General features: G+C 69.1%; 103 protein-coding genes and 1 tRNA gene (1 of these 104 running past the window's edge). 51 read left to right on the top strand and 53 right to left on the bottom strand.

The features are described 5' to 3' along the window. From FCG67_RS14160 to FCG67_RS14150, 3 genes are all read left to right on the top strand, one after another. Positions 1-750 carry the 3' portion of a serine hydrolase domain-containing protein gene (locus FCG67_RS14160; protein WP_136910405.1) on the top strand. It extends 480 nt beyond the left edge of the window, so the window shows 750 of its 1,230 coding nt (coding positions 481-1,230); its start codon lies beyond the left edge, outside the window; its stop codon occupies positions 748-750. Between the two features lie 194 nt (positions 751-944). Further along, a complete protein-coding gene (locus tag FCG67_RS14155; RefSeq protein WP_077042586.1) occupies positions 945-1,595 on the top strand; it encodes a hypothetical protein in 651 nt (216 codons plus the stop codon). A 55-nt stretch (positions 1,596-1,650) separates the two neighbouring features. Next, on the top strand, positions 1,651-2,139 hold the full coding sequence (locus tag FCG67_RS14150) for a GNAT family N-acetyltransferase (protein ID WP_136910596.1): 489 nt from the start codon (positions 1,651-1,653) through the stop codon (positions 2,137-2,139). 64 nt (positions 2,140-2,203) lie between these two features. Here FCG67_RS14150 and FCG67_RS14145 read toward each other — a convergent pair whose 3' ends face one another. Further along, a complete protein-coding gene (locus FCG67_RS14145) occupies positions 2,204-5,395 on the bottom strand; it encodes a type I restriction endonuclease subunit R (RefSeq protein WP_425467841.1) in 3,192 nt (1,063 codons plus the stop codon). A gap of 256 nt (positions 5,396-5,651) precedes the next feature. Between FCG67_RS14145 and FCG67_RS14140 the strand changes: the two genes are divergently transcribed. From FCG67_RS14140 to FCG67_RS14130, 3 genes are all read left to right on the top strand, one after another. Next, positions 5,652-6,320 carry a DUF4352 domain-containing protein gene (locus FCG67_RS14140; protein ID WP_136910403.1) on the top strand — a complete coding sequence of 223 codons (669 nt, stop codon included), beginning with the start codon at positions 5,652-5,654 and terminating at the stop codon, positions 6,318-6,320. A 182-nt stretch (positions 6,321-6,502) separates the two neighbouring features. Beyond that, positions 6,503-8,194, top strand: a complete 1,692-nt coding sequence (locus FCG67_RS14135) for a cutinase family protein (RefSeq protein WP_136910402.1) — start codon at positions 6,503-6,505, stop codon at positions 8,192-8,194. Between the two features lie 61 nt (positions 8,195-8,255). Next, positions 8,256-9,650 (top strand): HNH endonuclease signature motif containing protein, encoded by a 1,395-nt coding sequence (locus FCG67_RS14130; protein WP_136910401.1) that lies wholly within the window; start codon positions 8,256-8,258, stop codon positions 9,648-9,650. 90 nt (positions 9,651-9,740) lie between these two features. Here FCG67_RS14130 and FCG67_RS14125 read toward each other — a convergent pair whose 3' ends face one another. From FCG67_RS14125 to FCG67_RS14105, 5 genes are all read right to left on the bottom strand, one after another. Beyond that, a complete protein-coding gene (locus FCG67_RS14125; protein WP_136910400.1) occupies positions 9,741-10,529 on the bottom strand; it encodes a PASTA domain-containing protein in 789 nt (262 codons plus the stop codon). After that, complete coding sequence (locus FCG67_RS14120) at positions 10,526-10,975, bottom strand: DUF6508 domain-containing protein (protein ID WP_136910399.1); 450 nt, start codon at positions 10,973-10,975, stop codon at positions 10,526-10,528. The genes FCG67_RS14125 and FCG67_RS14120 overlap by 4 nt, the downstream gene beginning before the upstream one ends. Positions 10,976-11,037: 62 nt before the next feature. Beyond that, entirely contained in the window at positions 11,038-12,225 is a 1,188-nt protein-coding gene (locus FCG67_RS25005) for a restriction endonuclease subunit S (protein WP_169310529.1), read from the bottom strand. Beyond that, the gene (locus FCG67_RS14110; protein WP_136910398.1) at positions 12,222-13,835 is read right to left on the bottom strand and encodes a class I SAM-dependent DNA methyltransferase; all 1,614 of its coding nucleotides are present in this window, start codon (positions 13,833-13,835) and stop codon (positions 12,222-12,224) included. Before FCG67_RS14110 ends, FCG67_RS25005 begins: the two co-directional genes overlap by 4 nt. A 2-nt stretch (positions 13,836-13,837) precedes the next feature. Then, entirely contained in the window at positions 13,838-15,925 is a 2,088-nt protein-coding gene (locus FCG67_RS14105; protein ID WP_246045065.1) for a hypothetical protein, read from the bottom strand. Between the two features lie 219 nt (positions 15,926-16,144). Here FCG67_RS14105 and FCG67_RS14100 point away from each other — a divergent pair, with 219 nt between their 5' ends. From FCG67_RS14100 to FCG67_RS14085, 4 genes are all read left to right on the top strand, one after another. Continuing rightward, a complete protein-coding gene (locus FCG67_RS14100; protein WP_136910397.1) occupies positions 16,145-16,567 on the top strand; it encodes an Rv1352/Rv1906c domain-containing protein in 423 nt (140 codons plus the stop codon). 110 nt (positions 16,568-16,677) lie between these two features. Continuing rightward, the gene (locus FCG67_RS14095) at positions 16,678-17,289 is read left to right on the top strand and encodes a DUF2510 domain-containing protein (RefSeq protein ID WP_136910396.1); all 612 of its coding nucleotides are present in this window, start codon (positions 16,678-16,680) and stop codon (positions 17,287-17,289) included. Between the two features lie 56 nt (positions 17,290-17,345). Further along, positions 17,346-18,221 carry an RNase H family protein gene (locus FCG67_RS14090; protein ID WP_136910395.1) on the top strand — a complete coding sequence of 292 codons (876 nt, stop codon included), beginning with the start codon at positions 17,346-17,348 and terminating at the stop codon, positions 18,219-18,221. Between the two features lie 45 nt (positions 18,222-18,266). After that, entirely contained in the window at positions 18,267-18,686 is a 420-nt protein-coding gene (locus FCG67_RS14085) for a DUF4190 domain-containing protein (RefSeq protein ID WP_136910394.1), read from the top strand. A gap of 76 nt (positions 18,687-18,762) precedes the next feature. Here the strand turns inward: FCG67_RS14085 and egtD are convergent, their stop codons facing one another. The 4 genes from egtD to egtA are packed head-to-tail and all read right to left on the bottom strand — an operon-like array spanning position 18,763 to position 23,089. Continuing rightward, the gene (gene egtD, locus FCG67_RS14080; RefSeq protein WP_136910393.1) at positions 18,763-19,734 is read right to left on the bottom strand and encodes an L-histidine N(alpha)-methyltransferase; all 972 of its coding nucleotides are present in this window, start codon (positions 19,732-19,734) and stop codon (positions 18,763-18,765) included. Further along, positions 19,731-20,489 carry an ergothioneine biosynthesis protein EgtC gene (gene egtC / locus FCG67_RS14075; RefSeq protein WP_136910392.1) on the bottom strand — a complete coding sequence of 253 codons (759 nt, stop codon included), beginning with the start codon at positions 20,487-20,489 and terminating at the stop codon, positions 19,731-19,733. Before egtC ends, egtD begins: the two co-directional genes overlap by 4 nt. Next, positions 20,490-21,857 carry an ergothioneine biosynthesis protein EgtB gene (gene egtB / locus FCG67_RS14070; protein ID WP_136910391.1) on the bottom strand — a complete coding sequence of 456 codons (1,368 nt, stop codon included), beginning with the start codon at positions 21,855-21,857 and terminating at the stop codon, positions 20,490-20,492. Beyond that, complete coding sequence (egtA, locus tag FCG67_RS14065) at positions 21,854-23,089, bottom strand: ergothioneine biosynthesis glutamate--cysteine ligase EgtA (protein ID WP_136910390.1); 1,236 nt, start codon at positions 23,087-23,089, stop codon at positions 21,854-21,856. Before egtA ends, egtB begins: the two co-directional genes overlap by 4 nt. Before the next feature lie 168 nt (positions 23,090-23,257). Here egtA and FCG67_RS14060 point away from each other — a divergent pair, with 168 nt between their 5' ends. After that, positions 23,258-24,427: an aminotransferase class V-fold PLP-dependent enzyme gene (locus FCG67_RS14060; protein ID WP_136910594.1), complete on the top strand. Its 1,170-nt coding sequence runs from the start codon at positions 23,258-23,260 to the stop codon at positions 24,425-24,427. Here FCG67_RS14060 and FCG67_RS14055 read toward each other — a convergent pair. Next, complete coding sequence (locus FCG67_RS14055; protein ID WP_097212298.1) at positions 24,424-24,912, bottom strand: heme-binding beta-barrel domain-containing protein; 489 nt, start codon at positions 24,910-24,912, stop codon at positions 24,424-24,426. The genes FCG67_RS14060 and FCG67_RS14055 overlap by 4 nt on opposite strands. Positions 24,913-25,218: 306 nt before the next feature. On the opposite strand from FCG67_RS14055, the gene FCG67_RS14050 reads away from it, so the two are divergent. The 3 genes from FCG67_RS14050 (at position 25,219) to FCG67_RS14040 (ending at position 27,149) form a co-directional block, all read left to right on the top strand. Beyond that, positions 25,219-25,860: a 50S ribosomal protein L25/general stress protein Ctc gene (locus FCG67_RS14050; RefSeq protein WP_136910389.1), complete on the top strand. Its 642-nt coding sequence runs from the start codon at positions 25,219-25,221 to the stop codon at positions 25,858-25,860. Positions 25,861-25,974: 114 nt separating this feature from the next. Then, positions 25,975-26,556, top strand: a complete 582-nt coding sequence (pth, locus tag FCG67_RS14045) for an aminoacyl-tRNA hydrolase (protein ID WP_136910388.1) — start codon at positions 25,975-25,977, stop codon at positions 26,554-26,556. A gap of 116 nt (positions 26,557-26,672) precedes the next feature. Beyond that, positions 26,673-27,149 (top strand): hypothetical protein, encoded by a 477-nt coding sequence (locus FCG67_RS14040; RefSeq protein WP_136910387.1) that lies wholly within the window; start codon positions 26,673-26,675, stop codon positions 27,147-27,149. 24 nt (positions 27,150-27,173) lie between these two features. On the opposite strand, the gene FCG67_RS14035 is transcribed toward FCG67_RS14040, so the two are convergent. Next, positions 27,174-28,811: a fatty acyl-AMP ligase gene (locus FCG67_RS14035; protein ID WP_136910386.1), complete on the bottom strand. Its 1,638-nt coding sequence runs from the start codon at positions 28,809-28,811 to the stop codon at positions 27,174-27,176. A 227-nt stretch (positions 28,812-29,038) separates the two neighbouring features. Here FCG67_RS14035 and FCG67_RS14030 point away from each other — a divergent pair, with 227 nt between their 5' ends. The 5 genes from FCG67_RS14030 to FCG67_RS14010 all read left to right on the top strand — a co-directional run bounded on the left by FCG67_RS14030 (position 29,039) and on the right by FCG67_RS14010 (position 34,033). After that, complete coding sequence (locus FCG67_RS14030; RefSeq protein ID WP_136910385.1) at positions 29,039-30,739, top strand: peptide chain release factor 3; 1,701 nt, start codon at positions 29,039-29,041, stop codon at positions 30,737-30,739. Positions 30,740-30,743: 4 nt separating this feature from the next. Further along, positions 30,744-31,397 (top strand): nicotinamide riboside transporter PnuC, encoded by a 654-nt coding sequence (gene pnuC / locus FCG67_RS14025; protein ID WP_136910384.1) that lies wholly within the window; start codon positions 30,744-30,746, stop codon positions 31,395-31,397. A gap of 100 nt (positions 31,398-31,497) precedes the next feature. Next, complete coding sequence (locus tag FCG67_RS14020; protein ID WP_136910383.1) at positions 31,498-31,971, top strand: hypothetical protein; 474 nt, start codon at positions 31,498-31,500, stop codon at positions 31,969-31,971. A 23-nt stretch (positions 31,972-31,994) separates the two neighbouring features. Continuing rightward, a complete protein-coding gene (locus FCG67_RS14015) occupies positions 31,995-32,696 on the top strand; it encodes a response regulator transcription factor (protein WP_136910382.1) in 702 nt (233 codons plus the stop codon). Continuing rightward, positions 32,693-34,033, top strand: coding sequence for a HAMP domain-containing sensor histidine kinase (locus FCG67_RS14010; RefSeq protein ID WP_136910381.1), 1,341 nt, complete (start codon positions 32,693-32,695; stop codon positions 34,031-34,033). The genes FCG67_RS14015 and FCG67_RS14010 overlap by 4 nt, the downstream gene beginning before the upstream one ends. A 21-nt stretch (positions 34,034-34,054) precedes the next feature. On the opposite strand, the gene FCG67_RS14005 is transcribed toward FCG67_RS14010, so the two are convergent. The 6 genes from FCG67_RS14005 to FCG67_RS13980 all read right to left on the bottom strand — a co-directional run bounded on the left by FCG67_RS14005 (position 34,055) and on the right by FCG67_RS13980 (position 40,168). Beyond that, entirely contained in the window at positions 34,055-34,912 is an 858-nt protein-coding gene (locus FCG67_RS14005) for an SDR family oxidoreductase (protein WP_425467840.1), read from the bottom strand. A gap of 130 nt (positions 34,913-35,042) precedes the next feature. Next, positions 35,043-36,047 (bottom strand): enoyl-CoA hydratase/isomerase family protein, encoded by a 1,005-nt coding sequence (locus tag FCG67_RS14000; protein ID WP_136910379.1) that lies wholly within the window; start codon positions 36,045-36,047, stop codon positions 35,043-35,045. A gap of 19 nt (positions 36,048-36,066) precedes the next feature. Then, positions 36,067-36,768, bottom strand: coding sequence for a pyridoxine/pyridoxamine 5'-phosphate oxidase (locus FCG67_RS13995; protein ID WP_136910378.1), 702 nt, complete (start codon positions 36,766-36,768; stop codon positions 36,067-36,069). A 100-nt stretch (positions 36,769-36,868) separates the two neighbouring features. Further along, positions 36,869-37,357 (bottom strand): nuclear transport factor 2 family protein, encoded by a 489-nt coding sequence (locus tag FCG67_RS13990; RefSeq protein WP_136910377.1) that lies wholly within the window; start codon positions 37,355-37,357, stop codon positions 36,869-36,871. Positions 37,358-37,457: 100 nt separating this feature from the next. Continuing rightward, positions 37,458-39,239, bottom strand: a complete 1,782-nt coding sequence (locus tag FCG67_RS13985) for an ABC-F family ATP-binding cassette domain-containing protein (protein WP_136910376.1) — start codon at positions 39,237-39,239, stop codon at positions 37,458-37,460. Continuing rightward, on the bottom strand, positions 39,239-40,168 hold the full coding sequence (locus FCG67_RS13980; protein WP_136910375.1) for a 4-(cytidine 5'-diphospho)-2-C-methyl-D-erythritol kinase: 930 nt from the start codon (positions 40,166-40,168) through the stop codon (positions 39,239-39,241). The genes FCG67_RS13985 and FCG67_RS13980 overlap by 1 nt, the downstream gene beginning before the upstream one ends. Positions 40,169-40,261: 93 nt before the next feature. Between FCG67_RS13980 and FCG67_RS13975 the strand changes: the two genes are divergently transcribed. Continuing rightward, a complete protein-coding gene (locus FCG67_RS13975) occupies positions 40,262-40,687 on the top strand; it encodes a VOC family protein (RefSeq protein WP_425467836.1) in 426 nt (141 codons plus the stop codon). 79 nt (positions 40,688-40,766) lie between these two features. Here FCG67_RS13975 and FCG67_RS13970 read toward each other — a convergent pair whose 3' ends face one another. Both FCG67_RS13970 and FCG67_RS13965 read right to left on the bottom strand, forming a co-directional pair. Beyond that, positions 40,767-40,967: a hypothetical protein gene (locus FCG67_RS13970; protein ID WP_136910373.1), complete on the bottom strand. Its 201-nt coding sequence runs from the start codon at positions 40,965-40,967 to the stop codon at positions 40,767-40,769. Positions 40,968-40,991: 24 nt separating this feature from the next. After that, positions 40,992-42,416, bottom strand: coding sequence for a WS/DGAT/MGAT family O-acyltransferase (locus FCG67_RS13965; protein WP_136910372.1), 1,425 nt, complete (start codon positions 42,414-42,416; stop codon positions 40,992-40,994). Between the two features lie 798 nt (positions 42,417-43,214). Between FCG67_RS13965 and FCG67_RS13960 the strand changes: the two genes are divergently transcribed. Together FCG67_RS13960 and FCG67_RS25000 are read left to right on the top strand one after the other, a co-directional pair. Next, positions 43,215-48,695, top strand: a complete 5,481-nt coding sequence (locus FCG67_RS13960) for an ATP-binding protein (protein WP_136910371.1) — start codon at positions 43,215-43,217, stop codon at positions 48,693-48,695. Between the two features lie 701 nt (positions 48,696-49,396). After that, entirely contained in the window at positions 49,397-49,564 is a 168-nt protein-coding gene (locus FCG67_RS25000; protein WP_169310528.1) for a hypothetical protein, read from the top strand. 86 nt (positions 49,565-49,650) lie between these two features. Here FCG67_RS25000 and FCG67_RS13955 read toward each other — a convergent pair whose 3' ends face one another. Then, a complete protein-coding gene (locus tag FCG67_RS13955; protein ID WP_136910370.1) occupies positions 49,651-50,673 on the bottom strand; it encodes a serine hydrolase domain-containing protein in 1,023 nt (340 codons plus the stop codon). Positions 50,674-50,840: 167 nt separating this feature from the next. On the opposite strand from FCG67_RS13955, the gene FCG67_RS13950 reads away from it, so the two are divergent. Together FCG67_RS13950 and FCG67_RS13945 are read left to right on the top strand one after the other, a co-directional pair. Continuing rightward, positions 50,841-51,806 (top strand): helix-turn-helix transcriptional regulator, encoded by a 966-nt coding sequence (locus FCG67_RS13950; RefSeq protein ID WP_136910369.1) that lies wholly within the window; start codon positions 50,841-50,843, stop codon positions 51,804-51,806. A gap of 108 nt (positions 51,807-51,914) precedes the next feature. Further along, positions 51,915-52,526 (top strand): TIGR03086 family metal-binding protein, encoded by a 612-nt coding sequence (locus tag FCG67_RS13945; RefSeq protein ID WP_136910368.1) that lies wholly within the window; start codon positions 51,915-51,917, stop codon positions 52,524-52,526. Positions 52,527-52,602: 76 nt separating this feature from the next. On the opposite strand, the gene FCG67_RS25565 is transcribed toward FCG67_RS13945, so the two are convergent. Together FCG67_RS25565 and FCG67_RS13940 are read right to left on the bottom strand one after the other, a co-directional pair. Beyond that, the gene (locus tag FCG67_RS25565) at positions 52,603-52,728 is read right to left on the bottom strand and encodes a hypothetical protein (protein WP_281282337.1); all 126 of its coding nucleotides are present in this window, start codon (positions 52,726-52,728) and stop codon (positions 52,603-52,605) included. Then, on the bottom strand, positions 52,728-54,161 hold the full coding sequence (locus tag FCG67_RS13940) for an MFS transporter (protein ID WP_136910367.1): 1,434 nt from the start codon (positions 54,159-54,161) through the stop codon (positions 52,728-52,730). Before FCG67_RS13940 ends, FCG67_RS25565 begins: the two co-directional genes overlap by 1 nt. A gap of 186 nt (positions 54,162-54,347) precedes the next feature. Here FCG67_RS13940 and FCG67_RS13935 point away from each other — a divergent pair, with 186 nt between their 5' ends. The 3 genes from FCG67_RS13935 to FCG67_RS13925 are packed head-to-tail and all read left to right on the top strand — an operon-like array spanning position 54,348 to position 57,719. Beyond that, positions 54,348-54,557 carry a heavy-metal-associated domain-containing protein gene (locus tag FCG67_RS13935; RefSeq protein ID WP_077042609.1) on the top strand — a complete coding sequence of 70 codons (210 nt, stop codon included), beginning with the start codon at positions 54,348-54,350 and terminating at the stop codon, positions 54,555-54,557. A gap of 8 nt (positions 54,558-54,565) precedes the next feature. After that, positions 54,566-55,447 (top strand): hypothetical protein, encoded by an 882-nt coding sequence (locus tag FCG67_RS13930; RefSeq protein ID WP_136910366.1) that lies wholly within the window; start codon positions 54,566-54,568, stop codon positions 55,445-55,447. A 1-nt stretch (position 55,448) separates the two neighbouring features. Then, positions 55,449-57,719 (top strand): heavy metal translocating P-type ATPase, encoded by a 2,271-nt coding sequence (locus FCG67_RS13925; RefSeq protein WP_136910365.1) that lies wholly within the window; start codon positions 55,449-55,451, stop codon positions 57,717-57,719. A gap of 1,019 nt (positions 57,720-58,738) precedes the next feature. Here FCG67_RS13925 and rsmA read toward each other — a convergent pair. Together rsmA and FCG67_RS13915 are read right to left on the bottom strand one after the other, a co-directional pair. After that, positions 58,739-59,653 carry a 16S rRNA (adenine(1518)-N(6)/adenine(1519)-N(6))-dimethyltransferase RsmA gene (rsmA, locus tag FCG67_RS13920; RefSeq protein WP_211243202.1) on the bottom strand — a complete coding sequence of 305 codons (915 nt, stop codon included), beginning with the start codon at positions 59,651-59,653 and terminating at the stop codon, positions 58,739-58,741. Between the two features lie 71 nt (positions 59,654-59,724). Beyond that, positions 59,725-60,852: a resuscitation-promoting factor gene (locus tag FCG67_RS13915; protein ID WP_136910364.1), complete on the bottom strand. Its 1,128-nt coding sequence runs from the start codon at positions 60,850-60,852 to the stop codon at positions 59,725-59,727. A gap of 182 nt (positions 60,853-61,034) precedes the next feature. On the opposite strand from FCG67_RS13915, the gene FCG67_RS13910 reads away from it, so the two are divergent. Both FCG67_RS13910 and FCG67_RS13905 read left to right on the top strand, forming a co-directional pair. Continuing rightward, entirely contained in the window at positions 61,035-62,492 is a 1,458-nt protein-coding gene (locus FCG67_RS13910) for an amino acid ABC transporter substrate-binding protein/permease (RefSeq protein ID WP_169310527.1), read from the top strand. After that, positions 62,489-63,253: an amino acid ABC transporter ATP-binding protein gene (locus FCG67_RS13905; RefSeq protein ID WP_136910362.1), complete on the top strand. Its 765-nt coding sequence runs from the start codon at positions 62,489-62,491 to the stop codon at positions 63,251-63,253. Before FCG67_RS13910 ends, FCG67_RS13905 begins: the two co-directional genes overlap by 4 nt. Positions 63,254-63,342: 89 nt before the next feature. Here the strand turns inward: FCG67_RS13905 and FCG67_RS13900 are convergent, their stop codons facing one another. Together FCG67_RS13900 and FCG67_RS13895 are read right to left on the bottom strand one after the other, a co-directional pair. Beyond that, positions 63,343-63,585 carry a hypothetical protein gene (locus FCG67_RS13900; protein ID WP_136910361.1) on the bottom strand — a complete coding sequence of 81 codons (243 nt, stop codon included), beginning with the start codon at positions 63,583-63,585 and terminating at the stop codon, positions 63,343-63,345. Between the two features lie 384 nt (positions 63,586-63,969). Continuing rightward, complete coding sequence (locus tag FCG67_RS13895; protein WP_136910360.1) at positions 63,970-64,797, bottom strand: TatD family hydrolase; 828 nt, start codon at positions 64,795-64,797, stop codon at positions 63,970-63,972. A gap of 20 nt (positions 64,798-64,817) precedes the next feature. On the opposite strand from FCG67_RS13895, the gene metG reads away from it, so the two are divergent. After that, complete coding sequence (gene metG, locus FCG67_RS13890; protein WP_136910359.1) at positions 64,818-66,398, top strand: methionine--tRNA ligase; 1,581 nt, start codon at positions 64,818-64,820, stop codon at positions 66,396-66,398. Position 66,399: 1 nt separating this feature from the next. Continuing rightward, positions 66,400-67,584 carry a DUF2786 domain-containing protein gene (locus FCG67_RS13885; RefSeq protein ID WP_136910358.1) on the top strand — a complete coding sequence of 395 codons (1,185 nt, stop codon included), beginning with the start codon at positions 66,400-66,402 and terminating at the stop codon, positions 67,582-67,584. Positions 67,585-67,719: 135 nt separating this feature from the next. Here FCG67_RS13885 and FCG67_RS13880 read toward each other — a convergent pair whose 3' ends face one another. Beyond that, positions 67,720-69,375, bottom strand: coding sequence for an acyl-CoA synthetase (locus FCG67_RS13880; protein ID WP_136910357.1), 1,656 nt, complete (start codon positions 69,373-69,375; stop codon positions 67,720-67,722). Positions 69,376-69,675: 300 nt separating this feature from the next. Here FCG67_RS13880 and FCG67_RS13875 point away from each other — a divergent pair, with 300 nt between their 5' ends. After that, the gene (locus FCG67_RS13875; protein WP_246045064.1) at positions 69,676-70,725 is read left to right on the top strand and encodes a DUF2786 domain-containing protein; all 1,050 of its coding nucleotides are present in this window, start codon (positions 69,676-69,678) and stop codon (positions 70,723-70,725) included. Positions 70,726-70,731: 6 nt separating this feature from the next. Here FCG67_RS13875 and FCG67_RS13870 read toward each other — a convergent pair whose 3' ends face one another. Beyond that, positions 70,732-71,655 carry a LysR family transcriptional regulator gene (locus tag FCG67_RS13870; protein WP_136910355.1) on the bottom strand — a complete coding sequence of 308 codons (924 nt, stop codon included), beginning with the start codon at positions 71,653-71,655 and terminating at the stop codon, positions 70,732-70,734. Between the two features lie 77 nt (positions 71,656-71,732). On the opposite strand from FCG67_RS13870, the gene FCG67_RS13865 reads away from it, so the two are divergent. The 6 genes from FCG67_RS13865 to FCG67_RS13840 all read left to right on the top strand — a co-directional run bounded on the left by FCG67_RS13865 (position 71,733) and on the right by FCG67_RS13840 (position 77,773). After that, a complete protein-coding gene (locus FCG67_RS13865) occupies positions 71,733-72,899 on the top strand; it encodes an FAD-dependent oxidoreductase (protein WP_136910354.1) in 1,167 nt (388 codons plus the stop codon). Then, entirely contained in the window at positions 72,896-74,035 is a 1,140-nt protein-coding gene (locus FCG67_RS13860) for an NAD(P)/FAD-dependent oxidoreductase (RefSeq protein ID WP_136910353.1), read from the top strand. Before FCG67_RS13865 ends, FCG67_RS13860 begins: the two co-directional genes overlap by 4 nt. 167 nt (positions 74,036-74,202) lie before the next feature. Then, positions 74,203-74,367 (top strand): hypothetical protein, encoded by a 165-nt coding sequence (locus tag FCG67_RS24995; RefSeq protein ID WP_169310526.1) that lies wholly within the window; start codon positions 74,203-74,205, stop codon positions 74,365-74,367. 213 nt (positions 74,368-74,580) lie between these two features. After that, positions 74,581-75,162 (top strand): TetR/AcrR family transcriptional regulator, encoded by a 582-nt coding sequence (locus tag FCG67_RS13855; RefSeq protein WP_136910352.1) that lies wholly within the window; start codon positions 74,581-74,583, stop codon positions 75,160-75,162. 487 nt (positions 75,163-75,649) lie between these two features. Continuing rightward, entirely contained in the window at positions 75,650-76,411 is a 762-nt protein-coding gene (locus FCG67_RS13845; protein WP_136910351.1) for an SDR family NAD(P)-dependent oxidoreductase, read from the top strand. 114 nt (positions 76,412-76,525) lie between these two features. Further along, positions 76,526-77,773: an aminodeoxychorismate synthase component I gene (locus FCG67_RS13840; RefSeq protein ID WP_136910350.1), complete on the top strand. Its 1,248-nt coding sequence runs from the start codon at positions 76,526-76,528 to the stop codon at positions 77,771-77,773. A 6-nt stretch (positions 77,774-77,779) separates the two neighbouring features. Here the strand turns inward: FCG67_RS13840 and FCG67_RS13835 are convergent, their stop codons facing one another. Next, positions 77,780-81,940, bottom strand: a complete 4,161-nt coding sequence (locus FCG67_RS13835) for an nSTAND1 domain-containing NTPase (RefSeq protein WP_136910349.1) — start codon at positions 81,938-81,940, stop codon at positions 77,780-77,782. 381 nt (positions 81,941-82,321) lie between these two features. Then, positions 82,322-83,152 (bottom strand): 16S rRNA (cytidine(1402)-2'-O)-methyltransferase, encoded by an 831-nt coding sequence (rsmI, locus tag FCG67_RS13830; RefSeq protein WP_077042620.1) that lies wholly within the window; start codon positions 83,150-83,152, stop codon positions 82,322-82,324. A gap of 72 nt (positions 83,153-83,224) precedes the next feature. On the opposite strand from rsmI, the gene FCG67_RS13825 reads away from it, so the two are divergent. After that, on the top strand, positions 83,225-84,733 hold the full coding sequence (locus tag FCG67_RS13825) for a dolichyl-phosphate-mannose--protein mannosyltransferase (protein ID WP_425467839.1): 1,509 nt from the start codon (positions 83,225-83,227) through the stop codon (positions 84,731-84,733). Positions 84,734-84,902: 169 nt separating this feature from the next. Further along, positions 84,903-86,510: a class I adenylate-forming enzyme family protein gene (locus tag FCG67_RS13820; protein WP_136910348.1), complete on the top strand. Its 1,608-nt coding sequence runs from the start codon at positions 84,903-84,905 to the stop codon at positions 86,508-86,510. 48 nt (positions 86,511-86,558) lie between these two features. Here the strand turns inward: FCG67_RS13820 and FCG67_RS13815 are convergent, their stop codons facing one another. The 5 genes from FCG67_RS13815 to FCG67_RS13795 form a co-directional block, all read right to left on the bottom strand. After that, on the bottom strand, positions 86,559-88,208 hold the full coding sequence (locus tag FCG67_RS13815) for a BCCT family transporter (protein ID WP_136910347.1): 1,650 nt from the start codon (positions 88,206-88,208) through the stop codon (positions 86,559-86,561). Between the two features lie 83 nt (positions 88,209-88,291). Continuing rightward, positions 88,292-88,720 carry a DoxX family protein gene (locus FCG67_RS13810; RefSeq protein ID WP_136910346.1) on the bottom strand — a complete coding sequence of 143 codons (429 nt, stop codon included), beginning with the start codon at positions 88,718-88,720 and terminating at the stop codon, positions 88,292-88,294. A 101-nt stretch (positions 88,721-88,821) separates the two neighbouring features. Further along, positions 88,822-89,181, bottom strand: a complete 360-nt coding sequence (locus FCG67_RS13805; RefSeq protein WP_097212254.1) for a GntR family transcriptional regulator — start codon at positions 89,179-89,181, stop codon at positions 88,822-88,824. Between the two features lie 28 nt (positions 89,182-89,209). Further along, positions 89,210-89,638 carry a nuclear transport factor 2 family protein gene (locus FCG67_RS13800; protein WP_136910345.1) on the bottom strand — a complete coding sequence of 143 codons (429 nt, stop codon included), beginning with the start codon at positions 89,636-89,638 and terminating at the stop codon, positions 89,210-89,212. 59 nt (positions 89,639-89,697) lie between these two features. Continuing rightward, positions 89,698-90,966, bottom strand: coding sequence for a PucR family transcriptional regulator (locus tag FCG67_RS13795; protein WP_136910344.1), 1,269 nt, complete (start codon positions 90,964-90,966; stop codon positions 89,698-89,700). A 141-nt stretch (positions 90,967-91,107) separates the two neighbouring features. Here FCG67_RS13795 and FCG67_RS13790 point away from each other — a divergent pair, with 141 nt between their 5' ends. From FCG67_RS13790 to arsC, 3 genes are all read left to right on the top strand, one after another. Next, positions 91,108-91,983 carry an SGNH/GDSL hydrolase family protein gene (locus FCG67_RS13790; RefSeq protein WP_136910591.1) on the top strand — a complete coding sequence of 292 codons (876 nt, stop codon included), beginning with the start codon at positions 91,108-91,110 and terminating at the stop codon, positions 91,981-91,983. Between the two features lie 77 nt (positions 91,984-92,060). Next, positions 92,061-93,425, top strand: a complete 1,365-nt coding sequence (locus tag FCG67_RS13785) for a spinster family MFS transporter (protein ID WP_097212251.1) — start codon at positions 92,061-92,063, stop codon at positions 93,423-93,425. A gap of 22 nt (positions 93,426-93,447) precedes the next feature. Continuing rightward, positions 93,448-93,792, top strand: a complete 345-nt coding sequence (gene arsC, locus FCG67_RS13780; protein ID WP_136910343.1) for an arsenate reductase (glutaredoxin) — start codon at positions 93,448-93,450, stop codon at positions 93,790-93,792. Between the two features lie 69 nt (positions 93,793-93,861). Here the strand turns inward: arsC and FCG67_RS13775 are convergent, their stop codons facing one another. Both FCG67_RS13775 and FCG67_RS13770 read right to left on the bottom strand, forming a co-directional pair. Next, positions 93,862-94,320, bottom strand: a complete 459-nt coding sequence (locus tag FCG67_RS13775; RefSeq protein ID WP_136910342.1) for an Rv1352/Rv1906c domain-containing protein — start codon at positions 94,318-94,320, stop codon at positions 93,862-93,864. 155 nt (positions 94,321-94,475) lie between these two features. Then, complete coding sequence (locus tag FCG67_RS13770; RefSeq protein WP_136910341.1) at positions 94,476-95,708, bottom strand: arginine deiminase; 1,233 nt, start codon at positions 95,706-95,708, stop codon at positions 94,476-94,478. A gap of 101 nt (positions 95,709-95,809) precedes the next feature. Here FCG67_RS13770 and soxR point away from each other — a divergent pair, with 101 nt between their 5' ends. Further along, positions 95,810-96,274, top strand: a complete 465-nt coding sequence (gene soxR, locus FCG67_RS13765) for a redox-sensitive transcriptional activator SoxR (protein WP_027501142.1) — start codon at positions 95,810-95,812, stop codon at positions 96,272-96,274. Positions 96,275-96,297: 23 nt separating this feature from the next. On the opposite strand, the gene FCG67_RS13760 is transcribed toward soxR, so the two are convergent. Both FCG67_RS13760 and FCG67_RS13755 read right to left on the bottom strand, forming a co-directional pair. After that, positions 96,298-96,930 carry a response regulator gene (locus tag FCG67_RS13760; RefSeq protein ID WP_169310525.1) on the bottom strand — a complete coding sequence of 211 codons (633 nt, stop codon included), beginning with the start codon at positions 96,928-96,930 and terminating at the stop codon, positions 96,298-96,300. Next, positions 96,927-98,141 carry a sensor histidine kinase gene (locus FCG67_RS13755; RefSeq protein WP_136910340.1) on the bottom strand — a complete coding sequence of 405 codons (1,215 nt, stop codon included), beginning with the start codon at positions 98,139-98,141 and terminating at the stop codon, positions 96,927-96,929. The genes FCG67_RS13760 and FCG67_RS13755 overlap by 4 nt, the downstream gene beginning before the upstream one ends. Before the next feature lie 128 nt (positions 98,142-98,269). Here FCG67_RS13755 and FCG67_RS13750 point away from each other — a divergent pair, with 128 nt between their 5' ends. Beyond that, positions 98,270-99,337 carry an ABC transporter permease gene (locus FCG67_RS13750; RefSeq protein WP_136910339.1) on the top strand — a complete coding sequence of 356 codons (1,068 nt, stop codon included), beginning with the start codon at positions 98,270-98,272 and terminating at the stop codon, positions 99,335-99,337. Positions 99,338-99,387: 50 nt separating this feature from the next. Beyond that, positions 99,388-100,071: an ABC transporter ATP-binding protein gene (locus FCG67_RS13745; protein WP_136910338.1), complete on the top strand. Its 684-nt coding sequence runs from the start codon at positions 99,388-99,390 to the stop codon at positions 100,069-100,071. A gap of 92 nt (positions 100,072-100,163) precedes the next feature. Here FCG67_RS13745 and FCG67_RS13740 read toward each other — a convergent pair whose 3' ends face one another. From FCG67_RS13740 to FCG67_RS24990, 4 genes are all read right to left on the bottom strand, one after another. Beyond that, positions 100,164-100,613 carry a hypothetical protein gene (locus tag FCG67_RS13740; RefSeq protein WP_136910337.1) on the bottom strand — a complete coding sequence of 150 codons (450 nt, stop codon included), beginning with the start codon at positions 100,611-100,613 and terminating at the stop codon, positions 100,164-100,166. A gap of 266 nt (positions 100,614-100,879) precedes the next feature. Beyond that, entirely contained in the window at positions 100,880-101,713 is an 834-nt protein-coding gene (locus FCG67_RS13735; RefSeq protein WP_169310524.1) for an SDR family oxidoreductase, read from the bottom strand. A gap of 102 nt (positions 101,714-101,815) precedes the next feature. Continuing rightward, positions 101,816-103,213 (bottom strand): Ig-like domain-containing protein, encoded by a 1,398-nt coding sequence (locus FCG67_RS13730; RefSeq protein ID WP_136910335.1) that lies wholly within the window; start codon positions 103,211-103,213, stop codon positions 101,816-101,818. A gap of 280 nt (positions 103,214-103,493) precedes the next feature. Beyond that, the gene (locus tag FCG67_RS24990; RefSeq protein WP_169310522.1) at positions 103,494-103,637 is read right to left on the bottom strand and encodes a hypothetical protein; all 144 of its coding nucleotides are present in this window, start codon (positions 103,635-103,637) and stop codon (positions 103,494-103,496) included. A 348-nt stretch (positions 103,638-103,985) separates the two neighbouring features. Between FCG67_RS24990 and FCG67_RS13725 the strand changes: the two genes are divergently transcribed. Further along, the gene (locus FCG67_RS13725) at positions 103,986-105,401 is read left to right on the top strand and encodes an aldehyde dehydrogenase family protein (RefSeq protein WP_136910334.1); all 1,416 of its coding nucleotides are present in this window, start codon (positions 103,986-103,988) and stop codon (positions 105,399-105,401) included. 110 nt (positions 105,402-105,511) lie between these two features. On the opposite strand, the gene FCG67_RS13720 is transcribed toward FCG67_RS13725, so the two are convergent. The 8 genes from FCG67_RS13720 to FCG67_RS13685 form a co-directional block, all read right to left on the bottom strand. After that, the gene (locus FCG67_RS13720; RefSeq protein ID WP_136910333.1) at positions 105,512-106,942 is read right to left on the bottom strand and encodes an Ig-like domain-containing protein; all 1,431 of its coding nucleotides are present in this window, start codon (positions 106,940-106,942) and stop codon (positions 105,512-105,514) included. Positions 106,943-107,145: 203 nt separating this feature from the next. After that, a complete protein-coding gene (locus FCG67_RS13715; RefSeq protein ID WP_136910332.1) occupies positions 107,146-107,958 on the bottom strand; it encodes a CPBP family intramembrane glutamic endopeptidase in 813 nt (270 codons plus the stop codon). Between the two features lie 64 nt (positions 107,959-108,022). Beyond that, positions 108,023-108,098 (bottom strand) — tRNA-Ala (locus tag FCG67_RS13710). Between the two features lie 122 nt (positions 108,099-108,220). Further along, a complete protein-coding gene (locus tag FCG67_RS13705) occupies positions 108,221-108,922 on the bottom strand; it encodes a phosphoglycerate mutase family protein (RefSeq protein WP_136910331.1) in 702 nt (233 codons plus the stop codon). A gap of 10 nt (positions 108,923-108,932) precedes the next feature. After that, positions 108,933-109,682, bottom strand: coding sequence for a divisome protein SepX/GlpR (gene sepX / locus FCG67_RS13700; RefSeq protein ID WP_136910330.1), 750 nt, complete (start codon positions 109,680-109,682; stop codon positions 108,933-108,935). A gap of 186 nt (positions 109,683-109,868) precedes the next feature. Then, the gene (locus tag FCG67_RS13695; RefSeq protein WP_077043866.1) at positions 109,869-110,513 is read right to left on the bottom strand and encodes a GNAT family N-acetyltransferase; all 645 of its coding nucleotides are present in this window, start codon (positions 110,511-110,513) and stop codon (positions 109,869-109,871) included. A gap of 15 nt (positions 110,514-110,528) precedes the next feature. Continuing rightward, positions 110,529-111,788: a molybdotransferase-like divisome protein Glp gene (gene glp, locus FCG67_RS13690; RefSeq protein WP_077042639.1), complete on the bottom strand. Its 1,260-nt coding sequence runs from the start codon at positions 111,786-111,788 to the stop codon at positions 110,529-110,531. Between the two features lie 23 nt (positions 111,789-111,811). Next, positions 111,812-112,732 carry a UTP--glucose-1-phosphate uridylyltransferase gene (locus FCG67_RS13685; protein WP_136910329.1) on the bottom strand — a complete coding sequence of 307 codons (921 nt, stop codon included), beginning with the start codon at positions 112,730-112,732 and terminating at the stop codon, positions 111,812-111,814. 87 nt (positions 112,733-112,819) lie between these two features. Here FCG67_RS13685 and FCG67_RS13680 point away from each other — a divergent pair, with 87 nt between their 5' ends. The 4 genes from FCG67_RS13680 (at position 112,820) to mscL (ending at position 115,071) form a co-directional block, all read left to right on the top strand. Continuing rightward, complete coding sequence (locus FCG67_RS13680) at positions 112,820-113,413, top strand: 5-formyltetrahydrofolate cyclo-ligase (RefSeq protein ID WP_246045063.1); 594 nt, start codon at positions 112,820-112,822, stop codon at positions 113,411-113,413. Between the two features lie 88 nt (positions 113,414-113,501). Then, entirely contained in the window at positions 113,502-113,804 is a 303-nt protein-coding gene (locus FCG67_RS13675) for an FmdB family zinc ribbon protein (RefSeq protein WP_097212236.1), read from the top strand. 88 nt (positions 113,805-113,892) lie between these two features. Then, positions 113,893-114,582, top strand: coding sequence for an SAF domain-containing protein (locus tag FCG67_RS13670; RefSeq protein ID WP_136910327.1), 690 nt, complete (start codon positions 113,893-113,895; stop codon positions 114,580-114,582). A gap of 96 nt (positions 114,583-114,678) precedes the next feature. Further along, complete coding sequence (gene mscL, locus FCG67_RS13665) at positions 114,679-115,071, top strand: large conductance mechanosensitive channel protein MscL (RefSeq protein WP_136910326.1); 393 nt, start codon at positions 114,679-114,681, stop codon at positions 115,069-115,071. 145 nt (positions 115,072-115,216) lie between these two features. Here mscL and FCG67_RS13660 read toward each other — a convergent pair. Then, on the bottom strand, positions 115,217-115,343 hold a 127-nt coding region (locus tag FCG67_RS13660; protein WP_211243213.1), incomplete at its 5' end, for an MspA family porin.

Here is a 115,343-nt window from a genome sequence, read left to right as displayed (position 1 = left end):
TTCCGCAGGTGGACGCCCGAGGAACTCATCGCCTCCGCGACCGCCAAGCCGCTGCTCTACGAGCCCGGGACGAACTGGAACTACGCGCACACCAACTACGTGATCCTCGGGCTGGCGTTGGAGAAGATCACCGGCAAGCGGATGACGGACCTCATGCAGGAGAGGGTGCTCGGCCCGCTCGGGCTGACCAACACCACCGACCCCGGCACCGCCGCCATCGCCGAACCCGCCCTGCACGCCTTCAGCTCCGAGCGTCGCGAGGCCCTCAAGATCCCGGCCGGCGCCCCGTTCTACGAGGAATCCACCTACTGGAATCCCTCCTGGACCATCACCCGCGGGGCCGTCCAGACCACCGACATCTCCGACATGCACGACACCGCGGTCGCGATCGGCACCGGCAAGCTCCTGTCCGCGGAGTCGTACCAGAAGATGGTGTCGACGGACCTGCGCGGCAAGACGACGACCCTGCCCGGATGCCCCACCTGCACCACGATGTCGGAGGGCTACACCTACGGGCTCGGGATCGTCATCACCGGCGACTGGCTGATGCAGAACCCGTTGTTCTCCGGGTACGCGGCCGCGGAGGCCTACCTGCCGTCGAAGAAGGTCGCGATCGCCGTCGCCGTCACCTACGACCAGGAGGCCTTCGACGACGCCGGCCTGTACAAGAACGAGGCCGAATCGATCTTCCGGAAGATAGGTGCCCAGCTCGCCCCCGGCGACGCGCCTCCGCCCCCGCCGCAGCGGTAACCCGGGGCCCGTCGACCGGCTCCGTTCGAGGTCCCGACGGGTGCCGGAACCTCTTGCGCGGCAAGCGTTTGACCGGGTCGCGGCGCGCCGCGCCGGGACATGAACATGAGATTGATCACGCCGGAATGCAGAACCGCAGGTTGGTTGCCAGCCGGTGTCGAGGGCCACTTCGCTCTGCCCTATTGTCATGCGTCGTGATTGACGCGCAGACACTCGATGGCCAGTCCGGAACAACGACGATGCGGACGGCCAGGCGATGGGTCCCCGGAGCCTGCGTCTGGTGCGGAGACGCGGAGTCGGTTGACATGTACCGCAACGAGCCGCGCTGCGGAACCTGCCGCGAAAACGAGGAGATCATCGAGGGCGCCCGGCGCTTCCTCGGGATGTACGGTCTGCGCCCGCTCGGCGGCACGCTGCAGTCCGACGACGAGGAAGAGCGGGAGTGGCGCGTCACCGCCCGCGACGCCCGCGCCGTGCTGAACCAGATCAAGCTCGAGACCCCGCCGGACCCGGCCCTGGTCCGCAAGGCCCTGCGGCCGCGCGCCGCCGCGGTCGTCGCGGAGACCGCGCCCGCGCCCCGCCGCACGGCCGCCCCGAAGGCAGCCTCCTCGGCCTCGACCCCGGCCGCGTCGGCACCGACCACCACCGTCGACATGGCGACCCTCGAGGCGCGCGTCACGGGCCTGCTCGACCAGCTCGCATCGGTCGACGAGCAGATCACCGTCGCGGAGGCCGGTCAGGGCCTGGCGGCCCGCGCCCGGCTCACCGACCTCGGCAACCAGAAGGCCTCGATCCTGCGCATGCTGGCCGCGCTGGAGAAGACCCGCCGCGGCATCGACGGCTGACCCGACGGTCCCGATGCGGCGGACCGTCCCGGTGCGGCACGATGAGCCGGTGAGCCTGTTGATCCGCGACGCCGACCACCTCGATCTGCCCGGCATCCTCGAGATCCACAACGAGGCGGTGCTCAACACCACCGCCATCTGGGACGAGGAGACGGTGGACGTCGAGGACCGCCGCGAGTGGCTCGAGGCCCGCCGCCGGGCCGGCTATCCGGTGCTCGTCGCGGAATCCGACGGCCGGGTGGCGGGTTACGCGTCCTACGGCGTGTGGCGGGCCAAGAGCGGCTACCGGTACACGGTGGAGAACTCGGTGTACGTGCACGTCGACCACCACCGCAAGGGGATCGCGTCCCAGCTGATGGCGGCGCTGATCGAGCGGGCCAGGGCGGGCAGTGTGCACGTGATGGTGGCGAGCATCGAGTCCGGCAACACCACCTCGATCACGCTGCACGAGCGGTTCGGCTTCCGGACGGTCGCCGTGATGCCCGAAGTCGGGATGAAGTTCGGGCGCTGGCTGGACATGACATTCATGCAGTTGACGCTGTAGGGCGGCTCCGCCGCCTGTGCGCGATTTGTACCCCAGCTGGGGTACAAATCGCGCACAGGGCACCCTAGGCCGCCATCTCCGGCGCGATGATCTCCATCTGCTCGATCACCAGCTTGATCGCCTCGGGCTGCTGATCCGGCGGATACCCGTGCTTGGTGAGCAGCCGTTTGATCTGCGAGCGCAGCTTGGCCTTGACGTCCTCGCGGACGGTCCAGTCGGTGCGCACGTCCCGTCGCATGACGGCGACCAACTCGCGCGCGATGTCGGCGAGCTTGCCCTCCCCCTGCTCCGCCACGGCAGAAGGGTTCTGCGAGACGGCGTCGTAGAACGCCAGCTCCTTGTAGTCGAGCGGCGGCGAGAAGCGGGCGCCGCGGTCGGCCTCCTCGGCCACCTCCTTCGCCATCTCGACCATCGCCGCGATCACCTCCGCGGAGGTGAGCTGGCTGTTGGTGTACTTGACCATCAGGTCCTGCAGCTTCTCCGAGAAGGCGCGCTGGCGGACGACGTTGTGTCTGGCGGCCTTCCGCGACTCCTCGTTGATGAGTCGACGCAGTGCCTCGATCGCCAGATTGGGGTTCTTCGCCTGCTTGGTCTTGGCGATGAAGTCGACGTTGATGTCGCTCAGCGACGGCTTCGGCATCCCCGCCGCGTCGTAGATGTCGAGCACCTCGCCGGATTCGACCGACGCCGCCATCAGCTGCCGCAGCGCGCGCTCCACATCCTCGGGCACCGCCTGGCCGCGCGCCAGCCGGTCCTCCGCATCCCACTTCGCCATGTAGACGCGGACCTCCTCGAAGAACCGCGCGGTGGGCGCGAGCTCACGGAGTTCCTCGCGGCTGCCGCAGATGGCCCACACCCGCGACAGCTGCGAGGCGAACTTCCGGTAGCGGACGGCCAGGGTCTCCTCCCCCTCGCGGACCTGGTTCTCCGGGTTCCGCGGATCGCGGAGGTGGTTGACGGTCGCGTTCGCCGCCTCGAAGTAGGCGCGGGCGCTCGCGGCACGCAGCCGTGCTCGCCAGTCGAACCCGTGCAGGATCGACTCGAGGACCGTGATCAGGTTCTTCGCGGTGTCGATCGCCTCGTTGATGTCGCGGCCCAACGGCTTGGATTTCTGGTCCGCCTGGGTGTATTCGGCCAGCGCCTCGGCCAGGTGGTCCGCGATCGGCGCGTAGGCGACGAGCAGGCCGTCCTGCTTGCCCCGGAAGGTCCGGTTGACGCGCGCCAGCGCCTGCATCAGCAGAGCGCCCTTGAGCGGCCGGTCCAGGTACATGGTGTGCAGCGGTGGCGAGTCGAAGCCTGTGAGCATCATGTCCTTGACGATGACGATCTCCAGCTCGTCGTCGACGTCCTTGAGCCGCTTCTTGATCGTCGCGTTCTCCGAGTCGCGGCGCACGTGGTCGCTGATCGGGGGCTGATCCGAGGCGTTGCCCGAGTAGACGACCTTGATGCGCCCGGAGGCGAGGTCGTCGGAGTGCCAGTCCGGCCGCAGCGCCACGATCTCGCGGTACAGGTTGGCGCAGATCTCGCGGGTGGCGCCGACGATCATCGCCTTGCCCGGCGCCGTCGGGTTGTCGTCCGATCCGATGAAGGGGCGCATCGCGTCCCGGCGGTTCTCCCAGTGCTCGACGACGTCCTGCGCCAGCTTCGACAACCGGGCAGGCGTGCCGTAGACGGCGTTGACGACGGCGACGGACTTCTCGATCCGGTCGCGCTCGGTGTCGTCGAGGCCTGCGGTCACCTCGTCGGCGGTGGCGTCGAGGTCGTCCTCGCTGACCCCGTCCGCGAAGGCGACCTTGACGAGCCTGCTCTCGAAGTACACCGGGACCGTCGCCCCGTCCGCGACGGCGCGGGTCAGGTCGTAGATGTCGATGTAGTCGCCGAACACCGCCCGGGTGTCACGGTCCTCGAACGAGATCGGGGTGCCGGTGAAGGCGATGAGGGTGGCGTGCGGCAACGCGTCGCGCAGGTGCCGCGCGTAGCCGTCGAGGTTGTCGTAGTGGCTGCGATGCGCCTCGTCGACGATCACGATGATGTTCCTGCGGGCGGACAGCAGCGGATGGCTGGCCCCTGAGTCCTTCTCCTCTTTGGTCTTCCCGAACTTCTGCAGGGTGGTGAAGTAGATGCCGCCAGTGGTCCGGCCGGACAGTTCCTGACGCAACTCCTCGCGCTTGCGGACCTGCTGCGGGCGCTCGGGCAGCAACTGCGAGCGCAGGAAGGTCTCGTAGAGCTGTCCGTCGAGCTCGGTGCGGTCCGTGATGACCACGATCGTCGGGTTCGCCAGCTTGGGATGTCGGATCACCTGATTGGCGTAGAGCTCCATCTCCATGGACTTGCCCGAGCCCTGGGTGTGCCACACGACGCCGGCCTTGCCGTTGCTCTCCACGGCGTAGACCGTGGAGCCCTCTGCCTTGGTGACGGCAAAGTACTGGTGCGGCTTGGCGATCCGCTTGACCAGTCCGTCCTCACCCTTGTCGAACGCGGTGTAACCGCGGATCAGCTGCAGGAACCGCTCCTGGTTGTACAAGCCGTGCAGCGCCACGTCGAGCGCGGTGGTGTCGGCCTCGGAGTTCTCCGCGGTGACCGGCACGCCGTCGTCGTCGACGTTCCACGGCGAGAAGTGATTGAACGCGGTGAACGGGGTGCCGTACCGAGCGGTGATGCCGTCGGAGACGAGGTTGAAGACGGCGAAGCGGAACGCCAGCGGGAACTCCGCGAGGTACGTGCGCAGCTGCGAATGTGCCTCGACGAGGCCTGCGTGCTCGGCGCCCGCCCGCTTGAGCTCGACGACGCTGACCGGCATCCCGTTCAGGTAGAGGACGATGTCGAACCGGCGCTTGAAGTCGGCCCGGACGATCGTCACCTGGTTGACGGCGAGCCAGTCGTTGTCGTCGGGCTGAGTGGACAGCAGCCGGATGGTCGGGGTGACCTCGACTCCCGAGTCGTCGACGTAGCTGATCTTGCGCAGCCCCTCCGTGAGGAAGCCGTGGATGACCTGATTCTCCGAGATCGCGTCGTTGGAGGTGGCCGTCGCGACGAGCGCGACCGCCTGGTCGACGATGTGCGGAGGCAACTCCGGATTGAACTTGGCGATCGCGGCCCGCAGGCGCGGGACGATCAACAGCTCGTCCCAGGAGGCCCGCTCACCGGTGCCGGGGGCGATTTCGGTGCCGCTCAGCGGCTTCCATGCGAGCTCCGAAAGCACGTCGAGGGCCAGGTGCTCCCAGTCGTCCTCGGACAGCCCATGCGACTCGCCCATGTCCACAACCTCTTTCATGATGACCAACCTAGAAGGTGCCCTCGCCAAGGGTGACGGTTCCCTCGGCAGAGTGCCCAAGGTCCCGAGGCGAATACGGGTCCAGCACACCGCAGGCCGGCACATAGGGCGGTGCCGAGATTTGATAACCCGCCTTATCGCGGCGACGTATCAACCCGTCGCCTCGACTCCCGCACGATGTGAGCACACGTTCACGAAATAACTCGGACGGCCTCCGCCCGACCACGAGAGGGAGACCATGACCTACCCCCAGACACCGAATCCCGACCAGTCCCCGCAGGGTTGGCGGATCCCGCCGCAGCCTGCGCCCGAGCCGCCGAAGAAGAAGGCCAAGAAGTGGCCGTGGGTCGTCGGCGCGATCGTCGCCATCCTGGTCGTCGGCGGCCTCAGCGGCGGCGGCGACAAGGAAGCCGGAAATCCCGATGCCTCCTCTGAGGCGGCACCCGCGGGCGCGCAGCCGGGCGGAGCGCCCGTCGAGGCGCCTTCGAACAAGCCGGCCTCGGAGGCCGCCGCCACGATGAACACCGCTGTCCGCGACGGCAAGTTCGAGTTCGTGGTCACCGATGTGCAGACCGGCCTGTCGTCCCTGGGCGACAACCAGTTTCTCGCAGAGGAGGCGCAGGGCCAGTTCGTGATCGTCACGATGACGGTTCAGAACACCGCCGACGAGCCGAAGGGGCTGAGCCCCGACAACCAGGAGATGTACGACACGAAGGGTCGCAAGTTCACCGCGGACACCTCCGCCGGGCTGAACCTGGACACCGACGTGGCGCTCTGGGACGAGATCAACCCCGGAAACACCGTGACCATGAAGGTGGTCTACGACATGCCCGTCGACGCGGCGCCCGCGGAGATCGAGCTACACGACTCGATGTTCTCCGGCGGGGTGCGGGTCAGCTTGCGGTAGTCCGGATCGGCGCGCCCACCAGAGGGGGGTGGGCGCGTCGTGCCCTTTCCGGTACTGCGGAAAGTCCGTGCGTAATCTCTGTGTAGCACTTCCGTCCCATGTGACGATGTATCTGGTGATGTGACGCACCGCTCGGGGGGTAGTACCGACGCGTGCCTCGGTAGTCGGAATGGGGAGACGACATGACAGTTCGCGGGTTCATCGCACGCCATCGGATAGCTTCGGCTGCCTTGGTGCCTGCTGTCGTGGGGGTGACGGCGATACTCGGGTTGACGTGGGCCTTGTCCCCGGCGCCGCGCACCGCGGACACCGAGCTCACGTCGTCGGTGACCGAGTGCCACGACATGGTGACCATCTCGATCGCCGGCCGCAATGACACGCCCGTGGCGGGCACCACGAAGATGCTGGTCGGACCCAACGGCGAGGCGCTGCCTGCCGCTTTGTCGAGCGACTACAGCAGCCACTGGGTCGATCCGGTGATCAACGCACCGAACGGTGTCGTCGATCCGAAGGCGTATGCCGCCGTCTACATCGCCTACCCCGCGAACATGAGCAGCTACGAGGGCGCCGTCGCCAAGGGCGTGGCCAACACCGAATCGGTGATGCGCGAGATCCGGGTGGCGTGCCCGGACACGAAGTTCGCCGTCGTCGGGTACAGCGAGGGCGCGGACGTCGCCCGGCGGGTCGCGATGGACGTCGGCCATCAGGACGCGGACACCAACGGCGAATACGGGATCGTGAATCCGGGCAACGTCGTCGGCGTGGTCATCCTGGCCGACGCGGGCCGCGCGAATGGTCAGGGCCCGTTCCCCGGGGCGAAGAATCCGTTTGCCAATCCGGACGGATTCGACCGGCAGTACCAGAACGGCACCAACCCGACCGCAGGAGCGGGCGCCCTCCCGGACACCGGCGGCGACGATTTCGGCGCGCTGGGCGGCAAGGTCGCGTCGTTCTGCTCCGAGAAGGACTTCACCTGCGCGGTGCCGGAGAACATCTCGCTGTTGCAGCTCGCGATCAACGTGGGCAGGCAACTGAACGTCGACACCCTCGAGCGCGAGGGCCTCACGCCTGCGACGGGACAGGATGTCGCCGTCGCGCTCAGCCAGATCGCGTTCAACGCGTTCGCGGAGGTTCGGTCCCAGCCGGACTGGATGAAGGGCGACCAGACCTTCCTCGACGTGCTGCTGACGGTGTCCTCCCCGTCGTACAAGCCCGGTGAGGCCGCGAAGGCCCCGGCGAAGGCCCAGTCGATCTCCGCCGACGAGATGTCGCCGCTGGCCTACCTTCCGCAGAAGGTGTTCAAGGAGATCATCGGGCTCATCACGACGAACCAGAACACCATCCCGGTCGTTCTGAGTGATCCCTACCAGCTGACGCTCGCCAAGGACGTCGGTCATCACTTCGACTACTGGCGCGACAACGATGCCGCCAACGGGAAGCCGTTGACCTCCGCCGAGTACGCCGCGGCGTGGCTGACCCACCTCGCTCAGCAGGCACAGAACGGACAGCCCATCGACCCGTCGGCGAAGCCGGACGCCGGAAGCCTGGCCGCCGCACTCTCTTCGGCCACCGCCACGGCCACATCCGCGCCGACGGCACCGAGCACGGCACCCGTCGCGGGCACCGTGACGGCGACGGAGTCCGCCGCGACGACCACGACCGAAGCGGCGCCCACCGAAACACCGGCGGCGTCGGAATCCGCTACAGCATCGGCACCCACGACGACGCCGAGCGCGGCCCCCACAACTGAAGACGCTGTCCCGGTGGACTCGCAGGGCTCGGTACCGGCCATCGCGACGCCCCCGACCACCGCGGTGGCGGCGACCACCACCATCCCGACCACCACCACTCCGGCTCCGAGTCCGGCCGGATAGAAGCTCATCCCAGTCACCCACACCCCTAGCGATCGAACATGCATTCGAGTAGACTTCGAACATGGATCTCGACGAGATGCTCACCGCGCCACCGGATGTGGCCGCGTGGCAACTCGCGGATACCGAACTCCTGAGGTTGATTCCCGAGCTCTCGCTGCTGATGCGGCAGCTCGAGGCGCTGCGGGTCCGGCTGATGCATCAGGTCGATCAACGATGCGTGGCCGAACAGGTCGGGGCCTCCTCCCCCGGCAACTGGCTCGCCGGGGCGACCACCATGACCCCCGGCCAGGCCAATAAGATCGTCAAACTCGGACGGGAACTGGTCAAGCACCCGGAGGTCGCCACCGCGTTCGACGCCGGAGAAACCGACTACGACCAGATCCGCGTCATCGTCGAACTCCTGAACAAGGTGCCCGACCCCGATGCCCCAGCCCGCAGCGACGACAACACCGCGACTGATACCGACAGTGACGCTTCCGGTGACGGCGACGGCGAGAATGTGTTCGACATCGTCGGAACCGACGCCACCCGAACACAAGCCTGCGCCCGCTACCTCCTATACGCCGCCCGCACCGAAGACTCCACCACCCTCGCCCGACGCGCCAAAGCCCTCGATCACATCCTCAACGGCGACAAGAAGAACCCCGACTCCGAGAACGCCGAACTCAACGAATTCCACGCCTCACCCGGACTCGGCGGCCGCATCCACCTCAAAGGACACCTCGACGCCGCCTCCGGCGAAGCCCTCCTCACCGCACTGTCCGCCTTATCCAAGCCGCGGCCCGGAGCCGACAACCGCGACGGACAAACCAGCAAAGACCAACGCACACCCGCCCAACGCCGCGCCGACGCCCTCACCCACATCATCCGCTCATATCTGGACTCCGGGCAGGCGCCCAGCGAAGGCGGCGAACGACCCCACATCAACGTCTTCGTCGACGCCGACGACCTCGCCGCCACCACCGACAACCACCACCACCCGGAACGCAGCCAGCACCAGGGGCGACGGCGCGGACCCGCCTGGATGCCCTGGCTCGGACCGATCTCCCTCGACCTCGCCGCCCAGATCTCCTGCGACGCCGACATCACCCCCATCACCATGGACTCCGACGGCAACCCCATCGACGTCGGACGCACCACCCGCCTCATCCCCCGCAAACTCCGCCGCGCCCTGAACGCACGCGACTGCGGCTGCGCCTTCCCCGGCTGCGGGCGACCCGCCGCCTGGACCGAAGCCCACCACATAATCCACTGGTCCAACGGCGGACCCACCAACCTGTCAAACCTGGTACTGCTCTGCCGCTTCCACCACACCACCATCCACCGCGGCGACTGGACCGTCCACATCAGCAAAGACGACAGCCATCCTTGGTTCACCCCACCCACCTGGATCGACCCCCAGCGAAAACCCATGCCAGCACACAACCGGCGCAACCAACTCCCCTTCGCCGCCTAAAAGCAAAAACCGCAGGGCACCGCCCGACACCACCCAGAAAATAGGGGGTGTCGGCGCGGTGCCCAGTGCGCTGGCTGAGTCGACCCGTCCTCAGGAGCAGTCCCCGACTTCACCTTCCTTGACCACCGAGAGCACCGCTTCGCCCTCTGTGACAGTGGAACCCGCGGGCGGGGTCTGCGCGACCACCACCCAATTGCGGTCGAGCACCTGCGCGCGGCCCTTGCCCGAGGCGTCCTGACTCCGGGAGAAGAACACCCCGGCTGCCTGGATCATGTCCTGGGCGGCCTGCAGGTTCATGCACACCACAGACGGCATGACCGCGACGACGGGAGCGGCGGCCGGCGCGGCCTGCGTCGTTGACTCGACCGACGGTGCGACCACCGGAGCAACCGGCACCGGCTGGGCCGACATGGTGGCCCGCCCTGCGGTTTCCGCCTGCCTTGCCGCTGCTGACGCAGGCTCGTTCATCGCACTGGTCGGTGCCGAATCCGATTCGTTGTCCAGTCCATCACCGATGTCACTGACGATCCCGACGACGACGAGCAGCGCGGCGATCCCGGACGCGACGATCACACCCTTGCGAACCGGAGGCGGCTTCGGCGCCTCCGGTGGCGGTCCGAACGCGGCCGGGTCGCCGGCCAGGAATGCCTCGTGGCCGGCCTGCGCGCGGGCGGCGAGTCCGCTCTGTTCTACCTTGACCCTGGCGAGGTGATCGCGGATCGGCTTGCCGAGCGCGAGATACCAGAGGCCTGCGGCGAAGAGCAGCTGAACCACGAGTTGCCCGAAGTCCCCGTTGATGAGCTCGACGATCGCGAGCCAGGTGCAGATGGCGGCGAATAACCCAGCGAGCACGCGGAGGTAGGGAGCAATTTGTTTCACGTGCAACTCCTCGCGGTGGTTCCCGAGGTTCCGTCCGATGGCGCAAAATCCAGAAGTCGGGCAAAGAGTTTCGGCATGGTGCCGTCGTCGAATGCCTTCAGGAGTGCGCCCTCACAGAACCTGTCGCTCCGGGTGATGGCCGTGATCATTCCCAGTGTGACCTCCAGCGACAGCGCCGACCACTCCGGAGGCGTTTCACCATTCACCAGCAGGTCACCCGCATGCCAATCCATCCAAGCGAACCCGAGCAGGATCAGCTTCCGGTCGTAGATGAAGTTGAAGGACTCCTCAAGCAGTGGACCCATCGTGCTGTAGCCCATCGAGAAGGAGTTCTCGTCGATCGGTTCCGGAGCCACCCAGCCGCCGAAGGACCCGGAGTGCGCGTTCATCCGATCGACCAGCGAGCGCAATTGCGCCCAGTCCTCGGAAGTCAGCGCCGCGAGCACTGCATGGGGAGTGGGATTCACATCCGCGAAGGGATCCGCGGGCGCAGTGTCTCCGCCCCGCGTCACAGCACCGCCTCGACCTGACGCTCGGCGTCGCGGACGCGGAGCCTGCCGGAGATGAGTTGCGGGAGGAGGGTGTCGCGGATTGTGGCGAGCATGCGGGATTCGGACTCCGCTGCGGACGCTGAACCATGCAGCTTTGAAGCATGCGCTGTGAATTCGTTGATGCGCCCAACGGCAGGGAGTCGCACCTTCAACTCCTTGAATCGTCCGCGGCTCAGCTCGAGGAATGTTGCGCCGTTGGCGAGCGCAGTGAACTCTGCAACCCGGGAATTCATTTCGTGAAACAACCACCACTGCAGCTGCGGATCCTCCGCGTTCACGACTATAAATCCCTGGTTCACGGCCGTCGGGACTTCGGTCATCGCAAAGGCACCAATCGTCGCCCGTGAAGTCATAAGAATCGACCCAGCCGGGTAAAGCTTGGACGCACAATTTGCGAGTCCTTCCACGGAGATCATTCGACCAGTCGAGCGGAGGTACGGCGCGGTCAAAGCCGTTATATCTGTTGGGGTTGCCCAGTTGATGTCACCGTCCCAGTACTCGGGGCTAGAGGTGCTGGGCGTACCACCTCCGCTGACCAACGCGAGGTCAGCGAAGGACTGATCGGAATTCGGCAGACCTCGTGATGCTTCGTCAAACAGCGCGCGAACAAGCCCTCCGGCGGTATCCGCCTGCTTACGGTTGGCGGCGATCTTGTCGTCGAGGACGCCGAGGATCTCAGCGATGGCTTGCTGCTCAGCTAGAATCGGTAGCTCGATCGGCCAGTCGGCCATTGTTGACAATGCGATCCGGTTTACCGTCGCACCGTGAACAGTTCGAGCCTCGATCAGTTTCTTGAAGCCCGGACTAAGGAAGTAGTACAGAAAGTAACGCGGGTCGACCTGCTCCTCCTTGAATCGCAAAAGCGCCATCCGGCGGCCGAGACACGCATCGACGCCAGCAGGCATGAGCGCTGCTTCACCCAACCTGGTCTCATATGAGAAGAGCAAGTCACCCGCACGGGGGGTTACACGCCTCGTCCACTTCTCAAAGTCCTCGTCTGATACGTGATCGGACTCTGCGAGATCCAGCCTTCCGTTATTCAAACTCGTGATGTTCAGGAAGTACGGCCCAATCGTCGTTCGGGTCGGTGTCGCGTGGGGCCCGTCAAAAATCTCGGCTACTGCTCCGATCGTCGTTACCCTCACAGGATCCTCCCCAACTGTTCGCGCACGACAGCCTGCAACCGCGCCGACTCGTCGAACTGCGCGTACAACTCCCCCGTCAACCGCGCGATCTTCTCCTCAATCGGCTCGCCATCGTCCTCGATCGGCGCCGCACCGACGTACCGCCCCGGGGTGAGCGCGTACTCCGCTTCCTTGATCTCGGCCAGCTCGGCCGAGTAGCAGAAGCCCGGCTCGTCCGCGTACTCCACACCAGCACCGGATTCCGTTCCGCGCCACGCGTGAAACGTGCCCGCGATCTTCGCGATGTCCTCGTCGCTCAGCGCCCGCTCGGCGCGGTCGACCATATAGCCGAGGTTGCGCGCGTCGATGAACAGCACCTGGCCCTGCCTATCGATCGAGCCCTTCGGGCCCTTCGCCTTGTCCTTTGCGAAGAACCACACGCAGACCGGAATGCCGGTGCTGCGGAACAGCTGGGTCGGCAGCGCGATCATGCAGGACACGAGGTCGGCCTCGACCAACTGAGCCCGGATCTCGCCCTCGCCACCGGAATTCGAGGACATCGAGCCGTTCGCCATCACCACGCCCGCGGTGCCACGCTCGCCGAGCTTGGAGATGATGTGCTGAATCCACGCATAGTTCGCGTTACCGGTCGGCGGCACGCCGTACTTCCAGCGCTTGTCGTCCTCCTTGCGCGTCCAGTCCTTGATGTTGAACGGCGGGTTCGCGAGCACGTAGTCCGCCAACAGGTCCGGGTGCTTGTCCTGCGCGAAGGTGTCCTCCCAGCGGTCCCCGAGCTGGCCGGTGACGCCGTGAATCGCGAGGTTCATCTTCGCCATCTGCCAGGTGCGCTGGTTCTGCTCCTGGCCGTACACCGAGACCTCGGTCGGGTTGCCGCCATGCTGCTCGATGAACTTCTCGGTCTGCACGAACATGCCGCCCGACCCGCAGCACGGGTCGTACACCCGGCCGCTGTACGGCTCGAGCACCTCAACCAGCACCCGCACCACGCCTGCAGGCGTGTAGAACTCGCCGCCTCGCTTGCCCTCCGCGCGGGCAAACTTCTCCAGGAAGTACTCGTACACCTCGCCGAGCAGGTCCCTCGCCTTGGTTGCACCGTGCCCCGTGAACCGGGTGTCATTGAACAAGTCGATCAGCTCGCCGAGGCGGCGCTGATCAACACTGTCCTTGTTGAAGATCGTCGGGAGCGTACCGTTGAGATTCGCGTTGGCCGCCATGATCGCGCGCATCGCGTTGTCGATCAGCTGACCGGCCGTCTTGCCCTCCACCCCGGGTGCGTCCTGAATGCCCTTGGCATGCTCGGCCAGGTAGGTCCAGCGCGCGGACTCCGGCACCCAGAAGACACTGTGCCCCAGATACTCGTCCTCGTCGTCGATCAGGTTCGCGATCTGATCGTCGTTCATGCCGTCGGCCAGCAGCTCCTCCCGGATCTGCTCCCGCCGCTCGGCGAACGCGTCCGAGACGTACTTGAGGAACACCAGACCGAGGATCACGTCCTTGTACTGGGACGCGTCCATGGAACCGCGCAGCTTGTCGGCGGCCTTCCACAGCGTGTCCTTGAGTTCCTTCATCGTCGACGGCGCCGTGACCGCAGCCTTCTTCTTCGGTGGCATGGTCAACCTCTCTCTGGGTGGGTCTCGGTATCCCCGGCCACGGTGAGCGCCCCATGCGCCACACCGTCGATCAGGGTGGTGGTCAATTGGTCCAAGTTGTCGAGCAGTTCAGTTGCGGCCCTGCGGCGTTCCCGAAGGTCGTGCAGCGCCTCGGTCACGGCCGGCACCCGGTCGGGTGGGATGCGCGGTATCTCCCACCCCTTCCAGGCATGTCCGGAGCGGATGGCACCCGACGGCCTGGCACCGACGCCCTTGGCCAGAAGATGCCGGGCAATGAGCTCTGGAACCATGCCCGAGCTCGCCGGGTCCGCGATCCGCATGATCCGCGCGGGCGAGACCACCACCGATGACCCCTCGACGTCGACGACTACCCCGAACCCTGGGCTGGTGCAGAACACGAGGTCGCCCGGTTCCGTGTACCGGCCGCTGGGGTACCTCGTGGTGAGGGTCAGCCTGTCGATGACGCGCTCGCCGACCCGTCGACCGCCCAGCACCTCCTCGGCGCCGATGACGCGGACACCTTCGCCCGTCTCGAGGTCGGATTCGTCGATCCGGTTGCCGGGCAGCACCTTCAGGTCCCTCGACTCGGCCAGCTGCCCCGCGGTGGGCATCCGCAGGCCACCAGCCTCCCCGTACTCCACCCTCAGATTCAGGTTTCCGTCGAGCAGTCCACCCGCGCGCAGGTTGGTGGCGTCGACCAACTCGACGATGCGGCCGGCGGCCGCCGCGCCGTCGAAGCGAGGTCGACGCACACGCTTCGTCTGCGGCGGCGTCAGCGCGCCGCCGGTGGCGAGCAGCTTGGCCGTCTTGTCGACCACACCGTGCCGAAATGCGCTGGTCAGAACCGATTTCCACGTACCCATCGATGCGGTCACGTCGGCGATCACGCCGACGACCGCGCCGTCGTCCAGCTCGACGGCGCTCAGGTCCGCCAGCACCGTCCATCGGTCCGCCGGCTTGACCGCGGGATCGGCCGCGCCGAGGACCCACAGCGCCATCGACAGGCCTGGACGTGCGGGGAGCAACCCCTCGGGCAGCCGGAACACGGCACGCAGGCGGTCCGAGCGGACCAGTCCCGAGCGGATCGCATCGGCCTGGCGATCCCCTAGCTCATCGACAAGCGCGCTCGCAGGCCCGATGATCACCGCCCGATGCTCAGGGCCCATCTGTAGTGCGATGTTGTCGATGTCGGCGAGGATCTGCGCGTCGGTCATGCCGACGCCGCAGGGCGACGGGTACTGGGTGAGGAACATCGCCGGCTCGTCGAGGACGAAGCCGCCACCGAACCCGCCCTCCGGCGCCCGGCGCCTGCGCCAGTGGTGGACCGCGAGTCGACGACGCGCCAGCCGCGACGCCGCGGTCGGGGCCTCCCCTGTCATCGCCATCGGCTCGCCGTACTCGGGCAGCACGCTGCGGAGCGCGACCAGCAGGTCGCTGCCTGCGACGGACGGATCCACGAAGACCGCGCGATCGTCCGCGGTCAGCGCAGCACACACCCGAGCACAGAGTTCGAGCGCGGGGGCGGCGAGGGCGCTGTCCACCAGGTCTGCTCGTTGCAGCCGAAAGCGCTGCGCCATAATCGTTTCGAAGGCCTGGGCCGGCGTGTAGGCGGCGTCGGCCATCTGGTCCGCGAACGACGCGAACACGCCGAGCTCGCCGCCGAGCGACTCGATCTCGCCATAGAGAAACTCGTCATCGGGATCGAGCTCGTCGGCCTCGTCCAGCAGATCCGGCGCATCGAGGTCCGCCAGCGACTCCCCCAGCATTGCCTTCATGCAGAGCAGAGCGCTGATGCCGTTGAAAACGACATCGCGACTCAACGCCGACCCGTGGTCCAAGGCCGCGTGCAGGGCTAGGTCCTCGGCGAGGGTGTCGCTGTTCCCGAGGTTCCGCGACCGAATCCAGTCCACCACCTCGGTGCCGCTGAACTTCTCCTGCCGGCCGTCGGTGGACACGGGCTTGGGGAACGGACGGTCGCCGTCGCGGTAGCGCTTGGCCCACATCGACACGACCGGCCGCTGCACCTTCGCGAGGGCTGCGATGTCGGGCTTGGTGAGCAGCAAACTCGAGGTCCGGTCGATGTCACGCACCGTGTCACACCCCTCCATTACTGTCTGCTCTTGCACCGCTGGTGATAGCCCAGACAACCTATCCCACGCGGCAGACATCATTCGCAAAGATGTTGATATCCCCGGTTATCGCCGGATCAGTATGAGAAGTCTTCCCGGTGGTCAAGTCTGTTGACACCGCCTCGACGAGGGGTCGAGACGGTTCATTCGCGGCAACGCGATCCAACAGGAGGACACAGAATGCGCAAGTTCGTCAGTGCCGTAGGGGTTTCGTTCGCGGCGGCCGGCCTGGTTCTCGGGGCGTCGGGTATTGCCAACGCGGCGGACACCACCTTTGGTTCTGGGCTCTGGTTCGTGGGCGACGACATCGCTTCCGGCGTCTATGAGGCCCATCCCAGTGGCTACACGAGCTGCAACTGGACCCGTTACTCGGACAAGTGGGCAGAGATCGACGATCAGCGGACCATGGCGAGCACCGTTCGGGTGACGATCCAGTACAGCGACCACGCTTTCTCCTCGTTCGGGTGTGGCACCTGGAAGCGCGTCGCCGATGCCCCTGCCCCGGACATGACCGGTGCTGCCATCGGATCCGCGGTGGTCGGGAGCGCGGTGGTCGGCAGTGCGGTGCTCCCGCTCCTCGTGGCCGGCTCGGCCGGTCTCTGACACCGGCAAACCGCCAGGAATCGAGGTGACCCGCACTCGCCCGAGCGCGAGTGCGGGGCCTCGGTTCCACGAACGTCACCCCACAGATCGACTCCCCCGGAGGGAATCCCATGAGCCTGAAGATCAATCAGAAGTCAACGCTGGCGGTCGCCACCATCGCTGTGGCGATCGCCCTCACGGGCTGCGGCACCCCTACCAGCGAGGGTGCCGCCTCAGCCGCGACGTCCACCACCGCGGCACGGCAGACCGTCTCGCCGCAGGAAGCCGAGGCCAAGCGGCAGGCAGATGCCGCCGCCAAGGCCCGTCAGGAGGCCGCGGCCGCGGAGGCCGCACGAGTCCAGGCTCTCGAGGCCGCCAAGAAGGACCCCGCCACCTACGAGCAACTTTCCGAACGGGACTTCGCACTCATCGCGAAGAACCCCGGTTCGGCGACCGGACGCAAGGTCGTCGTCTACGGGCGCGTCACGCAGTTCGATGCGGCCACGGGTACCACCCAGTTCCTCGCTCGCACAGCGCCTATCGCGGGGGACAAGTACGACTACGACCAGAACACGTTCGTCGTCGGCGACACCGCGGCGCTGATCGCCAACGTCGTCGAGGACGACCTGGTGACCATGTACACCGAGGTGCTCGGCTCCTACACCTACGACACCCAGGCCGGCGGCAGCACCACGGTGCCCAAGCTCCAGGTGAACATCATCGAGGTCACTGGATCGGCCTAGCGGGCACGACGAGCGCCCGGACCAGACATCCCACCCGAGCAGACAGGAGCCGATAGATGACCCTCGCAGTGATCCACTTCCGACAGATCGACGAAGACGACCATCAGCTTGCCCTCGCCGCCGCAGTCATCGGTGTGGACGCATCAAGCGAACGCCTGATCTTCTCCCGGCCCGGTACCGATGCCGCGGCCCGGCGTGCCGCTCTGCTCGACGCGTTCGAGGCCGTCTACCGACTGGCCGTGTCCGTGCCGGACGCTCTGCCGTTTTCCCTGCACATCAGCGAACCCGAGGTGCGCAGCGAGCTGGAGCGCGTGGCAGCCTCCTTCCCCGCCGTCGCGCTGGTTCGAACAGCGCGCGGGCAGATGCCCACGCTGCTGCATACCGCCGCCGACTCCCTCTCCACACATATGGTCCAGCTCAGGACACCCCAGGACCAGCGCCCCGCCGAGCCGCAGCCCGAGCTCACGGTCGCCACCGACGCGTCGAAGTCCTCGGCTCGACGCGGGGTCGGGGTGGCATGCATCAGCGAGGACGCCGACCTGTGCCAGAAGATGTACCCGGATGCCAGGTCGGTCCTGGAAGGCGAACTGTTGGCGATCAAGCACGCCCTCACGCGGTTCCCACATCGCGATCTCCACGTGCTGACCGACAGCCGCGCTGCGCTCGCCAGCCTGTCGATGACGAGATCCGACCTGATCGAGCGTCGGAGCGGCGCTGTCATGGCCGCGGTCACCCGTATTCACGAACTGTCCGCCGGTCGTCGAGTCCGTTTCAGTTGGGTCAGGGGGCATTCGGGCCACCGGCTCAACGAGGCTGCGCACCGGCTCGCCGTCGCAACCCGACGCAACCACGAGTTCAACGTCGCCGCAGAGACCAGGGCGGCCATCACCGACAACATCGTCGCCACCGTCTTTGCTGACGCCGCGGCCTGATCTAGCGCCAATAGTTCACAACACACGACCGGAAGGAATCACATCATGACCGGACAGCAGCCACAGTTCACAACGCCGCCCCCCGGATGGCAGTCGATGCCGCAGAATCCGGAGAAGAACGGCTTCGGCATCACCGCGATCATCACCGCGATCATTGGCCTGCTCTTCTGCCTGATGCCGATCACCGGATTCATCGGGTTCATTCTCGGTGTGATCGCGCTGATCTTCGGCCTGGCCGGATGGGGCCGGGTCCGCAAGAACAAGGCCACCAACGGGAAGACCGCCATCACCGGCGCCGTCCTGGGCGCCCTGGCGATCGCCGGGGGCATTGCCGGCATCGTCATGTTCTTCACCGCCGTCGAGGACTTCGGCAACGACATGGACAAGATCGGCGACGACTGGAACAGCTACAGCGATTGCATGGCCGATGCCGACACCTCCGCCGAGATGGCGGCCTGCAAGTAGCTCGACTCGACGGCCTGCGAGGGCCCGCCGGCCGCGCGCCGGGCCCTCACGAACACCGTGAGGGCCCGGCTCTGGTCTATTTCTTGTCCGCCAGGATCAGCGCGAATCGCTCGTCCGGATCGGTCCACACCCGGTCGCTGCCGAACCCCGCGGCGTCGAGTTCCTTGCCGATACCCTCCACCCGGAACTTCGCCGAGATCTCGGTACGCATCTGCTCCCCCGCGCCGAACCGCACGTCCAGGCCGATGCCCGGCAGGCACACGCTCATCGCCTCGGCGGCCTCCAGCCGCATCTCGATCCACTCGTTCGTCTCGTCCCAGAGCGCCACGTGCCGGAACCGATCCACATCGAAGTCGGCGCCGAGCTGCTCGTTGAGCACCGACAGGACGTTCCGGTTGAACTGTGCGGTCACCCCCGCCGCGTCGTCGTAGGCCGGAACCAGCACCGCCGGGTCGGTGACCAGCCCGACGCCCAGCAGCAGCTGCTCCCCCTCGTCGAGCACCTCGGCGATCGACGCCAGGAACTCGGCCCGCTCGTCGGGCACCAGGTTGCCGAGGGTGCCGCCGAGAAACGCGATCATCCTCGTGCCGCCCCGCGGCAGGTTGTGCAGGGTGTCGGTGAAATCGCTGACGATTCCGTGCACGGCCAGCGACGGGAACTCGTCGGCGAGCTGGCCGACTGCGGACGCCAGCGCGGCCTCCGACACATCCTGCGGCACATAGCGCTCCAGCGTTCCGTGCTCGGTCAGCGCGCCCAGGAGCAACCGGGTCTTCTCCGAGGAACCAGAGCCCAGCTCGACGAGGATCTGCGCGGAGGTGGCCTCCGCGATGTCCGCGGCGCTCGCCCGCAGCAGCTCCCGCTCGGTTCGGGTCGGGAAGTACTCGGGCAGCCTGGTGATCTCCTCGAACAGCTCGCTGCCCCTGGCGTCATAGAACCACTTGGGCGGCAGCCACTTCGGTGTCGACGTGAGCCCGATCAGGGCGTCCTCGCGCAGGGAGCCGAGCAGCTGCTCCGGCGCCAAGTGGATCTCCAGGGTCGGTTCGCTCATAGGTGATCTCCCAACTCGGTGATGTTCAGGTGTCCCGGTCGCGCCTCGACGAGGTGCCCATCCGGTACGGGCTGCCAGCCCGGGTCGTCGTCGATCGGCTCCGACGAGATCATCGCGCTGAGCTCGTCCACCTTCACCGACAGCGAGTGGTAGACGGTGGTCGCCCACAGCGTCGTCCCGTTGCCCAACAACAGGTTCAGCCGCGATTCGGGCGCGGCCTCGAGGACGTCGGCGATGACCGACGCCAGCGCGGCGGCCGGCGTACCCGCATCCAGGCGGCGCCGCACCAGGGTCCACAGCAGGGCCGAGTCCGTCAGCGCAGGCATCCGCAGCAACTCCACGGCAGGCAACCACTCGGCGAGCCCGGCCATTGAATCCGGCCAGCCCACGATCCGACCGTTGTGGCTCAGTGCCCACCCGTCGCCGGTGAACGGGGCGCACGCAGCGCGCTCGAGCGGCATGCCGACGGTCGCCGAGCGGACCGCCGCGATCACGGCACCCGACCGGACCTGACCGAGCACCCCGTCGACCGCGGGGTCCGCCCACATCGGCACCGGATTCCGGTACGCCTGCACCCCGTCCGGCGATCCCGGATCGCCCTGCCACCACGCCGCGCCGAATCCGTCCGCGTTGATCGTGCCGCCCCTGCGCATGTCCCGCGGGGCCCAGGACTGGTCACGCAGACTGTGCGATCCGGCGGTGATCAGTTCGCCCACCGCCCGCGGTGGGCCCAGATAGCCCAGATGCCTGCACATCTACGCGCTCTCCGGCACGTCACGCGCGCAGCGGAATCCGGCGAAGATCTGCCGCCGCAGGGGATGGTCCCAGTTGCGGAACGTGCCGCGGCAGGCCACCGGGTCGGTGCCGAACGACCCGCCGCGCAACACCTTGTAGTCGCCGCCGTGGAAGACCTCCGAGTACTCCCGGTAGGGGAACGCCGCGAAACCCGGATAGGGCAGGAAGTCCGAGGAGGTCCATTCCCAGACGTCGCCGATCAACTGGTCCACGCCGTGTGGGGACCGGCCGCGTGGATAGGCGCCGACACCGGCGGGCTCGAGGTGCCGCTGCCCGAGGTTCGCGTGCCCGGAGCCGGGTTCCTCATCGCCCCAGGGGTATCGGCGAGATCGGCGGGTCGCGGGGTCCCACCGGGCGGCCTTCTCCCACTCGCTCTCGGTGGGCAGCCGTTTGCCCGCCCACCGGGCGTAGGCCTGTGCCTCGAAGTAGCAGACGTGCACCACCGGCTGGTTCGGGTTCAGCGGCGCGAGCGTCCCGAACGACCTCCGCCACCAGTCCCCCGCGCCGTCGCGCTCCCAGAACTGCGGCGCGGCCAGGCCGGCCGACTGCCGGTGCGCCCAACCGCGTTCGCTCCACAACTCGGCGCGCTCGTACCCGCCGTCCGCGATGAACTCCCGGTACTGCCCGTTGGTGACCGGGGCGACGTCGAGCGCGAAGGTCGCGACGTTCACCGTGTGCGCGGGCCGCTCGTTGTCCAGCGCCCATGGATCCGTTGAGGTGCCCATGGTGAACTCCCCGCCGGGGATCACCACCTCGTCCGGTGTCACCGCGCGCACGGGGTCCGGCGCCGGAACGGCGCGCAAGACCGCTGGGCCGCTACGCAACTGGTGGGTGGCCAGCATCGTCTCGTCGTGCTGCTGCTCGTGCTGGGCGATCATCGCGAACGCGAAACCGTCCCGCTCGACCGGTCTGCCCGCCAGCGGCGAACGGTCGAGGATGTCCCACACCTTGTCCCGGACCTCGGCGACGTAACCGCGCGCCTCCTCCGGGTTCAGCAGCGGCAACGCGGGCCGGTCCGCGCGAGCGTGCTTGAAGGCGTCGTAGATCTCGTCGATGTCGCGGCGCACCGGTTCGCGGCCGCCCACGTCGCGAACCAGCCACAGCTCCTCCTGGTTGCCGATGTGCGCGAGGTCCCACACCAGCGGGCTCATCAGCGGCGAGTGCTGCGCGATCAGTTCCGACTCGTCGACGCAGTCGGTGAGGGCCGCGCTGCGGGCGCGGGCCCGGGCCAGCACCGTCGCGAGCTGGGCGCGCAGGGCCTCGGGTGTCGGGGTCTCGGGTGTCGGGGTCTCGGGTGCCGTCGGGCGGGTCGAGGGGCCGGCGGTCATCGGTGGTACTCCTCTGCTGGGGTCATTCCGCGGCAACATCGCTCGGCCGCGGACGCGAGCTCCTCCTCGAACCGGGGCGACCGCGGCGCGGCCAGGAACAGCAGTTCGCTTGCGGCGCGCCGCAGTTCACCGTCACGGAGCCCGAACTCGGCGCCGTCGCGCCACCGTCCCGCGGTCGACGCCGCGATGGCGGTGGCCTCCGCGACGGTGTCCCGGTCGCCCAGCAGCGCGGCCAGTGCCGCGATGGGCACCCGCCACAGATCGCCTGGCTGTGCGTCCAGGTACCGCACCTCCAGGTGGCCCGCGGCCCGGACCGGAGGGAACAGCGTGGTCAGGTGGTAGTCGAGGTCGGCAAGGTCAGGGCGCCTGTCGATCTCGGCGTCCAGTGCCCCGGCGATCCAGTCCGCGAAGGTGGCACCCGGCGGCGCCGACCAGTCGCCATCGGAATCCGCGCCTCGCCCACCGGTCACGCACAGCAGCGGCACGTCGAGGGCCCACCGGCCGTAGTCCGCGATCGGATCGGCGGTGTGCAGCGGCCGGGTCCGGTCCGGGTCGAGCTCGAGCCAGGTCCGCATCCGCTGCGAGGCCCAGCCGCCGTCCGGTGTCCCGTGCAGACGGGGCGAACAGGCGAAGGCCGCGAGCAAGGCGGGCCCGGCGTCGTGCAGCAACCGCCAGCGGGCGGCCACCTCGGCCGGGTCCGCCCCTGCGTCGACGCTCACCTGGGTGGCCGCGGTGTTGCACATCATCAGCCTGCCGAACGGACCGATCCCGTCGAACCGCTCCTCCATGGCCCGGTAGCGGGGCAGTCGCAGCAACCGCTCGGCCTGGCGGGAGCGGTCGGCGGCATGGGAACGGATGGTGATCCCCGCCGCCCTCAGCAGGCGACGAAGGACGGCTTCGTCGGCGGCGAGCGCGACACACAGGTCCTCGGCCGAGGACAGGGGCGCGCTGGAGATTTCTATCTGACCGCCGGGTTCGATGGTGACGGCGCTTCCGCTCGGCAGACTCAGAGCGGGTGAAGAAGGGGCAATCGATGTCGGTGCGTGCGGCCCCAGCGCAGCGGCGATGTCGCCGAGGTCCGGCCTGGTCCGCGCGGGGTCGTCACGAGCGGTCAGCCATTCCAGTTCGGCACCGATGAGCCGGGGTGGGCCGAGCTTGAAACAGACACCACCGACGTACGCCTCCGCGGCGGCTCGGGTGGTGAGCCGGCGCGAATCCACTGCCATCGCCATCAGCTGCTCCGATCGTCGGCGGCGCGTGTTCGGCAAGTACGAATTCGACAATAGAGACCGTCACCGACACTAAACCGCGATCGCCGATCGCGCACCCGTCGCGCCGATCGCGGCGACGGTACTGTCCGACAGACAACGCCAGCTCAGTCAGTCCGGAGGGCCATGAAGATGCTCGATCAGCAACGCCTGCGCCGTGATACGCCCGGTTGCCTCGACAAGGTCTTCCTCGACAGTGCCGGGTCGTCGCTGTCCCCCGAGCCGGTACTCGAGGCGGTCACCGCCCACCTGCGACGGGAGGCCGAGATCGGCGGCTACCTCGCCGCCGGGGAGCGCGCCGCCGACCTGGCCGACGTGAAGACCGCGCTCGGCGAGCTGCTCGGCGCCGAGGCAGGAGACTTCGCGCTGGTGGAGAGCGCGACCAGGGCGTGGACGGACTTCTTCTACGCGGTGCCGCTCGCCGCGGGTGATCGAGTCCTGATCACCGAGGTCGAGTACGCCAGCAACGCCATCGCGGCCCTGCAACGCGCCCGTGCGACCGGCGCGGTCGTCGAGGTGGTCCCGTCCACGCCGACCGGAGAGGTCGATCTCGACGCACTGTCCCGGATGCTCGACGAGCGGGTGCGGCTGGTGTCGCTGGTGCACGCGCCGACCAACGGCGGGCTGATCAATCCCGTCCGCGAGGTGGTGGACCTGGCGCACGGCGTGGGCGCGCTGGTGCTGCTCGACGCCTGTCAGTCGGTCGGCCAGATCCCCGTGGACGTCGCCACGCTCGGCGTCGATGCGCTCTCGGCGACGGGCCGCAAGTGGCTGCGGGCCCCGCGGGGCACCGGGTTCCTCTACGTGCGCCCCGAGCTGGCCCGCACCCTCGAACCCGCCGCGCTTGACCTGCACGGCGCGCAGTGGACGGCGACCGACGGCTACCGGATGGCCGGCGACGCGTCGCGGTTCGAGTTCTGGGAGTGCAGCGTCGCGGGCCGGCTGGGCCTGGGCGCGGCGGTCCGCTACCTGCTCGAACTGGGGATCGACGAGGTGAGCGCCGCGGTGTCCGAGCGTGCCGAGGCCGCGCGCGCCGGGCTGGCCACGGTCCCCGGCGCGACGGTGCGCGACCTCGGCCACACCCGCAGCGGCATCGTCTCCTTCACCGTCGACGGGATTGCCCCGGCGGCCGTGCGGGAAGCGTTGGCCGCCAAGGACATCACGGTGACCGTCAGCGGCCGCGGCTCGACGCTGGTGGACATGAGCAACCGAGACCTTGAGGCGGTGGTGCGGGCGTCGCCGCACTGCTTCAACTCGTTCGAGGACCTCGAGCGGCTCGTCGAGGCGGTCGCGGCGCTCTAGCCGGTCTGGTCCTGCCTGCGCAGCTCGGCGTGCAGGTGGTGGGTGAGCGGCGTCGCGTCGTGCGCCATCCACAGGTCGTAGGTGAGCAGATCTCCCGCGACCACCCAGCGTCGGCGGATCTCGTGCACGGGCTTGGCGTTCGGGGACCGACTGAGCGTCAGCGCCGTCATCTCGAGCACGCCGTCGCGGACCTCACCCTGATGGATCTCGACGAATCCGGTGGGTTGGCTGACCAGCAGCTCGACGCTGTCCCCGCCGGTGAGCCGCAGGTAACCGTTCTCGGTGTGCATCGGCGGCCCGCCGCCCGGCTTGCGGGTCCGGGACAGGTAGGTCAGGAAGGGCTTCCCGATCGGTGTCAGGTTCACCTGCTCGTCGTACGCGAAGTCCTCGATCGTCGGGTAGTGCCCCTCGCCGGAGCCCGCCCAGTGGCCCGCGAACGGGGCGAGCACACCCAGCGGCGCCAGCGCGGCGGTTACGTCAGTCATCGGTGCTCCCGGGAGTTGTGGTGTTCTTCGATCTCCGTCCAAACCTAACGGCCACCCCCGACCTCCGCTCGATTGCGCACCGGACGCGTGTCGAGGCCGATTGGCGGGGGGTCGAGCATCTCCGGTATGCTGGCCTGCGTTGTCTCGGCGAGGGTGAACCACTTCGTTGGCTCACCGTGATCGACGCGGCTACGGCTACCTTTCGAGCAGTTTGCGCTCCGGGCCGTGCGCGTTCGTCCGCCCCCGTCGAGATCACCGCAATGCCACCGAATCAAATCTGATGTGAGCCGTAGGAGCTGTTTCCCCATGTCGACCGATGCCAATCGCCTCGAAGCCGCCGTCCGCACCGAGTTCGGCAAGGGTGCCGCACGCCGCGCCCGCCGCGACGGCCAGGTCCCCGCGGTCCTCTACGGCCACCAGGAAGAGCCGCGCCACCTCGCGCTGAACGCCCGCGAGTTCGCCAAGGTCCTGCGCGCGCACGGCACCAACGCCGTCCTCACCCTCGACATCGAGGGCACGGAGCAGATCGCGCTCACCAAGTCGGTCGTCGTCCACCCGATCCGCAACTACATCGAGCACGCGGACCTGCTGGTCATCAAGAAGGGCGAGAAGGTCACCGTCGAGGTGCCCGTCGTCGTCACCGGTGAGGCCGCGGCCGGCAGCCTGGTCGCCCAGGACGCCGCCACCGTCTCCGTCGAGGCCGACGCCATGAACCTGCCCGAGTCCATCGAGGTCTCGGTCGAGGGCCTCGAGGTCGGCAGCCAGATCCTGGCATCCGCCCTGACCCTGCCCGCGGGCGCCACCCTCCAGGGTGACCCCGAGGTGCTGGTCGTCAACATCGTCGCCGCCCCGTCCGCCGAGGCCATGGAGGCCGAGGGTGCGGGCGTCGAGGGTGCCGAGGCCCCCGCCGAGGAGACCGCCGCCGAGGCCGAGTCCGCCGAGGGCTGAGTCGCTCCACCGCACACATCAGTGCAGCGCTAACGTCAACGGCGCGCCATCCCGCGAGGGACGGCGCGCCGTTGCCGTTCGCGGCCCCACCCCTACGACCGAGAGCCGACCGCGTTGACCCAGCCATCCGAATCAACTGCCCTCGTCATCGGGCTGGGAAATCCAGGACCGCAGTACGAACGCACCAGGCACAACGTCGGGTTCATGGTGGTCGACGCCCTGGCCGCCCGCGAGCGGGCCCGGTTCACTGCACACAAGAAGAGCGGCTCGGACGCGGTCACGCTGCGCATCGCGGGCCGTCAGGTGATCGTGGCGAAGCCGCGCTCGTACATGAACCTGTCCGGCAAGCCGGTGGCCGCGCTCGCCCGGTTCTTCTCGGTCGAACCCGCGAATCTCGTGGTCGTGCACGATGAGCTGGACCTGGACTTCGGCACGCTCCGGCTCAAGCTCGGTGGCGGCGAGGGCGGGCACAACGGCCTCCGCTCGATCTCCAGCGCGATCGGAACCAAGGACTACCTGCGCGCCCGCGTCGGCATCGGTCGGCCGCCCGGCCGGATGGATCCCGCGGACTACGTGCTCAAGCCGTTTTCATCGGTCGAGCGCAAGGAACTGGACCTGGTCTGCGAGGAGGCAGCGGACGCCGTCGAGTTGCTGCTCCGCGTCGGGCTCGAGGCCGCGCAGAACCAACTGCACTGATCGAGCCGGGCTGGCTACTATCTGGGCTATGCGGCGGACGTCGCGATCGTGTGGAGATCGACAATGACGCAGGGGGCGTAGTGGTTCGGTGGGGCGGCGCAGCAGGTGCCGGGCTCGTGCTGGTGACCGGGATACTGGTGGGCGGCTGCGCGAGTTCGGGCACCCCAGGGGTGGCCACCGCCGCCGAAGCGGTCCAGGTCGATCCCGCCGAGTATTCGATCGGCGACGGCAAACATGTGTTCCACCTCGTCTCCGGGGTCGCGGGCTGCTGGTTCAACCCCAACCAGGCTGACAACCAGGCGCCGCACATGCTGTGTGACCTCCCCCTGCCGAAGTCGGATCCGCCGATCGTCGACCCCCAGACCGGCGTGCGGGCGCCCGCCGACGCGATCGTCATCGAGCCCGACGGGGTCAGCAAGGTCGTCAACGTCGCCGGGGCCTTCATCACGGGCCAATTGCTGCCGCCCGGCTCGACGCTCACGGTCGGAGAGCTGTCGTGCACCGCCCTCGACGGCAAGTCCATGTCCTGCCGAGGGCCGGCCGGATCGTTCAATTTCGACGGCTCGACCGCCGAGGTCAGCATCCGCGAATAGCCGGCCCGCCGACGCTCCGCCGGATCACGCCCCGCTCACCAGCGACGCCGACCGACCGCGCCGCAGCTTGCCGGAGGACGTCTTCGGGATGCTGCCAGGACCGAGGACGGCCACCGTCCTCGGTCGGACGCCGACCTCCGAGACCACCGCGTGCACCACCTCGTGCTCGATCCGCTTGACCTCCTCGGGGTCCTCGTGGTCGTTGGTCTCCACCGCGACCGCGAAGGACTCCCGCTTCTGCCCGGCATCGAGCCGCACCGCAACGGCGTTTCCTGGCCGGACCCCCCTGACGGTGCACGCGGCCCGCTCGATGTCGGTCGGGTAGACGTTGCGCCCGCCCATGATGATCACGTCCTTGACGCGCCCGCACACCACCATCAGTCCCTCTTCGGTGAAATAGCCGACGTCCCCGGTGTTGAACCACCCGTCCGCGTCCTGCGCGGGCCTGTGCCCGTCCACGGTGAGGTAGCCGGGGGTGACGGACCCGCCCCTGAGCTCGATGATGCCGACCGCACGCCGTGGCAGCACCCGCCCGTCCTCACCGACGATGCGCCCCTCCAGGCCCGACACCAGCGGGCCGAGCGTCGGGAGCCGGCGGGCGTTGGCGCGGTCGGTCGGCACCGCCAGGCCCCCCGCCTCGAACAGGTCCGGATCCACCAGGTCCAGCACCAACCCCTGCCCCGGCTGGGGCAGGGAGACCGCGAGGGTCACCTCCGCCATCCCGTACGTCGGCGCCAGCGCCGACGGGTCAAGGCCGAATCGTGCCCCGGCCTCCGCGAGCGCGAGCATCGTGTCGGCGTCCACCGGCTCCGCACCGTTGAGCAGGCAGCGCACCGTCGACAGGTCCACGATGCCGTCCTCGGCCTGCGCGAGCCGCCTGGCGAGCAGGGAGTACGCGAAGTTCGGCGCGGCGGTGACCGTGCCCCGGTACTTGCCCATCAGTTCCGCCCACAACAGCGGCGAGGTGAGGAAGTCCATCGGCGTGATGCTGACGATCTCGGCACCGATCTGCATCGGCAGGGTGAGGAAACCGACCATGCCCATGTCGTGGAACAGCGGCAGCCAGCTCACCATCACGTCGTCGTCGACCGAGAACTTGATCCGGGACAGCATCGCGCAGGAGTTCGTGTAGAAGTTCCCATGCGTGATCTGCACGGCCTTGGGTGACCCCGTCGATCCCGACGTGAGCTGCTGCAGGGCGATGTCGGACTCGGCGGTCCGCACCGGATCGATGTCGGGTCCCGCGCGCAGGTCCCCGATCGTGACGACCCTGATGCCGCGCTCCTCGAGCAGCGGCGCCGCCGCGTCGAAGGGTGCGCCGAGGACGACAGCCTTGGCCGAGATCATGCCGATGACCGTCTCGGTGTCCTCAGCCCAGACGGTCAGGTCGGTGCGCGGAGTCGGCTGGTGCAGCATCGTCACGGAGGCACCGCGCATCCAGATGGCCTGCACGGACGGGGCGATGTCCACCGGCTGACCGGCGAGGATCCCGATCGCATCGCCGTGTCCGATGCCCGCGGCCGCGAGCGCGCCCGCCATCGCGCGGGCGACCGCATGGATCTCGCTCCAGACCTGGCGGTGCGGACTGTCCGGTTCCCCGGTCACGAGCCCATGGACACTGTCCACAGCGTTGGCATACATCTCATCGGTGAACCGGCTCATGACGCCCTCCTCCGCACGATGGAGGGACGAGGCGGTCGGGCGCGGAGAACGCCGCACCGAGGGCCCCAGAGCCCTCACTGGTACTTCCGGAAACGCAATTCGGCCGTTACTCCCGCGGGGCCACGGCCTGGTTCGGGGTGCACTCGAGCATAGGCGTCACCCGCACGGGTAGCCTGGCATATTGGCGTTTCGCCATCTTGTCCATCTCATATCAGTTAGGAATCCCGGTGACCACCGAGCCCGCGTCGGCGTCTGCCTCCACCTCACCCGACGCCCCCGCGGAGGTCGCCTCGGCCGGGACCCCCGCGACGCCGAAGGGCCTGGCCGCCGAGGCCACCCGGCGGCGGACCTTCGCGGTCATCTCACACCCGGACGCCGGTAAGTCCACGCTCACCGAGGCCCTCGCGCTGCACGCGAAGATGATCTCGGAGGCGGGCGCCGTGCACGGCAAGGCCGGTCGCCGGTCCACGGTCTCCGACTGGATGGAGATGGAGAAGGCCCGCGGCATCTCAGTCAGCTCGACCGCGCTGCAGTTCAACTACAAGTCCGGCGAGTCCGAGCCGAACGATCCGATCAGCGTCATCAACCTCGTCGACACCCCAGGTCACTCCGACTTCTCGGAGGACACCTATCGGGTGCTCACCGCGGTCGACGCCGCGGTCATGCTCATCGACGCCGCCAAGGGCCTCGAGCCGCAGACCCTCAAGCTGTTCCAGGTGTGTCGCCACCGCGGCATCCCGGTCATCACCGTGATCAACAAGTGGGACCGCCCGGGCCAGACCCCGCTGGAGCTGCTCGACGAGATCCACGAGCGGATCGGTCTGACCCCGACTCCCCTGTACTGGCCGGTGGGCATCGCGGGCGACTTCCGCGGCCTGCTGCGGCGCGGCGAGGACGGCGCCCCGCAGGAGTACATCCGGTTCACCCGCACCGCGGGCGGCGCCACGATCGCACCCGAGGAGATCCTCGACGCCGACGCGGCCGCGGCCCGTGACGGCTCCGACTGGGAGACCGCGGTCGAGGAGAGCGAGCTGCTCTCGGCCAGCGGGCAGGACCACGACCAGGAGATGTTCCTGGCCGGACAGACCTCCCCGGTCATCTTCGCCTCCGCGATGCTGAACTTCGGTGTCCGGCAGATCCTCGACACCCTGGTGGCGCTCGCGCCCGCCCCCGGCCCGCGCGACGACATCAAGGGCGCCTCGCGCGAGGTCACCGATCCGTTCAGCGCGGTGGTGTTCAAGGTGCAGGCGGGCATGGACACGAGCCACCGAGATCGCTTGGCGTTCATGCGGATCGTCTCCGGCGTCTTCGAGCGCGGGATGGTCGTGACGCACGCCCAGACCGGCAAGCCCTTCACCACCAAGTACGCGCAGACCGTGTTCGGCCGCGAGCGCTCCACCGTCGAGTCGGCATACCCGGGCGACGTTGTCGGCCTGGTGAACGCGACCGCCCTTGCCCCCGGCCACACCCTGTTCACGGACAAGAAGGTCGAGTTCCCGCCGATCCCCTCGTTCGCGCCCGAGCACTTCTCGGTGCTGCGCGCGGAGAGCGCGAGCAAGTACAAGCAGTTCCGCCGCGCCGTGGAGCAGCTCGACTCCGAGGGCGTGGTCCAGGTGCTGCGCAACGATATTCGCGGCGACGCGGCGCCGGTGATGGCGGCCGTCGGCCCGATGCAGTTCGAGGTGGTGGCCGCTCGGATGAAGGCCGAGTTCTCGGTGGAGGCCCGGATGGAGGGCCTGCCGTACGCGCTCGCTCGCCGCACGGACGCGGAGTCGGCCACCGAGCTGGGCCGTCAGCGCGGGGTCGAGGTCTTCACCAGGTCCGACGGTGTGATGCTCGCCCTGATCAGCGACAAGTGGCGGCTGCAGTACCTGCAGAAGGAGCTTCCGGAGCTGACCCTCGAGCCGCTCGTCGCGACCGCCGACTAGTTCTGTGAACCCGCTGCTCGCCCTGTTCGATGCGGAACTGCACATCGGCGGGGCAACGATCCTGTGGCGCGAGATCGTCGGCAACACCTTCGGCATCGCGTCCGCGATCGGCGGGATGAAGCGCGTGGTGTGGGCGTGGCCCGTCGGCATCGCCGGAAATGCTTTGCTGTTCACCGTGTTCATGGGCGCGCTGTTCCACACCCCGCAGGAGCTGAACCTGTACGGCCAGGCAGGCCGTCAGCTGATGTTCATCGGCGTGAGCGTGTACGGCTGGACGCAGTGGGTGCGTTCACGGCACGAGTCCGGGCAGGCGGTGCTGCCCCGGTGGGCGCCGCCGCGGGACCGGCTCCTGCTGCTGCTCGCGATGGCCGCGGGCACCGTGGCGTTCGCGCAGATCTTCGCCCGGCTCGGGTCCTACGGCCCGTGGGCGGAGGCGTGGATCTTCATGGGCTCGATGCTCGCCACCTACGGGATGGCCCGCGGCTGGACCGAGTTCTGGTTGATCTGGATCGCCGTCGACGTCGTCGGCGTCCCGCTGCTGCTCAAGGCCGGCTACTACCCGTCGGCGATCCTGTACCTGGTCTACGCGGGCTTCGTGGTCTGGGGCTTCGCGGTGTGGCTGCGGATCCAGCGTCGGACGACGCCGGTGCGGGTCTAACGAAACCCTAATGATTCGCTAACGGGCGCCGAGTTTTTCGTCCCTACCTTGGGTCGTGTCGAGGCCACCTCCGGCTCCGACAAGACCGAAGGAGACCCCAATGCGTAAGTCCCTCAACACCGTCATCGTCCGCAAGCGCGCCGGGATCGCGGCCGCCGGACTTGCGGTCGCCGCCGCGATCACGGTGCCCGGCGTGGCGTGGGCGAACGACGCCATCCCGCAGGGCGCGGCGGTCGCCGTCGGCGAGTCGGCCCCCGCGGTGCTCGGTGCGTCCCTTGACGCGGAGACCTGCGCGGCGGCGGCCATCGAACTCAGCCCGGAGACGCTGCAGAAGATGATCGAAGACGGCACCGCGGTGCCGGCCACCCTGACCGTCCCGGCCACGCAGGCCGGCGAGGCCGCACCGGCCGAGATCCAGGTGCCGATCCCGGCCGAAGCCGAGGGGATGACGGCCCCCACCGTCATTCGCATCCCCGGACCGGCAGATCTGCCCGCGGAGTTGGCGCAGGTGCTGACCATCCAGATGGACGAGAGCGTCCCGGCAGGCGCCGTGACCGTGGCCCGCGCCTGCTAGGACACCCTCGCGGCCCTGGCACCATGGATGCGGTGACCGATACCGCCCGCATCCTCGTCGTGGACGACGACCCCAAGGTCCTGGCCTCGCTGGAGCGGGGGCTCCGTCTGTCCGGGTTTCACACCGACACCGCGACGGACGGGGCCTCCGCCCTGCGGGCGGTGTCCGACGAATGCCCCGCCGCGATCGTCCTCGACGTGAACATGCCGGGCCTCGACGGCGTAGGCGTGGTCACCGCGCTGCGGGCGATGGGCAACGAGGTGCCGATCTGCGTGCTCAGTGCGCGCAGCTCGGTCGGCGACCGGATCGCGGGCCTGGAGGCGGGCGCAGACGACTACCTCACCAAGCCTTTCGAGCTCGGTGAACTGGTCGCCCGGCTGCGGGCGCTGCTGCGGCGGGCACCCCGGGCCGCGGCTCCCGCCGGGACCGTCACGGTCGGGGCCCTTGAGGTGGACCTGCCGGGGCGTCGCGCCCACGTCGCGGGCCGCAGGCTCGACCTGACCAAGCGCGAATTCGACCTGCTCGGCGCGCTGGCCGAGAACGCGGGCGTCGTGCTCAGCCGACCCCAGCTGCTCCGCCTGGTGTGGGGCTACGACTTCGACGCCGACACCAACGTGGTCGACGTCTTCGTCACCTATCTACGCAAGAAACTGGAGGCGAACTCGATGCCACGAGTCCTGCACACGGTCCGCGGCGTCGGATTCGTCCTGCGAGCGCAACCGTGAGGCGATCGCTGTCGCTGCGGACGCGGGTCGCCATCGTGTCGGCGTTGTCTGCGGCCGTTGTCATCGTCGCGATCGGCGCCGCCATCGCAGTGTTCCTGCGAGTGAACGGCTCGGAGCAGATCGACCGGACCCTCGACTCGGTGACATTGGCTATGCCGGCCGACACGGTCCCGGCCGACACAGCCGAGATGGCACCGGCCCTCCCGCTGCCCGCCGTCGTGTCCGGTGGGTCCGCGGAGGCCGGCGTGACCGAGGACGCGACAAGAACGGAGTTGATGGCAGGTACCGCGGTCCGCGTCCGCGACGTCGCGGTCCCTGGGGAACCGGGCGCCTTCCTGGCGTTGACCGTCCCGGAGGACCCGCTGACCCAGGCCATCAAGCAGCAACAGGTGGCGGTCGCGATCGCGGCCGTGGTGGCGATCGCGGCGGCGGGCGGGCTGGGCTGGCTGCTGGCCGGGCGGGCCGTGCGCCCGCTGCGGCTGCTGGCCGACGCCACCCACGACATCGGCGATGATCCCGGGGCGGCGCGTCCGAGCGTGCGCGGGGCCAGGGAGGCCGAGGACCTGTCGGAGGCGATGGGACACATGCTCGACCGGATCGCCGCGGCCCAGAAGCGGACCGAGGAAGCTCTCGGGTCGGCACGCGACTTCGCCGCGGTGTCCGCGCACGAGCTGCGCACCCCGCTGACCTCGATGCGGACCGACCTCGAGGTGCTCTCGACGATGCGGCTCACCGGCGAGCAGCGCGAGGAGATCCTGCGCGACCTGCTCGGCACGCAGCGTCAGGTCGAGACGACCCTGACCGACCTCGAACGGCTCGCGGTCGGCGAGCTGTCCGACGTCGCGGACCACGAGCAGCTGGACCTGGCCGAGCTGGTCGACCGCTGCGTGCAGGCGGCCGAGCGCGTCCACCCCGACCTGGACATCGCCGTCTCCGCCCCCGAACCCGTTGTCGTGCGCGGCATTCCGACCGGGCTACGACTGGTGCTCGACAACGCCATCACCAACTCGGTCCGGCACGGCGGGGCCGGGCGGGTGCTCGTCAACGTCCACGCTGACGCCGACGGCGCCGCCGTCATCACTCTCGACGACGACGGAAGCGGTGTGCCGGAGGCCGAGCGGGCCTCGGTATTCGAGCGCTTCGTCCGCGGCACCGGCTCCGGCTCCGAGGGGTCCGGGCTTGGGCTCGCGCTGGTCGCCCAGCAGGCCGAACTGCACGGCGGCACCGTGGAATTGGTGGACAGCCCGCTCGGCGGCGTCCGGCTTGCCCTGCGGCTCCCCCAGCGCCCCGCCGAGTGTGCACCTACCGTCGCCGCCACCCGGGCGATGCCCCGATAGCTGCACACTCGACCGCAGCGGTCAGATCCCGGCGCGCCGCACGAGGGCGTCGGTCACCGTCGGGGCGAAGTTGTCCAGGAATCGCAGCAGTTCCGCATAGGTCGGGAGCAGCTCGACGGGCCGGGTCCGGATCGCGGTGACCAGCCAGGACGCCGCGTCCTCGGGGGTCAGCGCTGGCATCGCGTCGTAGTCCTTGGTCGGCGCGATCATCGGGGTGCGGATGAGCGGGAAGTGCACGGTCGTCACGGACACCCCGCGGCCGTCGAGCTCGGCGCCGAGGTCGCGCCCGAACGCGCTGACCGCGGACTTCGACGCGTGGTACGCGGCGAACTTGGGCATGACGCCGCCCGGCACGCCCCAGGTGGCCACGTTGACCACGTGCCCCTGCCGTCGCTCGAGCATCTCCGGCAACAGCGCGAGAGTGAGCCGGACCGGGCCGAAGTAGTTCAGGGCCATCGTGCGTTCGAAGTCATGGAAGCGGTCGAGCGATTCCTCGACCGAGCGGCGGATCGAGCGGCCGGCGTTGTTGACGAGCACGTCGACGGGACCGAGCTCGTCACGGACGAGGGTCCGCAGCCGGTCCACGTCATCCGGATCGGTGAGGTCGCAGGGCACGGCGTGCGCGCTCCCGCCTGCGCCCACGATCTCGTCGCGCACGGCCTCGAGCGCCTCGGCGCCCCGCGCGACGAGGATCAGCTCGGCGCCCTCGGCGGCGAGGCGTCGCGCGGCCGCCTCCCCCACCCCCGACGAGGCCCCGGTCAGCAGGACCCGCTTGCCCTCGATCCGGTGCTCGCGGATCGGCAGGAACTTCGCGGCGATCGCCCGGGCGGACGGGATCGGGCTCAGCGCCGCGCGGGCGAGGATCTCGGTGATCACGATTGCTGGCTCCTCCGGTAGGAATGGCGGATTCGATGCTATCCGCGCGCCCCCGACCCCGGCCGAGTGTGCACCTGCCGGGGCGTCGCCCGGGATGGGGCGCCGACAACTGCACACTCAGCGGGGCGCGGGGCTAGTCGAACAGCGCGGCGATCGCGTCCCGGTCCACCGCGGCAAGGCTCGACGGCGACCAGGACGGGTTGCGGTCCTTGTCGACCAGCACCGCGCGGACGCCCTCGGCGAAGTCGGGCCCGGTGGTCACCGGGCCGGTCAGCGCCAGCTCACGATCGAGGCACCGCGACAGCTCGTCGTCCGCGCCGCGCCGGATCAGCTCCGCGGTGACGAACGCGGCGGTCGGCGACACCGCGGTCAGCGCGGTCCGCGCCTGCGTCGTCCACTCGTCGTCCCCGGTCAGCCGGGCCAGCATGTCCGCGGGGGTGCCCTGCGCGAACACCCCGTCGATCTCCGCCTGCCGCGCGGCCAGCGGCGCCTGGGGGGCCTGCTCCCCGAACTTCTCGAGCGCCTCGGCGGCCGAGCCACCGCGGATCGCGTCGGCCAGCTCCGCCAACCGCTCGCTCGGCACGAAATGCGTCGCCAGTCCGAACGCGACCGCGTCGCCCGCCGAGGCCCTGGCGCCGGTGAGCCCGAGGTACATGCCTGCCGCGCCGGTCAGCCGCGGCAGGAAGTGGCTCGCGCCCACGTCTGGGAAGAACCCGATCGCGGTCTCCGGCATGGCCAGCACCGCCCGCTCGGTCACCACCCGGACCGAGCCGTGCACCGAGATGCCGAGCCCGCCGCCCATCGCGGCGCCGTCGATCAGCGAGATGTACGGCTTCGGGTACTCGCCGATCAGCAGGTTGAGGCGGTACTCGTCGGCGAAGAACCCGTGCACGAACTCGCGGTCGCCGCGCAGCACCGCCTCGCGCACGGCCTTGATGTCGCCGCCCGCGCAGAACGCCCGCTCGGAACCGCTGGTCACCAGGACCGTCTCGACCGCGGGGTCGTCGCGCCAGCGCAGCAGCGGCTCGTACAGGTCGCGGATCATGCTGGGGTCGAGGGCGTTGAGCGCCTTCGGTCGGTCCAGCACGATCTCGCCGACGCCGTTCGCGACGTTGGTCCGGATGAAGCTCATGCACACTCCTGTTCACATGTTCTGGTCACGGCCACAGGACGTCCGTGATCCACCCAGTGGTCGACCGCCCCGCGGACGGCCCGGGCCGCCGGTACCGCAACCGTTGGTGTCTGCGCCCCGGGTCGGCTAGCCAGAACTCGACGCTGTCCGGGACCAGGCACCAAGCCTGCCAGGCCGACGCAACGAGGCCCGGGTCGGCCTCGATCCGGGCGACCGACTCGGCGACCGCGCGGTCGTACTCGGCCGGATCGGCCAGCACCTCGCTCTGTCGGCTGGCAGCGGCCACCGCGCGGGCTGTCACCGACCGTTCGAGGTAGTCCCGCGCGCTCACCGGCGCCTCCCCCGGCTCGGCGTGGCCGCGGACCCGGACCTGTCTGCCCACCCCGGCCCAGTAGAAGGTCAGCGCCGCCGAGGGGTTCGCCGCCAGCTGACGCCCCTTCGGGGAATCCACAGAGCCAGAGAACCACCAGCCCCGCTCACCGACGTCCTTGAGGATGAGCACCCGGGCGTCGACCCGGCCGTCGTCCTCCGTCGTGGACAGCACGGCGGCCTGGGGTTCCGGTACCCCCGCGGCAACCGCGTCCTCCAGCCAGCGCAGGAACAGCGGGCAGGGGGTGGGCGTCGGGCCCAGGACATCGGCGGGCGCCGCGGTGGCCGTCAGGGCGGGCAGGGCGCGCAGCCACGCGCGGGTGTCGTCGAACTCGGACCGGGGCGCGATGTCGGGCACGGTCGAACCCTAGGCCCCGACCGCGGTTGTGCGCACCTCGACGACGCACCGCCGACCGAGAGCGCCTCGGGCCGAACGCGTTTCGACCCGCGGGTCTCCGTCAGGCGGAGGCCTGGGTGGCGGCCGGGGTCACCGAGAGCGCCCACCGGCTCGAGGTGACCTGGAAGCTCGGGATGTCGGCGAGGGAGATGACCACCTCGTAGGTGCGCTCGTAGCCCGTGTGCGAGATGCGCCATTGACCGTCCGCGCCTCGGGCGTACCGGTCGTGATAGTAGGCCGCACCGCGCAGCATCATCCCGTCCTCCGGAATGATCACCGTGTCCGAGAGCACCCAGACCCCGGACGCGCTGTCACCGTCCACGTCGATCTCGGGTTGCCCGGTCAGGTGCTCGGTCAGCACGTGCGGGGCCAAAGTGATCTCCATGAAGGAGATGAGCGCATCACGATCCTCGAACCGGAGATGCTCGCCGTAGGTCGCCGTCGCGTCGGGCAACAGGGTGTCGCGGAACGTGGCCCAGTCCTTGGTGTCCAGCGCGCGGGTGTACCGGTATTTGAGTCTGCAGATCTCGGCGACGGCCTCCAGATCCATGATGCACGCCTTCCATGACGGGACTCATGCACAGATACTGACCTGCTCGCAGACTAGTCTTCTTCGCCTGCGAAGGAGACCGGAATGGGTGAGCGCCGGTTCACTCCAGCTCGGCGGCCAGCTCCATCCAGCGCTCCTCGGCGCCGTCCTTGTCCATCACGACCTGGCGGAGCTCCGCGTCCAGCGACTGCAGCTTCGCCGGATCGGTCGCGGCCTCCGCCAACGCCGCGTGCAGCTTGGTCTCGCGCTCGTCGAGCTTGACGATCTGGCGCTCGAGCTTGCTCAGCTCCTTGCGGGCCGCCCGGTCCGCGGCGCCGTCCTTCACCTGTGCGGGTGCGGACGAACCCGACAGCGCCTGACTGGTGGTACCGGCGGCCTCGACCGCGGCCCGACGCCTGCGCAGGTAGTCGACGATGCCGCCGGGCAGGTTGGTGAGGTTGCCGTCGCCGAACAGCGCCCAGGTGGAGTCACAGATCCGCTCGATCAGATAGCGATCGTGACTGATCACCACCATCGTGCCCGCCCAGCCGTCGAGGATGTCCTCGAGCTGCTGGAGGGTGTCGATGTCCAGGTCGTTGGTGGGCTCGTCGAGCAGCAGCACGTTCGGCTCGGACATCAGGACCCGGGTCAGCTGCAGCCGTCGGCGCTCGCCACCGGACAGATCGCCCACGCGGGTGCGCTGACGGGCCGGCGTGAAGCCCAGCCGCTCGGCCAGCTGACCAGCGGATATTTCCTTGTCGCCCAACACGATCCGCTCGGCGACGTCCTTGACTGCCTCGAGCACGCGCAGATCGGTCGGCAGGTCGTCGAGTTCCTGGCGGAGCCACCCGATCTTGACGGTCTGACCCTGCTTCCGTCGGCCCGTCGCGGGCTCGAGTTCGCCCGCGAGGGTGCGCAGCAGCGTGGTCTTGCCGGAGCCGTTGACGCCGACCAGGCCGATGCGCTCGCCAGGTGCCAAGCGCCAGGTCAGATCGTTCACCAGTTCCCGGCCGTCCGGCGCGGCGATCGTGGCGTCCTCGAGTTCGATGACCACCTTGCCGAGTCGGCTGTTCGCGAACGACGCCAGCGCGACCTTGTCCCGGGGCGGGGGCACGTCGGCGATCAGCGCCTCGGCTGCCTCGATCCGGTACTTGGGCTTGGAGGTACGTGCGGGCGCACCGCGACGCAGCCAGGCGAGTTCCTTGCGGGCCAGGTTCCGGCGACGCTCCTCGGAGGCGTCGGCCTGCCTGGAGCGCTCGGCGCGGGCGAAGATCCAGTCGTTGTAGCCGCCCTCGTAGGCCTCGACCTTTCCGCCGACGACCTCCCACGTGCGGTTGGCGACGGTGTCGAGGAACCAGCGGTCGTGGGTCACCACGACGAGGGCACTGCGCCGGTCGACGAGATGCTCGGCCAGCCACTGCACGCCCTCGACATCGAGGTGGTTGGTCGGCTCGTCGAGCACCAGCAGGTCCAGGTCCTGCACCAGCGCGGCGGCCAGCGCCACCCGGCGCCGTTCGCCACCGGACAGCCCCTCGACCATGCGATCGAGGCCGACGGCGTCGATGCCGATTCCTGTCAGGATCGACCGGATCCGGGCGTTGCCCGCCCATTCGTGTTCGTCGACCCCGAGCGGGGCGAGCACCACGTCGGCCACGCTCGAGCCCGCGGGCAGCACACCGCGCTGGGTGACCACCGCCATCCGCAGTCCGCCGACCCGGCTCACCCGGCCGGAGTCCGGCGGCTCGACGCCTGCGAGCACCTCGAGCATGGTGGTCTTGCCGCCGCCGTTGAGGCCCACGACACCGATCCGCTCGCCCTCCTGGACGCCGAGCGATACCGAGTCGAGCAGCGGTTTGATCCCGAATGACTTCGAGACCTGCTCCAGATTGATCAGATTCGCCATCAGTGCTCCGTCTTGTCGTCGATCACGCGGGCACCGGGCACCGGGCCGTGGGCTGTTCGCACGGTCCGGCAGACGCCCGCGCCCGCCAGTTCCGCGCTGACCGCCACGGCCGCGTCGGCGTCCGCGCAGAGAAAGGCACAGGTGGGCCCCGAGCCCGAGACGATGCCGGCCAGGGCACCCGCGGCGGTGCCCGCCCGCAGGGTGCGGCGCAGCTCCGGCTTGAGGGACAGTGCCGCGGGCTGCAGGTCGTTACCGAGCAGGGGGGCGAGCTGATGGGGATCGCCGACGGCGAGCGCGTGCATCAGCTCGTCTGGGTCACCGAGCCGGGGCGGGTCGCCCTCGGCCCGCAACCGGTCCAGCTCGCGGAACACGTCCGGGGTCCGCAGCCCACCCTTGGCGAGCGCGAGGACCCAGTGAAAGGTGTTGCGGGACAGCACCGGCAGCAGTTTCTCGCCGCGACCGGTACCGATGGCGGTGCCGCCGCGCAGGGAGAACGGCACGTCGCTGCCGAGCCGGGCCGCGTATTCGTCCAGATCCGCGCGCTCGAGGCCGAGCTCCCAGAGCTCGTCGAGGGCGACCAGCGTCGCCGCGGCGTCGGCGCTGCCGCCTGCCATGCCACCCGCGACCGGGATGCCCTTCGCGATCGCGATCGCTACCGCGGGGTCCCGGCCCGCCCGCTCGGCGAGCAGCTCGGCCGCCTGCCAGACCAGGTTGCGGTGGTCCGTCGGCACCACCCGCGCGCTCTCACCCTGCACCACGACCGAGAGCTCGTCGGCGTCGCGGACCTCGATGTCGTCGTGCAGCGAGAGCGCCTGGAATACCGAGGTGAGCTCGTGATAGCCGTCTTCGCGCAGGTCACCGACGCCGAGGTGCAGGTTGACCTTCGACGGTGCCCGGACGATCACCGGGCGAGGAACAGCGGACAGCACAAGGCACCAGCGTAGTGGAACAAATGCGGTCCGATGACCGCCCCGAGGGGACGACGATGGAGGTGGACGCCGCCAACCCACCCAGGAGCCGTCATGACCGACACCCGAGACCCCGATCAGGGGCGGACCGTTGTGCCCCGGCCCGCCGCCCTGCCCTACCTGTCCCTGCCCGACGCCCGCCGCGCGATCGAGTGGTACGCCGAGGCCTTCGGCGCCCGCGTCGACGGCGAGCCGGTGATGATGCCCGACGGCCGGGTCGGGCACTGCGAGCTGGTGATCGGCGACGGCACGCTGTACCTGGCCGACGAGTTCCCGGAGATCGGCTTCACCGCGCCCGCCCCCGGTCGTTCCGGGGTGAGCCTGATGCTGCCGGTCGCCGACACCGACGCCACCCTGGAGCGGGCGCGCGCGACGGGCGCGGCCGTCGAACGCGAACCGGCGAACGAGAACGGCCATCGCGGCGCCACCCTGGTGGACCCGTTCGGTCACCGGTGGATGCTGGCCGGGCCGATCGGGTGAGCCGGAATCTCCGCACATTCGGTGGCGCCGGTGCGCGGAATCAGGCGATCCGCGCCCATTGTGTGAGCTCAGTCCGGTGTCAGATCATCACGGCGGCCAGGCCGACGCAAATGACGGTGAAGGCGGCGATCAGAACCCCCGCGAGGGCGGACCCGGTGACCAGGAGCGCGGACGCGGCGGCGGGGACGGACGCGGACAGCGCGATGGCCACGGCGGAGCGGACCCGGTGCGGCGCGGGCTCATCTCGAAACAGGGACTGGTCATGTGCGGTGAGCTGCATTGAATCGTCCTTCCCTCTCCGGTGTCACAATCCGACGGCCCGCTCGAGCGCGGCGAGCTCGTCGTCGAGATATCCGAGCAGTGGCTGCAGCGGCGGCACGCTACGGCGGCAGCCGGTCAACCCGAACGCGATCTCGTCGTCGGTGCTGGTGCAGGTGATGTTCAGAGCCTGCCCGTCGACCGGGATCGACAGTGGGTAGAGCGCGCTCAGCCGGGCACCGTTCCAGTAGAGCGGCGTCCCGGGGCCCGGCACGTTGGAGACCATCACGTTCGCGGGGCGGACCGGCCCGCCGAGGCCGAACATGCCCAGCGCCAACGGGGCGACACCGAGCGCGCTGGTGGCCAGGACCTGCGCCGCGCTCATGGTGCGCATCGAGTCCTTCCCCTCACGCATGGCGGTGCGCACCGTGTCGAGCCGGGCCGCCGGATCGTCGAGGTGCGTGGCGAGATTGCACATCAGCAGCCCGATCTCGTTGCCCGCCTTGACCTCCCGCGGATCACGCCGCAGCGAGACGGGCACCATCGCGATCAGCGGGTCGGCAGGCAGCGCGTCGAGTTCGTCCATGTAGGCGCGCAGCGCGCCCGCACACATCGCCAGCACCACGTCGTTGATCGTGGCGTCACCGCACTTCGCGACTAGCCGCAACCGCTCGATCGGCCAGGACTGCGCCGCGAACCGCCTGGCACCCCCGATCTGCACGTTGAAGATGCTGCTCGGCGCCGCGAATGAGAGCGACCCGCCGCGGTCGCGCCTGGCCCGGTCGACAGTGCCCGCGAGCGCCGGCAGGAGGCCGACCGCCTCGCCGACGGCACCACGCGCGACGCGCAGCACCGCGGACGCCAGGTCCAAAGGACCACCCCGGGCGGGCTCGACGGCGCCCTCGACGGCACCATCGTCGGAGGCGTCCGGGACGAGCGCGGGACGCTCCCGCACGAGCGGCTCCCACGGGGCGGGCATCTCGCGCGCCTCCGGATCCTCGCTGAGCGCGCTGCGCAGTAGTTTCATCGCGGACACGCCGTCGGCCAGGGCGTGGTGGATCTTCGTGTAGACCGCGAACCGGCCGTCCTCGAGGCCCTCGATCAGGTGCATCTCCCACAACGGGCGGCTGCGGTCGAGCAGGCCGCCGTGCAAGCGGGAGACCAGTTCGAGCAATTCCGTGATCCCGCCGGGCGCCGGGAGCGCCTCGTGGCTGACGTGGTGGCCGAGGTCGATGTCGGTGTCGGTCTCCCAGCCCCACTGTCCGAGCGAGGTCACCGATCGCCGCGCCCGCTGGCGCAGCAGCGGCGAGACCTCACCCCTGGCGAAGGCTGCGTCGAGCATCGCCCGCACGTCCCGCGCCCCTGCACCCTCCTGCGGCGTGAACAGCGCCAGACCCCCGACATGCATCGGATGGTCTCGGGACTCCCCCAGCAGGAACATCGAGTCGGTCGGTGACATCGGCAGCAGCATTACGCGCCTTTCCTGAAATCCCGTGCCCGGAACCGTGAGCGGCTCCGGTCCCCCGGGGACCTGTATTTCCGCGCTCCGGCCGTGTCGCATTCCCGTAGAGATTCTGTGAGAAAGATCACGGACCAGTTGCGCTTGAGACCTGTTCTACATCATTCGGAAAACCGAATCCACTTGAGCAAATGTCCAGGTCCGGGGCCTGCCGGGGCGCCGGCAAGATCAACTTGATTTGGCACGCGGGAGCACAATCCATTCACCTGCAGATATCAAGATCAAGTGTTCTGGCCAGAAAATTGATACTCGGCGTAACAGCATCTTTCTCAATATGAAAACTTCTCCTGCCGGTAACCCTACTCGCGAGTAAATAAATTCCTACTCACGAGTACGCGTTATACCTACTCGCCAGTATGAATCTTATTACCGGTTGGTAGCACCGATTCACCGTTCGGGCCACTTCGGGGCCAGTTCGAATACTGCTGCACTGCAACGACATTCGTCGATCCTCCGGCCCCGACGGACGCGACATGACAATGTCGACGAAATACTGCATGCTTGCGTACCGGCAGGGTCGACTTGGGACGCCAGGCCGGGCGAGGATTAAGCGTGACCGGATCGAATTCGCTCGCGCCTCGACTTCGTTTCCACACGAGGTTTCGGGTCCCAACCGCACTCGGTCGGGCATGTCCCAGGCCAACCGGTCCGGACTGCACACCGGCTCCGTCCCCTTCGGGGTTCGGGACGGCGGACGGTCGCGCAGGCGCGGCGCAGTCGACACACACATTTCGAGAACGGTGGGCGAGGATGTTCAAACGTGTAGCGGTGGTCAATCGGGGTGAGGCGGCGGTACGCCTGATCCGGGCGGTGCGCGAGCTCAACGCCGAGCACCCGTACGGCATCACGACGATCGCGCTGCACACGGACGCCGAGCGGCGGGCGATGTTCGTCCGGCAGGCGGACGAGGGTGTCACCCTGCGACCGTCCACGACGGCCGCCACCCCCTACCTCGACCACGCCGAGCTCGAGCGCGCCCTGATCGAGGCCAGGGCCGACGCCGTCTGGGTCGGCTGGGGCTTCGTCGCCGAGGACCCGGCGTTCGCGGACCTCTGCGCCCGCCTGAACATCACCTTCATCGGCCCCTCCGGCGACGCCATGCGCCTGCTCGGCGACAAGGTCGAGGCCAAGCTGCTCGCCGAGAAGGTCGGCGTCCCGGTCGCGCCGTGGTCCGGCGGCCCCGTCGAGACCCGCGCCGACGCCCGCAGGCACGCGCAGGCCATCGGGTACCCGCTGATCATCAAGGCCCGCTCCGGCGGCGGCGGCCGTGGCATCCGCAAGGTCTTCGCCGAGGACGAACTCGAGCTCGCCCTCGAGCGCACCCAGGGCGAGGCGGAGCGTTCCTTCGGCGACCCGGTGGTGTTCATCGAGCGCCTGGTCACCGAGGCCCGACACGTCGAGGTCCAGGTCATCGCCGACGCGCACGGCAACGTCTGGGCCCCCGGCGTGCGGGACTGCTCCATCCAGCGCAAGAACCAGAAGGTCATCGAGGAGTCGGCCTCTCCCCTGCTGAGCAAGGAGCAGGCCGACCACCTGCGCGGCGTCTCCGCCGACCTGGTGCGCGCGGCCGGCTACTGCGGCGCCGCCACCGTCGAGTACCTGTACCAGCCCTCCCAGCAGGTCTTCACCTTCCTCGAGGTCAACACCCGCCTGCAGGTCGAGCACCCGATCACCGAGGCCACCACCGGCATCGACCTGGTCAAGCTGCAGATCCAGGTCGCCGGCGGCGACCCGCTGGTCGGCGACTGCCCGCCCGAGTTCGGCCACGCCGTCGAGGCCCGGCTCAACGCGGAGGACGCCGACAACGGGTTCGCCCCTGCCCCCGGCACCGTGCGCCTGCTCAAGTTCCCGCTCGGATCCGGGCTGCGCGTGGACACCGGCATCGCCCAGGGCGATGTCATCCCGCCCGACTACGACTCCATGGTCGCCAAGGTCATCGCCTGGGGCCGAGACCGGTCCGAGGCCCTCGCCCGGCTGCGTACCGCGCTGCGCGAGACCACCGTCGTCCTCGACGGCGGCACCACCACCAAGTCGTTCCTGCTGGACCTGCTCGACCGCGAAGAGGTGATCACCGCCAGCGCGGACACCGGATGGCTCGACCGCACCGGCGCGGGCAGCGCGAACGGCCCGACGCCCGCCGCAGCCGTGGCGTTGCTGGCGACCGCGGTCGGCGTGTACGACGCGGAGGAGGCCCACGAGCGCGGCGCGTTCCTCGCCGCCGCCCGCGGCGGCAGGCCGCGCGCCAAGCACGGTGTCGGCCGGCCCGTCGAACTCAGCTACCAGGGCCAGGCCTACCAGTTCGTGGTCGGTCAGATCGGACCGCATCGCTACCGGATCGACGGCGACAGCGGCGAGGTCGAGGTCGACGTCGACCGACTCAGCGAGTTCGAGAGCCGGATCGTGGTCGGCGGCCGCCGGTTCCACATCGTCTCCGTCACCGGCCCCGCCCATCACCTCGTCGAGGTCGACGGCATCAGCCACCAGATCAGCCAGGACGAGGCGGGCGTCGTGCGCGCCCCCTCCCCCGCCGTGGTGGTCGCCCTCCCGGTCGCAGTCGGCGACGAGGTGGAGGCAGGCGACACCCTCGTGGTGCTCGAGGCGATGAAGATGGAGACCGCGATCCGGGCGCCCTACGCGGGCACCGTCCGCGAGGTGCTCGCCGTGGTCAACGCCCAGGTGGACGCGGGCGCGCCGCTGCTGCGCGTCGACCAGGTCGCCGAGGAGACCGTGACCACCCAGGCCCCGCGGGTCGAGTTCGTCGCCCCCGAGACCCGCGACCGCGACGACCTCACCGAGGCACTCGCCCGGCTCGACGCCCTGAGCGCGATGATCACCGGCTTCGACGTCGACGCCGCCCGCTCGCGCGCGCTGCTGGCCGAGTACCTCGCCCTGCGCGAGTCGCTCCCCGAGTCCGACACCACCCTCGTGGCCGCCGAGCTGAACCTGCTGACCACGTTCGCCGACCTCTGCGAGCTCTCCCGCAACCGGCCGACCGTCGACGAGGAGGACACCGTCGAGCGGGTGCACAGCCCGCGCGAGCACTTCCACTCCTTCCTGCAGTCCCTCGACGTGGACGTGCACGGGATGCCGGACTCGTTCCGCGCCAAGCTCTCCCGATCGCTGCGTCACTACGACGTCAACGACCTCGAGCGCACCCAGGAGCTGGAGGAGGCCGTCTACCGGATCTTCGTCGCGCAGCAGCGGATGGAGACCCAGGTTCCGATCGTCGCCGGCCTGCTCGCGCAGTGGCTGCACGACGGCCGCGTCTGCACGGACAACTACCCCGCCCTGGCGGAGGTCCTGGACCGCCTCGTCCTCGCCACCCAGCTGCGCTACCCGGTCGTCGGTGACGTCGCCCGCAACCTGCAGTTCCGGATCTTCGACGAGCCGGCGATCCGCAAGGCCCGCGAGCAGGTCTACGACGGTGTGCGGGGCAGCCTGCAGTACCTCGCGGAGCGTCCGGGCGCCGTCGACCGTGCGGAGCGGATCGATGCGCTGGTGGACACCCCCGAGCCGCTGGTGGGCCTCCTCGCCGACCCGCTCTCGCTGCCCGGCGACCTGCTCGAGGTGGTCACCCGGCAGTACTACAAGATCCGCGGCCTGCACGACGTCAAGACCCTCGACGGCCACGGGTTGCCCTGCGTCACCGGCACTTTCGAGCTCTCGGGTGAGCAGCTGAGCCTGGTCTCGGTGGCCGCCGAGCGCGCCCGCCTCGACGAGGCGCTGGCCGTCGTCGACGCCGCGGTCGGTCCGGCCCCGGTCAACCAGGTCATCGACCTCTACCTCGCCTGGCCGGACGCCCCCGCCGACGGCGACACCCTCGCGGAGTCGCTGCGCACGGTCTTGCAGGAGCACGACGGGGCGGCGTCCTGGCGCCGCGTCACGGTCACGGTGGCGACCCCCGGCGACATCACCGCGCAGCGCGTCGTGACGTTCCGTCCCGCGGCCGAGCCGGATTCGGGGCTGGTCGAGGACAAGATCATCCGCGACATGCACCCGCTCACCGCACAGCGCCTGAACATGTGGCGGCTCAAGAACTTCGACGGCACCCGGCTGCCCGCCACGGCCGACACCTTCCTGTACCGCCTCGTCGCCAAGGAGAACCAGACCGACGAGCGGCTGATCGCGATGGCGCAGGTGCGTGACCTGACGCTGCAGATGGACGCGGGCGGCGAGATCGCCGCCGCGCCCGCCATCGAGCGGGCCGTCGTGGCCTGCCTCGACGGCATCCGCCGGGTCCAGGCCGAGCGCGGTAGCAAGCGCATCGAGAACAACCGCGTGGTGCTCTACGTGTGGCCGAAGTTCGAGGTGTCGGCCGACCGGATCGCCCGCATCGCCCAGCACGTCGCGCCGCTGACCGTGGGTGCCGGACTCGAGCAGCTCACCATCATCGGCCGCCTGCAGGAGACCCCCACCGAGGCGCCGCGTCAGGTGGCGGTTCGGTTCTCGTACCGCTCGGGCGCAGGCCTGCAGGTCGCCGTCACCGAGCCGCCGACCCAGCCGCTCAAGCCGTTGGATGCGTACACCCAGAAGGTGCAGCGTTCCAAGGCCCGCGGCACCGTGTACCCCTACGAGTTGATCCCCGCCCTGTCTGCGGGCGGCACGTTCGTCGAGTACGACCTCGACGAGTCCGGCGTGTTGGTCCCGGTCGAGCGCGCATACGGGCGGAACACCGCGGGCATCATCGTCGGCCTGGTGACCACGCCCACCAAGCGGCACCCCGAGGGCATGACCCGCGTCGCGCTGTTCGGGGATCCGACGAAGGCGCTGGGCACCGTGGCCGAGGCCGAGTGCTCCCGGGTGGTCGCCGCGATCGACATGGCGGAGCGGCTCGGCGTGCCCGTCGAGTGGTTCGCCCTCTCTTCCGGCGCCACCATCTCGATGGAATCCGGCACCGAGAACATGGACTGGGTCTCGCGCGGGCTGCGCCGGATCATCACGTTCACCCAGAACGGCGGCGAGATCAACGTCCTCGTCGCCGGGATCAACGTCGGCGCCCAGCCCTACTGGAACGCCGAAGCCACGATGTTGATGCACACCAAGGGCATCCTGGTGATGACCCCGGACAGCGCGATGGTGCTGACCGGCAAGCAGTCACTCGACTACTCGGGCGGTGTCTCCGCGGAGGACAACTTCGGCATCGGCGGCTACGACCGGGTGATGGGCCCGAACGGCCAGGCGCAGTATTGGGCACCGAACCTGACGGCGGCCATCGGCGTCCTGTTCACGCACTACGAGCACTCGTACCTCGCTGCGGGCGAACGCTTCCCGCGCAAGGCCGAGTCCACGGACCCGATCGACCGCGACGTCCGCACCTTCCCGCACGTGCATCCGTCGAGCGAGTTCACCACGGTCGGCGAGATCTTCTCTCGGGAGACGAACCCGGACCGCAAGAAGCCCTTCGACATCCGGACCGTGATGCGCTCCGTGGTCGATCAGGACCACGCGGTGCTCGAACGGTGGGCCGACATGGCCGACGCCGACACCTCCGTGGTGTTCGACGCCCACCTCGGCGGCAACGCGGTGACGGTGATCGGCATCGAGTCGCGCGCCATCGCCCGCAAGGGCTGGTTCCCGACCGACGGCCCCGACCAGTGGACGTCAGGCACGTTGTTCCCGCGCTCGTCGAAGAAGACGGCCCGCGCGATCAATGCGGCCAGCGGCAACCGCCCGGTCGTGGTGCTGGCGAACCTGTCGGGCTTCGACGGCTCCCCGGAGTCGCTGCGGAACCTGCAGCTCGAGTACGGCGCCGAGATCGGCCGCGCCATCGTGAACTTCGACGGACCGATCGTGTTCGTGGTGGTCTCGCGCTACCACGGCGGCGCGTTCGTGGTGTTCTCCGGTGCGCTGAACGAGAACATGGAGGTGCTCGCGGTCGAGGGCTCCTTCGCCTCCGTGCTCGGCGGGGCGCCCGCCGCTGCCGTGGTGTTCACCCGCGACGTCAACGCCCGCACCGCAGCGGATCCCGCGGTCCGGGACCTCGAGGCCCGCCTGGCCGAGACCGAGGACAACGCCGAACGCACCCGCCTGCGGGTCGAGCTGGCCGCCGAGCGCTCCGCGGTCCGGTCGGCCAAGCTGGGCGAGGTGGCCGCCGAGTTCGAGGCGATCCACAACATCGAGCGGGCCCGCGAGGTCGGCTCGGTGCACGCGATCGTCCCGGCGGCCGAGCTGCGTCCGCGCCTGGTCGACGCGGTGGAGCGGGGCATGGGTAAGGCTCTGAACACCGTGTAAGGACCGACTGACAGCACAGTGGGCGCCGCCGGAAGTCGTTCCGGCGGCGCCCACTGCTGTGACTGCACTCGCGAGGCGTCAGCCCCAACCGCCCATTCCGGGAGGAGCCAAGCAGTAGTTCTGGCCCAGCAGGAGGTTCCGCGCGGCAGCGCAGACAGAGCCGAGCGCCGAGCTTCCCACATTCAGAGGGCTCATGATCTCGTTGGTAACCGTGAAGAGCACGTCCGACGACCCGATCGCGTCAGCAGTCTCCAATATCGCCTCCGACCCCGAGTAGACGGGGTTCGCCGACGCGTCCGAGGAATCTGCCGCCGCGGTTCCAGCACCGCACGCCAGACCCCCGGCCAGGGCAGCAGCAGCGACGACCGTCGAGATGATTCGACGCCCGGAATGATGTGTCATCAAGATCCTCCTGTGTGAAAGGGGCAGGACCTCGGATGAGGCCCCGCCGTGGCGGCTGCACGCGGGACCGACCTGGCCCACCCGCCCCCAGTCGAGCACTACAGCTACTCGATGAGACGGATCGAACCGGACGAGACTCCGACGGGATTCGGCAGACGCGGTCGTGATTGGGGGTCACCGTACCCTGCGCTTCGCACCCGCGGTTGCGAATTCATTCCACTGCGACACAACATGATTCGTAAAACGCAACGAATCACACGGACGACACGGCCTCGCCAGGCACACCACGGGTCCCCGACATGACGTCAAGGTCGTTTCGTGCCAGGTTCGAGGCGATCCACAACATCGAGCGGGCCCGCGAGGTCGACTCGGTGGACGCGATCGTGCCCGCTGCCAAGCTGCGGCCCTACATCGCCGCAGCGGTCGAGCGGGGCATGGCCAGGACGCTGAGTTCCCTGGGGGGGTAACGGGTTTCCGCTTGAACGGCGCTATCGGAGCAACTCCGATGGCGCCGTTAGGCGTTCGCGGGGTGAACGGGTTGCGCGACAGACCTTCAGCGAGGGCTGATCGGACCCATGAGCAGCGCGACGGCCGCCCCGTCGACGGGCGCGGCGGTGTTCGACAGGACGAGCACCGCGCGCCGGTGGTCACGGTCGAGCGCGAGCATGCTCGCGAAGCCACCCGTCGCGCCGTTGTGCCAGGTGACGGTCCGGTCGCCGATCCGATTCGTGAGCCAGCCGTACCCGATCCGACCGTCGCCGTCGGCATCCCACCGGGGCGCGAGCGCCGACATTCCCGGCGCCGAGCCGTCGAGGACCGCACGCGCGAACCGCGCCATGTCGGCAGGCGTGGACCGCACCCCGCCCGCCGGCGCCGTCGCATTCATCGTCCACGGACCCGCGGGCCGACCGCGTTGGTCGTACCCGGTCAATGCGCCGGGCCGGATGCCGTCCTTGGTGACCGGAAGATAGGTGTCGATCATGCCAAGGGGCGCCAACAGCCGCTCGGTGAGCAAGGCGGCATAGCCGCTACCCGCCGCGGCGGCCAGCGCCTGACCCAACAGCGCGCCACCCAGATTCGAGTACGCCATGCGACCGGGCGGGCCGGGTGCGGCGGCTCGCGCCTGAGCGAGCAGTCCGTCGAGGTCGGCGCGGTATGGATCGCGGCGGACGGCGACGGCGATGGCCGCGCCGAGCGCGTCCCGTGTCCGTGACGACAGGCGCGGCAATCCGGACCTGTGACAAGCCAGGTCCCCGAGCGTGACCGCCGCAACGCCGCTCCCCCGCACGGGAATCAACTCATCGAGCCGGGTCCGCTCCGCAACCTCGCCGCGATCGATGGCATCCGCGAGCAGCATGCCGGTCATGGCCTTGGTGATCGACCCGATCTCGAACGAGGCGTCGCCGGACGAACCGAAATGTGCCTCGCGCTCGAGCCCGTTGTCGATCTCGACGACGCTGACACGATCGCGCACGCCGTCCTCGATCAGCGGTCTCGCCCGGCTGACCAGCTCCGCGTCGTCGGTGACGGCCGTGGACAGAGCCGGTGGCCGGGTTCTCCGCCACACATCGGCCATCGCGATTCCCTTCCCCCGATTCCTCGAGTGTTCCAGCGATCCACTCGACCGAGGGGGAGGTTGTCGGGGGCACACTCGGTGAGTCGACCCGAGAACGTCCCCCTCGAGCTGGCGTCAGCCGGCTAATGCGGACCACAACTGTCCGCAATGGCTGGCAGGGTGTAGCCATGCGGGAAACCTCGGCGAGACTGCTCCGACTGCTGTCGCTGCTGCAGATGCGACGGGAGTGGTCGGGCGCGGACCTGGCGGATCGGCTGGCCGTGACGCCGCGAACGGTGCGCCGCGACGTGGACAAGCTGCGCGACCTTGGCTATCCGGTCAACGCGAGCGTGGGCGTCGGTGGCGGGTATCAGCTCGGCGCAGGCGCGGAGATGCCGCCGCTGCTGCTCGACGACGAGGAGGCGCTGGCCGTCGCGTTCGGGCTGCAGTCCGGCGCCACCGGATCGGTCGAGGGCCTCGGCGACTCGTCACTGCGCGCGCTGACCAAGCTGCGACAGGTGATGCCCTCGCGGCTGCGGCACCGCCTCGACGCACTGCGGATCGACGTGGTGCCGCAGGCGCCCCGGTCCGCGGTCGACGCGAAGGTGCTGTCCGCGATCGCCTCGCTCTGCCACGTGCACGAACGGCTGCGTTTCGACTACCGCACCAACGACGGCACCGAGAGCAGGCGCGAGGTCGAACCGCACCGACTGGTCCGGGCGGGGGCGCGGTGGTACCTGGTCGCCTGGGACCTGACCCGCGAGGACTGGCGATCGTTCCGGGTGGACCGGATGACCCCGAAGACGCCCAGCGGACCCCGGTTCACGCCGCGCGAGCTGCCGACCGGCGACGCCGCCGCGTTCGTCTCCCGCGGCATCAGCCGGGCCCTCAGCCAGGTCACGGCGCGGGTGCTGCTGGACGCGCCGTTCGAGCAGATCGCCCCGATGGTCGACGAGTACTGGGGCGCGCTCGAGTCGGCGGACGGCGACCGCTGCGTGGTCGAGCTGCGCGGCGAGTCGGCCGCAGGCATCGCCGGATGGCTCACCGCCTTCGGCGTCGACTTCACGGTGCTCGACCCACCGGAGCTCCGCGAGGAGTGCCTTCGGCGGGCCGAGCACCACGCGATGCTCAGCGAGCGCTACCGCCGGAGCTGAGCGCGGCGGCTCACCACTCGCCGCCCGGCGGGCGGAACCCCCTTGCTCCCAAGCCCTCCGGATGGTCAAATAACAGCACGATCGTTCGTACATATTGAGGAGGCACCGATGGACCTGCGCGAGCACTACCTGGAGGCACTCGGACTGACCGGAGCCCTCGTCGCTGACCTGGGCGAGCATCAACTCGATCTCCCGACACCCTGCGACGAGTGGGACGTCCGGGCGATGATCTGCCACCTGACCGCCAACACCCTGGCGATGCGCGCGCACCTGTCCGGCGCCGCCGACAGCATGCATGCGGAACTCACCGGCGACGCACCACAGACACCGGACCCCCGCGCCGACTTCGAGACGGCCGCACGCGAACTCGGCTCGGTCCTCACCGACGATGCCGTCCTGAGCCGGAGCGTCGCCGTCGCGGGCTCCGGGACGGTGCCCGGCTCGATCGCCATCGGTGTCCACTTCGTCGATGTCCTCACCCACGGCTGGGATCTGAGTCGGGCGATCGGCATCGACTACCGTCCGGCGGATCGCCGGGTGGCCACCGCGGTGCGGTTCGCCGCCGGCTACCCCGACTCGCCGACCATGCGCGGGCCGGGCGCGCTGTTCGCCCCGGTCCGGACCACAGACCCGGACGCCCCCGTCCTCGACCAACTGGTCGCACTCCTCGGTCGCGATCCGCGATGGGCCCCCGCGGCACGGGCCCGAGATCGCCGGTGATGATGCGGGGCGCCGACGCGCCTGCGTGGAAACTCGCCCACCGCAGGAGCGTCAGCGCCCCACGACCCACCGACGCTCAGCGCCCGCCGTCTCGGGAGCGCGGATCCAGCCGGACCCGCAGGGCGGCCAGCAGGCAGCCCGTTGCGCAGCGCAGCACGGCCCTGACCCTCGGGTCGTCCAGCCGGACCGCTCCCCCCGCCATCAGACCGTCACCGACTCCGCGTCAGGCGCGGACGCCCGCGAACCGCGCAGCGTCAGCCCGGCAAGAACTGCGCCGGCCAGCGCCACGCCCGCCGCGACGAGGAACGCCGCCGCGAACCCGTCCGTCAGGGCGCCACGATCCCCGAGCTCGTTCGCCCCGAGCGCGGCGCCGACCGCCGTCGCGGCGGCCAGACCCAGCGCGGAGCCGAGCTGATAGCTGGTGTTGACGATGCCCGACGCCAGGCCGCCCTCCTCCGGGCGTGCACTCGAGATCGCGGTGCCCAGCGAGGGGATGAAGGCCAGTGCCATGCCGAGCGCCGAGACCAGCGACGCGGGCAGCACGTCGACCCAGAAGTTGCCGTCCGGGCGAACCAGCGACAGCCAGGCCAGGCCCGCCGACAGCAGGACCAGGCCCGACACCACCATCGGCTTCGGCCCGAACCTCGCGATCAGCCGGGGCGCGAGCATGATCATGCCGATCATGATCAGCGCCGTCATCGGGATGAGTGCGGCGCCGCTGGGGAACGCCGAGTAGCCGAGCACCTGCTGCAGATACAGGTTCAGGAAGAACCACATCGGGATCCACGCGGCCCCGAGCAGGAACTGCGCGAGGTTGGCGGCGCCCAGGTTCGGGGTCCGGAAGATCGCGAGCCGGACCAGCGGTTCGCGCCGCCGGGACTGGATCACCACGAACCCCGCGACCAGCACCGCGGCGGCGAGCAGGGTCCCCCACGTCTGCGCGGAGGCCCAACCGACCTCCGGTGCGCGGACGATGCCGAAGACCGCCGCCCCGATGCCGAGGGTGACGGTGAGCGCACCGAGCAGGTCGACGCTGCCGGTCGCGCCACCGCGACCGCCGGGCAGCAGAGCGGGCGCCGCGACGAGCGCGATCACCGCGATCGGGATGTTGATGAAGAACACCCACGGCCACGAGGCGTACTCGGTGAGCAGTCCGCCCAGGAACACGCCCGCGGTTCCACCGGCCGGTGCCGCGGCGCCGTAGATGGCCAGCGCCCTGGTCAGCTCCCTCGGGCTGGAACCGAACAGCATCATCAGCAGGGTGAGCGCGGCGGGCGCGATCAGCGCGGCGCCCGCGCCCTGCACGGCCCGCCCGACGAGTTCGGTAGGCACGTTGCCCGCCAGACCCGCGGCCGCCGAACCCGCCAGCAGGACGAGCCAGCCGAGGCCGAACATCCGGCGTGCGCCGTACAGGTCGGACAGCCGCCCGCCGAGGAGCAGCATCCCACCGAACATCACCACGTATGCGTTGAACACCCAGGTGAGATTCCCCTGGGTGAAACCGAGATCCTCGCGCATCTCCGGCAGGGCGACGCCGATGATCGAGGTGTCCATGATGACCACGAACTGTGCGAGCGCAATCAACCCCAGCGCCAACCATTTTCGGCTCTGGGCGGGGCCCTGTATCCGATTCATCTCATTCACTCCTTCTGATACTCCGGGTGACTGTCGCGGCGAATGCCGTGCTGTGGTTTATACCCCCTAGGGGTATGACACGCAACACTCGAATGCGGCTTGCGCTCATTACCCCCTGGGGGTAACTTAATCCATGCAAGAGCCCGTACCCCCCATCGGTATGGACGCACACAGAGGGAGAACGACATGACCATCGCGAACTACACCGTCACCGGCATGACCTGCGGCCACTGCGCGGGCTCGGTCCGCGCCGAGGTCGGCAAGCTCGGCGGGGTCACCGACATCGCGGTCGACGTCCCCACCGGCCGGCTCACCATCACCAGCGCCGCGCCGCTCGACGAATCGGCCGTGCTCGGCGCCGTCGACGAGGCCGGCTACTCGGCCACTCCCGCATAGGAACGGCCATGAACACCCCGATCAAACTCGCCGCCTACGCCGGAGGGCTCGCCGTGATCTTCGCGGCGGCCCTCGGGCTGGGCGCGGCAACAGGAAGCCCGATCGACATGTCGAACACCCACGACACCACCACCCACGGCGGGCACGCTGACGCGGGCACCGCCGTCGCCACGGCCCCCGCGGGCCTTCAGGTCTCCGAGCAGGGCTACACCCTGTCCGATATCACCGCCCCCGCGGAAGCGGGCAGCCCCGGCGCACTGAACTTCCGGATCCACGGCCCGTCCGGTGCCGCGGTCACCGAGTACGACGAGCTGCACGAGAAGCAGCTGCACCTGATCGTGGTCCGCAGCGACACCAGCGAGTTCCGGCACGTGCACCCGGCCCGGGCGGCGGACGGCACCTGGTCGATCGACTGGAGCTGGCCGAGGGGCGGCACCTACCGCGTGTTCGCCGACTTCCAGCCGACCGGCGGTCCGCAGCTGACACTCGGCCGCAACGTCGACGTCGCGGGCGACTTCGCCCCGGCCACCCTGCCCCGGGAAACACGGGTCGCCGAAGTGGACGGCTACCAGGTCACCCTGTCCGGCGACCTCAGCACCGCAGGCGGAGAGCTGACCCTGACCGTGGCCCGCGACGGCAAGCCGGTCACCGACCTGCAGCCGTACCTCGGCGCGTTCGGGCACCTGGTCGCGCTGCGCACCGGTGACCTCGCCTACCTGCACGTGCACCCGCAGGGCGAGCCCGGCGACGGCGTCACCGCACCCGGACCGGACGTCAGCTTCCACGCGCAGGCGCCGTCCGACGGCACCTACCGCCTGTTCCTCGACTTCCAACACGAGAACGTGGTCCGCACAGCGGAATTCACGGTCTCCACCCACGAAGGCCACTGACATGACCACCGAGTACCTCGCTCCCGAGACCACCGGCGCCGCCAGCATCGAGCTCGCCATCGGCGGGATGACCTGCGCCTCCTGCGCGGCCAGGATCGAGAAGCGGCTCAACAAGATGGAGGGCGTGACCGCCACCGTCAACTACGCCACCGAGAAGGCCAAGGTCGTCTTCGACCCCGCGGTCACCTCGGCCGACCTCGTCGCCGAGGTCGAGAAGGCGGGGTACTCGGCCACCGTTCCGCAGCCGCCCTCGGCCGACCGCGACAGCGACGCCGACGCCGAGCCCGAGGACGAGCAGTCGCGGGCACTCGCCGCCCTGCGTACCCGGCTGATCGTCTCGGCGATCCTGTCCGTCCCCGTCATCGCCATGGCGATGATCCCGGCGCTGCAGTTCTCCAACTGGCAGTGGCTCTCGCTCACGCTGGCCGCACCGGTCATCGTGTGGGCGGGGCTGCCGTTCCACAAGGCCACCTGGGCCAACCTCAAGCACGGCGCTGCCACGATGGACACCCTGATCACCATCGGCACCGGCTCGGCGTTCCTCTGGTCGCTGTACGCGCTGTTCTTCGGCACCGCAGGCGAACCCGGGATGACGCACCCGTTCTCGCTGACGATCGGGCGCACCGACGGCGCCGCCAACATCTACCTCGAGGTCGCCGCGGGCGTCATCACCTTCGTGCTCGCGGGCCGCTACTTCGAGCAGCGGTCCAAGCGGCGGGCAGGGGCCGCCATGCGCGCGCTGTTCGAGCTCGGGGCGAAGGAGGTCTCGGTGCTCCGCGGCGGAGTCGAGACCCGGATTCCGGCAACGGAACTCGCGGTCGGCGACCTGTTCGTGGTGCGACCGGGTGAGAAGATCGCCACCGACGGCCAGGTCGTCGAGGGCCGATCAGCGGTGGACATGTCGATGCTGACCGGTGAATCCGTCCCGATCGAAGTGGCCGAGGGCGACGCGGTGGTCGGCGCGACCGTCAACGCCGGCGGCAGGCTCGTCGTCCGGGCGACCAGGGTCGGTGCCGACACCCAGCTGGCACAGATGGCGGCCCTGGTCGAGGACGCGCAGAACGGGAAGGCCCAGGTGCAGCGTCTCGCCGATACCATCGCCGGGGTGTTCGTGCCGATCGCCATCGCGATTGCCGTTGCCGCGCTGGGCTACTGGATCGGCACCGGCAACCCGCTGTCGGTCGCGTTCACGGCCGCGGTCGCGGTGCTGATCATCGCCTGCCCCTGCGCGCTCGGCCTCGCCACACCGACGGCCCTGCTCGTCGGCACCGGGCGCGGCGCCCAGATGGGCATCCTGATCAAGGGACCCGAGGTGCTCGAGTCCACCCGCAACGTGGACACCATCGTGCTCGACAAGACCGGCACGGTCACCACCGGCAAGATGACGCTGCAGGACGTGATCGTGGCCGAGGGCACCGACCGCACCGAGGCGCTGCGCCTGGCCGGGGCCCTGGAGCACGCCTCCGAGCATCCGATCGCCAAGGCGATCGCGACGGCCGCCGCGGCCGACACGTCAGGTCCCCTGCCGGCGGTGGAGGGTTTCGAGAACGTCGAGGGTCGCGGGGTCCAGGGCATCGTGGACGGGCACGCCGTGGTCGCCGGCCGGACTTCCCTGCTCGAGGACTGGTCGCTGCACCTGCCGGTGGAACTGAGCGAGGCGAAGGCGGCCGCCGAGAATGCGGGCAAGACCGCGATCGCGGTCGGCTGGGACGGCGCGGCGCGGGCGGTGCTGGTGGTGGCCGACGCGGTGAAGGACACCAGCGCCGAGGCGATCGCGCAGTTCAAGCGGCTCGGCCTCGAACCGGTGCTGCTGACCGGCGACAACGCGGCGGCCGCCAGGAACGTGGCCGACCAGGTCGGCATCGACACGGTGCTGGCGGAGGTAATGCCCGCGGACAAGGTCGACGCGGTCAAGGAGTTGCAGGCACGCGGGAAGGTGGTCGCGATGGTGGGCGACGGCGTGAACGATGCCGCCGCACTGGCCCAGGCGGACCTGGGTCTGGCGATGGGCACCGGCACCGACGCGGCGATCGAGGCCAGCGACATCACGCTGGTCCGCGGCGACCTGCGCTCGGCCGCCGACGCGATCCGGTTGTCCCGCAAGACACTCGGCACCATCCGCGGCAACCTGTTCTGGGCGTTCGCCTACAACGCCGCGGCGATCCCGCTCGCCGCGGCCGGCCTGCTCAATCCGATGCTGGCCGGCGCCGCGATGGCGTTCTCGAGCGTATTCGTGGTCAGCAACAGCCTGCGGCTGCGTCGATTCAAGTAGCAGCGGCTGCGCCGCCCGTGAGTCCTTCTGGTGTCACTGCACACCAGAAGGACTCACGGGCGAAACCGGTCACGACCCGCTCCGGTCCCCTTCCTGCTGGTAACAGAAGCCGTTGCACCCGTCGCTACCGGTTGGGAGGTCTGCCAGGACGCTGAAGATTTCAACGCCAATGTCGGAGGGAAGAGTGGCGACCGATCCGGCCGGCGGGACGGATTCGACGGGGAATGCGGAGGCGGTGCCCGCTCCGGCGGCCAGGCCACCGGTCAGCAGGGCCGAGACTAGGACCGTGGGTGCGAGACGACGCAGCGTGGGACGAGGCATGTACGAACTCCATTCGGTGACTCTGACGATTGGATCGCGCACCGGCGGCGGCGAACCGCACCGACGCCGAGCACGATTCGAGTCACCGTACAGTCGAGGAATCGGCGAGGTGCAGCAATCCGCATACTGTTGCTGCACTTGGCAATTCGTTGAACGCAACAGATCCCCTAAGGACCTGCCTTCACTGGCAGAGCCGTGTCATCCAATCGGGCTGGGCTGGCCATCAGACACAGCGCGCTCCGGCCTCATTGCTGACCCCCCCCAACTCGGCTTGGAAAACCCGAGCACATCCTCGCCGAACCAGATGAGAACGTCGCCGATGGGGCCTGGAATCCGAAGATCACTGGACCCAACTGCCTCAGCGAGGGATCCACCCGAGTAGGTCGTGCCAGGAGGGCTGGGAGTGACCGCGGAGGCGGTACCCACTCCGGCCGCAAGGCCACCGGTCAGCACGGCCGAGGCGAGGACCGTGGCCGCGAGACGACGCATCATGGGACGAGGCATGTACGAACTCCATTCGGTGACGACGATTGGATCGCGCACCGGCGGCGTCGAACCACACCGACGCCGAGCACGATTCGAGTCACCGTACATTCAAGGAATCGGCGAGGTGCGGGAATCCGCATACTGTTGCCACACTTGGCAATTCGTTAAACGCAACCGAGCTCGATGGAGCCCGTTCCGATGTCAGAGCCGGGTCAACCGATCGGGCCGAGCGGCTCGACCGCGGCAAGGCGCACGTAGGCAGCAGCGTCCAGGGTCTCGCCGCGCGCGGACGGGTCGATCCCCGCCGCGACCAGGCGACGCTCGGCCTCGGCGGGAGAGCCGGCCCAGGTGGCGAGCGCGGCCCGCAGCGTCTTGCGCCGCTGCGCGAAGGCCGCATTGACCACGGCCCAGACCCGCTGCCGATGTTCCTCGTCGATCGGCCACGGCGGCTCGGCGTAGCGGTCCACCCGCACCAGCCCGGACTCCACCTTCGGCACCGGCCAGAACACCTGGCGGCCGACGGCACCCGCGCGACGGACGTCACCGAAGAACCGGGCCTTGACGCTGGGCACCCCGTAGATCTTGTTGCCCGGCACGGCTGCGAGCCGATCCGCGACCTCCGCCTGCACCATCACCAGGGCGGTGCGCAGGCTGGGGAACTCGGAGAACAGGTGCAGCAGCACCGGCACGGCGACGTTGTAGGGCAGGTTCGCGACCAGCGCGGTCGGCGCGGCGGGCAGGTCGGCGGGCATCACCTTCATGGCGTCGGCGCCCACGACCGTCAGCCGGTCCGCCAGCTCGGGCGCCCGCTTCGCCGCGGTGTCCGGGAGCCTGGCGGCGAGCACCGGGTCGATCTCGACGGCGATGACCGAGTCGACGGCGTCGAGCAGGGCCAGCGTCAGCGAGCCGAGCCCGGGGCCGACCTCGAGCACGATGTCGTCGCGGCCGACGCCTGCCGTGGTCACGATGCGGCGCACCGTGTTGGCGTCGTGCACGAAGTTCTGGCCGAGCTGCTTGGTGGGTCGCACGCCCAGCTCGGCGGCGAGCGCACGCACCTCGACGGGGCCGAGCAGCGCGGCCTTGCCGCGCGGGTTCCCCTCGGCGGGGTTCACCTCGGGGCTGGTCACAGGGGGTTCACCTCGGGGTTTGTCACGAGATGAACCTATCGCCTCTGCCGAGCTGCCGCGAAATCCGACACTCAGCGCATGCCGAGACGAGACGTGCAGGCCGGCCACGCGCCCCAGCCCTGGGTCGCCTGCGTCCTGCTCGCGATGGCGATCTGCTCCTCGCGGGTGGCCAGGTCGGCGCGCGGTGCGTACCGCAACCCGCCCTGCCGCTCCCAGGTGTTCTGGTCGAACTGCACGCCGCCGTAGAAGCCGTTACCGGTGTTGATCGCCCAGTTCCCGGTCGCCTCGCACTGCGCAAGCGCGTCCCAGGTGGCGCCGTTGCTCACCGGCGGAACCTCGGTGCCCGGCTTGGCGCCGACTCGCACCACCTTCGCCTGGGCGGGGGTGGTGACGACGGCATCGAGCTGCTGGCGGCCGGTCTCGGCGCCGTTGACCTTGGTGACCGCGAAGGTGACGTCGTGCACGCCGGGGGCGCCGGGGTTCTCGACGATGGTCTTGCTCATGTTCATCGTCGGGTCCTCGATGCGCTGCTCCGGCGGCAGAAGCGGCAGCGTCTCTGTCACGTTCTCGGTGCGCGTGCGGGTGATCGCGATCTGCATGCCGTCAACGATCTTGGTGTCGGCCGCGGGCGCCACGGTATCCGCCTGCTCGAGCGGCACGCCCTTGGCGGCCAGCAGTTCGCCCACGGTCGGCGCGGCCAACCGGACCTCGGACGCGGGGGCGGCACCGTCGACCAGGCTGACCAGCTTGGGGCTAACCACGTCGAGGGCGGCGCCGTCGAGCGGGAGGCGCTGCGAGCGGGAGGCAGAGACGTGCACGTCCGCCTCGAGCCGCTGCTGCTGCAGGGCCTCGTCCACCGTCAGCGCGGTGGTCCAGATGGTGCGCGGCTCGCCGTCGACGGTGAGCGCGAGCTCGCGGGCGCGACGCAGCACCACCGTCGAGCCGTCCGCGACGGCGGAATCGGCTGCTGGCGCCACCACGTCCTTGTCGCCGACCGAGTAGCCGGCGTCGGCGAGGACGTCGACCACCTCGGTGCTCATCGTGCTCAACGCGATCGTCTCCCCGTCGACGTCCACGGTGACCGTCTTGTGGCGGAACACCGCGAGCAGTCCACCCGCGATCAGGGTGAGGAGCAGGGCCCCGACGACCACGCGCAGGAGCGGGGAGTTGGCGTTGTTGATCCGAGCAAAAGGTGACACGAGGAGTCCTGAGGGCTGACGGTCATCGGGGGTATTCCCGACGCGGTTCGATCACAGTACGGTAACGAGCGTGGGGACTCCCGGCAACCGCGAGCCTCTGACCAGTGCAAATAAAGGTCTCAGAACGGTACACAGAGCCGAGTCGTTTGCTCATGGAATCGTGACCAGGAATGCTCACGCGGATGCGTACACAATCGCGCCGAAGACTCGACCGACTACCCGTCGTGATCGGCCTCCTCGCCCTGCTCGCCCTCGTCCTCGGAGTCGGAACCGCCAACGCGCAGTCCGATCCCGACAAGACCTACGTCATCGCCACCGACGTGACCTTCGCCCCGTTCGAGTTCCAGAACGAGCAGGGCGACTTCGTCGGCATCGACATGGACCTGCTCAAGGCCATCTCCGAGGACCAGGGATTCCGGTACCAGGTCAAGCCGCTCGGCTTCAACGCCGCCGTCCAGGCGCTGCAGTCGCGCCAGGTAGACGGTGTCATCGCCGGCATGTCGATCACCGACGAGCGCAAGCTGGTCTTCGACTTCTCCGATCCGTATTTCGATTCCGGCGTCCAGATGGCGGTCGCGAAGTCGAACGACGACATCGAGTCCTACGAGGACCTCAGGGGCAAGCGGGTCGCGATCAAGACCGGCACCGAGGGCGCGATGTTCGCCGAGTCCATCAAGGACAAGTACGGCTTCACCACCGTCACCTTCGACGACTCCGCCAGCATGTACGACGACGTCAAGACCGGTAACTCGGTCGCGGTCTTCGACGACTACCCGGTGTTGCTGTACGGCATCGCGCAGGGCAACGGCCTGAAGGCGGTCGGCGAGAAGGAGGCGGGCAACTCCTACGGGTTCGCGGTCTCCAAGGGCCAGAACGCCGAGCTGGTCGAGAAGTTCAACGCCGGGCTCGCGAACCTGCGCGCCAGCGGGCAGTACGACAAGATCCTCGACACCTACCTCGGCGAGGGGGCACAGGAGGCCCAGGGCGGGAACAACTTCTTCTCGCTCCTCAAGGACACCTACCCGCAGCTGCTCAAGGGCCTGTGGATGACCATCGTGCTGACCGTGGTCTCGCTGGCGATCGCGCTGGTGCTCGGCCTGATATTCGGGTTCCTGCGGGTCTCGCACCGCAAGGTCCTGCGCGCCATCGGCGTCACCTACGTGGACATCTTCCGCGGCACCCCGCTGCTGGTGCAGGCGTTCTTCATCTACTTCGGCATCCCGGCCGCGCTCGGCTTCCAGATGCCGGCGTTCACCGCGGGCGTGATCACCCTGAGCCTGAACGCGGGCGCCTACATCACCGAGATCATCCGCGGCGGCATCCAGTCCGTCGACAAGGGCCAGATGGAGGCCTCCCGCAGCCTCGGCATGAACTACATGGCCTCGATGCGCAAGGTGGTGCTGCCGCAGGCGGTGCGCACCATGATGCCGTCGTTCGTCAACCAGGCGGTCATCACCCTCAAGGACACCTCGATCCTGTCGGTGATCGGCATCGCCGAGCTCACCCAGACCGGCAAGATCATCATCGCGAGGAACTTCGAGTCCTTCAACATGTGGCTGATCGTCGGCATCTTCTACTTCGTCATCATCATGGCGCTGACCAAACTGTCCGACCGGCTCGAAAAGAGGATCAACGCATGACGGAGTCGTCAGCGGCGCCGGTTGCGTCGCCCACCATCAAGATTCAGGTCTCCGGCCTCAAGAAGGCGTACGGGGACAACGAGGTGCTCAAGGGCATCGACGTGGACATCGCGAACGGCGAGGTGGTCTGCGTGATCGGGCCCTCCGGGTCCGGCAAGAGCACCTTCCTGCGCTGCCTGAACAAGCTCGAGGACATCACCGACGGCACGGTGATCGTCGACGGCTACGACCTGACCGACAAGAAGGTCGACATCGACAAGGTGCGCCAACACATCGGCATGGTGTTCCAGCACTTCAACCTCTTCCCGCACATGACCGCGCTGGAGAACGTGATGCTGGCGCCGGTGCAGACCAAGCGCGCCACCAAGGAAGAGGCCAGGGCGACCGGGCAGAGACTGCTCGAGCAGGTGGGTCTCGGCGAGAAAGCGAACGCCAAGCCCGCCAACCTGTCCGGTGGGCAGAAGCAGCGCGTGGCGATCGCCAGGGCGCTGGCCATGAACCCGGACATCATGCTTTTCGACGAGGCCACCAGCGCGCTCGACCCGGAGATGGTCGGCGAGGTGCTGCAGGTGCTGCGCGACCTCGCCGATCAGGGCATGACGATGGTCGTGGTGACCCACGAGATGGGCTTCGCCCGCGAGGTGTCCGACCGGGTGATCTTCATGGCCGACGGGTTCGTCGTCGAGGAGGGCACCCCCGCGGAGCTGTTCGGGAACCCGCAGCAACCGCGCACCCAGGACTTCCTCAAGAAGGTCCTGTAGGCCGAGCCCGCGCCACTCGCCGAGTGTGCAGTTGTCGGCCATCGCTCTCGGGCGATGCCCCGACAACTGCACACTCGACGGCGGCTGCGTCAGTCTCGGACCGCCAGCTCCATCACCACCCCGGTCTGCTTGCGGCAATCCATGCCGGACACGAAGGTCCCGCTGCCGCCGAACCAACCGGGGCTCTTCGATACCGAGGTCCGCACCGCGGTCCCCGGGAGCGGGCACCACGCGCCGATCCCGTTCTCGCGGTACAGCTCGTCCAGCAGGTACACGCCCAGAACCGTGCCGGTGGTGCTGTCGAATCCATCCGGGACGTCCGCGCCGTGCACCGTTCCCCACAGCCGCCCGCGCAGCCCGGTCGGACAGGTCGTCGGGCGCGCCTCGCCAGTAGGCGCTGATGCCCCCGGCGCTGAGCGTGCGGCTGTTCCGATCCCAGCGGACCGGTCGGCGGAAGATCTCCGGTTCGGTGTCGTCTGCGGTGTAGGCGAGCGCCCATGTCGCCTCACGGCCCACCTCGGGCGGTGGGGCGCAGCACTCGATCTCCCACGCCGCGACGTACACGTCGATGACGTCGACGCCGCGGTCGACGGGAGTCGCATTCGTGAACCCGTGCATTCGTCGCCTACCCGTGCGGCCCAATCTACTCGTCGAGCGTGCAGTTGCCGTCGCCCGCTCTCGGGCGATGCGACAGCAACTGCACGCTCGGCGGAGGGCTAGATCCGGAACACGCGGCGGGCGGTTGCGGTCGAGGCCCGCGCCAGCTCGATCGGGTCCTGACCGCGCGTGTGGGCCAGCGCCCGGACCGTGTACGGCAGGCAGTACGGCTCGTTCGGCGCGCCGCGGAACGGGTGCGGGGTGAGGAACGGTGCGTCGGTCTCGACGATCAGCTGGTCGTCGGGCACCAGCTTCGCGGCCTCGTGCAGCTCGCGCGCGTTCCGGAAGCTGACCGTGCCGGAGAAGCTGAGCACGTAGCCGGCCTCCACGCACGCCAGCGCCATGTTCGCATCGGACGAGAAGCAGTGGAAGATCACCGTCTCCGGCGCACCCTCGTCGATCAGCACCGCCAGCAGGTCGTGGTCGGCCTCCCGGTTGTGGATCATCAGCGGCTTGCGCAGCCGCTTGGCCAGGTCGATGTGCCAGCGGAATCCCTCGACCTGCTCCTCGATGGTGGCGCAGCCCTCGAGCTTGCCCGGCCAGTAGTAGTCGAGCCCGGTCTCCCCCACCGCGACGGTCCGCGGATCGCCCGCGAGGCGCTCGATCTCAGCCTTGGTCGCGTCGTCGAGCACGTTCGCCCTGGTCGGATGGATGGCAGTGGCCGCGTACACCCGCGGGTCCCAGTTCGCGGCGTCCACCGCGAACCGTGCGGCGGCCAGATCATCGGCCACCGTGACCACGCGACCGACGCCGACCCGCTCCGCGCGGTCGACGATCTCGGCCACCGACGCGGCATCGGTTGCACCACACGCGTCGAGGTGGGTGTGTGAGTCGATCAGGGGCTCGAGCGGCTCTGGCAGGTCCGGGGCCGGACGGTCTCTTGGCACGCAGATAGAGTAGGCGCACCATGACTGTGTCACCCGCACCCAGCCGCCCCGAAGCCACCCGACCGCCGTTCTACATGACCACGGCGATCGCGTACCCGAACGGCGCCCCGCACGTCGGCCACGCCTACGAGTACATCGCCTCGGACGCCATCGCGCGCTTCAAGCGACTCGACGGGTTCGACGTGTTCTTCATGACCGGCACGGACGAGCACGGCCAGAAGATGCAGCAGACCGCGGCCAAAGAGGACATCAGCGTCCAAGAGCTCGCGACCAGGAACTCCGACGTGTTCCAGGCGATGGACAAGACCCTCGGCATCTCCTACGACCGGTTCATCCGGACCACCGATGAGGATCATCAGGTCGCGTGCCAGGCGATCTGGGAGCGCATGGTCGAGGCAGGGGACATCTACCTCGACACCTATGCGGGCTGGTATTCGGTCCGCGACGAGGCGTTCCACACCGAGGCCGAGACCACCCTGCTCGAGGACGGCTCACGCATCTCGACGCTGACGGGCACCCCCGTGGTGTGGACGGAGGAGTCCAACTACCTCTTCCGGCTGTCCGCGTACCAGGACAAGCTCCTCTCGCTGTACGAGTCGCAGCCCGAGTTCATCGCCCCCGACACCCGGCGCAACGAGATCGTCAGCTTCGTCAAGGGCGGCCTGAAGGACCTGTCGATCTCGCGCACCACCTTCGACTGGGGCGTACCGGTGCCGGGCAACCCCGAGCACGTCATGTACGTGTGGGTCGACGCCCTCACCAACTACCTCACCGGCCTCGGCTACCCCGACGTCGAGTCGGAGGCGTTCACCAAGTTCTGGCCTGCGGATCTGCACATCATCGGCAAGGACATCAGCCGCTTCCACGCGGTGTACTGGCCGGCGTTCCTGATGTCCGCGGGCCTGGAGTTGCCGAAGCGCGTCTTCGTGCACGGGTTCCTGTACAACAAGGGCGAGAAGATGTCGAAGTCGGTCGGCAATGTCGTCGACCCGCTCCAGATGGTCGAGCAGTACGGCCTCGACGCGTTGCGCTTCTTCCTGCTGCGGGAGATCTCGTTCGGCCAGGACGGCAGCTACAGCCACGAGTCCATCGTCACCCGGATGAACGCCGACCTGGCGAACGAGCTGGGCAACCTCGCACAGCGTTCGCTGACGATGGTCGCCAAGAACTGCGACGCCCAGGTCCCCACCCCCGGCGATCTCACCGAGGACGACAGCGCGCTGCTGGCCAAGGCCGAGGCCCTGCTCGAGGCGGTGCGCGCCGACTTCGACAAGCAGGCGCTGCACCAGGCGCTCGAGGCGATCTGGCACGTGCTCGGCGAGACCAACCGCTACTTCTCGCAGCAGGAGCCGTGGGTGCTCCGCAAGACCGACCCGGCCCGGATGGCGACGGTGCTCTACGTGACCCTCGAGGTCGTGCGCATTGTCGGGATCCTGGTCCAGCCGGTGATGCCGGATTCGGGCGCGAAGATCCTGGACCTGCTCGGGCAGGACGAGGCCGCCCGCGACTTCGCGAGCCTCGGCGTGCGGATCGCGGCGGGCAACCCGCTGCCCGCACCCTCGCCGGTGTTCCCCCGGTACGTGGAGCCCGAAACCGCCTGAGATGACGAACGAGGGCGTGCCCGACGACGGCCGGCCGTCGGCCGAGGCCGCGGCGCTCCTCGACGCGCTCGCGGGCGCCTACGAGCGAGGTTGGCAACCCGCGGACCTACTGCACCTGACCCGCAGGGCCGCCGAGTCGCCGCCCGCACTCGCCGCGGCCGTGCTGCTGTACGAGGCGCGGCTGAGCGGTGCGGCGGATCGGGCGCCAACGGAGTGGTCCGATCAGCTGCACGCCGCCGCCGAGCTGTACCCGGACCAGGCTCGCCTGGCGGACCGGACGCCGGTCACCGGTCCGCGTGGCGGGCACCTCGCCGGAGCCCTGACCGCCGGGCGGTCGGGCTTCCTGGGATACCAGCTGTCCGAGCTGGCCGCGGAGTGGAACCGGCTGACGGACTGGATGGTCCTCCTGCCCCCGCCGTCGCAGTGGCCGGCCGAAGGCGCGGCCCAACCAGACGCGGAGGCCCCGGAGCCCGCGGCCACTGCGGACCCCAAGGTGCTGGGCCGGATCCGGGGGCTGCTCGCCAAGGCGGAGCGCACCGACTTCGCGGAGGAGGCCGAGGCCTTCACCGCGAAGGCACAGGAACTGATGACGCGGTACGCGATCACCGCCGCCCTGCTGCGTTCACGCGCCCACACGGGCGGGACCGTGGTGCACAGCCGCCGATTCCACTTCGAGAATCCGTATCTGAAGGAGAAGGTGCACCTGCTGACCGCGATCGGCGACGCGAACCGGGTGCGCACCGTCCTGTTCGGCGACCTCGACATCGCCACCGCGGTCGGGACCCCGGTCGATCTCCAGCAGGTCGACCTGCTGTTCACCTCGCTGCTCGTCCAGTCGGCCCGCGCCCTGCAGTCCGGCGCCGCGGAGGGCCGCGCCGGCGCGCGCACCACCGGGTTCCGGAAGGCCTTCCTCGCCGGGTTCGCCAGCCGGATCGGGCAGCGACTGCGCGATGCCGACGCCAGGGCCACCGAGGCGGCTGCCGACGAGGAGTCCATCCCGTTGGGCGACCTGCTGCCGGTGCTCGCCACCACCTCCGCCGCGGTCGACGCGGAGTTCACCCGGCTGTTCCCCGGCACCAGGACGGCCAGGGCCCGGTCGGTGGACGCCAGGGGCTGGCATGCCGGGCGGGCCGCGGCGGACAACGCATCGCTGGCCAAGGGTGAGCGCGCCATCAGACGCAAGTAGCGCCAGCATCCGCCCCTGACCTGGTGGGCAACCCCCGACCACGCACCGACGTTGGGGATGGCTGCGCCCATCGCATGCACCGGGCGATAGGTGCTGATGGCGCAGACCGCCACCTGCTGACCAACCCGCTATGACTCAGTTTGTTGAACGTGCGAGATGCGCGACGTTGACCTCATCCGCTGGGCCCGCCTCGGTCTGGTCCTTTGCCCATCGGTAGTCAGGTTTGCCCGCCGGCGAACGCTTGATCTCCTCGACCCACCACAGGCTGCGGGGCACCTTGTATCCGGCGATCTCGTTGCGCACGAACGCATCAAGGTCGGACAGTGACGGCCTCCGACCAGTTCGAGCGGAAACGACAGCGGCGACGTGCTGGCCGAAGCGTTCGTCCGGGACGCCGACGACGATGGCATCGAACACGTCGGGGTGCGCCTTGAGTGCGCCCTCGACCTCCTCCGGATAGATCTTCTCGCCGCCCGAGTTGATCGACACCGAGCCACGGCCGAGCAGAATCACGGTTCCGTCCGCTTCCACCCGCGCGAAGTCGCCCGGAATGGCGTACCGGACACCGTTGATCACTTTGAAGGCGGCCTTGGACTTCTCTTCGTCCTTGTAATAGCCGACGGGGAGGTGTCCGCTACGAGCGAGCATTCCGATGACACCGGACCCTGGCTCAACGGGATTGCCGTCGTCGTCGAGGACGGTCGTCGCGTCGTCGATCTTCACGCGGGGCCCGCCGGCGTGAACCTCTCCCTTCTCGGCGACGCTCGTCCCGCCGTATCCGGTTTCGGAGGATCCGATGGTGTCGATCACGAGCCGGTTCGGTAGCAGTTCGAGAATCTGCTCCTTGATCGAGGGGGAAAACAATGCCGCAGCACTGACCACGACGTACAGGCTGCTCAGGTCGTACTCCTGACCCGAGGTCATCGCGGCGGTCAATCCATCAACCAGAGGACGAGCCATGGCGTCACCGGTGAAGAACAGGCAATTGACCTTGTGCCGATCGATCAGCCGCCAGATCTCCGGTGCATCGAATTCCGGCGCCAGCACCACGGTTCCACCACTGAACAGCGAGCCGAACGTCGCCGCCTGGGTCGCGCCGTGGATCATCGGCGGGATCGGCAGGCGCACCAAAGGCGGGTTGGCAGCTCCTGTTTCGGCGAGGTCCCATTCGCCTTCGATGTAGTTGCCGGTCGCATGGTCGAACCCGCCGAACAAGGTGCGGTAGATGTCCTCGTGGCGCCACATCACTCCCTTCGGGAATCCTGTGGTGCCGCCGGTGTACAGCAGGAAGATGTCGTCCGCGCTGCGCTCACCGAAGTCACGCTCCGGCGAACCGAGGGCGAGCGCGTCGTCGAATGACACGCCGGCCAAGGCGGAGCTGTCCGCGGCGGTGCCGTCTTCGACCACGATCACCGTCGTGACCTTTTGGGTCCGCGGCAGGACTGCGGCCACCTTGTGCGAGTACCGGCGCTCGTGGACGAGCGCGACCATGTCGGAGTTGTCGAAGAGGTATTCGAGTTCGCCCTCGACGTAGCGGTAGTTGACGTTGATGATGATGGCCCGCGCCTTGACGATCGCCAGCATGGACACGACGGCCTCGATGCGGTTTCGGCAGTACACCCCCACCTTGTCATCGCGCTGGACCCCCTGTGCCATCAGGAAGTGGGCCAGCCTATTGGACCGCTCCTCCAGCTCCGCATAGGTGAGGGTTTCGTCCTCGCAGATCAGCGCGACTCTGTCCGGAACGAGATCGATCGCATGCTCGGCGAGGTCCGCAATGTTGAGTGCCATGGCCCCGAACCTAGAACACGTTCCAGCCCACGTCCAGAGAAACGAACCGATTGGTCCTTTTTTCATCCACCCCCGATTCCGAGTCCTCGGCGGGCGACGGCGCACCAGCCAGACAGCGCCTCCGCATCCACCGAGGGCGCTAGGGGTGAAGCAGAAAGCGGCTCGCATTTGCCTGGACCAGGACAAGTGCGCCATCGGACAAGGGTGAGCCACAACCGCCCCTGACCTGCGACGGGAACACATGTCGGACCCCCGGTGCACACTGTCGCCATGAGCGATAATCGAACACACATTCGACAAATGTCCGCAGTCGACGCGCTCGCCCAGGCGTACGAGCGCGGCTGGCAGCCCGCCGACGTCATCCACGTCACCAGACGCGCGCTCGACGCCGCGCTGACCCCCACCGCAGCCGCGCTGGTCCTCGAAGAATCGCGACGAAGCCGCGCGTGGTCGAGGGCTCCGCAGCAGTGGCTCGATCAGCTCCGCGCGATCGCGGACGCGCATCCCGGAACGGCGGCAGCCGCCGCGGTCGACCAGGTGCACGCCCGATCGCTCGGGTTCCTGTGGCAGCACCTGGGCCCCTGGACGGCACTGTGCCCGCCACCCTCCGCCTGGCCGCGGCAGCGCGACGAACGGACGACTCAGCCCTCTCACCAGGCAGATCTGAAGGTGTTGAACAAGATTCGCGGACTGCTCGCGAAGGCCGAGAGCGCCGAATTCACCGAGGAGGCCGAGACGCTCACAGCCAAGGCCCAGGAGCTGATGACCCGATATGCGATCAGCTCCGCACTGCTCGAGTCCGGCGAGCCCGGCGGCGGCGTCACCGTGCACAGCAGGCGGGTCCACCTCGACAACCCCTACGTCAAGCAGAAGGCCCTGCTGCTCACCATGATCGGCCATGCCAATCATGTTCGGACCCTCTACAACTCGCGAATGGCCACCGCAACGATGGTCGGCGCTCCCGTCGATCTCGAACAGGTCGAGATGCTGTTCACCTCGTTGCTCATCCAGGCAACCAGGGCGATGAGCAAGGCGGGCGAGGACGGTTCGCGGTCCACATCGTTCCGCAAGGCCTTCCTGTTCGGGTTCGCCATCCGGATCGGCCAACGACTGACCGAGGCGGACAAGGCCGCGACCGCGCGGGTGGTTGTCGACGCCGAGGTCCGTTTCGGGGACCTGCTCCCCCTCCTCGCGGGGCGAGCGGCGGCGGTGAAGGCCGAGGTGGACCGCCTGTTCGGTCCCACGAAGACATGGCAGCATTCCGCGGTCGATCCGCGGGGCGTGCTGGCCGGACGGTCGGCGGCCGATGCGGCGACGCTGTCGGCGGACGGACAGGCGATCGCGGGGTGAAGCGGATCAGAGGCGCGTGAGCCCGTGCGTCCCTTCCGCGACCATGTCGTCGACGACCGCAATCAGCATGTCCTGCATCGCGCGCGAGGCGTGGGTCGGCTGCACGTCGACCCGGCGGGCCAGGGAAATGGTGCGGCTGAGCTCGGGCGCTTTCAGCCGCACCGGACGCAGGCCGGGCCGATGGGCCGCCACCAACGACGGCACCACGGCGACACCGAGACCGCGCTCGACGAACCGCAGCACCCCCTCCATCTCCGCGCCCTCCACCGCGACCCGCGGCGTCAACCCGGCCCGCTGAAACGCGGCGTCGGTGGCCGCGCGCAGGTCATACCCACGGTGGAACATCACAAGGGGGTAGCTCGCGAGTTCGTCGAGCGTCAGCTCACCTCGCGCGGTGAGCGGATCGGCGGCGGCCGAGGACACCACGACGAGGTCCTCCCGCAGCAGCGGCGTGACCTCGAGGGCCGCCTCGCCGCGGTCCTCGTTCGAGACGATCAACGCCATGTCGACCAGTCCGCCGGTCAACGCGTCGACCAGCGCACGCGATCCACTCTCGTTCACGTTCAACGCAATCCCCGGGTACGCCGCGAGATAGCGCTCGAGAAGATCCGCGACGAGACTGACACACAGGCTCGGCGGCGCACCCAAACGCACCCGGCCGCGCCGCAACCCGGTCAGCTCGGCGATCTCGCGATACGCCAGCTCCTCATCCGCGAGCATCCTGGTCGCCAACGGCAACAACGCCTCGCCCGCCGCGGTCAGCGCGATGTTTCCCCGCGCGCGGTGAAACAGGCTGGCGCCCAGGCTCTTCTCGAGCGCCAGGATCTGCCTGCTCAGCGACGGTTGGGCCAGGTGCACCTCGCGCGCCGCCTTGGTGAAATGCCCGGTGCGCGCGACGGCGAGGAAACAGGCGAGCTGCGTCAGGGTCATATCTATACGTTTAGCGCATCGAGACGACCCGAACAATGCATTGGAGTAATCAACACCCGCTCCCTAACGTCGCAGTCATGACAGATTCGGTTTCTGTGATCGGCGGCGGCCTGGCCGGACTCACCGCGGCTATCGCCTGCGCGGAGGCGGGCGCCCGCGTCACCCTGCACGAGGCACACGCCACGCTCGGCGGCCGGGCTCGCGCCACGGCCGGCCCGTACGTCGCCCACGAGGGCGCTCACGTGTTCTACGCGGACGGCCCGCACTGGCAGTGGCTCAAGCGACGCGGATTCGTCGATGGCCTGTGCCTGCCCCCGATCCGCAGCATCGGACTGCTCGGCTTCCGGTCGCGCGGCAGATTTCGCAGGCGGCCGCCGAGGGGAATGCTGCGCGCCCAGCTCACGCCCTGGGCCACCGCACCCATCGACACGGACTTCCATTCATGGGCCGCACAGCGTTTCGGGCACGACGCCGCGACCGCGATGGCGAACTCCGTCGGCGTCGCCACCTACGACGCGGACACCGGGAGGCTCTCGGCCGCGTTCGTGTGGGATCTGTTTCAACGGATCTACGGGCAGAGGGTGCCCGGCGTGCGCTACGTGGCAGGCGGCTGGCAGGCGGTCACCGACCGGATGGCGGTCCACGCACGCGACCTCGGGGTCCGGATCGAGCTGGGCTCCCGAGTGGACACGATCCCCGCCACACCAACGATCGTCGCGACCGAACTGTCCTCCGCGCGAACCCTCCTCGGGGACTCGGCGCTGAGCTGGCAGAGCGGGCACTGCGTGATGCTCGACCTCGCCGTCCACGAGGGACGGCGCGACCTGTTCACCGCCGCCGACCTCGACGAGGGCGGCTTCCACGACTGCTACTCGATGCAGGACCGCTCCGTCACGCCGCCGGGCGAGTCCCTGTTCCAGATCGATATGCCGGTGCGCACGGGCGAGTCGATCGACAAGGCGCGCACCCGTCTACACAGGTTCACCGACCTCACGGTTCCGGGCTGGCGGGACCGGGTCACCTGGCAGCGGACCGCCACGGCGAAGGGCAGGACCGGCGCCATCGACCTGCCCGGCCAGACCTGGCGCGACCGCCCCGCGATCGACCGGGGCTCGGGGGTGTATCTCGTCGGGGACATGGTCGCCGCCCCCGGGATGCGCGGGGAGATCGCGATCAACAGCGCGCTACGCGCGGCCACCTCCGTGGCCGCCGAACTGAAACTCTCGAAGGGGGTGCGCCGATGAGCGCAAGTGTGGTGGTCGTGGGAGCGGGATACGCCGGGGTGATGGCGGCGAACCGGATGAAATCACGGAGCGAGGACACACGGGTGATCGTCGTCAATCCCCGGCCCGTGTTCGTCGAACGCATCCGGCTTCATCAGCTCGCCACCGGAAGCTCCGACGCCACAGTCTCATTCGAGCAGATACTCCACCCCGGGGTGGAGCTGCGCGTGGGGACCGTCGAGCGGATCGACGCGCGGAACGGCTCGATCGTGTTGAGCGATGGCGAACTCCTGGCCTATGACCACCTGATCTACGCGGTCGGCAGCACCGACCGACGCGACCACATCCCGGGGGCTTCCGAACACGCCTTCTCCCTGTCCGAGTTCGAACAGGCCCACCTGCTCCGGCTCCGATTGCGGGCTCTCCCTCGACCGCTCGCCGTCACCGTGATCGGAGGCGGACTGACCGGCATCGAGGCCGCGGCCGAGTTCGCCGAGAACGATCCCGAACTCGCCGTGACCCTGGTGTCCGACTCCCCTGTGGCGCAGGCACTGCCGCCACGGACGCGACGCAAGATCCTCGATACGCTGGCCACGCTCGGCGTCGAGGTGATCGACGGGGATCGGGTGGCCGAAATCGCCGAGGGCAAGGTCACTCTCGCGGATGGGCGGACCCTGCGGAGCGACTGCACGGTGCTCGCGACCGCCTTCGCGGTGCCCGACCTGGCGCGCAGGAGTGGACTCGAGGTCGATGCCGACGGCCGACTGCTGGTCGACGCGACGTTGACCAGCCGGAGTGCACCAGCGATCGTCGGCGCCGGTGACGCGGTCGCCGGACCCGCGGACGAACTCGGCCACCTCCGGATGAGCTGTCAGACCGCCCTCCCGATGGGCGCGCACGCCGCCGACACCGTCCTCGCCCGTCTCGGCGGCGCCGAACCGACGCAGCTCTCGCTCGGATTCGTTGGCCAGTGCATCAGTCTCGGCCGGCGGCGCGGAGCCTTCCAACCGACCCACGCGGACGACTCCCCCGCCTGGCCCGCGATCACCGGCCGCGTGGGAGCGCTCGTGAAGGAGCAGGTCTGCCTCACGACGGTGCGCTGGATGACGAAGCAGGCGACTCGCGGGCCGTACCGGTGGCGTCGCGGCCCACACTGACGGCCCGGTGAAGGCTCGATTCGGGTGTGCGGGTGGGGAGCCCGGCCTCGGCGTCACCGTACACAGCAGGCGAGTCCATCTCGACAACCCGCACGCCAAGCAGAAGGCCCTGCTGCTCACCCTCGATCGGCCATGCCAATCATGTTTGGACCCTGTGTATTTCGCGAATGGCCACTGCCACAATGGTCGACGCCCCTGTCGATCTCGAACAGGTCGAGATGCTGATCACCTCGCTGCTCATCCAGGCGACCAGGCCGATGAGCAAGCCCAGCCGCCTCGGCCGGCGTCGACGCAGGCTCGCGGCAAAGCCGATGCAGCTGGCGACGGCCTAGGCCGCGCTCGCCGCGAGGGCGACTCCGGCCTCAATCAGATTGAACATGGCCATGCGTGAATCTTGTGCTCCATGAGTGAGTTGCGATGAAGGGGCAGAAAGTTCCCCGGCGAAATCGAGTTTTCCGTGCCTAGGGTGCGCGGCGGCGACACCCGCTGACACCACCACCGTCCATACTTGACCAATCATTCCAATAAACGGTACCGTCCGAGCCATGGCGAGGACAAAAGCGTTCGACCCCGATGTCGCACTCCAGTCGGCACTGGAGTTGTTCTGGCGTCACGGCTACGAGGCCACGTCCATGACCGACCTCGTCGAGCACCTCGGCATCGGCCGAGCCAGCCTCTACGCCACCTTCGGGAACAAGCACGACCTCTACCTGAAGGCGATGGACCGGTATGGAGAAACCCGCGACCCGCGACTGTTCAGCGAACTCTCACAGCCTGGCCCAGCCCTGCCCGCCGTCCGCGCGGTGGTGCGTCGCTTCGCCGACGAGGCCTCCTCCAACCAGCGCCTGAACGGCTGTTTCATCACCAACACGGCAGCCGAACTAGGCCCACACGACACCGACGCTGCCCGTCGGGTCGAGGTGAGCTGGGAGCATATCGAGACCCTGCTCTACTCCGCCCTCGTCCGGGCTCAGGCCCAGGGTGAACTGCCCGCCAACCGCGATCCGCGCGGACTGGCCCGCCTGCTGCTCGTACTGATGCAAGGCATGCGGGTGGTCGGCAAGGCCTCGAGCGATCACGCGCGAGTGCACACCGCGGCCGAGGAGGCACTGACCCTGCTGGACTGACCGATCATCCGAGCAGAAGCCTGCCCCTTCGCATGTCCACATAATGGAACGATCAGTTCATAAAGGCCGGGAATCATGACAGCTACGAAGCCGCAATTGGCACCGGCCCAGGCGCAGGCAAAGGCCACCGCGCCCGGCCTTCCCCCTCCTAGGCACCGTCCTGGCCGACCTGATCTTGCTCAGCGCCGGATACTTGCTGACCTTCGCCGGTCTGCTGCTGTTCAGTGGCCGGTTGGCGGACCGGCATGGCGGACACCGCATGCTCACCGCGGGGCTGGCGTCCTGGTTCGGCCTGGTTCCCGGCCTGCTGCTCCTGCCTGCGGGCGCCACGCGCCGTCGTGTTCGCCCTCCTGCTCACCCTCGGCAGCGACGCCTCGTCGCTGCCGCCACAGCAGCGGCGTTCACCCTGCCGCCCTCCTGCACCTCCGCACCCACTGCCCGAACACCCTGTAGTCAACCCAGCTGACAACCCAGAGGAGCTCCAACCATGACCGCACGTTTCGCCGGTAAGACCGTCCTCGTGACCGGAGCCGGTTCCGGCCTCGGCCGCGCCATCGCCCTCGCCTTCGCCGGGGAGGGCGCTGCCGTGGTCGCCGCGGGCCGCACCGCCGCTCCCCTCGCGGACACCGTCGCGTTGATCTGTGAGCAGGGCGGCACCGCCGCCGCAATCACTGCCGACGTCACCCGATCCGATTCGATGGACGCCCTGGTGCGGGGCAGCGTCGACCGCTTCGGCGGCCTCGACGTCGCCGTCAACAACGCGGGTATCTTCCGCGGCGGACAGTCGGTCGCCGACCTGCCCGAGGAAGACTTTCGGAATCTTCTCGACGTCAACGTCACCGGTGTCCTGCTCGCCATGCAGGCCGAGATCAGGCACATGCGCACGAGCGGAGGCGGCGCGATCGTCAACATCGCCTCCAATCTCGGTGCACACCACCGAATCCCGGGTGTCGCTGGGTACATCGTGTCCAAGGCCGCCGTCTCCGCCCTCACCCGGGCCGCCGCACTCGACCACATCGGGGACGGCATCCGGATCAATGCGGTCAGCCCGGGCGCCTCCGACACGACGATGTCGCTACGACCGGGCGAGACGGAGGCTGAGCGCGAAGTTCGCATCCGGCAGCAGTCTCCGCTCGGACGGATGACCGCCACCGGCGAGGTCGCGGCCGCAGCCCTGTACCTCGCGTCGACCGACGCCGGCTCCGTGGTCGGCGCCGATCTGGTGATCGACGGCGGCGTCTCAGCCTGAGGAGACCCTCGACCGCCGGCTGAGGTTCGGACCCCCGCACCTTTTCGACCGCGACGAAGGTATGTCGACCCGCACGATTCGGGTGTGCGGGTGGGGCCGTGTCACGCTTGTCGGGTGCGGATCGAGCGGATTGGTGACGGCGGCGACCCGGCCGACGTGTTGCGCGCCCTCGCGAGCCTGGCCGTAGACCGCGGCGCACCCGCGCCCGCGGCGCTGATCGGCGACTGGTTCGGATCCCGGGCGGTGCTGGCCCCGACCGTGCACACCACCCCCGTCGACCCGGCCGGCACCTTCGACCTCTCGGACCGAGAAACCGTCGGGGATACGGGACCGCGCGGGGACGACGGCCCATTGATCGGCGGCGGCTGGATCGGCTACCTCGCCTACCCGGACACCCCGGCCAGCGGGGCCGCCGCCGCACTGCCCGCCGCGGCAGGCGGCTGGACGGACTCGGTGTTGCGGCAGGACCCCGACGGCTGCTGGTGGTACGAGAGCCTGACCGACGACCCCTGCCCCGCGGCATGGTCGGACGCGGTCACCGCGCCCGCCGCCCCGGCGCAGCCCTGGCGGATCGAGTGGACCGCCCCCGACCGGGAGGCGCACCGCAACGGCGTGCTGCAGTGCCTCCAGGCAATCCGGCAGGGCGAGGTGTATCAGGCCTGCGTGTGCACCCAGTTCCGTGGCCGTGCGGACGGCGACCCGCTGCACTTCTTCGCCGACGCCGTGGCCGCGACCCGGCCCGCCCGCGCCGCCTTCGTGCAGGGCGAGTGGGGCGCGGTGGCATCGCTCTCCCCCGAACTGTTCCTCTCCCGCCACGGGGACTCACTCCGCTCGAGCCCGATCAAGGGCACGCTGCCGATCGCCGACGATCCGGATCGCCTGCGTGCCTCCGTCAAGGACGTCGCGGAGAACGTGATGATCGTCGACCTGGTGCGCAACGACCTCGGCCGGGTCGCGGTGCCGGGATCGGTCACGGTCACCGATCTGCTCGGTGTCTACCCCGCCCCTGGGGTCTGGCACCTGGTCTCCACCGTCGCCGCGACCGCCGCGCCCGGCACCACCACCGCGGCCCTGCTCGAGGCCTCCTTTCCGCCCGCCTCGGTCACCGGCTGCCCGAAACACCGCGCCCGCCAACTCCTCTCCCGATGGGAGCCGGACCATCGCGGGGTGTACTGCGGCGCAGTCGGATTCGCGTCCCCGCTCGCCGGGACCGAACTGAACGTGGCGATCCGCACCGTCGAGTTCGACCCGGACGGAAACACGGTGCTCGGGGTTGGCGGCGGCATCACCATCGACTCCGACCCGGACGCCGAATGGCAGGAGTGCCTCGACAAGGCGTCGAGCATCATGTCGCTCGGATAGTCGTCCTCACGCCTGTGCGCAGGCCTGCTCGCCCGAGCCGGACAGCTCGAAATCCGCAGCGCGGTCCGCCGTCAGGGGCGCCGTCGACGAGCAGATCCGGCGGATGATCGACGGCGCGTCCAGCTCCCAGATCCGCAGCACGCCCTCACCGTCCCCGGAGAGGGCGGCGTGGCTGCCGGGCAGGAAGGCCACCTGCCATCGACCGGTGCCGGCGGTGGTGAGCGGCCCACCGACGTTGCGCATCGAGCCCGCGTCGGCGACGTCCCACAGCCGCACAGTGCCGTCGTCGCTGCCGCTGATCACGTGACGGCCATCGGGGTCGAACGACACCGAGTACACGGTGCCGGTGTGTCCGCGCAGCGGCGAACCCCTCATGGTGAGCGATCCGTCGGCGGCCCGGTCCCACAGCACGATCGACTGCTCGTCCCCCCCGGTCGCCAGCATCGTCCCGTCCGGGCTGAACGAGATCGAGTTGATCCCGTCCGCCTGACCACCGTCCGGAACCGCGACCTCGCGCGGGCTCGCCGCGTCCCGCACGTCCCAGGCGTGCATCCCGCCGTCCGCGTCTGCCGCCACCAGGTTGCGCCCATCCGGGCTGAAGGCCACCGTGCGAACGAGATTGGTCGGACCGCCGAGCGGTTCACCCCACGGCACCGGCCGTTCCGGATCCGCCAGGTTCCACAGCCGGACGCTGACGTCGTCGGCACCGATGGCGAGCGTCGACCCGTCCGGACTGAAGGCCAACTCCCAGGTGAATCTCGTCTGCGTCAGGATCGGTCCGCCGAGAGCACGCGGGTGGGCCGGGTCGTGCACGTCCCAGAGCTGCACCTGACCGCCGGAGGTCGGTGCGGTCGCCATCGTGCCGCCGTCCGGAGCCAGCGCCACCACATGGGCTCCGCCGAGCGGGCGCGGCAGGGCGAGTGCACTCGCCAGGGACAACCGTCGATCCCCGTCGACCCGCCACAGCCGGATCACCGAGTCGTATCCACCGGTCGCCACCAATGATCCGTCACGGCTCGGCGCGGGCTGGGTGAGCCCCGACCCCGAGACGTGGATCGCCGTCGACGGCAGCGTCCACACCCGGACCGTCGAGTCCTGTCCCCCGGTCACGATGGCGGAGCCGTCGGGCACCAGGGCGAGCGCGGGGACTCCACCGCCGTTGCCGGTCAACGCCGGCCGCAGCTCGCGCAGGCTCCGCGAGGCGGGGTCGAGGGACCACGTCTTCACCGTGCCATCCCACGAGGCGCTCGCCAGCGTCGCGCCGTCCGGCGCGAAGGCGATCGTCCACACCCCACCGGTGTGGGCCTGGATCGGGGCCCCGATCTCGCCGACCGCCCGCACGTCGGTGGTGTCGAACACCCGGATGACCCCGTCATCGCTGCTGGCGGCGAGGGTCCGCCCGTCGGGCGCGAACGCCACCGAGTGCACCACGTCGCCGAACCCGGTCAGCACCGACGGCAGCGGGACGGGAGGGAACCCCGCGCCCACCCCGGCGATGTCCCACAGCCGGATGCTGCGGTCATCGCTCGCGGTCGCCAGCACCGCCGAGTCCCCGCGGAACGACACCGTCCGGACCGCGCCCTGATGCGCGGGCAGCACCGTTGACCCGAAGTGACCCGAGAACGGATCAGAGGTGTCGAACATCGTCACGGTGCCGTCGTCGTTCGGCACAGCCAGGATCCGCCCGTCCGGGCTGAACCGGAGGTTGTGGACCGCCCGGGTCCCCACCTTGGTCCCGTCGAGCAGCGGCCGCGGCGCGGACCTGTCGGTGATGTCCCAGATGAACACGAGGCCGTCGCCGCTGCCCGCGGCCAGGATCCTGCCGTCCGGGCTGAAGGACACCGACGCCATGTACTTCTCGGCCCCGCCGAGAGGGGCGCCGATCGGTCGTGGGTCGGTGCGGTCGGTGAGGTCCCACAGTCGAACGGTGCGGTCGTCGCTGGCCGAAGCGATCGTCGAGCCGTCGTGCGAGACCGCCACCCCGTAGACCGGGCCCTGATGGCCGGTCAGGACGCGCCCCACCGGGGTCGATTCGGTCGCGATCAGGCGCGAGTACGCGGCGTCGTTTCCCGGCTTCATCTGCCAGGCCTCGATCGCCAGCCGCGCGGAGGTCGTCGGGTCGGAGTCCCGCAACGAATCCGTCAGCGCGATCAACTGGCGGAACTGAGCGGCCGAGCGCTCCGATTCGGCGCGCTGCTTCGCCGTCCATGCCATCGACACCGCGACCAACGCGATCACCGTGGACACCACCAGCGCCGCCATCACGGCCCGCTGGATCCAGGTGTCCCGGCGCACGTTCCCTGTCGAGGTGGCGAGGAACTCCGAGGCCGTCGGGGTCAGGGAGGCGGCCACCTTCGTCGCGCCAAGCCCCTCGACGGCGACCCTCGACGCATCGTGCTCGGCGACCATGTCGAGGCGGCCGCGCTGATAGAGCAGACTGCTGTTGCGGTCCGCCTGTTCCCAGTTCGCGGCGTCCGCCTCGATCTGCTGGCGCAGCGCGGTATATCGGCGGTCCTCCTGGATCCACTGTTTCAGCCGCGGCCAGGCGTCGATCACGGCGTCGTGGATGAGCTCCACGCTCTCCGTGTCCGCGACCAGGACCCGGGCCGCGATGAACTGGTCCACCACCTGCCTGCCGGTGGCCGTGTCCTCGCCGGCGAAGGCCAGCAACTGAGGAAGCGTGCGCCGGATCTTCACGTCGGTGCCGGTGTCCGTGACGTACACCAGGTGCACCAGCATCGCCCTGGCGAGCACCTTGCCCCGCTCGTCCAACGCCGCCCAGGTGCGCTCGGCCGTCGCGGCGACCGACCCACGCACACCGCCGGTGGCCCGATAGCTCGCCACGGTGAGCACTCCCCCGCGCCTGCGCTCCCACATCGTGTCGAGCAGATGTGAGAGCAGCGGCAGGACGGTGCCCGCGCCCTCGTCCGAGGTGAGCACCCCGAGATCGTGCAGGATGAGGTCGACCAGCCCCGCCTCGAGTTTGAGACCGATCATCCGGGCGGGCTGGGTGATCACCTCCACCATGTCCTCCCGCGTCAGCGGCGCGAGGACCTTGCTGTGGCGTTCGAGCGCGCGGGCGAGCACCGGCTGGGACAACGCCTGCTCGTAGAAGTCCGAGCGCATCGTCGCGACGACGACGGGCGCGGCATCGGGCGTCTCCTCCGCACCGACCGTCGTGGCCGCGAGATCGAGGAGGGTGAGGAAGCGGTCGCGCTCCTCGGGATCGTCACATTGGGTGAACAGCTCCTCGATCTGGTCCACGACGATCAACAGCGGGTTCGACTCCAGACGAGCGGCGACCGCGCGGACCGCGCGGCGCGCGACCTCCGGCCGAGGATCCGAGGCCGCCTCCCGCAACTCCGGGAGCGCCTCGCCCAGCGACTGCAACGGACGTGGTCCCGGCGTGAGCACCACCGGCCTGTCACCGGCGTCGGATCCCGGGCCCGCCAGTTCCGCGACGAGACCGGCCTGGACCAACGAGGACTTCCCCACTCCCGAGGCACCGGTCACGATCACCAGTCCGTGACCATGCGCGGAGGTGACCGTCTCGACCAGGCCGGGCAGGCTGGCGCCGCGGCCGAAGAACAGCCGCGCGTCCTCGGCCCGGTACGGCTCGAGTCCCCGATACGGACGAACCCCGGTCACCGGAGCAGGCGCCACCTGATCGGCCTGCTCGCCGCCGCCGCGCGTGGCGTTCGCGTCGCGGGCACTCGACCACCACGCCAGCCATTGCTTCATCGAGTACAAGCCGGCGACCGGCGGCTGGGTGCCGTGCAGCGCCTGCGCCGCGCGGATGAGGACCACCAGCACCGGGCGGACCGAGTCGAACGTCGCGGGGACCCGCTTGCCCGAACGCCAGTCGCTCAGTCGCTGGACCGAGATCTGTCGGTCCGTGCCGATTGTTCGGCCGACCGCCGACGCCTCCGAGACGACCTTCTTCAGGGCAGGCCCGCCTGCCGTCGCGAACAGCAGGCGCAACTGATCCGCGAAATGCAGGCGCGCTTGCACGCCCGGGTCGCTCCGCGGGCTCCGCGCCTGCACCTCCGGGTCGCTCCGCGGGCTCCGCGCCTGCACCTCCGGGTCGCTCCGCGGGCTCCGCGCCTGTGCGTCCGGGTCGCTGCCCGAGGCACCATCCACCGCATCGGCCGAATCGCCACCGGACATCGTCGATCACCCCAGTTCCTGCCGTGGAAATTCCGCTGCGGAAAAGTTCCTCACCCACTGCGAACTGGGACGATACCCGGATACCGGGACGGGAGGTTTGGTTGGGTCCCAGCCACCGGCCAGAGTTGATCTCGACGCACGGGGGGCCCTGCATCACCGCGCCACACCGGCGGGAACTGTTCAGCCCGAGGGGGGGTTGTTCCCGCCGGTGTGCACGTGGCCGACCACACACGACGGAGTGACCATGAGCAGAATCGCCGCCAAGATCGCGTCCACGGTTCCACCTACTCTCGCCGCAGCACTCGTCCTCGCCGCCGCGGTCGGCCTCATCATGTTGATGGGCGCGCCGCCCAACTGACGCTCCGGCGCTGCCGGACCCGCTCAGTCCTGTCGGGCCGCCAGCACCGCCTCGTAGACCTCACGCTTGGACACCCCGGCGGTCGCGACCATCGCGCACGCGTCCTTGAGCCGCGCCCCGCCCTCCACGAGCCGCTCCACCTCCCCGACCAGATCCTCGGGTTCCGCGGCGACCAGTCGCGCGGCCTCAAGCACGACGGTGATCTCCCCGCGTGCCCCCTCGATCGCCCACTCGGCCAGTTCGGCCAGGGTGCCGCGGCGCACCTCTTCGTAGGTCTTGGTCAGCTCCCGGCACACCGCCGCGCGACGGTCCCCGCCGAGCACCTCGACCGCGTCGGCGAGGCACGCGGCCAGCCGGTGCGGCGCCTCGAAGAACACGCACGCCCGCTGCTCGGTGCGAAGCGACTCCAGCCAGGTTCGGCGCTGCCCCTGCTTGCGCGGCGGGAACCCGTCGAAGCAGAAGCGCTCGACCGGCAGCCCGGACAGCGCAAGAGCGGTCGTCACGGCCGACGGACCCGGCAGGCAGGTCACCGGCAGGTCCTTCTCGACACACGCCGCCACCAATCGGTAGCCGGGATCGCTGACCGATGGCATCCCCGCGTCGGTCACCAGCAGCACCGTCTTGCCCTCGGAGACATCGGCGACCAACGCCGGCAGCCGGGTCGTCTCCACCTGGTCGTAGAAACTGACCACCTTGCCGGTGATCACCACCCCGAGCGCGGACGCCAGATGCTTGGTGCGGCGGGTGTCCTCCGCCGCGACGACGTCCGCGGTGGCGAGGGCCTCCTTGAGGCGTTCGGAGGCGTCACGGACCTCACCCATCGGTGTCGCGGCTAGGACAAGACGACCGTTCATGTCCCACAGCCTACGATCGAGCACGTGACCCAGTTGACCGACGAGCGCGCGACGCCCGCAGTCGACACCTTGATCGTCAGCCCGGCGCCGACGGCGCCCGCCCTCGATCCCGGCCCCACCGACCGGATGCGCGGCTGGGCGGTCACCATCTTCCTCACCACTCTTGCGGCGATCACCCGCTTCGTCATGCTCGGCTACCCCACCGACGCGGGCACCCCGGTGTTCGACGAGAAGCACTATGCGCCCCAGGGCTGGCAGGTGCTCACCGGCGGCTGGCTCGAGGACAACCCCGGCTACGGCCTCGTGGTGCACCCGCCGATCGGCAAGCAGTTGATCGCCGTCGGCGAGGCGATCTTCGGCTACAACGGCTGGGGCTGGCGGTTCGCGTCCGCGGTCGCGGGCACCATCCTGGTGCTGCTCGTGGTGCGGATCGTCCGCCGAATGGCCCGCTCCACCCTCGTCGGGGCGATCGCCGGGCTGCTGATCATCGCCGACGGCGTCACGTTCGTGTCCTCGCGGATCGGGATGCTGGACATCTTCATGGCCGTGTTCGTGGTCGCGGCGTTCGGTTGCCTCGTGGTCGACCGGGACCAGGTACGCGAACGGATGGCCCTGGTGTGGGTCGAGGGCCGGATCCACGACTCCCCCTACGGTCCGCGCCTCGGCGTGCGCTGGTGGCGATTCGGCGCGGGCGTGCTGCTCGGGCTGGCGTGCGGCACCAAATGGTCGGGCGTGTACTTCATCGTCTTCTTCGGTCTCCTGAGCGTCGCGTTCGACGTTGCCGCCCGGCGCGCCTACGGCGTCCGCCGACCGTGGATCGGCGCCGGGCTGCGCGACGTGGGGCCCGCGCTCTACGCGCTGGTGGTGATCCCGCTGCTGGTGTACCTGGCGAGCTACTGGTCGTGGTTCGCCTCGGAGACCGGCGTCGACCGGAATGCCGTCGGCACCAAGGTGGGCATCGGCGGGCACTTCGGGTTCGTCCCGGACGCGCTGCGTTCGCTCTGGTACTACAGCGGAAACGTGCTCGAATTCCATTCCGGGCTCACCAATTCCGCGGGCAACCATCACCCGTGGGAGTCGAAGCCGTGGTCGTGGCCGATGGGGCTCCGCCCGATGCTGTACTACTTCGCCGACGGCGAGCAGATCTCCGGGTGCGGGGCATCGAGCTGCGTCAAGGCGGTGATGCTGATCGGCACCCCGGCAATCTGGTGGCTGGCGCTGCCGATGCTCGGTTGGGCGCTGTGGCGCACGGTGGTGTCGAAGGACTGGCGCTACGCGGCCGTGCTCACCGGCTACGGCGCCGGACTGCTGCCGTGGTTCGTCACCATGGACCGGCAGATGTACTTCTTCTACGCCGTCGCCCTTGCCCCGTTCCTCGTGATGGGCCTGGCGCTGGCGCTCGGCGAGATCATCGGCCGGGCCCGAGCCTCCGCGGAACGACGTGGCACCGGCCTGCTCGCGGTCTGCCTCTACCTCGGCCTCGTGATCGCGAACTTCATCTGGCTCTGGCCGATCCTCACCGCGATCCCGATCACGCCGGAGGCCTGGCAGCAGCAGCTGTGGCTGCCGAGCTGGCGCTGACCCCGGACTTCGGGCCGCCCCGCGCCAATTCAATCAAGCATGCTTGATTGTTTTTTCGTTCGCGCCTACAGTCGCCTCCCAAGGGGCCCGATGTGACCCCAGTCACCAACCTCGTGGGCGCCCAGCCGTTCGGGTGGCGCGTCCTTTCGACGTCCAGTGGAGGCCACGTATGCAACCCGATCTGTCCGGTCTGACCGCGCTCGAGGTCAATCTGGCCACCCGCACCTCGCTGGGCGACGCCCTCACCCGGTCGGCCCGAATGTTTGGCTCCCGCACCGCAATCGCGGACCGCGGCCGTTCGGTCACCTACCGCGAACTCGACGCCGCCGCGGAAGCTGTCGGACGCTCGTTCCTCGAGTCGGGCCTGTCCCACCAGCAGCCGGTCGCGATGCTGATGGGCAATTCGTGGCAGTTCGTCGCGACCTACTTCGCCTGCGCCAAGGCGGGCCTGGTGGCGATGCCGGTGAACGTCGTGCTCGCGCCCGAGGACATCGCGTGGATCCTGAACGACTCCGGCACCACCACCGTCGTCGCCGATGCCGTCTTCGCCCCGCTGCTCGAGAAGATCCTGCCCGGGCTGACCGAGGTGAAGTCCGTGATCCTCGTCGGTGCCGAGCCGGCCGAGTCGACCGGCGGGGTGCCGACCCGCCACTGGAAGGACCTCGCGCTCCGCGAGGCGACCGGTCCACTCGAGGTGCTCGTCGAGGACCGCGACGTTGTGCAGTGCCTGTACACCTCCGGCACCACCTCTCGCCCCAAGGGCGTTCTGGTCACCCACACCGCGGTCTTCGTTGCGGGTCTGACCAACGCGTTGATGCAGGGCGCGTCCTGGGGTGGCGAGCACGCAACCCTGGTCAACGTGCTACCGATGTTCCACACCACGGGCCTGAACACGCTGGTCCTGCCGACCCTGATGATCGGCGGCACGGTGGTGCTGCCCGGACCGTTCGACCCGGGCGCGGTGCTCGATGCCATCGAGGCGCACCGGGCGACCCACGTGATGTTCCTGCCGATCATGTACCGCGCGCTGGTGGGCACGCAGGCCGCCGCGGCGCGGGACCTCTCCTCGGTCAAGCTGTGCATCTATGCGATGGCTCCCATGCCCGACGCACTCCTGGATCAGGTCGACGAGGCGTTCCCGAACGCGGCGGTGATCCTCGGGTCCGGTCAGACCGAGGTGGTGCCCGCGACCGTGCTGCAGTGGCCGGAGCACCGCCACACCAAGGCGAACTCCTGGGGCCCGCCGGTCCCGACCGTCGAGGTGCAGATCATGGACAACGACGGCACGCTGCTGCCGGCGGGCGAGAGCGGCGAGATCGTCTACCGGGGACCGCATGTCAGCAGCGGCTACTGGAACAACGCCGACGCCAATCGGGCGGCCTTCGCGCACGGTTGGTTCCACAGCGGCGACGTCGGCCATCTCGACGAGGACGGGGTCGTCTGGTTCACCGATCGGCTCAAGGACATCATCAAGAGCGGTGGCGAGAACGTCTCGTCCGTGGATGTCGAGCGCGTCGTCTCGGCGGCGCCGGGGGTCCAGGAGTGCTCCGTCGTCGGTCTGCCGGACGAACGCTGGGGCGAGGCGGTGTGCGCGGTGGTCGTCGCCGCCGACGCCACCGTCGCACCCGGCGAACTCGAAGCCCAGGTGATCGCCCACGCCAAACAGCACCTGGCGGGTTTCCAGGTGCCCAAGCGAGTGATCGTCGTCGACGAGCTGCCCAAGACGGCGACCGGCAAGGCCCGCAAGCACGAACTCAGGGCCGGCTTGAGCCGCTGAGCACCCCGATGGGACGGAAACCCTTGCTGCTCACGGGTTTCCGTCCCATCAGGCCGAGGAACCGTTACCGACCGACCTACTGGGCCCGCGTCGGGGGCGCGGCGTCCGCCGCCGCTCCTGCTTCGCCTCCAGGATCATCGGATCGTGACACAGGTCCCGGTAGAGCGAGACGCACAGGCCGATCATCACCAGGACGAACGGCGCCGCCGCGATGATCGTCATCGTCTGCAGACCGTGCAGCGCGTCCTCGCCGCCCGTCCACAGCAGCAACGCCGCGACCCCGCCGGTGGCCAGACCCCAGAAGATCACGACCCAGCGGCTGGGATCGAGGGTGCCGCGCTGCGACAGTGTCCCCATCACCATCGACGCGGCGTCCGCGCCGGAGACGAAGAAGATCGAGACCAGGAGCATCACCAGGACGGTCGAGATGCCTGCCAACGGGAGATTGTCCAGCATGCCGAAGAGCTGAGATTCGGAGCTACCGCGCCCAGCCAGGTCGATGCCGCTGCGCTGCTCGCCGATGGCCGCGCCGCCGAACACCGAGAACCAGAACAGGCTGACCAGACTCGGGACCAGGATCACGCCGATCACGAACTCACGGATGGTGCGGCCGCGGCTGATGCGGGCCAGGAACATGCCGACGAACGGGGTCCACGAGATCCACCACGCCCAGTAGAAGATCGTCCACGAGGACAGCCACTCGGCGGTCTCCGGATTGCTCGATGCCGCTGTACGGGCGGACATCTCCGCGATCTCGGCGGCGTAGGCGCCGAGGGCGGTGGGGATCAGGTTGAGGATCAGCACCGTCGGCCCGAGCACGAACACGAACAGCGCGAGGACCAGCGCCAGCACCATGTTGATGTTCGACAACCACTGGATGCCCTTGGCCACCCCCGAGACCGCGGAGGCGACGAACACCAGCGTCAACACGGCGACGATGGCGACCAGCAGCAGCGTGCCCGCCTCGTCCAACCAGCCCGCGACCTCGAAGCCCGAGCCGATCTGCAGCGCGCCCAACCCGAGGGACGCGGCGGTTCCGAACATGGTCGCGAAGATGGCCAGGATGTCGATGACCTTGCCGATCGGACCCTCCGCGCGGCGCCCGAGCAGCGCGACGAACGCGGAGCTGAAGAGCTGCTTGCGGCCACGTCGGTAGGTGCCGTAGGCGAGCGCCAAGCCCACCACCGCGTAGGTGGACCACGGATGCAGGCTCCAGTGGAACATCGTGGTCGCCATCGCGGTGCCGACGCCCCCGTCGGTCCCCGGCGGCGGGTTCACGAAATGTGCGAGCGGTTCGGCGACACCGAAGTACATGAGCCCGATGCCCATTCCCGCGCTGAACATCATGGCGATCCAGCTGACGGTGTTGAACTCCGGCTTCTCGCCGTCCTTCCCGAGCGGGATCCGGCCGTACTTGCTCAGCGCCAGCCACAGGGCGAACAACACGAATCCGGTGGCGGCGAGAATGAACAGCCAGCCCAGGTTGGTGACCAGCCAATCGAGCACGGTGCCAGTGACGGAGTCGAGGCTGTCCGGACCGACCAGGCCCCAGACCACGATCGCGGCGACGATCGCGGCCGTGACCCCGAATACCACATGGTCGGTCCGGACACCGGTCGTGCGCTTCAGGACATGACCGATGATCTCGTCGTCGGTGCGGTCGGAATCCTGCTCGGATAGATCGGAATTCGACGCCATGTGCTCCTACGTTGCTTGCCCGCTCCGGCAAAAGCAAGCGCGACAGGCGTGGAACGGCGACCTACCCGAGCGGCTCCGTCCCGCTACGCCTTCGACCGTGCCGACGATTTGCGGCCGAGGATCCCGTCGATGCTGAACCGTCCGGCGCCGGTCGCGGCGAGCAGCAACGATCCCACGCCGAGCGACAGCACCAGCTCGTATCCGCCTTCGCCGACGAAGATGCCCTTGTCGTAATGCACGATGGCGAACGCCCCGACCATGTTGAGGAACAACAGGATCCCGGCGATCGGCGTGGCGACCCCCGCGATGAGGGCGAAGCCACCCACCAGCTCGATGGTCGCGGCCACGATCGCGGAGAGGTCCGGCATGGGCGCGCCCATGCCCTCGAACGCGACCTGCGTCTTGTCGATTCCCATGGTGAAGAACTTCTGCCAGCCGTGGGCGACGAAGATGACGCCGATGCCGACCCGGGCGATCAGGATGGCGAGGTCGCGGAATGCGGCGGATTTCATGATGGAGTCCTTTTCGGTTGCGGCGCGACGGACGGGAACACCACCAACCCTGACACACCATGGTTGAAGCGTCAACCATTCCGCCGGTTGCCGGGGCCCGCTCAGGCTCCCCGCAGCGCCGCCTTGAACAACCGCTCGGCGGTCTCGTCGCCGAGGCCGAGTCCGCGGACGGTGGCGACGTAGTCGGTGGCGGCGCGCTGCGCGGCGGCCATCGAGGCGTCTCCGACCGCGGCCACGAAGGACCCCAGCCGCCCCCTCGTCTCGATCGCCCCGAGCTGTTCGAGCTCTCGGTACGCCCGGGCCACGGTGTTCGCGGCCAGCCCCAGTTCCTCGGCGAGGGCCCGCACCGTCGGCAGCTTGGTGCCCGCGATCAGCTCGCCGCGCCGGACGCGATCGAGGATCTGCAGCCGCAGCTGCTCGTACGGCGCCGTGGACGAGTGTGGGTCGATGTCGATGCGCATGATCAACGCTAACCCCGCGACGCCGCGGTCAGTCCGCGAACGCCTCCGCCACACCGTCGAACCACGCCGACTCCTCGACCAGGCTGCGGCTGCGCCAGCCCTCGGGCGTGCGAACGAGCTCGTGGTTGTACCAGCCGCCGCAGAAGAACTGCCTGTCCTTCTTGACGATCATCGGATTGAAGAACATGGCCCGGACCCGGGCCCGGTCACCGTCGAGTTCCACGTCGATGTTCGAGACGAAATGCTGCGTCTGCGCGAACAGGTCGAGCATCGTCGCCAGCTGCGCCACGACGAACTCCACGTCACCGACCGGCCCGCCCGCGGTGGAGTAGTCGATGTGCGCGTCCGGGGTGAACACGGTGCGATAGAGATCCCAGTCCTTGCTGTCCACCGCGTGCGCATAGCGGGTGAACAGATCCTGTATCTCGATGCGGTCGGAGATCGTCTGCAGGTCCATGCCGACATACAAACGCACCGACGGCCGGTCGCGCCGCCGAATGCGACAACGACTGCCGTTCAGGTCCGTACAGAGCGCGAGCGCCTCGCCGCGAGCGCCGCGGTGACGCGGACCAGATCCCGCGGCGACGACACGTCCAGCCCAGTCAGCGTCGCGAGCTTGCGAAGCCGGTAGAGCACCGTGTTCGGATGGACGTGCAGGGCAACGGCCGCGGCCCCACGGTCGTAGCCCGCGTCCACGAAGGCCTCGAGGGTACGCAGGATCGGCTCATGGGTATCCAACGGGGACAACAGATTCGCCAGCACCGCGTGCGCTGCGCTCGGCCTGGTCAGCTGATACTCGACCGGGACGTCCCGCAGCCGGAAGAGCCCGCTCCGGTGCCCGTGACAGCGCGCCACCTCGAGCACCTCGCGGGCCTCCTCCAACGCGCCGGGCACCCGGGACGGCGCCGCGGCGGACACCGCGACGACGACCGGGGCGCCGATCGCCCGTTCGAGATCGAGCAGATTGCGCCGCAGCTGCGCATACTGGGCGCTGTCCTCCCAGTTGTCCTCGGCGGGTTCGGAATCGACGATCGGGATCAGCGCCGTCCCGCCGCTGCCGGTCACCGCGCACAGCGCCTTGTCCCGGCCGACACTGTCGAGTTCCCGCTGCAGCCGCCGCACCTTGCGCCGCTCGGCCACCGCGGTGTCCACCTCCGCCGCGGATTCGTCGGGGTGCGGATCGACGTGGATCGCGACGATCCAGTAGAGCCGGGCGAGCGTCAGACCGACCCGATCCGCGGTCCCGGCCGGGTCGGTTCCCGCGGACAACGCCATCAGCAGGGCGCGCCGGGCGGCGTCGTCCTCCCCCGCATGAGCATGGTCCGACCCGTATCCGGCCACCACCGCGGACGTAGCGGCCAGCAGGTAGGTGTGTAGCTGCCGCCCTGCCCGGGCCAGGGCCGGGCCGTCCCCGTCGGTGGCCAGCTCCGAGATCGCCGCCCACCAGTGCTTGATCCCGAGGTGGTACGCGTGCAGGACCTCGGCGAGGGGTACCAGCTCCTCCGCCCGGCGGCCGGCGGATTCACGCAGCTCCGCCACCTCCCCCTGGGTCGGCTCACCCGCGGTCCTCAGCATCGCGATGAACAGTTCCAGATTCCGGCGCACGATGGCGGTGACGTCGATGCGGATGGCTTCCTCGGGCAGCGACCGATAGAAGGGCACCTCGGTCCGCACCGCGTGCACCGTCTCGGCGACCAGCGCGTGCGTCCGCTGGGCCAGCTGGTCCGCCAGCGACCGACCGCCGATCTCGATGGGACCGTCCGGGTCGGTTTTGATTCCAGACACAAAAACCTCCGAATAGTTGATCGCAATCTACAACCACGACCAGGAGTTTTCCGATCAATATGTAATCCACGCCACTCTCAGATGCACAAAGGGCGCATCGCATGGGGGCGGGCTATGAGAGAAGGAGTCTCGGTGACCAACATGATCCGCCGCGCCACCCGGTCGGGAGCCACGGCCGCCGCCACACTGTGCCTGCTGGCGGCTGCCGCCGCGGGCAACGCCGGCGCCTCGCCGCTGCAACCCGGCGCGATCGACTATGTCGCGCTCGGCGACTCCGCGGCCGCCGGGCCGCTGCTCCCCGACCAGGACATGAGCGCACCCGGATGCCTGCGGTCGCGGGACAACTACCCCGCGGTGGTCGCCGCGGCCCTCGGCGCCACCCTCACCGACGTCACCTGCTCGTCCGCCAGGACGGCGCACATCACCGACACGCGGCAGGGCACGTTCGCCGGGGCCGTGCCCCCGCAGCTCGATGCACTGAGCCCCGACACCGACCTCGTCACGGTCACCATCGGAGCGAACGACTTCAACCTCTTCAGCACTGCCCTCAGCTGCACCAACCCGCTGCCGCAACCGACCGGCACGTCCTGCCGCGACAAGTTCACCGCGGGTGGGCGCAACCAGCAGCGGGACCTGATCCGCGACTGGGCCCCGGCCTGGGGGGCGATGCTCGACAAGGTCCGCGAACGCGCACCCCACGCCGAGATCGCGGTGGTCGGGTACGGAACCTACCTCCGACCGGGCGGATGCCCTGCGCAGCAGCCGATCTGGCCGCAGGATGCCGACTACCTGCAGAGCGTGATGGCGGACGCGAACGAGGCGATGGCGGCCGAGGCGGCCCGGCGCGACGTCCGATTCATCGACATCAGGCAGGCCACCTCCGGCCACGACATCTGCGCGGGCCCCACCCAGGCCCACTATGCGGGCCTGGTCCCGGCAGAGCCCGCGGTGCCGCTGCACCCGACGGTGCTCGGCATGCAGGCGATCGGCGCACATGTCGCCGGCGAGCTGCGCTGAGCGCCGCACCCCATCCCACCGCACCGCCTGCGGCAGTGCACTTTCCGTCCCCACCCTCACCGAACTAGCGAGGCCCCATGTCCGTGCACGAACCAACGGTTGCGCCATCGGCGCTGCCTGCCGCCACGACCAAGGTCGTCAGCGGGGCGCTGATCGCCCTGTTCCTTGCGAATCTGGTCAACTTCTTCGACCGCGCGATCCCGTCGGTGGTCGCCGAACCCATCAAGGCCGAATTCTCGCTCAGCGACCTGCAACTCGGGCTCATCATGTCGGCGTTCACGTTGGTGTACGCGGTGGCGGGACTGCCGCTCGGCCGACTCGCGGACCGCGGCAACCGGCCGAAGATCATCGGCGCCGGGCTGCTGCTGTGGAGCGGACTGACCGCGGCGACCGGCGCCGCGGGCAACTACATGCTCTTCATCCTGGCCCGGCTCGGCGTCGGCGTCGGCGAGGCCAGCTTCACCCCGGCCGCGAATTCGATGATCGGCGACATGTATCCGGCGGAGCGCCGCTCACGGGCGCTCGGCGTCTTCATGCTCGGACTCCCGGTCGGACTCATGCTTGCGTACTTCACCGTCGGCAAGATCACGGAGGCCTTCGGATCCTGGCGGGCGCCGTTCTTCGTCGCGGCCGTGCCCGGTGTGCTGCTCGCCCTTGTCATGTTCCGGATGCGCGACCCCGAACGCGGCGGCTCGGAGCACACCGCTGCAGGCGCCGTGCTCACGGACGACGCCGCGATCACCCGACCGATCCGCCGACTGCTGTCGATCCCGACCCTGCGCTGGCTGATCCTCGCCGGCTTGACCTTCAACTTCGCCGCGTACGCGGTGAACTCGTTCGTGGTTCCGCTGCTGATGCGCCAGTACGAACTGAAGCTGACTCCTGCCGCCGCGGTCACCGGGATCATCGTCGGCTTGACCGGGCTGATCGGCCTGCTGGCGGGCGCGCGACTCGCGGACCGCGCGGCGACCACGTCACCGAACGCGCGGCTCACCATCGGCGTCGTCAGCTGCGCGGTGGCCGCGCCGCTGACCGCCCTCGCGCTGATGCAGAACGGCGGGAGCGTCGTGGCCTTCACCGCGCTCTTCGCCGCCGGCTGGCTGCTCGCCTATGGCTTCTACATCAGCGTCTACCCCGCGATCCACGACGTGGTGGTCCCGCGACTGCGCGCCACCGCGACCGCACTGTTCTTCGCGGCCATGTACCTGCTCGGCGGATTCTCGGGCCCCGTCGTGGTCGGCGCCATCTCCGACTGGTTCGCTCAGCGGGCCCTCGACGCGGCGGGCACCGGCACGCTGGCACAGTATTCGGGCCAGGGGCTGAACTCGGCGATGTACCTGATCCCGCTGATGTTGGTCCTCACGGCCGTGTTCATCTACCTGGCCACCCGCACCATCGCCGCCGACTCCACCCGGATGCGCCGGTCACTGGAAAGCCGGTGAACGGTTCCGGGACAATGACGTCATGGCCGACGCGACTATCTACCACAACCAGCGCTGCAGCACCTCGCGCACCGTTCTAAAGCTGATCGAGGAGGCCGGCATCGAGCCGACCATCGTCAAGTACCTGGAGACGCCGCCCTCGCGCGACGGACTGCGGAAGCTCCTCGACGACGCCGGGCTCAAGCCGAGCGAGGCGATCCGCAGGAAGGAAGCGCTCTACAGGGAACTCGGCCTTGCCGAGGCGAGCGAGGACGAACTGCTCGAGGCCATGGTGGAGAACCCGATCCTCATCGAGCGGCCCATCGTGGTGACGGCCAAGGGCACCGTGCTCGCCCGGCCCGCCGAGCGGGTCTCCACGATCCTGTAGCCACGCCGATCCGAACACGGCCCCGCCGGCTCGCGCCGACGGGGCCGTGCTGCGTTCAATTCGGAATCCCTACGATCCCACCGAACCGAAATCGACCGAGCCCAGGTCCATCGAGCCGAGATCGAGCGAGCCCGACGCGTCTTCCTCCTCGGTCACGGTCTCCACCGGCGCCGGCTCGACCGGGGTCGCGGGCACCGCGATCTCCTCCGGCGTCCAGACGCCGCAGTTGTAGGTGACGAAGGTGCTGTCGGTGGCCTTCAGCGTGACCGCCGACGGGTCATTGGTCTGCATGTACTCGACGACCGTCGGCTGCCCGTTCGTGAGCGAGAGCCGCGTCCAGGTGCACGGTGCACCGAGCGTGGTCGGCCCCGTCGACTCGTAGGTGCCCGGCGCGAGCCCGGCGGCACCCACCTGGAACCCACCGTCGTGGGTGATCACCGGGGTGCCCGCAAAGGCGACGCCCGCGCCCGCGAGAACGCCTCCCGCAACCGCCACGGAGGCGATCGACATCGAAACCAGCTTGCGCATAACTTCCTTCCACACTTCGGCCAAGTTGGACAATTGTCCAAGCGAGAAGGTAGCCACAAACGGGGCGATCACACGACGAATCCCTCATTGGTGACGCGAGTCACATCAGCGGGGCGGCGGCGGCGGTTTCGCCTGCCGCATCGGACCTTTGGCGGTCAGAGCAGATCGCGCGACACCGGGCAGGACATGCACCGCGGGCCGCCCCGGCCCGAGCCCAGCTCGGACCCGGATATGCGCAACACCTCGATCCCCGATGCCTCCAGACGCGAGTTCGTCACGACGTTCCGCTCGTAGGCGACGACCACCCCCGGCTCCAGGGCGAGGGTGTTGTTGCCGTCGTCCCACTGCTCGCGCTCGGCCGTGACGTTGTCGAGCCCGGTGTCGATCACCCGGAGCTTGCCGATGCCCATCGCGTCGGCCGCGGCCTTCAGGAACGGTTCGGCGCCGCGAATGCTCACCCCCACGTCCTCACGGTGAATGGTGAACGCGGACAGACTGTCCTGAATCGCGGGATACATCACCACGGCGTCGACGTCGACCATCGTGCACACCGTGTCCAGGTGCATCGACGCTCGCGACTGGGCGATCGGGACCACCAGCACCGAGTGCGCAAGGCCGTCCTCGAAAACGCTGCGCGCCAACGCCTCCGCCCCTGCCGGGGTGGTCCGCTCCCCCACCCCCACGGCCACCACACCGGGCGCGAGCAGCAACACGTCGCCGCCCTCGACCGGCGCGGTATGCGACTCATAGGCCCGCCGCACCCCGAGGAAGCGGGGGTGGTGCGCGTAGATCAGGTCGGTCAGCGAGGCCTCGCGCACCCGCGCAGGCAGGGCCAGCGCGGTGATCGCGACCCGATCCCCGATCCAGAAAGACGAGTCCCTGGTGAACAGCAGGTTCGGCAGCGGCTCGATCACGAAGTCGCCGCCGTGGTGCATCCGCCGCACCAGCGATGCGCCGCCCGGCCCGAGCGGGAGCTCGTCGAATGTCATGCCCGCGGTCAGGATGGTGGCCAGGGCCGCGGGCTCGACGGTCCGCAGGTGCGCGGCGAGTTCCTGGGCGAGCGGGTGGCCGAGCCGGCGGGGATCGACAGCCGCCGAGATGCCCTGCATGCGGGCCGCCCCGCTCGCGGTCAGGGTCTCGGTGAGCACCTCGGACAACAGCAGCACCTCGACACCACGCGAGCGCAGCAGCGCGGCGAACGCGTCGTGCTCCTCCTGCGCCCGGTCCACCCAGGGCAACCCGTCGAACAGCAGTTGGTCGTTGTTGCGCGGGGTCAGCCGCTTGAGCTCGTCGCCCGGGCGGTGCAGCAGCACGGTGCGCAGGGTGCCCACCTCGGAGTTGGCCCCCAACACGGACGGCCCCTCGTTTCCCACGACGCTGCGCTCCATGGCTAGACGGTAGTGCGCGCCAGGCCGCGCCGCGAGGGCTTCGATTCACAGGCCGACCCGATTCCCTCAACTAAGGTCGAGGTCGACGAGGGGAGGCGCCGGTGGAGATGCCGGACTGGAAGGCCAAGGAACTCACGCCGGGGCAGCTGTCGGAGCGCAGCGGGGTGGCGGTGTCCGCGTTGCACTTCTACGAGCGCGAGGGGCTCATCGAGAGCCGCCGGACCAGCGGGAACCAGCGCCGCTATGCACGAGACACCCTGCGCCGGGTGGCCTTCATCCGGATCTCCCAGCAGGTCGGCATCCCGCTCGCGGAGATCCGGGAGGCGCTCGACACCCTGCCCGAGGGACGGACCCCGACCCGGGCCGACTGGGAACGGCTCTCGACGAGCTGGCACGCCGACCTGGACCGGCGCATCGAGCAGTTGACCCGACTCCGGGACAACCTCACCGGCTGCATCGGCTGCGGATGCCTGTCCATGAACAGCTGCGCGCTCGCCAACCCGCACGACCGGCTCGCCACCGCGGGCCCAGGCGCCCGGGTACTGGACGTTCGACTCCGCCGCTGATCACCCGGGCTCGTCGCACGGCCTCAGCGCAGCAGGCCGCGCTCGCGCGCCGCGGCAACTGCGGCCGTCCTGCTGTCCACGCCGAGCTTCGAGAACACATGCACCAGATGCGACTTCACGGTCGCCTCGGTGACGAACAGCTGCTTGGCGATGGCCCGGTTCGACAGCCCGTCTGCCACCAGCCGGACGATCTCCGTCTCGCGGGCGCTCAGGTCGACCCGGGGCTCACGGATCCGCCGGTACAACCGTTGCGCCACATCCGGGTTGAGTACCGTCTCGCCCCTGGACGCGGCCCACACCGCGTCCAGCAGCACCTGCGGATCGCTGTCCTTGAGCAGGTACCCGGCCGCACCGGCCTCGACAGCGCGCAGGATGTCGGCGTCGGTGTCATAGGTGGTGAGCACCACCACCCGCGGCGGATCGGGTCGGGCCATGATCGCCTCGGTGGACTGCGCGCCGTCCATGCCCGCGCCGAGTCGCAGGTCCATCAGCACCACGTCAGGTCGGGTCGTCTCGACCAGTTCGAGCGCCTGCTCGCCCGAGGCCGCCTCCGCCACCACGTCCAGGCCCTCGTGCGAGGACAGCAGGGCCCGCAAGCCCGCCCGGACCACCGGATGATCGTCGACCAGCAGCAGCCGCAGCCGCGGGCCGGTCACGACTGTGCCCCCGAGACGGGAAGGGTTGCCGCCAGGGCGGTTCCGTCGCCCGGCGCCGATTCGACGACCAACGAGCCGCCCAGCGTCTCGAGCCGGTCGCGCATCGCGCGCAGGCCGAACGAGGCCGGATCGACCACGGAAGCGGGATCGAACCCCACCCCGTCGTCCACGACGTCGAGACGCACCTCGTCCTGGTCGTAGCCCAGTGTCACCCGGACGTTCTCGGCCCGCGAATGCAGCCGGACATTGGCCAGCGCGCTCTGCGCCACCCGCAGCAACGCCACATCGAAGTCCATCGGCAGCGGCAGCGGATCCCCCTCGACATGCAGCAGGCCGACGATCCCGGTGTGCGTGCCCAGCTGCATCAACTGGCGGCCGAGCGCGGACTCCAGCGAGGCGTCCTCGAGCGCCGACGGCGTCAGCGCCCCGACCACCCGGCGAGCCTCGCCGAGGTTGTCCTGGGCGGTCTCCGCGATCTGCGCGAGGACCGCCTTCGGGTCATCGCCGCGCTCACCTGCGCGCGCCAGCAGCACGATCGACGAGAAGCCCTGCGCGAGGGTGTCATGGATGTCCCGCGCCAGCCGCGCGCGCTCGGCCACCGCGCCCGCCTCGCGTTGCAGCGCATTCAATTCGCCCTGCGCGCTGAGCAATTCGTCGTGGGATCGGGTCAACTCGTCCAGCAGTCGCTGACGCTGCTGGGTGTCACGCAGCAACTGCTGGTAGATCAGCGCCATCCCCGCGGCGGCGGTCGCACCGAAGATCGGACCGAGGAAGGACGCGACGGTGTTGCTGGTGCCGTGCCAGAGCGTGGCGGCGATGACGACAGCGGTGATCGCGACCGTCGCAGCCAGCGCAACCCTGGTCGAGAGCAGGTGGAAGCACAGGAAGAACAGCGGGAATGCCACCCACACGAAGCCGGCGCCGAGCACGGACAGCCCGAGCCAGCCGAGCACCAGGACCCCCAGCCAGAGCGGGCCGTACCAGTCGCGGCCCGTTGTCTCGGCGGCGCGGCGGGCGAACCACACCCCGAGCAGATACCAGGCCAGCACCGCCGCGGCCAGCACGAATGCGGGCAGCGGATTCGGCTCGTCGACGGCCGCCCTCGCGGTCCCGACGGCCAGCAGGACGAGGAACAATCCGTGCGCGCCGAACTGCATGATGCGCAGCACCGGTGTCGTGCCGCGGGCGTGGCGGTATTCGGGCAACAGCATTTCATCCACGCTAACACCACCCCGGGGCTCTGACCGGCCGCGATCGGCGATGTCCAACTTTCGATTGATCCGGGTACCCATCCGTTGCGCGATGCCGGACCGGACCCTCATTCGCGAGGCTGGAAGCCATGTTCCTCAGTATTCGTGACCTCCGATTCGCCAAGGGCCGCTTCGCTCTGATGAGCGCGGTCCTCTTCCTCATCTCGCTGATGGTCGTGATGCTCTCCGGACTCACCGCCGGGCTCGGGAACCAGTCGATCGCGGCGATCCAGCACGTGGGCGCCGACCGGTTCGCGTTCGGCGCGCCCGCCGAGGGTCAGCAGGTCGCGTTCACCGATTCCCAGGTCACCGAGGCCCAGCGGGCACAGCTAGCCTCCACCCCCGGCGTGGACGAGGCCTCGATCCTCGGCATCGCGCCCCTCCGGATCACCGCCGACGGTCGCGATGTCAGCGCCAGCGGCTTCGGCGTCGCGGGCGACTCCTTCGCCGCGCCCGCCCAGGTGCACGCCGGCGAGATCGCGGTCGACCGGCAGCTCGCGGACGACAACGGCTGGGCCGTCGGCACCACCGTCGACATCGCCGGACACCCGTTCACGATCGGCACGCTCGTCGACGACTCGTACTACAGCCACCAGTCGGTGGTGTGGCTCGACCTCGCGGACTGGCGCCAGCTGCCGACCGCGGGTGACAGCGAGGGCACGACGATCGCACTGCGCACCTCCTCCGACTTCGACGCGGCGGCCGCCGAATCCCTCACCGGTACCGCCATCACCGACGAGAAGGGCGCCCTCAACGCCATCGGCGCATACTCCTCCGAGCGCGGCTCGCTGCTGCTGATGCAGGGCATGCTGCTGGCGATCAGCGCGTTGGTCGTCGGCGCCTTCTTCACCATCTGGACGATCCAGCGCGGCCAGGACCTGGCGGTCCTCAAGGCCGTCGGCGCCTCCACCCGATACCTGCTCGTCGACGCACTCGGCCAGGGGCTGATCGTGCTCACCCTCGGCGCGGGCCTCGGCACCCTCGCCGCGATCGGGCTCGGCTCGGTGGCCGCGAGCGCGGTCCCGTTCACCCTCACGGTAACCGGCACGCTCGTACCGTTCTTCGCGCTGATCGCGCTGGGCATGCTCGGCGCCGCGGCGGCCCTGACCCGCATCGTCAAGGTCGACCCGCTGACCGCGCTCGGCGCGGCCAGGTAACGCCGACCGCACCGCAGGCACACGTAAACCCCACGCCTCCAGGAGCATCCATGAGCATCACACTGAAGAACACGGTCCTCACCTACCCCGACGGCGACACCCGGCTGCGCGCCCTCGACGATGTGTCCCTCACGGTCGAGCGCGGCCAACTCGCCGCGATCACCGGGCCGTCCGGCTCGGGCAAATCCAGCCTGCTCGCCGTTGCGGGCTTGCTGATCACCCCCGATTCGGGCACCGTCACCATCGACGGCACCGACGTCACCGGCCTGGGCCGAACGGCCCGCACCACCGTGCGCCGTCAGCAACTCGGATTCGTCTTCCAGCAGGCCAACCTGATGGCCTCGCTGACCGCAACGGAGCAGCTGCTGATGATCACCCATCTCGGCGGCGGCAGCGTTCGTGGCCAGCGCGCCAGGGCCAGGGACCTGCTGTCCACGTTGGGGCTCGAGAAGCAGCTGGACAGGCGACCGCACCAGCTCTCCGGCGGACAACGGCAGCGGGTCGCGATCGCGCGCAGCCTGATGAACGACCCGTCGGTGTTGCTCGTCGACGAGCCGACCTCGGCGCTGGACGAGGACCGCAGCCGCGAGATCGTCGCATTGCTGGCCTCGCTCAGCCACGAACGCAACGTGGCGACCGTGATGGTCACCCACGACCTCAGCCAGCTCGACCTGGTCGACGGCGTCTACGAGATGCACAGCGGGACCCTGTCGACGGCGACAGTGCCTGTCTAGCTGCCCTCGGGGCACCTGCACGCGAGTGTGCCCCCGCCGAAAGCGGGGGCACACTCGCTGCGCCGAAGCGCGTCGACATGGACCGTCGGATCTCAGGGACCGACGTCCGGTGCACCGGGGCCGACGTCCGGTGCACCGGGACCACCGGGGAGGGGCCCGTTCGGGTCGGCAGGCGGCGCGGCCTGGCCCGGATCGAGAACATCGGAATCGCCGACGTGGCCGGGTCCCTCGAAGGGCCCCTTCGGGTCGGCCGGGGGCTCGGCCTGGCCGGGATCGAGAACATCCGTATCGCCGACCTGGCCCGGACCCTCGAACGGGCCCTTGGGCGGGCGCGGCGGATCGACAACCGGCGGCACGACAACCGGCGGCTCGACCACCGGATGCTGCACGGGATGCGCGACCGGAGCCGGAGCCGGGGCAGGCAGAGCGGCCTGCGGAGCGACCACGGGGCCCGGATCAGCGCTGTACGAACCCGGGTTCCCGGCACCGCCATCCCGGGGACCGGGATCGACCGGGCCGGGCTGCTCCCCATCGCGATTCACCACATTCTCCCGCTCCACCTGCCGCGGCACACTCTGTCCCTGGCCCGGTACGGGCGTGCCGACTGTGCTGTCACCGCACGCCGACAGGGTGGCGATACCGGCGAGCGAGAACCCGGCCACGGCGAGTGCGGCGATGACATTGCGGGAAGAGATGGTGCGGATAATGGGGGCCTCCTGGGGTTTCGGCGAGCCGCTTGGCTGCTATACCCAGCCTCCGGCACCACCGATGCCCCGGATAGGCACCCAAGGGTCACCGCCACCCACCCTCAGACCGGCGGCAGGAGCTTGCTGAACTGGTCGTTGGCCTTCTGCATCACGAACTCGTACGGCGGGGCGAACTTGCGTGCCCACCAGTAGCCGAACCGGATGTCGTTCGAGGTGTAGACCAGATAGCGGTTCTTCTTGATGCCGCGGACGATGCACTCCGCGACCCTCTCCGGCGAGACCGCACGCTTCTCGAAGCGGTGCACCAGCTTTCGAATCCGCGGATCATCGCGGTCCACCCCGGCGATCTGTACGGTTCCGACCAGCGGGGTCTTCACTCCCCCCGGCACCACGAGGCTGACGCCGATGCCGTGCCGCTTGAGATCGAAGCGCAGGACCTCGGAAACGCCACGGAGGCCGAACTTGCTTGCGCTGTAGGCGGCGTGCCACGGCAATGCGAGCAGGCCTGCAGCAGAGGAGACGTTGACCAGGTGCCCGCCGCGGCCGGCGCGCACCATCGGCGGCACGAAGTTCTCGATGATGTGGATGGGCCCCATCAGGTTGACGTCGACCATCGACTTCCAGTGCCGGTGTTCGAGGTTCTCCACGGTGCCCCAGGCGGAGATGCCCGCGACGTTCATCACCACATCCATGGCGCCGTGCGCACCGTCGATCTCCGTCGCCCACGCGGTGACGGCGTCGTAGTCGGACACGTCCAGCGCCTTCGAGGTGGTCACCGCGCTTCCTGCCATGGTCACCGTCTCGGCCAGGCCGACCGCGTTGATGTCGGTGAGGAACAGCTCGGCTCCCTCCGCCGCGGAGGCCAGGGCCGTCGCCCGGCCGATCCCGCTACCAGCCCCGGTGATCAGGCACTTCTTCCCCCGCAGGTCCTTCACGATGGCCTTCCCTCACGTCGTCCCGGTCGCTCACGCGGAGTCTAACGACAACGGCGCCCCGCCCCGGGAGATCCGGGGCGGGGCGCCGTCAGCTGTCAGCGATCAGGAACCGAAGGTCGGGAGCGAGCTGCCGCCCCCACCGGGAACGGGCTCGTCCTGGACGGTGATCGTCGTGGACGCCTCCGAACCGAGGTAGCCCGGCGCACCGGAGTACACCGCGCGGACGTCGCGGACGCCGCTGACGGTGAACATGTAGCTCTGGCTAGCCAGTCCGTCGGTGACATTGACCGGGTTGCCGAGCGGCTCGGCGCCACTGAAGAACTGGAGGGTGCCGCCAACCGCCTTCGGAGCGACGTTCGCCCTCAGGAACACGTAGCGACCCTTCTGCACGATCTCCGGCAGGTCGAGCGTGATCGTGGTCGCGACGTCCGTCGCACCCGGATCCGTGATGCTCAGGGTCTGGGCAGTGGAGGTGGAGCCGGCAAACCCGGGGGCACCGGAGAACACCGCGGTGATCGCCTTGTTGCCGGGCACCGTGAAGTTCTTGACCACACTGGCCTTGCCATCGGCACCGACCGGGGCGGTCCCCAGCTCGGTCATGCCGTTCTTGAAGGTCACCGTGCCGGCTCCCGGGAACGGCGAGACCTGCGCCTCGATGATCACGTCGACATTGATCAGCGCAGCGGCCGGCATGATCAGCGTGGTCTGCGTGGTCTGATCGCCCGGGTCCACAGTGACGGACTGCACAGCCGAAACCGACTCGGTGGCAAACGGCGTGGCCAGGAATTTCGCGGACAGGTCATGCGGGCCGGCCTGGTTGGCGGACGGCTTCCACTTGAACGCCGCGGTGCCGGTGGCGTCGAGGGCAACCGACCCGATCTCGTTCGTGCCGGAGAAGAACTTCACGAGGTCGCCCGCGCGCCCACCGAGCGTCTTCGCGGTCAGCGTCGACTCGACGCCTGCCTTGAGCGGCCCGGCCGGGTTGAGCACGGTGGTGCTGACGTTCTTGGACACCACGTACGCGGGACCGAGGTTGAGGTTCTCGCCCGAGGACGCGACGGCGCCATACTTGATCCCGGTGTTCAGAGCCACCTCACGAGGACAGTTGGCCCCGATGACGTACTGGAACTCAAAGGTCGGCGAGGTGGACGCATCCCAGTTGCCCGAGACCCGGAGCAGGCCTGCACCCTGACTCTGCAAGGCGACCGGGATGCCGGCAACCTTCGCCGAGTCCTTCTTGTAGGTGATACAGGTGTTGCGATGATCCTCGAACCAGTTGACGGTGTCGGTCCCGGCGATCGTGGTGGACACCGTGACCACCTCACCCTCGGCCGGTGCGACGTTGCTGATCGTGCGGGTGAAGTTCTTACCCCCGTCCGCCCATGTGATCGTCGCGGGCGCGGCGCTCGCGCCACCCGCACCCAGCGTCACCGCGAACCCGGCGGTGACCGCGAAAGCGCCTCCCATCGCGATGGTGCGGCGCACAGAACTCACCGACATGCATTTCCTCCCAAAGACGAGGGCGCCCACACATGTTGGGGTTGCCCTGTTGTGTCGTCACGGAATCCGACTCACCCGCAGCGGAGCCGTCGGCGTGCACAGAATCGAGCAGAAGTAGACCACGCCGGTCCCACGCCCGAGATCGTTTTGGCATAAGAAAGTGGACGGTTGTGCAAGTCATCGCGACCCGGTCGTGCACGGCGCCGAGCGGCCGCGAACGGGCGCTCGAACGGGACGCATCCGCGCAGCTACGACACGCGCGTCCCGCCCGTCACAGGCGTCACAGCCTGGTGGACATCTCGTCCTGGTAGTCCCGGATCGTCTTCTCGATGCTGTCGGCATCTTCCGGATCCCCATGGCGGCGAGCCTCGTCCGCGCGATCCCGCAACGTCCTGATCGCCTTGCGCAATTCGTTGTCGGTCATCCTGTGATCCATATCACCAAGTGTGCCCGGCTCGACGACTCGAGGCCAGTGCTGAATCCGGCGCGATGCGCGATCACGAGCCTTGACGCTCACGCCACGCGCGACGAGTGTTGTTCACATGTATTCGGGGGCCTCGCGCCCCGATGGAAGGGTCGCGAGGACATTCGCGAAGTCGCATACGTACGAACCGCGCCACGGCTCGGGCGGGCACCCTCTGACCAGTGTGGGGACCACCGGCTCCCGCGCAGTCCGCACCCGCCTCGACCGCGGTTTCTGCCGTCTCGCCCGTGCTCCAGATCGACCGATGTGGCGAGTCCGGCCTTCTTCGCACCCAAGGAAGAGGAAGCCATGAAGAGCGATCTGCACGCAGCACCCCACGCCACCGATTCACCCGTCCCGATTCCCGAGGTGGTCGCGGCCCTGCGCGCGACCTACGCCTCGGGCCGTACCAGGCCCGCGGCGTGGCGCATCGAGCAGCTGCGTGGCATCGAGCGATTGCTGGACGAGCGCGAGGGGGAGATCGCACAGGCCCTCGCCAAGGATCTCGGGCGCGACGCCTTCGAGTCCTGGATGTCCGACATCCTCACCGCCAAGAGCGAGGCCGCCTACGCCCGCAAACGGGTGCGCCGGTGGATGCGCCCCCGGCCGCGGCCGCTGCCGCTCAACCAGATGCCCGCGCTGGGATGGGTGCAGTACGAGCCACTCGGGGTGGTGCTCGTCATCGGGTCCTGGAACGTTCCGCTGACGGTAACCCTCGGACCGTTGGTCGGTGCCGTGTCGGCGGGAAACTGCGCCGTCGTCAAACCGTCGGAGCTCGTCCCAGCAACGTCGCGCCTGCTGGCCCGGCTGCTCCCCGAGTACCTCGACGCCGATGCCGTGGCCGTGGTCGAGGGCGACGGGCGCACCACCCAGGCCCTGCTCGCCCAGGGTTGCGACCACGTGTTCTTCACCGGCGGCACGGAGATCGGCCGGAAGATCCTGGCCGGGGCCGCGCCGCACCTGACGCCGGTGACCCTCGAACTCGGCGGCAGGAACCCGGCGATCGTCATGCGGGACGCGGACCTCGCGGTCACCGCCCGCCGGATCGCCTGGACGAAGGTGTTCATCTCGGGCCAGTCCTGCATCGCGGCGGACTACGTGCTGGTCGAGCGCGCCGTCAGGGACGAGTTGGTCGATCGAATAGTCGACAGCCTCAACGAGTTCCGTTCGGGCGAAGCTGCGCGAGGCATGCGCATCATCAACGAGCGCCAGTTCGACCGGTTGGCCGGGTATCTCGCAAACACCGAGGCTGCGGTCGTATGCGGCGGCGGTACCGATCGGGCCACTCTGACGGTCGAGCCCACCGTGCTGGTGGAACCGGGACCCGAGGAGCCGGTCATGCGGGAGGAAATCTTCGGCCCGATCCTGCCGGTGCTCGCCGTCGACTCATTGGACGAGGCGACCGCCTTCGTCAACGCGCGGCCGAAACCCCTTGCCGCCTATGTCTTCACGAGGTCGGCGCAGACTCGCCGCCGGTTGCTGTCCGAGGTCAGCTCGGGCGGAGCGGTGGTCAATCACCTCACCCTCCAGGAAGTGGTGCCCCAGCTCCCGTTCGGCGGCGTCGGAACCAGCGGCATGGGGCGATACCACGGCAGGTGGGGGTTCGAAACCCTCAGCCACCGAAAGGCTGTGCTGCTCAAGCCGTTCAAACCCGATCCCCGGTTCTTCTACCCGCCCTACACCGACCGGACGATCAAGACGATGCGCAGGATGCTCAGGGCCTGAAGGGCGACGCCGACGGGGCTCCACACACGGGTGTGGCCCCCGACGACGAATCGTCGGGGGTCACACCGGGTGTTCAGCTCGCTCCGCCGGTACAACCCGGCGGAACCCGATTAGGATCCGAAGATCGATCCGAGGCTGCCTGCGCCACCGGGGGTGCCACCGCCGGTGCCCGTCACGACGACGGATTCCTGGTCGGCGGACGCGTTCACAGTGCCCGCACCGGAGTACTCGGCGGTGATGATGCGCTGACCCTCGTTCGCGGGAGTCCACGAGAGGCTGGCCTGGCCGCCCGCGTTCACCGGCGCGGTGCCGATGACGATGTCGCCGTCCTTGAACGTGACCGTGCCACCCGCATCACCGGGAGTGACCTGCGCCGAGATCGTCTGCGCCGCGCCGACCTTGGGTGCGCCAACCAGGGTGAGCACCGTGGTCGAGTTGGTGTTGCCCGCAGGCGCCTCCGCCACGGTCACCGTCGCGTTGGCCGTCGACCCCGTGACGCCGGAGCGCCCGGAGAACGTCGCGGCGATCGAGTGGCTGCCCGCGGTGGACGGCACCCACGTGTAGGTGGCCACACCGTTGGCATCGACCGGCACGTCGGCCAGCGTCGCAGCGCCGTCCTTGAACGCCACTGTGCCGCCTGCACCCGTCGGCGAGACTGTCGCCTTCAGCACGGTGGACCGACCGACCTCAGCGCCCGAGATCGGGGCGAGCACGGTCGAGGACACCGCATCGGCCTGCGAGACCTGCACGGTCTGCACCGGCGACTGCGAGCCCTCGGCCCGCGGGGTCGCCAGGAACTTCGCGGACAGGCCGTGCGCGCCCCGGGTGGCGGGCGTCCAGTTGAACGTCGCCTCGCCTGCACCGTTCAGCGCGGCCTGGCCGATCTTCACCGCTCCGTCGAAGAACTCGACAGGATTGCCCTCGGCGCCACCGGTCACGGTCGCCTTCAGCGGAACCGACTGGCCGACCTGCACGTTGGCCGGGGTGGCCAGAGCGGTCGTGGAGGTGTTGATCCGCACCGAGACCGTGGGGCCCTTGTCCTGGTAGGTGCCGGAACCGAGCGAGCCGCCGTAGTGCACCGTCGTCATCAGCGGGACGTTGCGGTCACAGTTCGCGCCGACCTTGTAGGAGAACTCGAACGTCCGCAGGTTGGGGCTGATGTGCGGGTACAGCGGCCACTCGATGCTGCTGCCCTTGACCTTCGCGAAGTCCGCACCCTGGCTGTCCAGGCCGCGCGGCGAGCCGTCCACCTTCGCCGAACCGTCCACGTACGTCAGGCAGGCCGGGTGGACGTCCTTGACCTCGTAGATGTACTCGACGACGCCGCCGGTCCGGTCGAACTGGGTGGTCGAGGTGATGATGTCGCCTTCGGCGGGGGTGGTGTCGCTGATCGTGCGGGTGATCCGCTCGCTACCGTCGTCCCACGTCACGCTCGCAGGCGCCGCGCCCGCGACACCAGCGCCCACCGTTGCCGCGAACCCGGCCGACAAAGCCAGCACGCCGGCCCCGCCAACCACGCGACGAATGCTCTTGTCAGACATACATTTCCCCTCTATGCGGCAGACCGCGGACACAGAAAGACGTCCAGGCCGTCCAGATTTTGTAATGACCAGCGCCCTCCGTCGCACCGCGATGACGTCCCGGGCCGCTGAGGCGAGATGAAGTAGATCACATCCGGCGTGCGCCGAATGTCTCTTTCGTGAATGACATGGACAGCTGTCCGACAGCCTGTCGACCCGAGCGTCTACGCGCGGGGTGCCACCGCGTCGTCGGTGCGGCGGGACGGTTCGATGTCACGCCGTTTCACCAACAGAATGATGGCCAGGATCGGGTAGGCGAGGATGGGAGCGAACGACCCGATGTAGCCGTGCTGGTCCAGCAGGATGGCGGAACCGCTGAGCAGTGCAAAGTCGAAGAGTCCGTGCAATACGGAGTTGAGCGCGTTACTGCCCGAGACCCGGCGAGTGAGATAGAAGAAGTACCCGGCGAGGCTGACCATGATCGCCTGAGGGATCGCGGAAGCGCCATGTCCGAAGACGTTCGACAGGTGGACAGCGCCGAAGATGAGGCTGGACCACAGGGCAACCCGGCCCTCCCCGAGGCCGTGATTACGCAGCATGGTCACACCGATGCCACGGAACATTCCTTCCTCGCCCCATCCGACGAACTGGGTGGCGACGAGGAGGGCAATGATGAACAGCCAACCCTTCTCCGAGAGGGCGCTGTAGTCGATGCCCAGCAGGATGGAGGCGAGCAGAATGATGGGCACGACCCATACCCAGCGGTTGACCGGGCGGTCGTCCTTGATTGCCGGCCGCCACCATCCCAGAGCCGCTATGACCCCGTACGTGAACGCCAGGGCGAGCCCGAGTGGGATCACCATCGTGAAGACGACCCCGCGGGTGGTCAGGGTGTCGCCCTCGTCGCCCCAACCCGCGATGAGGCGGCCGCCGAACTGGATGATCGCCAGGTACACGATGACGACAACGGCGAAAGCAAGGTAGGAAAGATGCCGCCCGGTAATGCGAGGGGCAGCCTCATGTTCAGGTCCGTTCACCGCACAAGGTTAAGGCCCCGTCAACGCAAAAGGCGCTCCTCCCGAAGGAGAAGCGCCTTTCGACTGGTGGAGCTGAGGGGAATCGAACCCCTGACCTCTTCGATGCGAACGAAGCGCGCTACCAACTGCGCCACAGCCCCTAACCACGCTCCCGTAGGAACGCTCGGCAACTGTAGCAGCCCGGCCCGCCACAGAAAAAATCGCCCGGTCCGGAGGGGATTCACCTCGCGACGACGACATTTCCGACCCCGGTGAACGCGGGTCACTCGGGGCAGGCGACGCCCGCCCGAGTGGTGTCCAGGATGGTCTGCCCCTCCGGGACGGCTCGCCATTGATCGAACGGATGCTCCAGTGCGAACCGGCCGTCGGTCTGCCGCACCAGCGTCCGGGTCTCGGCGTTGCCCGGATTGTTCAGCGACTCGAAGTACTCGACCGACCAGTGGAACCAGCGCATGCAGAACAGCCGCATGGTCAGCCCGTGCGTCACCACGAGAGTGTTCGGCGGGAACCCGGGCTTGGCGCGGTGCCGGTACAACGTCTCCATGAAGGTGCTCACCCGATCGAAGACGTCGGCGCCCGACTCGCCCTCGTTGAACCGGTAGAAGAAGTGCCCGTAGGTGTTGCGCAGCCCGGTCTGCCGGGCGATCTCGTCCGGGTCCTGATAGTTCGCCCAGTCCTGCTCGCGCAGACGCGGTTCCTCGATCCGGCGCTCGATCAGATCGTCGATGCCGAGCGCCTCGAGGGTCTGGTAGGCCCGCAGGTACGGCGAGACGTACACGCAGACCTTCTGCCCGTCGAACTGTTCGCGCAGTCGCTCCCCCGCGACCCTGGACTGCTCCACGCCGCGCGCGGTCAACGGGATCCGGTAGTCGGGCACCCGCTCGTAGATCCCCGGATCGATGTTCGCCTCGGACTCGCCGTGCCGGAGCAGCACGATCCGCTCCGGCCCGGCTCCGTCCACCATCCGTGTCAGGCTACTGACCGACGACCCGGCGCATCTCCTGAGGAGCCGCCTCTTCCTCGAACCGGACGTCGTAGTGCTCGAGGTGCTCGAACACCGGGTCCTCGTCGTCCACTTCGAGCACCACCGCTCCTGGCCGGCGCAGCCGGGACGGGATCAACCGCAGCTCGTCGTCCTCGCGGGACTCCACCCCGAGCCTGGAGCGGCTCAGACGCGCCATCCGGCGACGACGGATCTCCTGCTCGAACTGGACCTGCCTGCGCATGTAGGCCAGGTACCCGCCGAGGCCGACAAAGGCGGCCGCGGCAACCCACCACAGCAACGGCGACAGGATGAGCGCGAGCGCCGCCGACATGATCGTCAGCAGGATCAGACCGAGGACGGCACGCTGCCGGAAGCCGTACCGAGCGGCCCGCGCGAGGGCATCGGCCTCGGGGTCGAACCCGCCGCGACCGCGGCGCTGCGGGACGTACTCACGAGCCGCGGCCCGCTCGTCGTCCAACTCGTCGACTTCTACCTGGGTGTCCATGCGGTCCTCCGCATACCTGGGGCGAGTGGGTTCGCGGCGCCAGTTCGGGTCGCTGCGGTGTCCTGAGGCGGGTCCGCGGTGCTGCTGACGCGCGAGCTGGTCGCGGTCGAGCACACGGGTCGCCAGTGCTGCATCGGTGGTCTGACGGATTCGGGGGCGACGTTTCACCTGCATGGGCAGCAGGACGAACAGCCACATCCCGACCAAGGCGATCCACAGGATCGAGTTCGGCATACCGGCGACCTCCCTCCCAGTCGTCTACCAGCACATATGACTCAATCAGCCCATTCAGGCTAATTGCCACGGCGCGCAGTTCCCCGCAGACGCGCCGACTCAACTTTCCCAACTGTCACAATAGTCACTCGCTCCAGTGGTGTTTTGCACTACCCGTCACCAAGCGGATCCGCCCGGGTCACGGGGTCACCCCCAGGCGGCCTTGCCCGCCCGGACCAACCGGTCGCTGACGGTGCCCTCGACCTCCTCGATCGTCATCGCCACCAGCAGATGATCGCGCCACGCACCGTCCACGTCCAGGTACCGACGCAACAGTCCCTCCTCGCGGAACCCGACGTTGCGCAGTACCGCCTGACTCGCCAGGTTCTCCGGTCGAACGGTGGCCTCGACCCGATGCAACCCGAGGGCGCCGAAGCTGTGGTCGAGCCCGAGCGCCACCGCGGCGGTGGCCACCCCCTGGCCACCCACCTCCCTGGTCACCCAGTAGCCGATCCACGCGGACCGCAGCGCCCCGCGCACGACGTTTCCGATCGTCAGCTGCCCACAGAACTTTCCGTCGAGTTCGATGACCAGCGGCACCATCCGGCCCTTGCGCGCCTCCGAGCGCAGCGAGGCGCACAGCCCGGGCCAGTTCCCGATGTGATGACGGTCCTCCCACGGGCCCTCACCGGTCGGCTCCCACGGTTCGAGATGCTCCTGGTCGCGAATTCGGATACGGCTCCAGGCCGCGGCGTCGCGCAGCCGGATCGGGCGCAACGTCACCCGTCCGGCACCCACCGTCAGCGGACCCAGATGCGCCGGCCAACCCGGGTGAATCGAGTACTTACGCAGCGATGTTCCCAACCCTCAGCCTCGCTGCGCAAGGAAGGCCACGTCGACCTCGTCGCCGGTCCGGACCTCGGTGACCTCCGGAGCGACCAGGACGAGGCAGTTCGCCTCCGCCAGCGTCGCCAGGAGGTGCGAGGACGCGCCTGGCGCCCCGCCGAGCGCCTGCACCAGGTACTCCCCCGTCGACTCGTCGCGCATCAGCTGCCCACGCAGGAAGCCCTTGCGGTTCTCGATCGAGGTGATCGGCGCCACCGTGCGCGCGGTGACCACCCTGCGCATCGGCTGCCTGCGGCCGAGTGCGATCCGGATCAGCGGCCGGACCATCACCTCGAACACGACCAGCGCACTGACCGGGTTGGACGGCAACAGGAACGTCGGCACCTCGTCGCGACCGAGCTGACCGAATCCCTGCACCGAACCCGGGTGCATCGCCACCCGCTCCACCTCGAGGTCGCCGAGGTCGCGTAGCGCCTCGCGGACCTGATCGGAGGCCCCGCCGCCGACCGCCCCGGCGATGACCACGATCTCCGAACGGATCAGCTGACCCTCGACCACCTCGCGCAGCCGACGGGGATCGGTGCCTGCGATGCCCACCCGGTTCACGTCGGCGCCTGCGTCGCGCGCGGCCGCGGCGAGCGCGTACGAGTTCACGTCATAGACCTGACCGGGGCCGGGGGTGCGGTCGATGTCGACCAGCTCGCCGCCGACGGAGATCACCGACAGCCGCGGTCGGGGATGCACCAGCACCTTGTCGCGCCCCACCGCGGCGAGCAGACCGACCTGGGCCGCGCCGATGATGGTGCCCGCGCGCACCGCGACGTCGCCGGGCTGCACATCGTCGCCGATGCGCCGGACGTAGTCACCGGAACGGACCGGCCAGAGCACCTTCACGCGATTCAGGCCGCCATCGGTGCGGTCGAGCGGCAGGACCGCGTCGGCGAGGGTCGGCAGCGGCGCGCCGGTGTCCACGCGCACCGCCTGACGCGGCTGCAGTCGGATCGGTTGGCGCGAACCGGCGGCGACCTCGCCCACCACGGGCAGCGTCACCTCGACGGGCTCGTCGTCCTCGCCCCGGTTCTCCCCGCCTGCACCGGCGACATCGACGCTACGCACGGCGTAGCCGTCGATCGCGGCCTGATCGAATCCCGGCAGCGGGCGCTCGGTGACCACCTCTTCGGCACACAACAGACCCTGAGCCTCCGAGATCGCCACCCGGACCGGCCGGGGTGCGACCGCGGCAGCCGTCACTCTCGTCTGCTGCTCCTCAACCGAGCGCATGTAGTCACTGCCTCCCGACCCCACTAATGTCCCGTCTGCTGCAGTCTCTGAGTGAGCCAGTCGCGCAGCGAAGGACCGTATTCTTCACTGTCCAGGGCAAAGTCAACCGCAGCCCGCAGGTAGCCTCCGGGATTTCCGAGGTCGTGTCTCGACCCACGGTGCACCACCACGTGCACCGGATGACCCTCCGAGATCAGCAACGCGATCGCATCGGTCAACTGCAACTCGCCACCCTGACCCGGGGTGATCCGGCGCAACGCATCGAAGATCGCCCGATCCAACAGGTACCGGCCCGCCGCCGCGAACGTCGACGGCGCGTCCTCCGGCTTCGGCTTCTCCACCATCCCGACGACCTTGAGGACGTCCGGATTCGTCGCGTCCGGCACCTCCTCGACATCGAAGACGCCGTACGCACTGACCTGATCCTTGGGCACATCGATCGCACACAGCACGCTGCCGCCGCGCTTCTCCCGGACCCGGACCATCGTCTCGAGCACCCCACGCGGCATCACCAGGTCATCGGGCAACAGGACCGCGATCGCGTCCTCGTCGTCATCGAGCACACACTCCACGCACCCGACGGCGTGACCGAGCCCGAGCGGCTCCTCCTGGATCACCGACTCCACCTCGAGCAGGCCCTGCGCCTTTCGGACCTTCTCGAGCAGATGCGACTTGCCGCTGGCCTCGAGCTTGCTCTCGAGCACCAGGTCCTCGACGAAGTGCGCGACGACCCCGTCCTTGCCCTCCGAGGTGACGATCACCAGCCGGCTGGCGCCGGAATCGGCGGCCTCACCGGCAACGAGCTCGATGCCCGGCGTGTCCACCACCGGCAGCAATTCCTTCGGCACCGTCTTGGTCGCGGGCAGGAACCTGGTGCCCAGACCCGCCGCGGGCACCACCGCCGTGCGGAAGTGCCTGTTCTTGTTGGTGCCGGCCTGTGTCATGAGCACACCCTATCCATCTCGTCCGTGCCCACCGGATTCTAGGGTGAGCACGATGGGAACGCGGCTCAGGGGAACGGGGTGGCATCGGTGACCGAGGTGACGACGAAAGCGCAGTGGCGGACCAGGGTGCTCGCCGCGCGTCGTTCACGCGACGCCGTGACCAGGGAGACGGAAGACCGCGCCCTCGCCGCGGCGGCCTCGGCGCTCGGCGACACGCTCGGACCCGATGCCACGGTCTGCGCATATGTGCCGGTCGGGCTCGAACCGGGGTCGACGGCACTCCTCGACGCACTCCGGCCTCGGGTCGGACGGATCCTGCTGCCCGTGGCCAGGGAACCCGGCCCGCTGCACTGGGCGGAGTATCACGGCACCGAGGCCCTGGTCAGCGCACCGTTCGGCCTGCGCGAACCCGGGCAGCCGCACCTACCGCCCTCGGCGATCTCGGAGGCGACGGCGATCCTGATCCCGGCGCTCGCGGTCGACGAACGGGGGGTCCGTCTCGGTCGGGGCGCGGGCTTCTACGACCGAACCCTCGACCTCGCCGATCCGGCGGCCCGCCTGATCGCGGTGGTCCGCGACGACGAGGTGGTCGGCGAGCTGCCCGACGAGTCACACGACATCCGGGTCGGCTGGGTCCTCACCCCGGTCGGCGGGCTTCGTGCACTGGGAATAGGAAGCTGATTACCGGCGTTGGCACTCCTGACTGTAAAGTGCTAACGCCTGCCGTATCACCACACAGGCCTGAGTACCCCGTGCGGAGGATCCTTCAGTGCCCACCTACTCGTATGCCTGCACCGAATGCAGCAACCGGTTCGACATCGTCCAGTCCTTCACCGACGACACCCTGACCGTGTGCTCCGAGTGCTCCGGCAAGCTGCGCAAGCTGTTCAACTCCGTCGGCATCGTCTTCAAGGGCAGCGGCTTCTACCGCACGGACAGCCGGGGTAGCGGCGGCACCGCCAGCGAGCCCGCCAAGTCCGATTCGTCGGCGTCCTCGACCCCCGCGAGCAGCCCGTCGACCAGCACGTCGACGTCCACCGCGAGCGCGGGCGCGACCTCGTCTGCGACCTAGCCCCTGGGTTCTCCACAGCCGCCTGATCCCTCCACAGGCGCGCTGTGCGGCGGCTCTGGCGGCCGCCCGCGGCCCCTAGCGTGGCCCCATGGACCGCGCACCGATCCCCGGCAGCCGTCGTGCCGAACGGCTCGACCCGACCTGGGCCGACCGACTCTCCCGGCTGACCCGGCCGGGATCGGCCCGCGTCGCCGCCGCCCGCCGGGTGCTCGCCGCCGCTCTCGCGCTGACCGCCGTGATCCTGCTGCTGCGCGGCGACCCGTCAGACGATCGGGTGGACGTCGTCGCGGCCGCACGCGACCTGACGCCCGGCCTCGTCCTCGGCGCCGACGACGTGCGGCTCGTGCAGTTGGGTGCCGCGACGGTGCCCACGGGCGCCCTGCGCGGCATCGAGGACGCCGTTGGCCACACCCTGACCGGCCCCGCCAGGGCGGGCGAGACCCTGACCGACCTGCGCATGCTCGGTCCGCGTCTGGCCAACGCGGCCACCAACTCGACCGACGCCCGCGTGGTGCCGATCCGACTCGCCGACCCCGAAGTGACCGACCTGTTGCGCGAGGGTGACCGGGTGGACGTGCTGACCGTGAACCCCGACACCGAGGGGCCCGCGCCCGACGCCCGGGTGCTGGCCTCCGCCGCGACGGTGATCCTGGTGTCCCCCAATGATTCCGGCCGTGGTGCACGCGAGCGCGTTGTGATGCTCGCGCTGCCTGCGGGCGAGGCGACGACGGTCGCCGCGGCCTCGCTGTCGACCGCACTGACGGTCACATTCCACTGACTCCCGGACGGACGTCTGGTTGCCCCGCCACCTCCGGTGTCCATAGCATTTGCATGTCCGAGAGCATCACCAGCCGACGGAACGGAGACCCAACTCATGTTGAAGGGCTTCAAAGACTTCCTGCTCAAGGGAAACGTGCTCGACCTGGCCGTCGCGGTGATCATCGGTGCGGCCTTCACCGCCATCGTCACCGCATTCACCGGCAATGTCGTCGAACCCCTGATCGCCGCCCTCGGCGGCTCGAACGAGATGGGCTTCGGCTTCCAGATCACCGACAGCCCGGAGACGTTCGTGAACATCGGCGCCGTGATCACCGCGGCGATCAACTTCATCATCATCGCGGCCGTCGTGTACTTCATCCTCATCGTGCCCTACAACCACACCAAGGAGCGGCACATGAAGCAGGAGGAGAAGGAGGCAACGGACATCGAGTTGCTCACCGAGATCCGCGACCTGCTGGGCAGCGACACCGCCAGACATCGGGGCTGAGGAGGCGGACACACGCTGGGCCCGTACCGAATTCGATACGGGCCCAGCGTTTTCGGATCAGGTCAGTGTAGTTTCGAGCGACCTGCAAGCAGTCGCTAGCGGCGTAGTTTCGAGCGACCTGCAAGCAGTCGCTAGCGGCGTCAGATCAGCCGATGCTGAAGGGCTGGCCCCAGAGGGTGACGGTGCCCTTGACGTTCTCGGTGTCGACGGTGACGTTGACGTAGGAGCGGGCCTGCGCGTAGCCGGCGCAGCCCTCGACGCCCATGGTGGAG

The sequence above is a fragment of the Rhodococcus oryzae genome, from assembly GCF_005049235.1.
Lineage (GTDB): Bacteria > Actinomycetota > Actinomycetes > Mycobacteriales > Mycobacteriaceae > Rhodococcus_G > Rhodococcus_G oryzae.
The sequence above is the reverse complement of the archived record's forward strand: the minus strand, read 5'-3'. Positions and strand labels throughout refer to the sequence as shown.

Excerpts from the sequence above, each read along its gene's own strand:
- FCG67_RS13745 (WP_136910338.1), top strand. The coding sequence starts at position 99,388 with ATGAGCATCACACTGAAGAACACGGTCCTCACCTACCCCGACGGCGAC.
- egtB (WP_136910391.1), bottom strand. The coding sequence starts at position 21,857 with ATGACCGCCGGCCCCTCGACCCGCCCGACGGCACCCGAGACCCCGACA.
- FCG67_RS24995 (WP_169310526.1), top strand. The coding sequence starts at position 74,203 with ATGGCCACTGCCACAATGGTCGACGCCCCTGTCGATCTCGAACAGGTC.
- FCG67_RS14090 (WP_136910395.1), top strand. The coding sequence starts at position 17,346 with ATGACCCTCGCAGTGATCCACTTCCGACAGATCGACGAAGACGACCAT.
- FCG67_RS13725 (WP_136910334.1), top strand. The coding sequence starts at position 103,986 with ATGAAGAGCGATCTGCACGCAGCACCCCACGCCACCGATTCACCCGTC.
- arsC (WP_136910343.1), top strand. The coding sequence starts at position 93,448 with ATGGCCGACGCGACTATCTACCACAACCAGCGCTGCAGCACCTCGCGC.
- FCG67_RS13975 (WP_425467836.1), top strand. The coding sequence starts at position 40,262 with ATGACCGACACCCGAGACCCCGATCAGGGGCGGACCGTTGTGCCCCGG.
- FCG67_RS25565 (WP_281282337.1), bottom strand. The coding sequence starts at position 52,728 with ATGGCGGGGGGAGCGGTCCGGCTGGACGACCCGAGGGTCAGGGCCGTG.
- egtA (WP_136910390.1), bottom strand. The coding sequence starts at position 23,089 with ATGGCGATGGCAGTGGATTCGCGCCGGCTCACCACCCGAGCCGCCGCG.
- metG (WP_136910359.1), top strand. The coding sequence starts at position 64,818 with ATGACTGTGTCACCCGCACCCAGCCGCCCCGAAGCCACCCGACCGCCG.
- FCG67_RS13905 (WP_136910362.1), top strand. The coding sequence starts at position 62,489 with ATGACGGAGTCGTCAGCGGCGCCGGTTGCGTCGCCCACCATCAAGATT.
- FCG67_RS14035 (WP_136910386.1), bottom strand. The coding sequence starts at position 28,811 with ATGAGCCGGTTCACCGATGAGATGTATGCCAACGCTGTGGACAGTGTC.
- FCG67_RS14050 (WP_136910389.1), top strand. The coding sequence starts at position 25,219 with ATGTCGACCGATGCCAATCGCCTCGAAGCCGCCGTCCGCACCGAGTTC.
- FCG67_RS13770 (WP_136910341.1), bottom strand. The coding sequence starts at position 95,708 with ATGGAGCGCAGCGTCGTGGGAAACGAGGGGCCGTCCGTGTTGGGGGCC.
- FCG67_RS13880 (WP_136910357.1), bottom strand. The coding sequence starts at position 69,375 with ATGGCACTCAACATTGCGGACCTCGCCGAGCATGCGATCGATCTCGTT.
- FCG67_RS13685 (WP_136910329.1), bottom strand. The coding sequence starts at position 112,732 with ATGACACAGGCCGGCACCAACAAGAACAGGCACTTCCGCACGGCGGTG.
- FCG67_RS13990 (WP_136910377.1), bottom strand. The coding sequence starts at position 37,357 with ATGGATCTGGAGGCCGTCGCCGAGATCTGCAGACTCAAATACCGGTAC.
- FCG67_RS13955 (WP_136910370.1), bottom strand. The coding sequence starts at position 50,673 with ATGGCCGATGTGTGGCGGAGAACCCGGCCACCGGCTCTGTCCACGGCC.
- FCG67_RS13945 (WP_136910368.1), top strand. The coding sequence starts at position 51,915 with ATGGACCTGCGCGAGCACTACCTGGAGGCACTCGGACTGACCGGAGCC.
- FCG67_RS13750 (WP_136910339.1), top strand. The coding sequence starts at position 98,270 with ATGTTCCTCAGTATTCGTGACCTCCGATTCGCCAAGGGCCGCTTCGCT.
- FCG67_RS13730 (WP_136910335.1), bottom strand. The coding sequence starts at position 103,213 with ATGTCGGTGAGTTCTGTGCGCCGCACCATCGCGATGGGAGGCGCTTTC.
- FCG67_RS13985 (WP_136910376.1), bottom strand. The coding sequence starts at position 39,239 with ATGGCGAATCTGATCAATCTGGAGCAGGTCTCGAAGTCATTCGGGATC.
- FCG67_RS14130 (WP_136910401.1), top strand. The coding sequence starts at position 8,256 with ATGGATCTCGACGAGATGCTCACCGCGCCACCGGATGTGGCCGCGTGG.
- FCG67_RS13960 (WP_136910371.1), top strand. The coding sequence starts at position 43,215 with ATGTTCAAACGTGTAGCGGTGGTCAATCGGGGTGAGGCGGCGGTACGC.
- FCG67_RS13800 (WP_136910345.1), bottom strand. The coding sequence starts at position 89,638 with ATGGACCTGCAGACGATCTCCGACCGCATCGAGATACAGGATCTGTTC.
- FCG67_RS14145 (WP_425467841.1), bottom strand. The coding sequence starts at position 5,395 with ATGGGCGAGTCGCATGGGCTGTCCGAGGACGACTGGGAGCACCTGGCC.
- FCG67_RS25000 (WP_169310528.1), top strand. The coding sequence starts at position 49,397 with ATGACGTCAAGGTCGTTTCGTGCCAGGTTCGAGGCGATCCACAACATC.
- FCG67_RS14135 (WP_136910402.1), top strand. The coding sequence starts at position 6,503 with ATGACAGTTCGCGGGTTCATCGCACGCCATCGGATAGCTTCGGCTGCC.
- FCG67_RS14020 (WP_136910383.1), top strand. The coding sequence starts at position 31,498 with ATGCGTAAGTCCCTCAACACCGTCATCGTCCGCAAGCGCGCCGGGATC.
- FCG67_RS14140 (WP_136910403.1), top strand. The coding sequence starts at position 5,652 with ATGACCTACCCCCAGACACCGAATCCCGACCAGTCCCCGCAGGGTTGG.
- glp (WP_077042639.1), bottom strand. The coding sequence starts at position 111,788 with ATGCGCTCGGTTGAGGAGCAGCAGACGAGAGTGACGGCTGCCGCGGTC.
- egtD (WP_136910393.1), bottom strand. The coding sequence starts at position 19,734 with ATGAGCGAACCGACCCTGGAGATCCACTTGGCGCCGGAGCAGCTGCTC.
- FCG67_RS13885 (WP_136910358.1), top strand. The coding sequence starts at position 66,400 with ATGACGAACGAGGGCGTGCCCGACGACGGCCGGCCGTCGGCCGAGGCC.
- FCG67_RS14060 (WP_136910594.1), top strand. The coding sequence starts at position 23,258 with ATGCTCGATCAGCAACGCCTGCGCCGTGATACGCCCGGTTGCCTCGAC.
- FCG67_RS13790 (WP_136910591.1), top strand. The coding sequence starts at position 91,108 with ATGATCCGCCGCGCCACCCGGTCGGGAGCCACGGCCGCCGCCACACTG.
- FCG67_RS13950 (WP_136910369.1), top strand. The coding sequence starts at position 50,841 with ATGCGGGAAACCTCGGCGAGACTGCTCCGACTGCTGTCGCTGCTGCAG.
- FCG67_RS13820 (WP_136910348.1), top strand. The coding sequence starts at position 84,903 with ATGCAACCCGATCTGTCCGGTCTGACCGCGCTCGAGGTCAATCTGGCC.
- FCG67_RS13965 (WP_136910372.1), bottom strand. The coding sequence starts at position 42,416 with ATGCTGCTGCCGATGTCACCGACCGACTCGATGTTCCTGCTGGGGGAG.
- FCG67_RS14095 (WP_136910396.1), top strand. The coding sequence starts at position 16,678 with ATGAGCCTGAAGATCAATCAGAAGTCAACGCTGGCGGTCGCCACCATC.
- rsmI (WP_077042620.1), bottom strand. The coding sequence starts at position 83,152 with ATGAACGGTCGTCTTGTCCTAGCCGCGACACCGATGGGTGAGGTCCGT.
- FCG67_RS14015 (WP_136910382.1), top strand. The coding sequence starts at position 31,995 with ATGGATGCGGTGACCGATACCGCCCGCATCCTCGTCGTGGACGACGAC.
- FCG67_RS13925 (WP_136910365.1), top strand. The coding sequence starts at position 55,449 with ATGACCACCGAGTACCTCGCTCCCGAGACCACCGGCGCCGCCAGCATC.
- FCG67_RS13805 (WP_097212254.1), bottom strand. The coding sequence starts at position 89,181 with ATGCGCATCGACATCGACCCACACTCGTCCACGGCGCCGTACGAGCAG.
- FCG67_RS24990 (WP_169310522.1), bottom strand. The coding sequence starts at position 103,637 with ATGACCGACAACGAATTGCGCAAGGCGATCAGGACGTTGCGGGATCGC.
- FCG67_RS13865 (WP_136910354.1), top strand. The coding sequence starts at position 71,733 with ATGACAGATTCGGTTTCTGTGATCGGCGGCGGCCTGGCCGGACTCACC.
- FCG67_RS14085 (WP_136910394.1), top strand. The coding sequence starts at position 18,267 with ATGACCGGACAGCAGCCACAGTTCACAACGCCGCCCCCCGGATGGCAG.
- FCG67_RS13775 (WP_136910342.1), bottom strand. The coding sequence starts at position 94,320 with ATGCGCAAGCTGGTTTCGATGTCGATCGCCTCCGTGGCGGTTGCGGGA.
- FCG67_RS14055 (WP_097212298.1), bottom strand. The coding sequence starts at position 24,912 with ATGACTGACGTAACCGCCGCGCTGGCGCCGCTGGGTGTGCTCGCCCCG.
- FCG67_RS13755 (WP_136910340.1), bottom strand. The coding sequence starts at position 98,141 with ATGCTGTTGCCCGAATACCGCCACGCCCGCGGCACGACACCGGTGCTG.
- FCG67_RS13835 (WP_136910349.1), bottom strand. The coding sequence starts at position 81,940 with ATGTCCGGTGGCGATTCGGCCGATGCGGTGGATGGTGCCTCGGGCAGC.
- FCG67_RS13970 (WP_136910373.1), bottom strand. The coding sequence starts at position 40,967 with ATGCAGCTCACCGCACATGACCAGTCCCTGTTTCGAGATGAGCCCGCG.
- mscL (WP_136910326.1), top strand. The coding sequence starts at position 114,679 with ATGTTGAAGGGCTTCAAAGACTTCCTGCTCAAGGGAAACGTGCTCGAC.
- FCG67_RS13815 (WP_136910347.1), bottom strand. The coding sequence starts at position 88,208 with ATGGCGTCGAATTCCGATCTATCCGAGCAGGATTCCGACCGCACCGAC.
- FCG67_RS13940 (WP_136910367.1), bottom strand. The coding sequence starts at position 54,161 with ATGAATCGGATACAGGGCCCCGCCCAGAGCCGAAAATGGTTGGCGCTG.
- FCG67_RS14110 (WP_136910398.1), bottom strand. The coding sequence starts at position 13,835 with ATGCCACCGAAGAAGAAGGCTGCGGTCACGGCGCCGTCGACGATGAAG.
- FCG67_RS13810 (WP_136910346.1), bottom strand. The coding sequence starts at position 88,720 with ATGAAATCCGCCGCATTCCGCGACCTCGCCATCCTGATCGCCCGGGTC.
- FCG67_RS13855 (WP_136910352.1), top strand. The coding sequence starts at position 74,581 with ATGGCGAGGACAAAAGCGTTCGACCCCGATGTCGCACTCCAGTCGGCA.
- FCG67_RS13845 (WP_136910351.1), top strand. The coding sequence starts at position 75,650 with ATGACCGCACGTTTCGCCGGTAAGACCGTCCTCGTGACCGGAGCCGGT.
- FCG67_RS13860 (WP_136910353.1), top strand. The coding sequence starts at position 72,896 with ATGAGCGCAAGTGTGGTGGTCGTGGGAGCGGGATACGCCGGGGTGATG.
- FCG67_RS13930 (WP_136910366.1), top strand. The coding sequence starts at position 54,566 with ATGAACACCCCGATCAAACTCGCCGCCTACGCCGGAGGGCTCGCCGTG.
- FCG67_RS13720 (WP_136910333.1), bottom strand. The coding sequence starts at position 106,942 with ATGTCTGACAAGAGCATTCGTCGCGTGGTTGGCGGGGCCGGCGTGCTG.
- FCG67_RS13705 (WP_136910331.1), bottom strand. The coding sequence starts at position 108,922 with ATGGTGGACGGAGCCGGGCCGGAGCGGATCGTGCTGCTCCGGCACGGC.
- FCG67_RS13935 (WP_077042609.1), top strand. The coding sequence starts at position 54,348 with ATGACCATCGCGAACTACACCGTCACCGGCATGACCTGCGGCCACTGC.
- sepX (WP_136910330.1), bottom strand. The coding sequence starts at position 109,682 with ATGCCGAACTCGATCCTGTGGATCGCCTTGGTCGGGATGTGGCTGTTC.
- FCG67_RS13785 (WP_097212251.1), top strand. The coding sequence starts at position 92,061 with ATGTCCGTGCACGAACCAACGGTTGCGCCATCGGCGCTGCCTGCCGCC.
- FCG67_RS14100 (WP_136910397.1), top strand. The coding sequence starts at position 16,145 with ATGCGCAAGTTCGTCAGTGCCGTAGGGGTTTCGTTCGCGGCGGCCGGC.
- FCG67_RS13670 (WP_136910327.1), top strand. The coding sequence starts at position 113,893 with ATGGACCGCGCACCGATCCCCGGCAGCCGTCGTGCCGAACGGCTCGAC.
- FCG67_RS13870 (WP_136910355.1), bottom strand. The coding sequence starts at position 71,655 with ATGACCCTGACGCAGCTCGCCTGTTTCCTCGCCGTCGCGCGCACCGGG.
- FCG67_RS13910 (WP_169310527.1), top strand. The coding sequence starts at position 61,035 with ATGCGTACACAATCGCGCCGAAGACTCGACCGACTACCCGTCGTGATC.
- egtC (WP_136910392.1), bottom strand. The coding sequence starts at position 20,489 with ATGTGCAGGCATCTGGGCTATCTGGGCCCACCGCGGGCGGTGGGCGAA.
- FCG67_RS13875 (WP_246045064.1), top strand. The coding sequence starts at position 69,676 with ATGTCCGCAGTCGACGCGCTCGCCCAGGCGTACGAGCGCGGCTGGCAG.